Annotated in this window: 84 protein-coding genes, 2 tRNA genes and 5 pseudogenes; 45 read left to right on the top strand and 46 right to left on the bottom strand. The window is 59.1% G+C overall.

All coding sequences use genetic code 11. The annotated features are described in order from the left end of the window. Positions 1-53 precede the first annotated feature (53 nt). Positions 54-623 carry a HutD family protein gene (locus tag AD668_RS00835; RefSeq protein ID WP_053153240.1) on the bottom strand — a complete coding sequence of 190 codons (570 nt, stop codon included), beginning with the start codon at positions 621-623 and terminating at the stop codon, positions 54-56. Next, a complete protein-coding gene (gene hutC, locus AD668_RS00830; protein ID WP_162135916.1) occupies positions 620-1,330 on the bottom strand; it encodes a histidine utilization repressor in 711 nt (236 codons plus the stop codon). Before hutC ends, AD668_RS00835 begins: the two co-directional genes overlap by 4 nt. Positions 1,331-1,476: 146 nt before the next feature. Between hutC and AD668_RS00825 the strand changes: the two genes are divergently transcribed. Further along, complete coding sequence (locus tag AD668_RS00825) at positions 1,477-2,841, top strand: formimidoylglutamate deiminase (RefSeq protein WP_053153237.1); 1,365 nt, start codon at positions 1,477-1,479, stop codon at positions 2,839-2,841. A 114-nt stretch (positions 2,842-2,955) separates the two neighbouring features. Here AD668_RS00825 and AD668_RS00820 read toward each other — a convergent pair whose 3' ends face one another. Together AD668_RS00820 and AD668_RS00815 are read right to left on the bottom strand one after the other, a co-directional pair. Further along, positions 2,956-3,525 (bottom strand): lipocalin family protein, encoded by a 570-nt coding sequence (locus AD668_RS00820; RefSeq protein ID WP_053153234.1) that lies wholly within the window; start codon positions 3,523-3,525, stop codon positions 2,956-2,958. Positions 3,526-3,556: 31 nt separating this feature from the next. Then, a complete protein-coding gene (locus AD668_RS00815; RefSeq protein WP_053153231.1) occupies positions 3,557-3,811 on the bottom strand; it encodes an outer membrane protein assembly factor BamE in 255 nt (84 codons plus the stop codon). A 282-nt stretch (positions 3,812-4,093) separates the two neighbouring features. Here AD668_RS00815 and AD668_RS30225 point away from each other — a divergent pair. Continuing rightward, positions 4,094-5,128: pseudogene (locus AD668_RS30225) on the top strand (cache domain-containing protein); the annotation flags it as partial. 93 nt (positions 5,129-5,221) lie between these two features. After that, the gene (locus AD668_RS30220) at positions 5,222-5,986 is read left to right on the top strand and encodes a methyl-accepting chemotaxis protein (protein WP_371259744.1); all 765 of its coding nucleotides are present in this window, start codon (positions 5,222-5,224) and stop codon (positions 5,984-5,986) included. 117 nt (positions 5,987-6,103) lie between these two features. Here the strand turns inward: AD668_RS30220 and AD668_RS00805 are convergent, their stop codons facing one another. From AD668_RS00805 to AD668_RS00785, 5 genes are all read right to left on the bottom strand, one after another. Further along, complete coding sequence (locus AD668_RS00805; protein WP_053153224.1) at positions 6,104-6,706, bottom strand: DUF924 family protein; 603 nt, start codon at positions 6,704-6,706, stop codon at positions 6,104-6,106. Between the two features lie 3 nt (positions 6,707-6,709). Further along, positions 6,710-7,720: a class 1 fructose-bisphosphatase gene (locus tag AD668_RS00800; RefSeq protein WP_007975526.1), complete on the bottom strand. Its 1,011-nt coding sequence runs from the start codon at positions 7,718-7,720 to the stop codon at positions 6,710-6,712. Between the two features lie 270 nt (positions 7,721-7,990). After that, complete coding sequence (locus tag AD668_RS00795; RefSeq protein WP_053153220.1) at positions 7,991-9,364, bottom strand: DUF3999 domain-containing protein; 1,374 nt, start codon at positions 9,362-9,364, stop codon at positions 7,991-7,993. After that, the gene (locus AD668_RS00790) at positions 9,361-12,567 is read right to left on the bottom strand and encodes a DUF2339 domain-containing protein (RefSeq protein WP_053153217.1); all 3,207 of its coding nucleotides are present in this window, start codon (positions 12,565-12,567) and stop codon (positions 9,361-9,363) included. The genes AD668_RS00795 and AD668_RS00790 overlap by 4 nt, the downstream gene beginning before the upstream one ends. Positions 12,568-12,738: 171 nt before the next feature. Next, positions 12,739-15,189 carry a glycogen/starch/alpha-glucan phosphorylase gene (locus AD668_RS00785; protein WP_053153215.1) on the bottom strand — a complete coding sequence of 817 codons (2,451 nt, stop codon included), beginning with the start codon at positions 15,187-15,189 and terminating at the stop codon, positions 12,739-12,741. A gap of 255 nt (positions 15,190-15,444) precedes the next feature. Between AD668_RS00785 and AD668_RS00780 the strand changes: the two genes are divergently transcribed. Continuing rightward, positions 15,445-15,882 carry a YkgJ family cysteine cluster protein gene (locus AD668_RS00780; RefSeq protein WP_053153212.1) on the top strand — a complete coding sequence of 146 codons (438 nt, stop codon included), beginning with the start codon at positions 15,445-15,447 and terminating at the stop codon, positions 15,880-15,882. 127 nt (positions 15,883-16,009) lie between these two features. Here the strand turns inward: AD668_RS00780 and typA are convergent, their stop codons facing one another. Beyond that, entirely contained in the window at positions 16,010-17,830 is a 1,821-nt protein-coding gene (gene typA / locus AD668_RS00775; RefSeq protein WP_053153209.1) for a translational GTPase TypA, read from the bottom strand. Positions 17,831-17,969: 139 nt separating this feature from the next. Next, positions 17,970-19,424, bottom strand: a complete 1,455-nt coding sequence (gene thiI, locus AD668_RS00770; protein ID WP_053153206.1) for a tRNA uracil 4-sulfurtransferase ThiI — start codon at positions 19,422-19,424, stop codon at positions 17,970-17,972. A gap of 331 nt (positions 19,425-19,755) precedes the next feature. Between thiI and glnA the strand changes: the two genes are divergently transcribed. From glnA to ntrC, 5 genes are all read left to right on the top strand, one after another. Next, positions 19,756-21,162 carry a type I glutamate--ammonia ligase gene (glnA, locus tag AD668_RS00765; protein ID WP_053153203.1) on the top strand — a complete coding sequence of 469 codons (1,407 nt, stop codon included), beginning with the start codon at positions 19,756-19,758 and terminating at the stop codon, positions 21,160-21,162. Between the two features lie 178 nt (positions 21,163-21,340). Beyond that, positions 21,341-21,763, top strand: a complete 423-nt coding sequence (locus tag AD668_RS00760; protein ID WP_053153199.1) for a cupin domain-containing protein — start codon at positions 21,341-21,343, stop codon at positions 21,761-21,763. A gap of 25 nt (positions 21,764-21,788) precedes the next feature. Beyond that, positions 21,789-22,304, top strand: coding sequence for a DUF4124 domain-containing protein (locus AD668_RS00755; RefSeq protein ID WP_053153196.1), 516 nt, complete (start codon positions 21,789-21,791; stop codon positions 22,302-22,304). 316 nt (positions 22,305-22,620) lie between these two features. Beyond that, complete coding sequence (glnL, locus tag AD668_RS00750) at positions 22,621-23,706, top strand: nitrogen regulation protein NR(II) (protein WP_053153193.1); 1,086 nt, start codon at positions 22,621-22,623, stop codon at positions 23,704-23,706. Next, positions 23,703-25,139 carry a nitrogen regulation protein NR(I) gene (gene ntrC, locus AD668_RS00745; protein WP_053153190.1) on the top strand — a complete coding sequence of 479 codons (1,437 nt, stop codon included), beginning with the start codon at positions 23,703-23,705 and terminating at the stop codon, positions 25,137-25,139. Before glnL ends, ntrC begins: the two co-directional genes overlap by 4 nt. A gap of 520 nt (positions 25,140-25,659) precedes the next feature. Here ntrC and AD668_RS00740 read toward each other — a convergent pair. Next, positions 25,660-26,100 (bottom strand): hypothetical protein, encoded by a 441-nt coding sequence (locus AD668_RS00740; protein WP_053153187.1) that lies wholly within the window; start codon positions 26,098-26,100, stop codon positions 25,660-25,662. On the opposite strand from AD668_RS00740, the gene trmL reads away from it, so the two are divergent. Then, complete coding sequence (gene trmL, locus AD668_RS00735; RefSeq protein WP_053153184.1) at positions 26,099-26,554, top strand: tRNA (uridine(34)/cytosine(34)/5-carboxymethylaminomethyluridine(34)-2'-O)-methyltransferase TrmL; 456 nt, start codon at positions 26,099-26,101, stop codon at positions 26,552-26,554. The genes AD668_RS00740 and trmL overlap by 2 nt on opposite strands. Before the next feature lie 160 nt (positions 26,555-26,714). On the opposite strand, the gene secB is transcribed toward trmL, so the two are convergent. From secB to AD668_RS00720, 3 genes are read right to left on the bottom strand one after another with little or no spacing between them, the layout of a single operon-like run. Beyond that, entirely contained in the window at positions 26,715-27,200 is a 486-nt protein-coding gene (gene secB / locus AD668_RS00730; protein ID WP_053153181.1) for a protein-export chaperone SecB, read from the bottom strand. 42 nt (positions 27,201-27,242) lie between these two features. After that, positions 27,243-27,497, bottom strand: coding sequence for a glutaredoxin 3 (grxC, locus tag AD668_RS00725; RefSeq protein ID WP_053153180.1), 255 nt, complete (start codon positions 27,495-27,497; stop codon positions 27,243-27,245). A gap of 1 nt (position 27,498) precedes the next feature. Next, positions 27,499-27,912 (bottom strand): rhodanese-like domain-containing protein, encoded by a 414-nt coding sequence (locus tag AD668_RS00720; RefSeq protein WP_053153177.1) that lies wholly within the window; start codon positions 27,910-27,912, stop codon positions 27,499-27,501. Between the two features lie 153 nt (positions 27,913-28,065). On the opposite strand from AD668_RS00720, the gene gpmI reads away from it, so the two are divergent. The 4 genes from gpmI (at position 28,066) to AD668_RS00700 (ending at position 33,271) form a co-directional block, all read left to right on the top strand. Then, positions 28,066-29,595, top strand: coding sequence for a 2,3-bisphosphoglycerate-independent phosphoglycerate mutase (gene gpmI / locus AD668_RS00715; RefSeq protein ID WP_053153174.1), 1,530 nt, complete (start codon positions 28,066-28,068; stop codon positions 29,593-29,595). Between the two features lie 251 nt (positions 29,596-29,846). Beyond that, a complete protein-coding gene (locus AD668_RS00710) occupies positions 29,847-31,142 on the top strand; it encodes a murein hydrolase activator EnvC (protein ID WP_053153171.1) in 1,296 nt (431 codons plus the stop codon). Between the two features lie 31 nt (positions 31,143-31,173). Beyond that, on the top strand, positions 31,174-32,493 hold the full coding sequence (locus tag AD668_RS00705; RefSeq protein WP_053153168.1) for a S41 family peptidase: 1,320 nt from the start codon (positions 31,174-31,176) through the stop codon (positions 32,491-32,493). A gap of 1 nt (position 32,494) precedes the next feature. Then, positions 32,495-33,271 (top strand): divergent polysaccharide deacetylase family protein, encoded by a 777-nt coding sequence (locus tag AD668_RS00700; RefSeq protein ID WP_053153165.1) that lies wholly within the window; start codon positions 32,495-32,497, stop codon positions 33,269-33,271. Between the two features lie 79 nt (positions 33,272-33,350). Here AD668_RS00700 and AD668_RS00695 read toward each other — a convergent pair whose 3' ends face one another. The 7 genes from AD668_RS00695 to AD668_RS00665 form a co-directional block, all read right to left on the bottom strand. Then, entirely contained in the window at positions 33,351-34,106 is a 756-nt protein-coding gene (locus AD668_RS00695; RefSeq protein ID WP_053153162.1) for an ABC transporter substrate-binding protein, read from the bottom strand. Between the two features lie 78 nt (positions 34,107-34,184). Next, positions 34,185-34,955, bottom strand: a complete 771-nt coding sequence (gene hisF / locus AD668_RS00690) for an imidazole glycerol phosphate synthase subunit HisF (RefSeq protein WP_053153159.1) — start codon at positions 34,953-34,955, stop codon at positions 34,185-34,187. A gap of 9 nt (positions 34,956-34,964) precedes the next feature. Further along, positions 34,965-35,702 carry a 1-(5-phosphoribosyl)-5-[(5-phosphoribosylamino)methylideneamino]imidazole-4-carboxamide isomerase gene (gene hisA / locus AD668_RS00685; RefSeq protein ID WP_053153157.1) on the bottom strand — a complete coding sequence of 246 codons (738 nt, stop codon included), beginning with the start codon at positions 35,700-35,702 and terminating at the stop codon, positions 34,965-34,967. A gap of 42 nt (positions 35,703-35,744) precedes the next feature. Beyond that, positions 35,745-36,002 (bottom strand): DUF2164 domain-containing protein, encoded by a 258-nt coding sequence (locus AD668_RS00680; protein WP_053153155.1) that lies wholly within the window; start codon positions 36,000-36,002, stop codon positions 35,745-35,747. Continuing rightward, a complete protein-coding gene (gene hisH, locus AD668_RS00675; protein ID WP_053153152.1) occupies positions 36,003-36,641 on the bottom strand; it encodes an imidazole glycerol phosphate synthase subunit HisH in 639 nt (212 codons plus the stop codon). It abuts the gene before it with no gap. Next, positions 36,641-37,234 carry an imidazoleglycerol-phosphate dehydratase HisB gene (gene hisB, locus AD668_RS00670; protein WP_003218037.1) on the bottom strand — a complete coding sequence of 198 codons (594 nt, stop codon included), beginning with the start codon at positions 37,232-37,234 and terminating at the stop codon, positions 36,641-36,643. Before hisB ends, hisH begins: the two co-directional genes overlap by 1 nt. A gap of 220 nt (positions 37,235-37,454) precedes the next feature. After that, complete coding sequence (locus AD668_RS00665) at positions 37,455-39,119, bottom strand: OFA family MFS transporter (RefSeq protein ID WP_053153149.1); 1,665 nt, start codon at positions 39,117-39,119, stop codon at positions 37,455-37,457. Positions 39,120-39,442: 323 nt separating this feature from the next. Between AD668_RS00665 and AD668_RS00660 the strand changes: the two genes are divergently transcribed. The 5 genes from AD668_RS00660 to AD668_RS00640 all read left to right on the top strand — a co-directional run bounded on the left by AD668_RS00660 (position 39,443) and on the right by AD668_RS00640 (position 43,672). After that, entirely contained in the window at positions 39,443-39,847 is a 405-nt protein-coding gene (locus AD668_RS00660) for an acetyl-CoA sensor PanZ family protein (protein ID WP_053153147.1), read from the top strand. A gap of 78 nt (positions 39,848-39,925) precedes the next feature. Next, positions 39,926-42,160 carry an AsmA family protein gene (locus AD668_RS00655; protein WP_053153144.1) on the top strand — a complete coding sequence of 745 codons (2,235 nt, stop codon included), beginning with the start codon at positions 39,926-39,928 and terminating at the stop codon, positions 42,158-42,160. Beyond that, positions 42,157-43,224, top strand: a complete 1,068-nt coding sequence (gene mutY / locus AD668_RS00650) for an A/G-specific adenine glycosylase (RefSeq protein WP_053153141.1) — start codon at positions 42,157-42,159, stop codon at positions 43,222-43,224. Before AD668_RS00655 ends, mutY begins: the two co-directional genes overlap by 4 nt. Continuing rightward, on the top strand, positions 43,221-43,493 hold the full coding sequence (locus AD668_RS00645) for an oxidative damage protection protein (protein WP_053153138.1): 273 nt from the start codon (positions 43,221-43,223) through the stop codon (positions 43,491-43,493). Before mutY ends, AD668_RS00645 begins: the two co-directional genes overlap by 4 nt. A 103-nt stretch (positions 43,494-43,596) precedes the next feature. After that, a tRNA-Phe gene (locus AD668_RS00640) sits at positions 43,597-43,672 on the top strand. Positions 43,673-43,820: 148 nt separating this feature from the next. Here the strand turns inward: AD668_RS00640 and AD668_RS00635 are convergent. The 4 genes and pseudogenes from AD668_RS00635 to AD668_RS00620 all read right to left on the bottom strand — a co-directional run bounded on the left by AD668_RS00635 (position 43,821) and on the right by AD668_RS00620 (position 48,479). Next, positions 43,821-46,265, bottom strand: a complete 2,445-nt coding sequence (locus tag AD668_RS00635) for a TonB-dependent receptor (RefSeq protein ID WP_053153135.1) — start codon at positions 46,263-46,265, stop codon at positions 43,821-43,823. Between the two features lie 121 nt (positions 46,266-46,386). Then, positions 46,387-47,346 (bottom strand): FecR family protein, encoded by a 960-nt coding sequence (locus AD668_RS00630; RefSeq protein ID WP_053153132.1) that lies wholly within the window; start codon positions 47,344-47,346, stop codon positions 46,387-46,389. Further along, positions 47,347-47,848: pseudogene (locus AD668_RS00625) on the bottom strand (sigma-70 family RNA polymerase sigma factor); the annotation flags it as partial. Positions 47,849-48,029: 181 nt separating this feature from the next. Continuing rightward, entirely contained in the window at positions 48,030-48,479 is a 450-nt protein-coding gene (locus tag AD668_RS00620; RefSeq protein ID WP_053153127.1) for a hypothetical protein, read from the bottom strand. A gap of 331 nt (positions 48,480-48,810) precedes the next feature. Between AD668_RS00620 and AD668_RS00615 the strand changes: the two are divergent. The 4 genes and pseudogenes from AD668_RS00615 to AD668_RS00600 all read left to right on the top strand — a co-directional run. Continuing rightward, positions 48,811-49,626 (top strand): annotated as a pseudogene (locus AD668_RS00615) (YhcG family protein); the annotation flags it as partial. A 69-nt stretch (positions 49,627-49,695) separates the two neighbouring features. Then, a complete protein-coding gene (locus AD668_RS00610; RefSeq protein ID WP_053153124.1) occupies positions 49,696-50,670 on the top strand; it encodes an alpha/beta fold hydrolase in 975 nt (324 codons plus the stop codon). Positions 50,671-50,708: 38 nt separating this feature from the next. After that, positions 50,709-51,125 carry a hypothetical protein gene (locus AD668_RS00605; protein ID WP_053153121.1) on the top strand — a complete coding sequence of 139 codons (417 nt, stop codon included), beginning with the start codon at positions 50,709-50,711 and terminating at the stop codon, positions 51,123-51,125. 6 nt (positions 51,126-51,131) lie between these two features. Further along, complete coding sequence (locus tag AD668_RS00600; protein WP_053153118.1) at positions 51,132-51,584, top strand: hypothetical protein; 453 nt, start codon at positions 51,132-51,134, stop codon at positions 51,582-51,584. Between the two features lie 70 nt (positions 51,585-51,654). Here AD668_RS00600 and gabP read toward each other — a convergent pair whose 3' ends face one another. Both gabP and AD668_RS29360 read right to left on the bottom strand, forming a co-directional pair. Beyond that, positions 51,655-53,046 carry a GABA permease gene (gene gabP, locus AD668_RS00595; RefSeq protein ID WP_053153109.1) on the bottom strand — a complete coding sequence of 464 codons (1,392 nt, stop codon included), beginning with the start codon at positions 53,044-53,046 and terminating at the stop codon, positions 51,655-51,657. Positions 53,047-53,273: 227 nt separating this feature from the next. Further along, complete coding sequence (locus AD668_RS29360; RefSeq protein ID WP_156322293.1) at positions 53,274-53,504, bottom strand: hypothetical protein; 231 nt, start codon at positions 53,502-53,504, stop codon at positions 53,274-53,276. A 107-nt stretch (positions 53,505-53,611) separates the two neighbouring features. Between AD668_RS29360 and AD668_RS00590 the strand changes: the two genes are divergently transcribed. The 9 genes from AD668_RS00590 (at position 53,612) to AD668_RS00550 (ending at position 62,322) form a co-directional block, all read left to right on the top strand. Further along, on the top strand, positions 53,612-54,385 hold the full coding sequence (locus AD668_RS00590) for an ABC transporter ATP-binding protein (protein WP_007972784.1): 774 nt from the start codon (positions 53,612-53,614) through the stop codon (positions 54,383-54,385). Between the two features lie 13 nt (positions 54,386-54,398). After that, positions 54,399-55,148 carry an ABC transporter substrate-binding protein gene (locus AD668_RS00585; protein ID WP_053153106.1) on the top strand — a complete coding sequence of 250 codons (750 nt, stop codon included), beginning with the start codon at positions 54,399-54,401 and terminating at the stop codon, positions 55,146-55,148. 77 nt (positions 55,149-55,225) lie between these two features. After that, on the top strand, positions 55,226-55,921 hold the full coding sequence (locus AD668_RS00580; RefSeq protein ID WP_053153103.1) for an ABC transporter permease: 696 nt from the start codon (positions 55,226-55,228) through the stop codon (positions 55,919-55,921). Continuing rightward, positions 55,918-56,607, top strand: a complete 690-nt coding sequence (locus tag AD668_RS00575) for an ABC transporter permease (protein WP_053153100.1) — start codon at positions 55,918-55,920, stop codon at positions 56,605-56,607. Before AD668_RS00580 ends, AD668_RS00575 begins: the two co-directional genes overlap by 4 nt. Then, a complete protein-coding gene (locus tag AD668_RS00570; protein ID WP_053153098.1) occupies positions 56,588-57,817 on the top strand; it encodes a methyltransferase in 1,230 nt (409 codons plus the stop codon). The genes AD668_RS00575 and AD668_RS00570 overlap by 20 nt, the downstream gene beginning before the upstream one ends. 431 nt (positions 57,818-58,248) lie before the next feature. Further along, a tRNA-Thr gene (locus AD668_RS00565) sits at positions 58,249-58,324 on the top strand. A 707-nt stretch (positions 58,325-59,031) separates the two neighbouring features. After that, positions 59,032-59,904: a TauD/TfdA family dioxygenase gene (locus AD668_RS00560; RefSeq protein WP_218187245.1), complete on the top strand. Its 873-nt coding sequence runs from the start codon at positions 59,032-59,034 to the stop codon at positions 59,902-59,904. A 106-nt stretch (positions 59,905-60,010) separates the two neighbouring features. Then, positions 60,011-60,490, top strand: a complete 480-nt coding sequence (locus AD668_RS00555) for a 2,4'-dihydroxyacetophenone dioxygenase family protein (protein WP_053153094.1) — start codon at positions 60,011-60,013, stop codon at positions 60,488-60,490. Positions 60,491-60,672: 182 nt separating this feature from the next. Then, a complete protein-coding gene (locus AD668_RS00550) occupies positions 60,673-62,322 on the top strand; it encodes a 3-(methylthio)propionyl-CoA ligase (RefSeq protein ID WP_053153091.1) in 1,650 nt (549 codons plus the stop codon). 106 nt (positions 62,323-62,428) lie between these two features. On the opposite strand, the gene AD668_RS00545 is transcribed toward AD668_RS00550, so the two are convergent. Then, positions 62,429-63,502, bottom strand: coding sequence for an alpha/beta fold hydrolase (locus AD668_RS00545; protein ID WP_082344396.1), 1,074 nt, complete (start codon positions 63,500-63,502; stop codon positions 62,429-62,431). A gap of 360 nt (positions 63,503-63,862) precedes the next feature. Between AD668_RS00545 and AD668_RS00540 the strand changes: the two genes are divergently transcribed. Then, on the top strand, positions 63,863-64,906 hold the full coding sequence (locus AD668_RS00540) for an AraC family transcriptional regulator (RefSeq protein ID WP_053153088.1): 1,044 nt from the start codon (positions 63,863-63,865) through the stop codon (positions 64,904-64,906). 303 nt (positions 64,907-65,209) lie between these two features. On the opposite strand, the pseudogene AD668_RS28405 reads toward AD668_RS00540, so the two are convergent. The 3 genes and pseudogenes from AD668_RS28405 to AD668_RS00530 form a co-directional block, all read right to left on the bottom strand. Further along, positions 65,210-65,419, bottom strand: a pseudogene (locus AD668_RS28405) (putative sulfate exporter family transporter); the annotation flags it as partial. Positions 65,420-65,653: 234 nt separating this feature from the next. Continuing rightward, positions 65,654-65,751, bottom strand: a pseudogene (locus tag AD668_RS30215) (DsbA family oxidoreductase); the annotation flags it as partial. After that, positions 65,748-67,082: an MFS transporter gene (locus AD668_RS00530; RefSeq protein ID WP_053153084.1), complete on the bottom strand. Its 1,335-nt coding sequence runs from the start codon at positions 67,080-67,082 to the stop codon at positions 65,748-65,750. The pseudogene AD668_RS30215 and the gene AD668_RS00530, both read right to left, overlap by 4 nt. 255 nt (positions 67,083-67,337) lie before the next feature. Here AD668_RS00530 and AD668_RS00525 point away from each other — a divergent pair, with 255 nt between their 5' ends. Further along, complete coding sequence (locus AD668_RS00525; protein ID WP_053153082.1) at positions 67,338-68,369, top strand: AraC family transcriptional regulator; 1,032 nt, start codon at positions 67,338-67,340, stop codon at positions 68,367-68,369. A 713-nt stretch (positions 68,370-69,082) separates the two neighbouring features. Here the strand turns inward: AD668_RS00525 and AD668_RS00520 are convergent. From AD668_RS00520 to AD668_RS00495, 5 genes are all read right to left on the bottom strand, one after another. Further along, positions 69,083-69,793, bottom strand: coding sequence for an SDR family NAD(P)-dependent oxidoreductase (locus AD668_RS00520; RefSeq protein WP_053153079.1), 711 nt, complete (start codon positions 69,791-69,793; stop codon positions 69,083-69,085). A gap of 90 nt (positions 69,794-69,883) precedes the next feature. Continuing rightward, positions 69,884-70,105 (bottom strand): 4-oxalocrotonate tautomerase family protein, encoded by a 222-nt coding sequence (locus tag AD668_RS00515; RefSeq protein WP_053153078.1) that lies wholly within the window; start codon positions 70,103-70,105, stop codon positions 69,884-69,886. A 432-nt stretch (positions 70,106-70,537) separates the two neighbouring features. Continuing rightward, positions 70,538-71,760, bottom strand: a protein-coding gene (locus tag AD668_RS00510) for an IS3 family transposase (protein ID WP_172681774.1) whose coding sequence is annotated in 2 segments (ribosomal slippage) — positions 70,538-71,409 and positions 71,409-71,760 — 1,224 coding nt in all. Because the reading frame shifts where the segments join, the coding sequence is not laid out codon by codon here. 138 nt (positions 71,761-71,898) lie between these two features. Further along, entirely contained in the window at positions 71,899-72,252 is a 354-nt protein-coding gene (locus AD668_RS00500; RefSeq protein WP_053153065.1) for a DUF1493 family protein, read from the bottom strand. Positions 72,253-72,451: 199 nt separating this feature from the next. Beyond that, positions 72,452-72,742 (bottom strand): hypothetical protein, encoded by a 291-nt coding sequence (locus AD668_RS00495; protein ID WP_053153062.1) that lies wholly within the window; start codon positions 72,740-72,742, stop codon positions 72,452-72,454. A gap of 390 nt (positions 72,743-73,132) precedes the next feature. Here AD668_RS00495 and AD668_RS00490 point away from each other — a divergent pair, with 390 nt between their 5' ends. The 3 genes from AD668_RS00490 to AD668_RS00480 all read left to right on the top strand — a co-directional run bounded on the left by AD668_RS00490 (position 73,133) and on the right by AD668_RS00480 (position 76,990). Then, entirely contained in the window at positions 73,133-75,082 is a 1,950-nt protein-coding gene (locus AD668_RS00490) for an ATP-dependent DNA helicase RecQ (RefSeq protein ID WP_053153058.1), read from the top strand. Positions 75,083-75,172: 90 nt separating this feature from the next. Continuing rightward, entirely contained in the window at positions 75,173-76,399 is a 1,227-nt protein-coding gene (locus AD668_RS00485) for a 3-hydroxyacyl-CoA dehydrogenase (RefSeq protein ID WP_053153056.1), read from the top strand. 171 nt (positions 76,400-76,570) lie between these two features. Further along, a complete protein-coding gene (locus tag AD668_RS00480) occupies positions 76,571-76,990 on the top strand; it encodes a thioesterase family protein (protein WP_053153053.1) in 420 nt (139 codons plus the stop codon). 66 nt (positions 76,991-77,056) lie between these two features. On the opposite strand, the gene AD668_RS00475 is transcribed toward AD668_RS00480, so the two are convergent. The 4 genes from AD668_RS00475 to AD668_RS00455 all read right to left on the bottom strand — a co-directional run bounded on the left by AD668_RS00475 (position 77,057) and on the right by AD668_RS00455 (position 82,019). Then, positions 77,057-77,551 carry a glycine zipper domain-containing protein gene (locus tag AD668_RS00475; protein ID WP_053153051.1) on the bottom strand — a complete coding sequence of 165 codons (495 nt, stop codon included), beginning with the start codon at positions 77,549-77,551 and terminating at the stop codon, positions 77,057-77,059. A gap of 303 nt (positions 77,552-77,854) precedes the next feature. After that, positions 77,855-80,203: an FdhF/YdeP family oxidoreductase gene (locus AD668_RS00465; protein ID WP_053153046.1), complete on the bottom strand. Its 2,349-nt coding sequence runs from the start codon at positions 80,201-80,203 to the stop codon at positions 77,855-77,857. Continuing rightward, on the bottom strand, positions 80,200-81,039 hold the full coding sequence (fdhD, locus tag AD668_RS00460; RefSeq protein ID WP_053153043.1) for a formate dehydrogenase accessory sulfurtransferase FdhD: 840 nt from the start codon (positions 81,037-81,039) through the stop codon (positions 80,200-80,202). Before fdhD ends, AD668_RS00465 begins: the two co-directional genes overlap by 4 nt. Positions 81,040-81,131: 92 nt before the next feature. Continuing rightward, positions 81,132-82,019 (bottom strand): LysR family transcriptional regulator, encoded by an 888-nt coding sequence (locus tag AD668_RS00455; protein ID WP_053153040.1) that lies wholly within the window; start codon positions 82,017-82,019, stop codon positions 81,132-81,134. 138 nt (positions 82,020-82,157) lie between these two features. Here AD668_RS00455 and lysM point away from each other — a divergent pair, with 138 nt between their 5' ends. Beyond that, complete coding sequence (lysM, locus tag AD668_RS00450; RefSeq protein ID WP_053153038.1) at positions 82,158-82,607, top strand: peptidoglycan-binding protein LysM; 450 nt, start codon at positions 82,158-82,160, stop codon at positions 82,605-82,607. A 126-nt stretch (positions 82,608-82,733) separates the two neighbouring features. On the opposite strand, the gene yrfG is transcribed toward lysM, so the two are convergent. Further along, on the bottom strand, positions 82,734-83,396 hold the full coding sequence (gene yrfG, locus AD668_RS00445) for a GMP/IMP nucleotidase (protein ID WP_053153035.1): 663 nt from the start codon (positions 83,394-83,396) through the stop codon (positions 82,734-82,736). 88 nt (positions 83,397-83,484) lie between these two features. On the opposite strand from yrfG, the gene nudE reads away from it, so the two are divergent. Continuing rightward, positions 83,485-84,048, top strand: a complete 564-nt coding sequence (gene nudE / locus AD668_RS00440; RefSeq protein ID WP_053153032.1) for an ADP compounds hydrolase NudE — start codon at positions 83,485-83,487, stop codon at positions 84,046-84,048. Continuing rightward, entirely contained in the window at positions 84,048-84,875 is an 828-nt protein-coding gene (gene cysQ / locus AD668_RS00435) for a 3'(2'),5'-bisphosphate nucleotidase CysQ (RefSeq protein ID WP_053153030.1), read from the top strand. Before nudE ends, cysQ begins: the two co-directional genes overlap by 1 nt. Positions 84,876-84,942: 67 nt before the next feature. Here the strand turns inward: cysQ and AD668_RS00430 are convergent, their stop codons facing one another. Genes AD668_RS00430 through AD668_RS00420 form a run of 3 tightly spaced genes read right to left on the bottom strand, consistent with a single transcriptional unit; the run spans position 84,943 to position 88,638 of the window. Next, positions 84,943-85,398 (bottom strand): YiiD C-terminal domain-containing protein, encoded by a 456-nt coding sequence (locus tag AD668_RS00430; protein ID WP_053153028.1) that lies wholly within the window; start codon positions 85,396-85,398, stop codon positions 84,943-84,945. Between the two features lie 40 nt (positions 85,399-85,438). Next, positions 85,439-86,833 (bottom strand): sigma-54 dependent transcriptional regulator, encoded by a 1,395-nt coding sequence (locus AD668_RS00425; protein WP_053153025.1) that lies wholly within the window; start codon positions 86,831-86,833, stop codon positions 85,439-85,441. Then, entirely contained in the window at positions 86,830-88,638 is a 1,809-nt protein-coding gene (locus AD668_RS00420; protein WP_053153023.1) for an ATP-binding protein, read from the bottom strand. The genes AD668_RS00425 and AD668_RS00420 overlap by 4 nt, the downstream gene beginning before the upstream one ends. A 174-nt stretch (positions 88,639-88,812) precedes the next feature. Between AD668_RS00420 and AD668_RS00415 the strand changes: the two genes are divergently transcribed. The 3 genes from AD668_RS00415 to AD668_RS00405 all read left to right on the top strand — a co-directional run bounded on the left by AD668_RS00415 (position 88,813) and on the right by AD668_RS00405 (position 93,568). Beyond that, a complete protein-coding gene (locus AD668_RS00415; RefSeq protein WP_053153021.1) occupies positions 88,813-91,725 on the top strand; it encodes an aminotransferase in 2,913 nt (970 codons plus the stop codon). Between the two features lie 278 nt (positions 91,726-92,003). After that, a complete protein-coding gene (gene aguA / locus AD668_RS00410; RefSeq protein WP_053153016.1) occupies positions 92,004-93,110 on the top strand; it encodes an agmatine deiminase in 1,107 nt (368 codons plus the stop codon). A 245-nt stretch (positions 93,111-93,355) separates the two neighbouring features. After that, on the top strand, positions 93,356-93,568 hold the full coding sequence (locus AD668_RS00405; RefSeq protein WP_053153013.1) for a hypothetical protein: 213 nt from the start codon (positions 93,356-93,358) through the stop codon (positions 93,566-93,568). 177 nt (positions 93,569-93,745) lie between these two features. Here AD668_RS00405 and AD668_RS00400 read toward each other — a convergent pair whose 3' ends face one another. Further along, positions 93,746-95,839 (bottom strand): TonB-dependent siderophore receptor, encoded by a 2,094-nt coding sequence (locus AD668_RS00400; protein WP_053153243.1) that lies wholly within the window; start codon positions 95,837-95,839, stop codon positions 93,746-93,748. Positions 95,840-96,287: 448 nt separating this feature from the next. Here AD668_RS00400 and AD668_RS00395 point away from each other — a divergent pair, with 448 nt between their 5' ends. Continuing rightward, a complete protein-coding gene (locus tag AD668_RS00395; RefSeq protein WP_053153011.1) occupies positions 96,288-97,574 on the top strand; it encodes an OprD family porin in 1,287 nt (428 codons plus the stop codon). Positions 97,575-97,707: 133 nt separating this feature from the next. After that, positions 97,708-97,934: helix-turn-helix domain-containing protein (locus AD668_RS00390; protein ID WP_156322291.1), on the top strand; the 227-nt coding region annotated here is incomplete at its 3' end.

Genomic DNA, 97,934 nt, shown 5'->3' with positions numbered 1-97,934 from the left:
ATAGCGTCCTTAAGATCGCTATCGCCAGCAAGCCGGCTCCTACAGGGTGGGGTTCAGCGCTCTGTCAATTCGATCACGCAACAGGCGCCGCGAATGGAAACCTCGAGAAGACCTATGTTACCAACATGCTGAAGGCAATCATGGCGACCCAGTTGCGAAGCACTGTTACCGACTTTCACTTCCAGCGTTTCGCTGATGCTGAACACCAACACGGTGCCCGCCGAACTGAAGAACCGTTGCTCCCCACTCAACCACTGCAACCGCGCGGCATAACGCTGCGGTGCATAGATGAGGTTGAAATCGCGGATCGGACCGCCGAGCAATGTGCAGGAAACCTTGCTCTCGCCGCTGAACGCAAACGGGTCCAGCGGTAACAGTGACCGAGTGTCCTGGCCATCCACCGTCAGGCTCATGCCGTCACCCTGTAAAACCGTGATCACTCGCTCGTAACCGGCGAAGGTGGAAAACCCGCCCGACTCTCCGATGTCGGCAATCGAGAGGCGCCAGCCAAAGCCATCCAGGCCAGTACCAGCGTCACGGGCAATTTCCTCAGTGCTGCCGCCGCCGTTTTTCCACGGCATACGCGGGTAGTCTTTGGCGCGTAGAACCTTCAACTCATTCATTTGTGGAACCGACCTTCAAGACGATGACGGGAACCAGGGTGGATCAAGCGAGCGGCGGTCACCGGCTGACGACCGGACCAGGTGCGGCGACGAATCAGCAGGCACGGCTCGCCTTTTTCAATCTGCAGCAATTTGCATTCGGACGGCTCGGCCAGAATCGCCTCGACCACGTGCTCGCCCTCGGTCAGCGGCGCGACCTGGTTGAGGTAGGCGTAAGGCGTTTGCAGGGTGAAGTCCTGCTTGAGGTAGTCCGGCGCCACCAGCGCATTGACGAAACGGTCTTCGATTTGCACCGGGATGTCGTTTTCGAAATGCACGATCAGCGAATGGAACACCTTCTGGCCTTCGCGCATGTCCAGCGCCAAAGCGCGCTCGGAGCCGGCGGCCTCTTCTTCGAGGGTGATGACCTTGCACGTGTGGCGATGGCCACGGGAGGCGATTTCGTCGGCGATGTTGTGCACTTCGAACAGGGCGGACTGGCTTTTCGGCTCGGCGACGAACGTGCCGACACCTTGCATGCGCACCAACAGGCCGTCGGCGGTCATCTCGCGCAAGGCGCGGTTGATGGTCATGCGGCTGAAGCCCAACTGGCTGACCAGTTCGCTTTCCGACGGAACGCGATAGTGCGGCGGCCAGTTACCACTGTCGATTTGCTGGGTGATCATCTGTTTGACGCGGGCGTACAAGGGCGCCGGACTGTCGCCCATGTTCGCGGCCAACGGAGAGACTGGAGGCGGAGTCGGCACGGTTAATCCTTGGTCGTTTAGTGAATGTCGCTAGCTTGCCGGAGTTTACCGAGCAGGCAAACGTCTGTATATGTATATACAAATAACACACGATGGGGTGCTGAACCATGTCCGCCTTCTTTGCCGAACGCGCGCTGCTGCCTAGTGGATGGGCCAACAATGTACGTCTTGAGGTCAACGCCGACGGCGTATTGACCCATATTCAGGCCGATTCCAACGCAGATGGCGCCGAACGGCTGAGCGGTCCGCTGCTGCCGGGCATGCCGAACCTGCACTCCCACGCCTTCCAGCGGGCCATGGCAGGACTGGCGGAAGTGGCGGGCAACCCGAACGACAGCTTCTGGACCTGGCGCGATTTGATGTATCGCCTCGTCGGAAAAATCAGCCCGGAGCAACTCGGCGTCATCGCCCGTCAGCTGTACATCGAAATGCTCAAGGCCGGTTACACCTCGGTGGCGGAGTTTCATTACGTCCATCACGACCGCAACGGTCAGCCTTACGCCGATCCGGCTGAACTGGCGCTGCGTATCAGCCAGGCTGCCAGCGCTGCCGGGATCGGCTTGACCCTGCTGCCGGTGCTTTACAGCCATTCCGGTTTCGGTGGCCAGACGCCGAACGAGGGTCAGCGTCGCTTTATCAACAGCACCGAAAACTACCTCACGCTGCAATCACGCTTGCAACCGATGCTGGCGCAGCAACCCGCGCAGTCCCTGGGATTGTGTTTCCACTCATTGCGCGCAGTTACGCCGCAACAAATCAGCGAAGTGCTGGCGGCCAGCGACCAGCAATGCCCGGTGCACATCCATATCGCCGAGCAGCAGAAAGAAGTCGAAGACTGCCTGACCTGGAGTGGCCGACGTCCGTTGCAATGGCTTTACGAAAATGTCGACGTTGATCAGCGCTGGTGTCTGGTCCACGCGACCCATGCCAACCCGGAAGAAATCACGCTGATGGCCAAGAGTCGCGCCATCGCCGGCCTGTGCCTGACCACCGAGGCCAACCTCGGCGACGGGATTTTCCCGGCAGTGGATTTCCTCGCTCAGGGCGGACGCATGGGCATCGGTTCCGACAGTCATGTGTCGCTGAGTGTGGTGGAAGAATTGCGCTGGCTGGAATACGGCCAGCGTCTGCGCGATCAGCGACGCAACCGTTTGTATGGCGCGGATCAGCCGATGGTCGGGCGCACGTTGTTTGATGCGGCGCTGGACGGTGGTGCCCAGGCGCTGGGGCAACCGATTGGTGCGCTGGAAGTCGGCAAGCGCGCCGACTGGCTGGTGCTGGACGGCAACGATCCGTACCTGGCGACAGCCAATGGCGACGGGATTTTGAATCGCTGGCTGTTTGCCGGTGGGGATCGCCAAGTGCGCGATGTGTTGGTGAATGGGCAGTGGGTGGTGCGTGACGGTCGGCATGCGGACGAAGAAGAAAGCAACCGCGCCTTCACTCAGGTCCTGCGCGATCTCCTGGGCTGAAACAAATCCCTGTAGGAGCTGGCTTGCCAGCGAAGGCGATCTGTCAGGCAACACATCGGTTGCGGTCTGATGGCCTCTTCGCTGACAAGCCAGCTCCTACAGGGGTATGTGTGGTCAGTTCGACGTTTTCGCCATCTGCGTATCCGATGCTCGCCAGATCAGCCGCGTAGTGTCGTAACCCTGCTGACGCGCCTTGCTCAGCAGCTCTTCACGCACCACACCGTTTACGGTTGGTGTGCGTGACAACAGCCACAAGTATTTGCGGCTCGGATCACCAACGATGGCGGTCTTGTAGTCATCGCTGACGTACAACACCCAGTATTCGCCCTTTGCCGTGCCCGGAATCAACCGGGAAAACCAGGTATCGAACTCGACCCACAATTTGTCGGTCTTGCCCGGTACCTGCGGATAAGCCGTGCCCTTGACCTCCTCCCATTGCCACTGCGGCGTCAGGCAGCGATTCAACACCGCGACGTTACCGTCAGGCTTGAGCGTGTAATGGGCTTCGGATTGCGCGCAATCGCGCTGGAAATACATCGGCAACCGAGCCAATTCGTACCAGGTGCCCTGGTAACGCTTGAGGTTGACGCTGTTGACGGTTTTGGGCGCCAACGGATCGTGGCCAGACGTGGCGCAGCCGGCCAACACCAGGCCGGCAAAAAGGATGATCAACAACCGCTTCATTATTTTTCTCCCGTGGGCAACTCGCCCCGGTTTACTTCAGGCCTTGGCCGGAAAACATCAGCACTTTGTCACCGGCATACTGCACGCTGATAAAGCTGTTCTTGTCACCCCAGGTGCAACTGGACATGCCGAGCGCGCCGGAACAATCGGCGGGTTTGCCCAACAGGGTTTCGACCTCGGCCTTGGTCATTCCTGACGAGAGCTTCGAATAGTTTTCCTGATTGACCTTGCTGCACGCAGCCAACAATACGCAAAAGGAAAGCAGGGCGATGGAACGCAGCGACATGGTGTAACTCCGGGGTGTAGGGGAATGGCATGACTGCCAAGCTGAACCTTAGAAGAGAAAACCCCTGTCTGGTTCCCTGACGACAGGGCTATTTATTGACCCGCTCGTCTGCCACTCGGCGAAAAAACAGGCAACCTTTTTTGTCTATCCGGTTTTTCGTCGATTTTCATCAAATCCGCCTAATCTTTGGCGCCGCACAGTCGACATAGGTGCAACGCAAACGCCACGCACGTGACGTTTGCCTCTCCTTTGTTGACCAGCCCCTCTGCGGTAGCTCATCCAATGACCCGAAACATGAAATTCAGCCACAAGATCTTGCTGGCTGCCGCCCTCGTGGTGGCCGTCGCATTCGCTTGTTTCATCCTGTTCAACGACTATCGCCAGCGCCAGACCCTGCGCAGCAACACCGAAGCCTCGATGCAGGAGCTCGGCAGCCTGACCACCAGCAACATCCAGACCTGGCTGGAAAGCCGCATGCAGTTGCTGCAATCGATGGCGCAACAGGTCAGTGCCGACGGCAATGCGACCGCCAGCCTGAAGCGCATCATCGACCTGCCCGCCTACACCGGTAATTTCCAGCTGAGTTACTTCGGCGGTGCCGAGGGCGTGATGTTCTCCGTCCCGGCCGGTAACCGCGCAGCGGACTATGACCCACGCGCCCGTGGCTGGTACAAGGCAGCGGACAGCGCGCAACAGACTATCGTCACCGAACCGTACATCGCAGCCTCGTCCGGCAAACTGGTGATCACCGTGGCAACCCCGGTGCAGCGTCAAGGCCAGATGATTGGCGTGGCCGGGGCCGACATCGACCTGTCCAGCGTCAGCGCGATCATCAATTCGCTGAATTTTGGCGGTCACGGTCATGCCTTCATCGTCGGCGCCGACGGCAAAATCCTGATTCACCCGGACAACAAACTGGTACTCAAGAACCTGAGCGAGGCCTATCCCAACGGCGCGCCGAGAGTCAGCCCGGGCATGAAAGAAGTCGAGATCGACGGCAAGCGCCAGTTCATCTCGTTCACCCACGTCAACGGCGTACCGTCGGCAGACTGGTACGTGGCGCTGGTGCTAGACCAGGACACCGCGTTCGCAATGCTCAGCGAGTTTCGCACCTCGGCGATCATTGCCATGGTGATCGCGGTGGTGATCATCATCGCGTTGCTGGGCATGCTGATCAGCCTGTTGATGCAACCGCTGCTGACCATGGGTCGCGCCATGCATGACATTGCTGAAGGCGAAGGTGACTTGACCAAACGTTTGATCATCCACGGCCATGACGAATTCGGCGCGCTGGGGCTGTCGTTCAATCGTTTCGTCGAACGTATTCACACCTCGATCAGCGAAGTGTCCTCGGCCACCGGCCAGGTCAACGAAGTCGCTCTGCGTGTTGTAGCAGCGTCCAACTCGTCGATGTTCAACTCCGACCAGCAAGCCACGCGCACCAGCAGCGTGGCCGCGGCAATCAACCAGCTCGGTGCCGCCGCCCAGGAAATCGCACAGAACGCCGCCCTTGCCTCGCAACATTCGAGCGACGCCCGCGCTCTGGCTGAAGACGGTCAACAGGTTGTGGATAAAACCATCGCCGCCATGCAACAGCTCTCGGCGAAGATCAGCGATTCGTGCGGCAATATCGAGACGCTCAACAGCAACACGGTCAACATCGGGCAGATCCTGGAAGTGATTACCAGTATCTCCCAGCAGACCAACCTGCTGGCACTCAACGCCGCCATCGAAGCCGCACGAGCCGGTGAAGCAGGTCGCGGTTTCGCAGTGGTTGCCGATGAAGTGCGCAACCTCGCCCACCGCACCCAGGACTCGGCGCAGCAAGTGCAGACGATGATCGAAGAGTTGCAAGTCGGCGCCCGGGCAGCGGTGAGCATCATGACCGACAGCCAGCGCCAGAGCGAAAGCAGCGTCGGCATCGCCAACCAGGCGGGTGAGCGACTGGGGAGCGTGACCCAGCGCATCGGTGAAATCGACGGTATGAACCAATCGGTTGCGACCGCGACAGAAGAGCAAACGGCGGTGGTGGAGTCGATCAACGTCGACATCACCGAGATCAACACGCTGAACCAGGAAGGTGTGGAAAACCTGCAGTCGACCTTGCGTGCGTGTGCCGATCTTGAACGGCAGGCGGCGCGGTTGAAGCAGTTGGTGGGTAGTTTCAGGATCTGAGGCGCTCTCGCGGGCCTCATCGCTGGCAAGCCAGCTCCTACAGGGATCTTTGTCGTACTGGAGATCTACTGTAGGAGCTGGCTTGCCAGCGATGGCGGCATCAACAACAGCGAAAAATCAGAACCGAGAGCCCGGCTTCGACAGAAACACGAGTTCCTGTGCAGTACTCTCCCTTCCCAACACCGCATTGCGATGGGGAAACCGTCCGAACTGCGCAATGATTTTCTGGTGCTTCTCGGCGTAATCCAGGTAGTCGGCAAACAGCGCCCGATCACCGTCAGGCTGCTGCGCCACCAACTCGATGTAACGCCAGACGCCTTCGTTCTGCACCGCGAGGTTTTCGCTGTGCTCGAACACCAGATAGATAAACACCCGTTGAATCGGCCGCAACTGCCGATCGAAATCCGCCGCAATGCCTTGGACTACAAGAGTCTGTGCCTGGGGATCGCCGGAAAATGCTTTGGGCGTGTCGCGAAAGATCATTCGTGGGAGTTGATCGAGTAACAGCACCAGCGCCAGCCAACCTTCGGGACATTGCATCCACTCGGTCAATCCGCCGGCCAGTGCCTGCTCGACCTGGTCCCCGAAACGCGTGCGCGCTTCGAGGTCCTGGCTGTCGCGCTTGCCGAACCACAACTTGCCCTGCTGCGCCGCCACTTCACCCGGTGTTTCGAAGTTTCCGAACCACCAGTCAAGCAACGGCTGCCAGGGCGCGTTCATGGTTTATTCCTTGTGGTAAGCCGTGACGCGGGCAACTTCTTCTTTCGAACCGAGGAACACCGCTACACGCTGGTGCAGGCCTTCGGGCTGGATGTCGAGGATGCGCTGGTGACCGTCGGTGGATGCGCCGCCCGCTTGTTCCACCAGGAACGACATCGGGTTGGCTTCGTACATCAGGCGCAGTTTGCCCGGCTTGGACGGCTCGCGGCTGTCACGTGGGTACATGAACAGACCGCCACGGGTCAGGATGCGGTGCACGTCGGCAACCATCGCCGCGACCCAGCGCATGTTGTAGTTCTTTTTCAACGGGCCTTCATCGCCTGCCAGCAACTCGCTGACGTAGCGCTGTACCGGCGCTTCCCAGTGACGCTGGTTGGACGCGTTGATGGCAAATTCCTGGGTCGCTTCAGGAATGGTGATGTTTTCATGGGTCAGTACGAAGCTGCCCATTTCACGGTCCAGGGTGAAGCCTTTCACGCCGTCGCCCAAGGTCAGGATCAACATGGTCTGTGGACCGTAGATCGCGTAACCGGCGGCCACTTGCTGGGTGCCTGGCTGCAGGAAGGCCTTTTCATTCAAAGGCTCGTTCTGGCTCAGGTATTCGTTCGGGCAACGCAGTACCGAGAAGATCGTGCCGACCGGGGCGTTGATGTCGATGTTCGACGAACCGTCCAGTGGGTCGAATACCAGCAGGTAGGCGCCTTTCGGGTATTTGCCCGGGATCTGGTAGGCATTGTCCATTTCTTCGGACGCCATGCCGGCCAGGTGACCGCCCCATTCGTTGGCTTCGAGCAGGATCTCGTTGGAGATCACGTCGAGCTTCTTCTGCACTTCGCCCTGGACGTTTTCAGTGCCCATGCTGCCCAGAACGCCACCGAGGGCGCCTTTGGACACGGCGTGGTTGATCTCCTTGCAGGCACGCGCCACCACTTCGATCAGGAAGCGCAGATCGGCAGGAGTGTTGTTGCTACGGGTCTGCTCAATCAAATAGCGACTCAAGGTAACGCGGGACATGGAAGGCTCCGGTGGAATGGGGGGGCTAAAAACCCGCGCAGTTTAACGCGAGTCGGGGCGCATTTCCTCCTATCAGACGTGATCGGCCAAAGAGAGTTCATGCGCGGGGTTGAGCGTAGATGGAAATGGGCTGGATGTGAGCTTGCGAACAGAGGTCATTTCGGCATTTTTATTGACTGGACGACCGCTATCGCGAGCAGGCTCGCACAGGGGTACGCATTCCAACTGTAGGAGCGAGCCTGCTCGCGATTGGGTGCGCAGCACCCACCATCAGGATTTTTCTGATGGTCTGCGCAGCAGGCTGAACGCCATCGCCGCCAAAAACAACACACTGAGCAACAACACCGCCCACAAGCCGAACTTCTTCCAGTTGGTCTCGATCGGCGCAGACGCGGCGCTTGTAGACGGCTGCGTCACCACCGCCCCGACATCCACCCTGGCCCGGCCCAAAGTCGCGAGCTTCGCCGGACTGTAATCCGGGATCAGCGTCGACAGCGGCAAGTTCGCCGCCTTCGCCGTCGTATTGCCCACGGCCAGCGTGTAAGGCCCCGGCCCACGCGCCAGAAACACCAGTCGCGTAGCACGCACGGCAAACTTCAGCGCCGGCACCTGATCACCCAGGCCACCACCGCGTTCGTCCACGTTCAGTTTCAATTGCTGGACGATTTGCCCCGACAACTGCAGTTCGTTTTGCACTACGTCCTGACCATTCTGGGTCAGGCGATAGAGCAATCCGTTGCTCAACGACTGCCATGGCAGGCTGCTGTCGCGCCGCCCGGCCAGACTCACTGGCGCAAGGCTGTTGGGCTGGCTCAACTCGACCTGCACCCGCTCGACACTCAGCCCCATCGGCAACTGCCAGGTGTACTCACCTGTCTTCACGCTGCTGCCGGCCAATGCCTGGGACCAGACCAACGGCAGCGGCAGGTTTCGAGTACTGGCGCTCTGCAGTTGTGCCGAAGTCAGTGTCGGTGCCGAATGCGGCGTGATCCACAGCAACCGCAGGTAACGCGCCGACTGGCCCGGCAGGTTGACTTCATGCTGCTCGACCCGCTCGTCGGAAAAGGTCAGACGCGCCACCTGCCCTTCACCCCAGGACTGCCAATGCTGCAAATCATCGCTGGCTTCGACGGTGAAACGCTGGAAGCCGTCGCGCTCGCTGGTCCAGTCGAGAACCAGCTGCTGCAACGGCGCCTTGATAGCGGAAGCGTCGAGCAACCAGCCGCGCAACTCCTCCTCACCCGCCTCCAGCTGACTGGAGGGCTGCACCTGGACCAATGTGCCGTTGCTGCTCGATTGCACCCGCACGCTCGGCGCGGTTTCAGTGGCGTCCATGGAGTTGTACAACGGAAACCATTTCACCTCGGTCAAGGTGCGCGTTTCATTGCTCCGCGCCGACTCCCTGGCCAAGGCATAAGCCTGAACATCGCCCACGGCATTGAACACACGCACGTCGCTCAGGTCGGCCTGCCGTGCACTCAGTTGTACGTTCAGGGGCAGTTCAAGGCGATACCAAGGACCGTCGCCCGTCACCGACAAAGGCACTTGGGTGGTGAAGTCCGCCGGTTTTTCCTGGGCAACCGCCGACAACATCACACCCATGGCAACAACACCCAGCCAACCCAGGTTCAGCTTCTGCCTCAAGACGACACTCCTTCGCCATCCGTGACCGGTTTCTCGATATCCGGCACAGGTTCGGCACGCTTGGGCGGCAGCGGGGCGAAATAGCCCACCACCAGCAGCAACACGCCGACACCGATAAACGACACGATCCGCGCCAGCCCGCCGCGATTACTCAATTCGACAAAGAACAGCTTGGTCACGACCACGCCGATCAAGGCCGCGCCGATCAACCAGACTTCGCGGCGACGGCGCAAATGGCCGCCGATCATCAGGCTCAGGGCCATCAAGGTCCAGACGATGGACAGACCGGCTTGTACACGCATCGACGCCAACAACAGATCCAGCTCGAACGGCACCCCACTCCAATGGTGCGCCGTACGCATTACCAAAGCGGTAAAGAACACGAACAGCGAGGCGCCTACGGCCCCTTGAGTGGCGATGACGGCGTAATCCTCGCGAACCGCCAATTGTGTCATGGCGCTGCGGGACCAGACATAGATGCCAAACAACGCGAACAACAGGCCCAGCTCCAGCGGGTTGATCAATGGCAAGTAGGGCAGTGGGTCGGCGTTGCCGTCACTGGCGACATTCGCCAACCAGAACCAGCCGAGCATCATCAACGCCAGCGGTGCGGCGGCGTATATACGGTATTCACGCGGATACGCCGACACCGGCCAAGGCCAAGCGCGAGGTGCCGCCATCAGTACCAGATACAGACTTGGCAGAATTGCCCAACCCAACCAGCGCCAGGCGTTGTATTGCTCGGACAACACCAGCAAGCCGTAACGCAGCTCCAGAGCCAGTACACCCATCAAGAGCCAACAACCGAGCACATGGGCGACGCTCGCCACGCGTGCTGGCAGCATTGGCGCCAGGCGGTGCAGGGACATGAAATGCACGACGAACACGGCGGCCCAAGCCAGCCAGCCAAAGTTGGCCGCCGGGTGATAACGCGAGTGCCAGGCCGCGAGCAGTACCAGCGCCGCCGCGGGAATCAACACCGTGCCGAGTCCCCCCAGTGACGGCCATTTCAGACGCAGCGCCAATACTGTCCACAACGCCACACTCACGGCAGCGATGCCCAATAACAAAGTCGCCCACATCGGCAACGGCGCAAAATGCACCACTTCGATGATCCAGGCCAACGCCCACCAGCCTGCGCCCCACACCAACAGCGCCTGGGACAGGCGCAACAGGTTTAGCCCCTCCAACGCCGCGAGCGAATGACCAATCTGCAAACGCCAGGCTCCGGCCATCGCCGCCAGCCCCAGCACCAGTGGCGCCCAGAATCCAGCGTGAGCCAAGGGATTCAGCCCTTCACTGAACAGCGGCCGCGTCGCCAGGAAAAACGCGCCACCCAACAGCTGAACAGCGAGCGCGGTGAACACGAACGAGCGCGATGACAGGCGCAGGCCAACCAACAAGGTCAGCGCCCCGGACAGGGCCCAACTGATCACCGTGCCATGACTGAAGAAAAACAACGGCGCCAGCAAATAGAGAAACGCCAGCCCGAGGCACGCCAGGACTGGCAGGCCTTTCAGTTCCCAAGGCCTGATCTGTTCCGGCAGGGCCTTACGCAACTGGTAGAAGCTGAACAGCAACGCGACGCCCAGTAACAGCGCGCCTAGCGGAACGCCGCCGAGCAGGCTGCTCTCGCTGTCGTGCAGTTCGCTGAGAAACACCAGCGCCGAACCCAGTTGCAGGAGCAAGGCAAAGGCTCGGGCCACGGGCCTTTGCTGGCGCAGGCCGAGCCAGAAGATCCCCGCGCCCTCTACCGCCCACGCCGCTGTCGTCCAGCGTGCATCGAGCCCCAGCGGAATCGCCAGGCTGGCAAAGATCACGCCCAAGGCCAGGCAGGTTTCCCCCAGCAACAGCGTGCGCCCGGCCATCAGCCAACGGGCCAGCCCCATGTAAATCATGCCCAGCGCCAAGGCACTGAATGCCGCCGCGAACTCCAGATGCTGCACCAGTGCGAACTGCAAGCCGAAACCCACCAGCGGCGGACCGAACAGCAGCGTGCCGTCGACGTAGTTGCCCTTGCGCGCTGACCATTGCAGCAGCGACTGGCGACTGCCCTCTGCCGGTGCATCGCTCATTTCCAGCAGCCTGCGGCGGGCGAACAGCAGACCAATGGCCAGGTACATCAGGAAAAACAAAATCAGAAACGGCTCGGTGCTCCACAACTGCTCCGGCGAGTAAGTGCGCAGGCCCCAGGCGAAACCGATGCCGAAGGTGCCGCTGAACCCGATGGCATTCAACAGCCGCCAGGCCTTGAACCAGGCGATGGCGAAGATGCCTGCATTGAGCAGGGCAAAGTAGCTGAACAGCGCGACGTGGCTGCCGGCGCCAGTGGAGGCCAGGAGTGGTGCGGCGAAACCACCCAGTGCGGCAGCGGCGGCCAGCCCCAGGGAGTCCTGGGTAATGGCGAGAATCGCCGAACAGACCGTCACCGCCACCAGCAAGCCAAACCCCGCCGAGGGGTCGAGCAGTGGATGCAGACGCATCCCGGCAAACACCGTCAGGTACAGTACGGCGATCCCGGCGCCTTGCAGGATCAACGCATAACCGTTGTTGCGCGCTCGCAACCACCAACCCAACCCGAGCAACCCCAAGGCTGCCGCCGCAACGCCTGCGTACCGCAACTCAACCGGGACCACCACGCCTTCGGTCGCATAGCGCAGCAGAAAGGCCAGACCGAGGAACAGCAGCACCACGCCGACCCGCAACACGGTATTGCCGCCGAACAACCAGGCCCGGGCGCCGCTGATGGCTCGGTCGATGAAGTTCGGGCCGCGCGGGGGGACAGGTGGTTGTGTCTGACGGGCGAGCGTCTCGGCCTTCCAGGCATCGGCGGGCTGCGCACGATTGGTTTCGGTGGCCGCTGCGGCGATCGGCTCGAGTTCGGGTGGCAGCTCCCAGAGCAACTCCGTGGCTGCGGCAGATGCTTCATCGAGGATGGCTTCAGGTGAGACAAGGGGTTCGCGGATTTCCGGCACCTTGACGCCCGATGCTTCGAGCAGCGCCAGCCTTTGCTCGACCGCCTGCAGCGCTACCTGCGCCTGCTCCAGCAAACGTTGCTGCTCGACGGCCTGCGAGTCCATTCGAGCCATGCGCAGGGCCTGGCCGATACCCAATCCGAGTAACGCGCCCAACAGTGCATCGCTGAATGACTCGTCAAGTATCCAGCCGAGCACCAGCCCTGTCAGCATGAACATCCATTGCATGGTCGATATCCCTAAGCGCATTGGCCAATCCGGAAAGATTAGCTCAGCCGTATCCATAAAGATCGCAGCCTTCGGCAGCTCCTGCATAGTCGCGGTATGACGCGATCCTGTAGGAGCTGCCGAAGGCTGTGATCTTTTTCGGCGCGCCAGTATATCCGCCTGTCTGAAGACTTACTCCAGCGCCTTCCAGATTTCCGTGGCGTACTCGCGAATGGTCCGGTCCGATGAGAACCAGCCCATCCGCGATGTATTTAGCACCGCAGAGCGCCACCACTCCTTCGAATCGTGCCAATGAGCCTCGACGCGCATCTGGGCGTTCCAGTACGAGTCGAAATCGGCGCAGACCAGGAAGCGGTCGTGATCCACCAGCGAATCGATCAACCCGGTGTAACGGGACGGATCATCGGGTGAAAACACCCCACTGCGAATCGCTTGCAGTACATCGCCCAAACGGTGGGACGCGGCAATGTCCGACGCGGCGTTGAACTCATGGTTCTGCTTGCGCGCCTCCACCTGCTGCGCACTGAGGCCAAAGATGAACATGTGCTCGGCGCCGATGCGGTCGCACATTTCCACGTTGGCGCCGTCCAGGGTGCCGATGGTCAGCGCACCGTTGAGTCCGAATTTCATGTTACTGGTGCCTGAGGCTTCAAAGCCTGCGGTGGAAATCTGCTCGGACAAATCCGCCGCCGGGATGATGCTCTCCGCCAGACTGACGTTGTAGTTGGGCAGAAACACCACTTTGAGCAAGCCGCGAACCGTTGGGTCGTTATTGACCACCCGGGCGATGTCGTTGGTCAGTTTGATGATCAACTTGGCCTGGTGATAACTGGCTGCAGCCTTACCCGCAAAGATCTTCACCCGAGGCACCCAGTCGATTTCCGGCTCGGCACGGATCGCCTGGTACAAGGCCACGGTGTGCAACAGGTTGAGCAGCTGCCGCTTGTACTCGTGGATCCGCTTGACCTGCACGTCGAACATCGCCGCTGGATTGATCGCCACACCCAGCCGCTCATGGATCAGATACGCCAGGGCTTTCTTGCTATGCAGCCGTTGCTCGGCGAAGGCCTTGCGGAACGCGGATTTCTCGGCAAACGGTTCAAGGGCGAGCAAACGGTCTTCCGGGTTATCCAGTACTTCAGGCCCGAGGGCATCAACCAGCATCGACGTCAGTTCGGCGTTGGCCTGATACAGCCAGCGGCGGAAGGTGATGCCGTTGGTCTTGTTGTTGATCCGATCCGGATAGAGCTTGTGCAGTTCGGAGAACACCGTCTGGCGCATCAGTTGCGTGTGCAGCCCGGACACGCCGTTGATGCTGTGGGATCCGAGAAACGCCAGGTTGCCCATACGGACCCGGCGACCGTTGTCCTCCTCGATCAGCGATACCGCGCGCAACACGTCGAAGTCGTGGATGCCTTTGGCGCGCAGGGAGTCGATGTGCTGGGCGTTGATCAGGTAGATGATCTGCATGTGCCGCGGCAGCATGCGTTCCATCAGGCCGACCGGCCAGGTTTCCAGCGCTTCAGGCAGCAACGTGTGGTTGGTGTAGGACAGCGTATCGACAGTGACCTGCCACGCCGCGTCCCACGCGACGTCGTACACGTCGACCAGTTGCCGCATCAGTTCGGCCACGGCAATCGAGGGGTGTGTGTCGTTGAGCTGGATCGCCGCGTGGTCGCCCAGGGTCAGTACCGAGGTGTGCATGTTGCGATGACGGCGCAGCAGATCCTGCAAGGAGGCGGCGACAAAGAAGTATTCCTGACGCAGACGCAGTTCCTGACCGGCCTCGGTGCTGTCCGCCGGGTAGAGCACGCGGGAGATACTTTCGGCCCGGGCCACTTCGGCCACGGCGCCCAGGTGGTCGCCGGCGTTGAAGCGTTCCAGATGCAGATCTTCCATGGCCCGGGCGCGCCACAGCCGCAAGGTGTTGACGCTCGCCCCGCGCCAGCCCACCACCGGCGTGTCGTAAGCGATGGCTCGCACGGTCTCTGCCGGATGCCAGACTTGCCTGGACTTGCCGGCGTCGTCGGTCACGGTCTGCACACTGCCGCCGAAACCGATGGTGTAGACAACTTCCGGCCGCTCGAACTCCCACGGGTTGCCGAAATCCAGCCAGTGCTCGGTTTGTTCCTGCTGCCAGCCGTCGACGATGGCCTGACGGAACAAGCCGTGCTCGTAACGAATGCCGTAACCGTGACCAGCGATGCCGAGCGTCGACATGCTTTCCATGAAACACGCCGCCAATCGCCCGAGACCACCGTTGCCCAGGGCCGCGTCGGGTTCCAGCAAGCGGATGCGTTCAAGATCGACACCGAGCTCGGTCAGCGCCTCGCGGGCGACGTCAAGCAGGCCGAGGTTGCTCAAGCTGTCGTAGAGCAGCCGGCCGATGAGGAACTCAAGGGAGAGGTAATAAACGCGCTTCTGACCTTTGCGGTAGATCTGTCGCGTATGGTCCATCCAGTGCTCGACCATGTGATCACGTGCGGCAAGGGCAATGGCTTCGAACCAGTCATGGTCAAAGGCGTGATCCGGGTCTTTGCCCACCGCGTAGGTGAGTTTCGTCAAGACGGCGTCGCGGAATGCGGCCACCTCTGCTTCGCGAACAAGTGGTTCTTGAGTCATCGATAAGACCTCGAGCGAGCTTGGGTTGTCTGAGCCTAGACGGTCTGACAGGCGGTAGAGGCTCTGGTTCGGCAGTTTTTCGAGTGAGTGTGAGCCAGGTCGACATTAGGTTGTCGTGTGCCTGAATGAATGCAGGGGCCGTGCCGAATTTTGATCCTCTTGAACCGAGCGTGAAAAAAACTGGCGAAAGGTTGTTCAAAAATCCACCAGTCCCGGTATGATCGCGCGCCCTGATGCACACGCTGGTAACAACCGATGATGAAGCCCAACCTGATCGCCGCCGCGGAGATCGACCGACTCGATACCTGGGCCAAGTACTCTGCCCCGATGTGCGGCTCGTGCATGTCCAGCTGCTGCACCCTGCCGGTCGAGGTCAAGATCAAGGATCTGATCCGTATCGGCATCGTCGATGAATTCGAGCTGGGCGATCCGCCGAAGAACATCGCCAAGCGTCTGCAGAAGGAAGGCCTGGTCGAGCGCTTTAACCAGAAGTCGGGCATCTTCACCCTTCAGCGCATGAGCAACAACGATTGCTACTATCTGGATCGTAAGAGCCGTCTGTGCACTATTTATGAAAAGCGCCCGGATACTTGCCGCAATCACCCGAAAATCGGCCCGCGGCCGGGGTATTGCGCGTACAAGCCCAAGGAAGTGGAGCGCGAGCGCAATTCTCGGTCGATTGAGCGGTTCTGATCTGCCCTGAAAATTCTGGCAGCTGATCGGCCGCCATCGCTAGCACAAACACCGCACAAACCCCAGACAAACAAAAACGCCCCCGGCCTTTCGACCGGGGGCGTTTTCATTCAGCCGGAACTAAAACTCAGTTCTTGGCTTTCTTGGCAGCGCGGGTACGCTCGCTTTCGTCCAGGATCTTCTTGCGAAGACGGATGGACTTAGGCGTTACTTCGCACAGCTCGTCGTCCTGGATGAATTCCAGAGCCTGTTCCAGGGTGAAGCGAACAGGTGGAACCAGAGCGATGGTTTCGTCTTTACCCGAAGCACGCATGTTGTCGAGCTTCTTGCCCTTGGTAGGGTTAACGCCCAGGTCGTTGTCACGGCTGTTCAGACCAACGATCTGACCGTTGTAGATTTCCTGACCGTGTTCTACGAACAACTTGCCACGCGCCTGCAGGGTTTCCAGGGAGTAGGTCAGTGCCTTGCCGGTTTCAACCGAAACCAGAACGCCGTTCTGACGGCCGGACATGTCGCCGGACTTCATCACGTCGTAACGGTCGAAGATCGAAGTCAGGATGCCAGCACCGTTGGTCAGGGTCAGGAACTGGTTACGGAAACCGATCAGACCACGAGCAGGGATGTTGTATTCCAGACGAACACGGCCTTTGCCATCCGGCACCATGTTGGTCAGGTCGCCTTTACGCAGACCCATCTCTTCCATCACCTTGCCCTGGGATTCTTCCGGCAGGTCGATGGTGACGTTTTCGTACGGTTCGTGCTTCACGCCGTCAACCAGACGGATGATCACTTCCGGACGGCCTACAGCCATTTCGAAGCCTTCGCGACGCATGGTTTCGATCAGTACCGAGAGGTGCAGTTCGCCACGGCCGGAAACCTTGAACTTGTCAGCCGAGTCGCCTTCTTCAACGCGCAGAGCAACGTTGTACAGCAGCTCTTTGTCCAGACGTTCCTTGATGTTACGGGAAGTCACGAACTTGCCTTCTTTACCGCAGAATGGCGAGTCGTTTACCTGGAAGGTCATGGAAACGGTTGGCTCGTCGACGGTCAACGGCTTCATCGGTTCAACGGTGTCCGGGTGGCACAGGGTGTCGGAGATGAACAGCGAGTCCATACCGCTGATGCACACGATGTCGCCTGCAGCAGCTTCTTCAACGTCTACACGGTGCAGACCGTGGTGACCCATCAGCTTCAGGATACGACCGTTACGCTTCTTGCCGTCGGCGCCGATAGCGACAACCGGGGAGTTCGGCTTGACGCGACCACGAGCGATACGGCCAACACCGATAACACCCAGGAAGCTGTTGTAGTCCAGTGCGGAGATCTGCATCTGGAACGGACCATCACGGTCAACAGCCGGCGCCGGTACGTTGTCGACGATCGACTGGTACAGCGGGGTCATGTCTTCAGCCATTTCGTTGTGGTCCAGACCGGCAATACCGTTCAGGGCCGAGGCGTAGACGACTTTGAAGTCCAGCTGTTCTTCGGTGGCACCGAGGTTGTCGAACAGATCGAAGATCTGGTCCAGAACCCAGTCCGGACGCGCGCCTGGACGGTCAACCTTGTTGATGCACACGATCGGACGCAGGCCGGCTTCGAAAGCCTTCTTGGTCACGAAACGGGTTTGCGGCATAGGGCCGTCTTGAGCGTCAACCAGCAGCAGAACGGAGTCGACCATCGACATTACGCGTTCAACTTCGCCGCCGAAGTCGGCGTGGCCCGGGGTGTCCACGATGTTGATGTGGTAGCCGTTCCAGTTGATGGCGGTGTTTTTCGCCAGAATGGTAATACCGCGCTCTTTTTCCTGGTCGTTGGAGTCCATCACGCGCTCGTCGTTGAGCTCGTTGCGCTCCAGGGTGCCGGATTGACGCAAGAGTTTGTCTACCAGGGTGGTCTTACCATGGTCAACGTGAGCAATGATGGCGATGTTGCGTAGATTTTCGATCACTTGTGTATCTCGATCAGAGGATTCGGTGTGCTGACAAGTCTTGGCAGCGATTTACAGTAGAGTCAGGCCTTGCCGTTACAGCTTGACGGCAGAGTCGGGGGGCCGGTGACGCAGGCCACAGGCATACAGCCCCGGGCTCTTAGCTCGGTCGATAAACGCGCACATTGGCATGCCCCTCACTGAGCAAATGGTGGGCATGCAGGCGACTCATCACGCCTTTGTCGCAATAAAGCAGGTACTGGCGAGTAGGGTCCAGTTCCTTGAAACGAGCGTTCAGTGCATAAAACGGCATCGTTTGTACCTCGATGCCAGCCAGGTCCAGCGGGTCGTCTTCAGCGGCATCCGGGTGACGGATATCGATGACGATTTGACCGGCCAGCGCCTCGCTGACTTCTTCAATTTGCAGGTCCTGGCCCAATTCATCGATCACGCGATCGATCGGCACCAGTTTGGCGTTTTCGAGCGCACGCTCGAGCACCGCCATGTCGAACTCTTTCTCTTCATGCTCGACGCGATGGCGTTTGGCTGCGGTCTTCGGATTGACCGAGATGACGCCGCAGTATTCCGGCATGTGCCGGGCGAAATCGGCGGTGCCGATTTCGTTGGCCAGGTCGATGATGTCCTGCTTGTGGCTGGCGATCAGCGGGCGCAAGACCAGCTTCTCGGTCACGCAGTCGATCACGTTCAGGTTCGGCAACGTCTGGCTCGACACCTGGGAGATCGCCTCTCCAGTCACCAATGCCTCGATGTGCAGTCGATCGGCAATTTGGGAGGAAGCGCGCAACATCATACGCTTCAATACTACGCCCATATGACTGTTATCGACTTTGCCGAGAATTTCGCCCAGCACTTCCTCGAACGGCACACTGACAAATAGCACGCGTTGGGAGCTGCCGTACTTCTTCCAGATGAAATGCGCGACTTCCATCACGCCCAGTTCGTGGGCTCGTCCGCCCAGATTGAAGAAGCAGAAGTGCGCCATCAGGCCGCGGCGCATGATCTGGTAGGCCGCCACGGTGGAGTCGAAGCCACCGGACATCAGCACGAGCGTCTGCTCCAGTGCTCCCAGCGGATAACCGCCGATGCCGTTGTGCTGGCTGTGGATCACAAACAACCGTTGGTCGCGAACTTCGATCCGGACTTCGATTTCCGGCTTTTTCAGGTCAATTCCGGCGGCGCCGCACTGACGGCGCAACTGGCTGCCGACATACTTTTCGATATCGATGGAGCTGAATGGGTGCTTGCCGGCCCGTTTGCAACGCACCGAAAAGATCTTGCCGGTCAACGCATCACCGTAGTGCTGCTTGCACTTTTCGACGATGTCATCGAAATCGCCCAGCGGGTACTCATCAATTTGCAGGAAATGCGCGATGCCAGGCATACAGCTCAGGCGCTCGGTCATCTCCTTGAGGGCCTTGGGCTCGGCGACACGGGTTTCCAGCTCGAGGTTGTCCCACACGCCGTTCACCACCACGGCCGGGTCCAGATCGCGGAGCACGGCACGGATGTTTTTGGCCAATTGACGGATGAAACGCATCCGTACCGGGCGGCTCTTGATGGTGATCTCGGGGAAGACTTTTACGATTAATTTCATGGAAACAGCGCGCGCATGGCCTGCCGAAAAAGGGGGGCGCGGATTATAGCGGAAATTGCTCAAGGTTTAACCAGTTAATGTGCAGAAGGTTTATCGTGCACCAAAACAGGTCATTTTGTGATTTAAGCGCTACATTACAGGGCGGTATTTTCTGCTTTAACGCGTATAGAAGGCTTATAAGCGTGTTTTTGGGGCAAAAAACCCATGGTGGGGCACTGGCATGCAATTTGCTCCCTTGTGAGGCAGGTTGCCTTGGCAGAGTATTCGCGCCGGCATCACCCACATTCCAAGGGCTATCCATTACTAAGCCCGAAGCCACCCGGAGGACACTATGTCGAAGTCGGTTCAACTCATCAAAGATCATGACGTCAAATGGATTGATCTGCGCTTCACGGACACCAAAGGCACTCAGCACCACGTGACCATGCCGGCTCGCGACGCGCTGGATGACGACTTCTTCGAAGTCGGCAAAATGTTCGATGGTTCCTCCATCGCCGGCTGGAAAGGCATCGAAGCTTCCGACATGATCCTGCTGCCGGACGATTCCACTGCTGTTCTGGATCCGTTCACCGAAGAGCCGACCCTGATCCTGGTCTGCGACATCATCGAACCTTCGAGCATGCAAGGCTACGACCGCGACCCACGTGCGATCGCCAAGCGCGCCGAAGAGCACCTGAAAGCCACCGGTATCGGTGACACCGTGTTCGCCGGTCCAGAACCAGAATTCTTCATCTTTGACTCGGTGAAATTCAAGTCGGACATCTCCGGCTCGATGTTCAAAATCTACTCCGAGCAAGGTTCGTGGATGTCCGACCAGGACATCGAAGGTGGCAACAAAGGTCACCGCCCAGGCGTCAAAGGCGGCTACTTCCCGGTTCCACCGTTCGACCACGACCACGAAATCCGTACCTCCATGTGCAACGCACTGGAAGAAATGGGCCTGACCGTCGAAGTTCACCACCACGAAGTGGCAACTGCCGGTCAGAACGAAATCGGCGTCAAGTTCAACACCCTGGTGAAGAAAGCCGACGAAACTCAAACCCTGAAATACGTTGTACACAACGTAGCCGATGCCTACGGCCGCACCGCGACCTTCATGCCTAAGCCACTGTACGGCGACAACGGCTCGGGTATGCACGTGCACATGTCCATCTGGAAAGATGGCAAGAACACCTTCGCTGGCGAAGGCTATGCCGGCCTGTCCGACACCGCCCTGTACTTCATCGGCGGCATCATCAAGCACGGTAAGGCCTTGAACGGCTTCACCAACCCGGCGACCAACTCCTACAAGCGTCTGGTTCCAGGCTTCGAAGCTCCGGTAATGCTGGCCTACTCGGCTCGCAACCGTTCCGCTTCGATCCGTATTCCTTACGTGTCGAGCCCGAAAGCCCGCCGTATCGAAGCACGCTTCCCGGACCCGGCTGCCAACCCTTACCTGTGCTTCGCCGCACTGTTGATGGCTGGCCTGGACGGCATCCAGAACAAGATCCACCCAGGCGACGCAGCTGACAAAAACCTGTACGACCTGCCGCCTGAAGAGGCGAAAGAGATCCCACAAGTTTGCGGCAGCCTGAAAGAAGCCCTGGAAGAGCTGGACAAAGGTCGTGCGTTCCTGACCAAAGGCGGCGTGTTCTCCGACGATTTCATCGACACTTACATCGCTCTGAAAAGCGAAGAAGAAATCAAGGTACGTACCTTCGTACACCCACTGGAATACGAGCTGTACTACAGCTGCTGATCCGGTAGCGCTGCGGCACGCGGCGTGACAAAAAGAGGCCTCCTTCGGGAGGCCTTTTTTGTGGGCAACGTCTGACAAATTATTTCGCCATATCCTCCAGCAAACGCGGCGACGTCTGGCATCAAACACCTTGAATCACTCGTAGCCTGATCACTACCTGTATTCAAAGGATGGAATGATGAAAAACACCCTGTTCCGGTCACCGCTGATCGCACTGGCCGCCCTCTCTCTCCAGGGCTGCTCCGTACAATCTCCACCGTCCGCAATCGAAAAGGAAATTCTGCTGCAAAGCAGCAAATCCTGGGATGGCACACCTTACGCTCGTTATCCGCGTGCCGCGCCTGAGCTAACGCTGCTCAAGCTGAGGATACCGCCCAACACCCAGCTGCCCTGGCACACCCACCCCACTCCGAACGCCGGTTACATCCTCTCAGGTGAGCTGATCATCGAAGGCAGGGACAACGGCCAGACCCGGCGCATCAAACAAGGAGAAGCACTGGCCGAAATGGTCGATATCGCCCATCGCGGCGTCACCGGCGATGAACCGGTAGAACTTATTGTGTTCTATGCTGGGAGCGAGGGCATTCCATTGGCGGAGTAATCTTGCTTCGCACAGGGAGTCCGAAATGCGGCCACTTTTATTACTTCTGTTGCTGTCCCTCGCTTATCCCGTGATGGCGCAAATCTTCAAATACACCGATGCCGCCGGCAACACGGCCTACAGCAATCAACCGCCCAATGGCGTTGACGCCCAGACGGTTGATTTGCCCCCCGTCAACAGCATCCAGCGCCAACTACCCAGCGATACTGAACAGCCAGCGGCAGGCACCCGCTCCAGGCCGACCCACAACGACTACAACGTCCTGGAGCTTAGCGGGCTGCCAACCGCCGGAGTCGTGCGCGCCAACAACGGTACTTTCACGGTCGATGTGCTGATTGAACCGCGATTGCAAGGCACGCATTTATTACGCCTGTTGCTCGATGGCCAACCTTATGGCCAGCCGAGCAACGTACCGAGCCTGCAACTGATAAACATTGATCGCGGTGAACACGGTCTGGCGGTGCAAGTGATCGACGGCGAAAGAGTTGTACAGCAGAGCCCTACCGCAACCTTCACTGTTCAAAGAGCACACAAACGCTGAGGGCTATGGCTAACCGCTTGTCTGCCACCGCGCTAAGCATCCATAGCCTTGAGCGACGACAGAATCGGTCTTGAGACTCCAATAACACCGCGCAGCTTTAAGCACTATATTGGTGCAATCGATCACACTACTGCACAACTCCAACCCATTTTGGTTCGAAAGTACCCGCCAAAGCTGGCAGAACGCCACGCAATCGAGCGTCAAACGCCTGTATCAGGCCTTTAGCGCTTCTTTTCGGAGCCTTGGTTTGGTTTTTGCATTTTGTCTGCATCAGCGCTTTATTCATGCGCGCGCCCTGCTCCAAAAGAGGTCCTGAATGACCATCAGCGACGCACTGCATCGTCTGTTACTCGACAATTTGACGACCGCAACCATTCTGCTCGACGCGCAACTGCGCCTTGAGTACATGAACCCGGCAGCGGAAATGTTACTGGCCATCAGCGGTCAGCGCAGTCATGGGCAGTTCATCAGCGAGCTGTTTACCGAATCCACCGAGGCGCTCAATTCATTGCGTCAGGCGGTTGAACAGGCCCACCCGTTCACCAAGCGTGAAGCCATGCTCACCGCCCTCACCGGTCAGACCCTGACCGTCGATTACGCGGTTACGCCAATCCTGAGCAATGGCGACACCCTGCTGCTGCTTGAAGTCCATCCGCGGGACCGCTTGCTGCGTATCACCAAGGAAGAAGCGCAGCTGTCGAAGCAGGAAACCAGCAAGATGCTGGTGCGCGGCCTCGCCCACGAAATCAAGAATCCGCTGGGCGGAATTCGCGGAGCAGCGCAATTGCTGGCCCGAGAGCTACCGGAAGAAAGTCTGAAGGATTACACCAACGTCATCATTGAAGAAGCAGACCGCCTGCGTAACCTGGTCGACCGCATGCTCGGCTCCAACAAATTGCCGTCATTGGCGATGTGCAACATTCACGAAGTGCTGGAGCGCGTTTGTCATCTGGTCGAGGCCGAAAGCCAGGGTTGCATCACTTTGGTGCGTGACTACGACCCGAGCATTCCCGACGTCTTGATCGACCGCGAACAAATGATCCAGGCCGTGCTGAACATCGTGCGCAACGCGATGCAGGCCATCAGCAGTCAGAACGAGCTGCGCCTTGGCCGCATCAGTCTGCGCACCCGCGCCATGCGCCAGTTCACGATCGGCCATGTGCGCCATCGCCTGGTGACCAAGATCGAGATCATCGACAACGGTCCGGGCATTCCTGCTGAACTGCAGGAAACCATTTTCTTCCCCATGGTCAGCGGACGCCCGGACGGTACCGGACTCGGCCTGGCCATCACCCAGAACATCATCAGTCAGCACCAGGGCCTGATCGAATGTGACAGCCACCCGGGCCACACCACCTTCTCGATCTTTCTGCCACTGGAACAAGGAGCCACATCGACATGAGCCGTAGTGAAACCGTGTGGATCGTCGATGACGACCGTTCTATCCGTTGGGTCCTGGAAAAAGCCTTGCAACAGGAAGGCATGACCACGCAAAGCTTCGACAGTGCCGATGGCGTGATGAGCCGCCTGGCGCGCCAGCAGCCGGATGTGATCATCTCCGACATCCGCATGCCCGGCGCCAGCGGCCTGGACCTTCTGGCGCGGATTCGCGAATCGCACCCACGGCTGCCGGTGATCATCATGACGGCACACTCGGATCTGGACAGCGCCGTAGCGTCCTACCAGGGCGGCGCATTCGAGTACCTGCCCAAGCCGTTCGATGTCGACGAAGCGGTTTCCCTGGTCAAGCGCGCCAACCAGCACGCCCAGGAACAACAAGGCCTGGAAGTCGCCCCGATCCTGACCCGTACCCCGGAAATCATCGGCGAAGCGCCGGCGATGCAGGAAGTGTTTCGCGCCATTGGGCGCCTGAGCCATTCCAACATCACCGTGCTGATCAACGGTGAATCGGGTACCGGTAAAGAACTGGTAGCCCATGCCCTTCATCGTCACAGCCCTCGCGCCGCGTCGCCATTCATTGCGCTGAACATGGCGGCGATCCCGAAAGACCTGATGGAGTCCGAGCTGTTCGGCCACGAGAAAGGCGCATTCACCGGCGCGGCCAACCTGCGTCGCGGGCGTTTCGAGCAAGCCGATGGCGGCACACTGTTCCTCGATGAAATCGGCGATATGCCGGCCGATACCCAGACCCGCTTGCTGCGGGTATTGGCCGATGGCGAGTTCTACCGCGTCGGCGGTCATGTGCCAGTAAAGGTCGATGTGCGAATCATCGCCGCGACCCACCAGAATCTGGAAACGCTGGTGCACGCCGGGAAATTCCGTGAAGACTTGTTCCACCGCCTCAACGTAATTCGCATCCACATCCCGCGCCTGTCGGATCGTCGCGAAGACATTCCGACCCTGGCCAAACACTTCCTCAGCCGTGCCGCCCAGGAACTGGCCGTCGAGCCGAAGCTGCTGAAAAGCGAAACCGAGGAATACCTGAAGAACCTGCCTTGGCCGGGCAACGTGCGGCAACTGGAAAACACCTGTCGCTGGATCACGGTGATGGCTTCGGGTCGCGAAGTGCACATCGGCGACCTGCCGCCTGAACTGCTGAGCCTGCCGCAGGACTCGGCGCCCGTGACCAACTGGGAACAGGCACTGCGTCAGTGGGCCGATCAGGCGCTGTCTCGCGGTCAGTCGAGCTTGCTGGACAGTGCCGTGCCGGCTTTCGAGCGGATCATGATCGAGACTGCGCTCAAACACACCGCCGGTCGCCGTCGCGATGCCGCCGTCTTGCTGGGTTGGGGGCGCAACACCCTGACGCGCAAGATCAAGGAATTGGGGATGAAGGTGGATGGCGGGGATGAAGATGAGGGGGATGAGGGCTAGGTCGTCTTCAGAAATTAGCCATTAGCGAAAAGATCGCAGCCTTCGGCAGCGCCTACAGGCCTGCGCAAGACCCTGTAGGAGCTGCCGAAGGCTGCGATCTTTTTTGTTTGTGCACCGCCGCAATGCACCGTGAACCGCAATCGCGCACAAAAACAGCTTCGAAACCCAACCTGCTTTCGCAATCGAACCCCTTCCGAAAAAACACGAAAGCCCCGAATTCAGGGGCTTTCAGCGTTTCAAAAACGGTTTCTGGTTTCACTTTGTGAAAACTGGCACGCCGCCTGCAATAGTCCATTCAGTGATTCAGTTCACTACCCGGTTTCGGGGACCTTGGTACAGGCAGGCCGGGGATTCCCCTCTTTACACGGGCTCATACCGCACTTGCGACGAGCCCAAACAGTTTTGGGGCTCCTGATACAGGCAGGTCAGGGGTTCCTTCTTTACACCAGGCTCACCCCGCATTCGCGACGAGCCGCACGTTTTGGGGACCTTGGTACAGGCAGGCCGGGGATTCCCTCTTTTATTGCTCTCGGAGATGGATCTCCAGCCGCCAGCGGTCATCGACCTCACTACCAGCCCACTCGCCTTGCAGGGGTCGGGCCGCAACCAGTGTCAGCAACACCCCCTCATCACTTAAACGAACCCGCCAGTTCACGTCCTTGTCGCCCAGCTTGAGCTGGCCTTTGTGCGTCTTGCCTTGGGCGCCGAACAACAGCGCCACACTGCCATCGACGATCTCGCCGTGGGTCTTGGGTTCATTGTTGAACCACACCACCAGACCGTCGCTCGTCACTTCAATTTGCTGCAGTTCGCTGGGGTCTGGCGTGGTCAGGCGGCCAATCATCAGCCCCACCATCACACCGACAATCGCCAGTGATGCCATCACCCGCAGGAATAGTTTCGAACGCAAGTCGGCTTGCGGCGTAGAATGCCGCTCATCTTTACCTTCGGAGCCGTGCATGTTTCACGTCATCCTTTTCCAACCAGAAATTCCGCCGAATACCGGCAACGTTATCAGGCTGTGCGCCAACAGTGGCTGCCACCTGCATTTGATCGAACCGCTAGGCTTCGAGATGGACGACAAGCGTCTGCGCCGGGCCGGCCTCGATTACCACGAGTATGCCACCCTGCAACGCCACGCAGATCTCGCCAGCTGCCTGGAAAGCCTCGGTCATCCTCGGTTGTTCGCCTTCACCACCAAGGGCTCGCGACCGTTCCACGACGCCAGCTTCGCCCCGGGCGATGCGTTTATCTTTGGCCCGGAAAGCCGTGGTTTGCCGCCTGAAGTGCTCGACGCATTGCCCGCCGAGCAACGCTTGCGTTTGCCGATGCGTGAAGGCTGTCGCAGCCTGAACCTGTCCAACACCGTGGCCGTCGCCGTGTACGAAGCCTGGCGTCAGAACGGCTTCAACTAACACCACCCACCCTGTAGGAGCTGCCGAAGGCTGCGATCTTTTGATGTTGGTTTTCAAGATCAAAAGATCGCAGCCTTCGGCAGCTCCTACACGAAGTTTTCGTTTCCCCCATGAAAAAAGCGCCTTCAGAGGCGCTTTTTTCATGGAGCAAACGAAGCTTTTACTGCACGGTTGGCGTCTCGCCGGCTGCCTGCATGCGTTGCAGCTCTTGCGCGTACAGAGCGTCGAAGTTCACCGGCGCCAGCATCAATGCCGGGAACGAACCGCGGATCACCAGGCTGTCCAGGGTTTCGCGAGCGTACGGGAACAGGATGTTCGGGCAGAACGCGCCCAGGGTGTGGCTCATCGAAGCGTCGTCCAGATTCTTGATCAGGAAGATACCGGCCTGTTGCACTTCAGCAATGAATGCCACTTCGTCACCGTTTTTCACGGTAACCGACAGGGTCAGCACGACTTCGTGGAAGTCACCTTCCAGCGCCTTTTGACGGGTATTCAGATCCAGACCGACGCTCGGCTCCCACTGCTGGCGGAAGATCGCCGGGCTTTTCGGCGCTTCGAAGGACAAGTCACGTACGTAGATGCGCTGCAAGGAGAATTGCGGTGCGGTTTCTTCTTCGCTAGCTGCAGTGTTCTGTTGGTCAGTCATCTCAGATCCTTTGTGATCTAGGGCTTTTATAGGGTATGGAATTCAGGCCTTGAGCAGCGCGTCGAGCTTGCCGGCGCGCTCCAGGGCGAACAAATCATCGCAACCACCGACGTGGGTGCTGCCGATCCAGATCTGCGGCACGGACGTGCGTCCGGCTTTCTGAGCCATGGCGGCGCGCACCTGCGGCTTGCCATCGACCTTGATCTCTTCGAAGGCCACGCCTTTGTTCTCGAGCAGGTACTTGGCTCGCGAACAGTAAGGGCAGTAATCGCTGGAGTAGACGACGACGTTGTTCATCTCACTTCACCAGCGGCAGATTATCGGCTTTCCAGCTGGAGATACCACCGGACAGCTTGGCGGCCGTGAAGCCGGATTTCATCAGTTCGCGGGCGTGAGTGCCAGCAGTCTGGCCCATGGCGTCGACCAGAATGATGGTCTTGGCCTTGTGTTTTTCCAGTTCACCGACGCGAGCGGTCAGTTTGTCCTGAGGAATGTTCAGCGCGCCGACAATGTGACCGGCGGCGAAATCCTTGGTCGGACGAATGTCGATCACCACGCCTGCGTCCTTGTTGACCAGCCCGGTCAGTTCGCCGGTGCTCAGGCTACGGCCGCCGCCCTGCATTTGATAGGCAATGAGCAACGCCAGCAGTACGACGAAGATACCGACGAGAATGTAGTGGTTAGTGGCAAATTCAATCAGGTGAGCAACCATCGAAGGAGGTTCCAGGGCGTTAAAATGTCGGCCAGTATACACAGCCACTATGGTGGGCCAAACCCCGTCCGGCGGTGACGTGGCCGGAACTTCGCATTAAACTGCGACTCCCTTTTTTCATTACCCCTTTTACCTCAGCCACGAGTGGATTCCATGACTACCACGCCTAAACCTTTGGTCCTGATGATTCTCGACGGCTTCGGTCACAGTGATAACCCCGAATCCAACGCTATCTTTGCTGCGAAGAAGCCTGTGCTGGATCGCCTGTGGGCCACCGTGCCAAACGGCCTGATCTCGGGCAGCGGCATGGACGTCGGTCTGCCGGATGGCCAGATGGGCAACTCCGAAGTCGGCCACATGAACCTCGGCGCTGGCCGCGTGGTGTATCAGGACTTCACACGCGTGACCAAATCGATCCGCGACGGCGAATTCTTCGAGAACCCGACCATCTGCGCCGCGGTGGACAAGGCTGTCGCTGCCGGTAAAGCCGTGCACTTCATGGGCCTGCTGTCCGATGGCGGCGTGCACAGCCACCAGGACCACCTGGTTGCCATGGCCGAACTGGCCTACAAGCGCGGCGCCGAAAAGATCTATCTGCACGCCTTTCTCGACGGCCGCGACACCCCGCCGAAAAGCGCACAATCGTCCATCGAGTTGCTCGACGCCACGTTCCAGGCGCTCGGCAAAGGGCGGATCGCCAGCATCATCGGCCGCTACTACGCCATGGACCGCGACAACCGCTGGGACCGCGTGTCCCAGGCCTATAACCTGATCGTTGACGGCCACGGCGAGTTCAACGCCGCCACCGCCCAGGAAGGCTTGCAAGCGGCTTACGCGCGTGGCGAGAGTGACGAATTCGTCAAAGCCACTTCCATCGGCGAGCCGGTGAAAGTCGAAGACGGCGATGCCGTGGTGTTCATGAATTTCCGCGCTGACCGCGCCCGCGAGCTGACCCGCGTGTTCGTCGAAGACGATTTCAGCGACTTCGAACGTGCGCGCCAGCCAAAGCTGTCCGGCTACGTCATGCTGACCCAGTACGCCGCCAGCATCCCTGCGCCGTCGGCCTTCGCTGCCGGCAGCCTGGAAAACGTGCTGGGCGATTACCTGGCGAAAAACGGCAAGACCCAACTGCGCATCGCCGAAACCGAAAAATATGCCCACGTGACCTTCTTCTTCTCCGGCGGTCGCGAAGAACCGTTCCCCGGCGAAGAACGCATCCTGATCCCGTCGCCGAAAGTCGCCACCTACGACTTGCAGCCGGAAATGAGCGCACCGGAGGTCACCGACCGCATCGTCGATGCCATCGAAAACCAGCGATACGACGTGATCGTGGTCAACTACGCCAACGGTGACATGGTTGGCCACAGCGGTGTGTTCGACGCCGCCGTCAAAGCCGTTGAATGCCTGGACCAGTGCGTTGGACGCATCGTCGAAGCACTGGAAAAAGTCGGCGGCGAAGCGCTGATCACGGCTGACCACGGCAACGTCGAGCAAATGTCCGATGAAACCACCGGCCAGGCGCACACTGCGCACACCACTGAGCCGGTGCCTTTCATCTATGTCGGCAAACGCGACCTGAAAGTCCGTGAAGGCGGTGTGTTGGCGGACGTGGCGCCGACCATGCTGAAGCTGCTGGGTCTGGAGCAGCCGAAGGAAATGACCGGGACTTCGATTCTGGTGTAACGGGGATATCCCAACCGCCATTAAATCCTGTAGGAGCTGGCTTGCCAGCGATAGCAATCTGGCACCAACGGTATGTTGAATGTGCCGACGCAATCGCTGGCAAGCCAGCTCCCACAGTGGTTTGTGGTGTTTTCGAAATGAAATTCAACCTGACGTTGGGGCCAGTTATCACACAGTCAGAAATGGGCATTTTTTTTGCCGCCCATGGCGGGCATACTAGGCCGTCCCTTTCCCTGGTGCCGCCCGCCCCTATGCTTCGCGTCCTGATTGCCCTCGCCCTGACCTGCCTGCTCCAACCGGCTTTCGCTGACGAGCGTGCGGACACCCAACAACAGTTGGACGCCACGCGTCAGGACATCGCCGAGCTGAAAAAACTGCTGGGCAAGATCCAGGAAGAAAAAGCCGGCGTGCAAAAAGAGCTCAAGGGCACTGAAACCGAGATGGGCAAGCTCGAAAAGCAGGTCGAAACCCTGCAAAAAGAGCTGAAGAAAAGCGAATCCGAGTTGCAGCGACTCGATGCCGAGAAAAAAAAACTCCAGAGCGCGCGCACTGAACAACAACACCTGATCGCCATTCAGGCCCGTGCGGCCTACCAGAACGGTCGCCAGGAGTACCTGAAGCTGCTGCTCAACCAGCAGAATCCGGAAAAATTCGCCCGCACCCTCACCTATTACGATTACCTGAGCCAAGCCCGCCTGGAGCAGTTGAAGAACTTCAACGAAACCCTGCGCCAGCTGGCCAATGTCGAAAAAGACATCGCCTTGCAGCAAGCGCAACTGCTGGTGCAGAAAAGCAGTCTCGACACCCAGCGCGACGAACTCGACAAAGTCCGCCAGGAGCGCCAGCGAGTGCTGGCCAAGCTCAATGATGATGTGAAGGCTCGCGACCAGAAGCTGGCAGCCCGCGAGCAGGATCAGGCAGACCTGTCTAAAGTCCTTAAAACCATCGAAGAAACCCTGGCTCGCCAGGCTCGTGAGGCAGAAGAAGCGCGGCAAAAAGCGCTGATTGCCCAGCAGGAAGCCGAAAAAAAGCGTTTACGTGAGGCCCAGGCGCAGGCAGATGCCAGCGATGACGCCCCACGCAAACCGGCCAGATCGTCACCCGGAGCGCTGGTTTCCAGTTCCGGCGAAACCTTTGGTGGCCCTTTTGCGTCAACCCGCGGCAAACTTCCATGGCCTGTCGATGGTCGACTGTTGGCACGTTTTGGTGAAAGCCGTGGCGACGATACCCGGACCAAGTGGGACGGCGTGATGATCAGTGCGTCTGCCGGCAGTACCGTGCATGCGGTGCATGGCGGTCGCGTAGTGTTTGCCGACTGGCTGCGAGGTGCCGGGTTGCTGGTGATCCTCGACCACGGCAACGGTTTTTTGAGTCTGTATGGTCACAACCAGACGCTGCTCAAGTCTGCGGGTGATGTGGTTAAAGCCGGTGAGTCCATCTCCACTGTCGGTAACAGTGGCGGACAGGACACCCCAGCGCTGTATTTTGCGATTCGCCAGCAGGGTCACCCGAGTGATCCGGCACAATGGTGCCGCGCGCAAGGATAAGCGCGCCATCTAATTCAGGAGTTCGTTCGACATGCTGCATCTGTCCCGCCTTACCTCGCTGGCCCTGACGATCGCCCTGGTGATCGGCGCGCCTTTGGCGTTTGCCGCTCAACCAGCCCCGGCGGTCGCGCCTGCGGGCACTGCTGCGACCACCAAGGCGCCCTTGCCATTGGATGAGTTGCGCACGTTTGCCGAGGTGATGGACCGGATCAAGGCCGCGTATGTCGAGCCAGTGGATGACAAGACCCTCCTGGAAAACGCCATCAAGGGCATGCTCAGCAACCTCGACCCGCACTCCGCTTACCTTGGCCCGGAAGATTTCGCCGAGCTGCAGGAAAGCACCAGCGGCGAGTTCGGCGGGCTGGGTATCGAAGTCGGCGCTGAAGATGGCTTCATCAAAGTCGTATCGCCAATCGATGACACCCCGGCTTCCAAGGCAGGCATTCAGGCCGGCGACTTCATCGTCAAGATCAACGGCCAGCCAACCCGGGGCCAGAGCATGACCGAGGCCGTGGACAAGATGCGCGGCAAGATCGGCGAAAAAATCACGCTGACCCTTGTACGCGATGGTGGCACGCCGTTCGACGTCACGCTGGCCCGCGCCGTCATTCAAGTGAAAAGCGTGAAGAGCCAGTTGCTGGAATCCGGTTACGGCTACATCCGCATCACCCAGTTCCAGGTCAAGACCGGCGAAGAGGTTTCCAAGGCCCTCGCCAAGTTACGCAAAGACAATGGCAAGAAGCTCAAAGGCATCATCCTCGACCTGCGCAACAACCCTGGCGGTGTGCTGCAAGCAGCGGTGGAAGTGGTCGACCACTTCATCACCAAGGGCCTGATCGTCTATACCAAGGGCCGCATCGCCAACTCGGAACTGCGCTTCTCCGCAACGGGTAAAGATGAAAGCGAAGCCGTGCCGATGGTCGTGCTGATCAACGGCGGCAGTGCCTCGGCATCGGAAATCGTCGCCGGTGCGCTGCAGGACCAGAAACGCGCCGTCGTCATGGGCACCACCAGCTTCGGCAAAGGCTCGGTACAAACCGTGCTGCCGTTGAACAACGACCGCGCACTGAAGATCACCACGGCGTTGTACTACACGCCGAATGGCCGCTCGATCCAGGCTCAAGGCATCGTGCCGGACATCGAAGTGCGCAAGGCCAAGATCACCAGCGAGCAGGACAACGATTACTTCAAGGAAGCTGACTTGCAGGGCCACCTGGGCAACGGCAACGGCGGCGCCGACAAACCGACCGGTTCCGGCGGCAAGGCCAAGCCGATGCCACAGGACGACGATTACCAATTGGCCCAGGCCCTGAGCCTGCTCAAAGGGCTGAGCATCACGTCCGGCCGCTGAGATGTTTCTGCGGTTACTGATCGGTCTGATGTGTTTCCTGGCGGGTAGTGCATTTGCACAGCCCGCGAATCAAACGCCTCATAAGGCCTACCTGAGCCTGATCATCGACGACCTGGGGCAGAACCTGCCCCGGGATCGCCGCGTGCTGGCCCTGCCCGGCCCGGTGACCACGGCGATCATGCCCGACACACCCCACGCCACCGAATTCGCCCGCGAGGCCCATCGCGCCGGCAAGATCGTGATCCTGCACATGCCGATGGACCCGGCCACCGGGCCGTTCGCCTGGCACCCTGACTTGCCCATCGACGAACTGGAAACACGCCTGAACGCCGCACTCAAAATGGTCCCGTACACCAGCGGCATCAACAACCACATGGGCAGCCGCATGACCGCTCAGCGACCGGCCATGGCCTGGCTGATGGCGGACTTGCAGCGCCGCCACAAGTTCTTCGTCGATAGCCGCACCAGCGCGCAAACCGTCGCGGCAGCCGAAGCGCAGAAGATCGGGTTGGCGAGCGTTTCGCGAGATGTCTTTCTGGATGATGAGGCAACGGAAGCGGCGATCTTCACACAACTTCAGACGGCAATCAGTCTTGCGCGCAAGCAAGGCTCAGCGGTGATGATCGGGCATCCGTATCCGCAGACGCTGGCAGTGCTGGAGCGGGAACTGCCCAAACTCAAGGCTCAGGGAATCGAGTGGATTGATATCAGGCAAATGATCAGTGTGCGCGGCAATCGGGCAACGGCGGCGCATGGTAAGGATGGGGTTTATCGCTGAAAGATCGCAGCCTTCGGCATCTCCTACGGGAAATTGCCCAACGCAGGAGCTGCCGATGGCTGCGATCTTTTAACAGGCGCTAAAGATACTTCGCCATGATCTCGTCCACCACGCCATCCTTGCGCAACTGATCCAGCGCGGCCTGCAGCCTGGCGACTGTTTCGTCTGACACGTCCTTGTTCAACGCCAGATAGAGTTCGGCGCTGTTGAAGCGCAGCACCGTCTTGAGCCCGCTCACGCCTTCCTGACGTGCCAGATAGCGTCCAGCCGGATCGCCAGTGGCCCACAGATCGATCTGGCCGCTGACCAGCTTCTTCGCGTTGTCCTGATCGCGCAAAACCACCACAGGGTTCAAACCTTGCTTGGCCAACGTCATGGCAATGGCGTCGCCCTTGTACGCGCCGATCTTGTACTTGCGCGCATCATCCAGGGTTTCGAGGGTGATTTTGCTGTCCGCCTTGGCCAGCATGATCCAGTCATCCGGACCGATCGGCCCGACCCACTTGAAGAGCCTCTCGCGATCGGGCAATCGCGCCATCACGAACGCACCATATCCGGGGTTTTCCAGGGCGAGTTTGTAGACACGCTCCCAAGGGAAACGCAGCGTCAGGCTGTAGGTAATGTCGGCGCGCTTGAACATCTCGCGGACGATGTCCACGGCGATGCCATTGATATTTTCGTCCTGAGCGAAGTTCTTGCCGTTCTTCGCCATGTTGTACGGAGGGAAATTTTCCGTGAGCAACACCAGGTCGCTATCGGGGCTGTCTTTGGCATTTGCCCCGTTGATCAACAACAGGCCAGCGCTGGCGAGAACGAGTAGAAAGCGTTTAAGCATGTCTGGCTACCGAAATCCTTGGCGTACTCAAGAGTGCCTTGAGCCCGCCATGATGTCCACTGGCCTGCATCGGTTTGTTTAACGCATCACAATTGCGCGATGAGCCATGTAGGCCTTGGCTTCCTGCACGGTGTATTCGCCGAAGTGGAAAATACTCGCCGCCAGTACCGCGCTCGCGTGACCTTCGAGAATGCCGTCCGCCAGATGCTGCAGGTTGCCGACGCCGCCGGAAGCAATCACCGGAATACCCAGCGCATCGCTGATGGCACGGGTAACGCCCAGGTCAAAGCCGTTCTTCATGCCGTCCTGATCCATGCTGGTCAGCAGGATTTCACCGGCACCCAGGCCTTCCATCTTCTTCGCCCATTCGACAGCGTCCAAGCCGGTTGGCTTGCGACCACCGTGGGTGAAAATTTCCCAGCGCGGGGTTTCGCCCGGTCCGGAAACCTTCTTCGCGTCGATGGCAACGACGATGCACTGCGAGCCGAAATGCTGAGCGGCTTCGCCGACAAACTCCGGATTGAACACCGCCGCGGTATTGATCGACACCTTGTCCGCACCGGCATTGAGCAGGTTGCGGATGTCTTGCACGGTGCGAACGCCACCGCCCACAGTCAGCGGGATGAACACCTGGCTGGCCATGCGTTCAACGGTGTGCAACGTGGTGTCGCGGCCGTCGACGCTGGCAGTGATGTCGAGAAAGGTAATTTCGTCGGCACCCTGCTCGTCGTAACGACGGGCGATTTCCACCGGGTCACCGGCGTCGCGGATGTTTTCGAATTTCACACCCTTGACCACCCGGCCGTTGTCCACGTCCAGGCAAGGGATGATGCGTTTGGCCAGCGCCATGGTCAGTCCTCAGCCTTTGTACGAATCGCAGAAAGCTTGCGCTTCAGCGACGTCGAGGGTGCCTTCGTAGATCGCACGGCCGGTGATCGCGCCGATGATGCCCGGCGCCTTGGCGTCGAGCAGCGACTTGATGTCACCGAGGTTATGGATACCGCCGGACGCGATCACCGGGATCTTCGTGGCTGCCGCCAGCGCGGCGGTGAACGGTACGTTGCAGCCCTGCATCATGCCGTCTTTGGCGATGTCGGTGTAAACGATCGAAGACACGCCGTCAGCTTCAAACTGCCTGGCCAGATCGATCACCTGAACGGTGCTGATTTCAGCCCAGCCGTCAGTGGCCACGAAACCGTCCTTGGCATCCAGACCCACAATGATTTTGCCCGGGAAAGCGCGGCAGGCTTCGGCGACGAAAGCCGGGTCTTTCACGGCTTTGGTGCCGATGATCACGTAGCTCACGCCCGCTTTCACGTAGTGTTCGATGGTTTCCAGGGAGCGGATACCGCCACCGATCTGGATCGGCAGGTTCGGGTAACGCTTGGCGATGGCGGTGACCACTTCGCCGTTGACCGGCTGACCTTCGAAGGCGCCGTTCAAGTCGACCAGATGCAGACGGCGGCAACCGCCCTCCACCCACTTGGCAGCCATGCTCACCGGGTCATCGGAGAACACTGTGGAATCTTCCATGCGGCCCTGGCGCAGACGAACACAGGCACCGTCTTTAAGATCGATAGCGGGAATAATCAGCATCTGGCAAACCTTCAAAATTGAATGTTCAGCTTGGCTCGGAAATCAGTTTTTCTCGAGCGCCCACAGGTCGCTTTCGATGCTTTCGAACCTCTCTTTGAGGTGCGTCTGCACATCGAAAATCGCCCTGTTGTAATAGTGCGGAGCAATTTCGCGGGTAAACAGCTCAAGAATCTCGGCCGCCTCGAATGTACCCAGGTCGAGTTCGAAGCGGTCTTCCATGAAACGCTTGATCTTGTGATTGGCCTCGCTCTCCTGCTCGGGAGTGAGGGTCAGAATCGGCGGCTTTTTCTTGACGGCCATTTACCAGCGACCGTCCCACGCAGCGAAGTTCTGCAGCAACTGCAAGCCATGGGTATGGCTTTTCTCCGGGTGGAACTGCACGGCGAAACGCGAGCCTTCGGCCAGCGCCGCGGCGAAATCGACACCGTAGTGACCGCCACCGACCACTTGGCGCGCATTGGCGGCAGCGATGTAGTAGCTGTGCACGAAGTAGAAACGCGCCATGTCCGGAATGTCGTGCCACAGCGGGTGACTGACCTTCTGCTTCACCTGGTTCCAGCCCATGTGCGGCACTTTCAGGTGTTCGCCGTCTTCATGCAGGTCCTTGCCGAAGAACTTCACCTGGCCCGGGAACAGACCGATGCAGTCGACGCCGTCGTTCTCTTCGCTGGTGTCGAGCAAGGCTTGCATGCCCACGCAGATGCCGAGAAACGGACGATCCTGGCTGACTTCACGCACCAGCGAATCAAAACCGAGGCGACGGATCTCCGCCATGCAATCGCGAATCGCACCAACGCCTGGGAAAACCACCCGGTCGGCTTCGCGAATCACGTTGGCATCGCTGGTGATCAGCACCTTGCCGGCACCCACGTGCTCGAGGGCCTTGGCCACCGAGTGCAGGTTGCCCATGCCGTAATCGATAACCGCGACTGTCTGCATTACAGAACGCCCTTGGTCGAAGGCATTTGCCCGGCCATGCGGTCATCGAGCTCAACGGCCATGCGCAGGGCGCGGCCGAAAGCCTTGAACACGGTTTCGATCTGGTGGTGGGTGTTGGTGCCACGCAGGTTGTCGATGTGCAGGCTGACCAGCGCATGGTTGACGAAGCCCTGGAAGAACTCCTGGAACAGGTCAACGTCGAAGCCGCCAACGGTGGCGCGGGTATACGGCACGTGCATCTGCAGGCCTGGACGGCCGGAGAAGTCGATCACCACACGCGACAGCGCTTCATCGAGCGGCACGTAGGCGTGGCCGTAGCGACGGATGCCTTTCTTGTCGCCGATGGCTTTGGCAAACGCCTGGCCGAGGGTGATACCGACGTCTTCCACGGTGTGGTGATCATCGATATGCAGGTCGCCCTTGCTGACAATATCCAGGTCGATCAACCCGTGACGGGCGATCTGGTCCAGCATGTGCTCAAGAAAAGGAACACCGATATCGAATCGGGCCTTTCCGGTGCCATCGAGGTTGATCGAGGCTTTGATCTGGGTTTCCAGAGTGTCGCGCTCGACAGACGCCTTACGTTCGGCCATCACCAGCTCCGCAAAATCATTGGGCGAAAAAGGCAGCCATTATAGGCGTGCGGGCGCGAAACAGAAACATTGGAGGTGATATGGCTGACGGAGTGAACTCATCAACCCTGGAGCTATACCTGTCATGACATGTAGGAGCTGGCTTGCCAGCGATGGCGGTGTGCCTGACACACCGCGTCGCATTGATCGCCAGCAAGCCGGCTCCTACAGAAGTTTGGCGTTAGTGGAACAGCACCGCCGTCTTCTGCAGGGTCACCCAAACACCCCACGCCAACGGAAGACCCACCACCAGCCACGCGGCAATCGCCAATGGCTTGGTACCCGGCGCCGCTTTCCACTCCAGCGAAGTGCTGCTATCAGCGCCTTTGTCGTGGCCCAGCGCCTGCTCGGCGGCCAGTTCAGCATCGGTCATGAAGTACTTGTCCGCCACCGGACGCACCAGCAGGTTGCACAGGAAACCCAGCACCAGCAGGCCGGCGAGGATATACAGCGTGATGTCGTACGCTGCCGCGCGCTCGACGCCGATGCTCAACTGATATTCACGCAGGTAGTTCACCAGCACCGGTCCCAGTACGCCGGCAGCCGCCCATGCCGTCAGCAGACGACCGTGGATCGCGCCAACCATTTGCGTACCGAACAGGTCGGCCAGATACGCTGGAACCGTCGCGAAACCACCGCCATACATCGACAAAATTATGCAGAACGCCGTCACGAACAGCGCCACGCTGCCCAGGTGACCGAGGTTTGGAATCAGTCCATACAGCGCAAAGCCCAGGGCAAAGAACACGAAGTAGGTGTTTTTACGACCCAGGTAATCCGAGAACGAAGCCCAGAAGAAGCGTCCGCCGATGTTGAACAGGCTGAGCAAACCGGTGAAACCGGCAGCAATGGCAGCGATGGAAGCCAGTTGCGAAGCATCGAGCTGACCGAACGCCAGGTCATTGCCCAGCAACTTGCCACCGAACACTTCCTGCAACAGCGGCGACGCCATGCCCAGGATGCCGATACCGGCCGAAACGTTCAGGCACAGCACCAGCCAGACCAGACGGAATTGCGGGGTTTTCCACGCTACATTCACGTGTACATGGCGGTGGGTGATCATCGCATTCGAGGCTTTTTTCGCCGGGGCCGTCCAGCCTTCAGGCTTCCAGCCGGTGGGCGGAACGCGGTAGGACAACGCGCCACCGATCATGAACACGAAGTAAATCGCGGCCATTACCAGGAAGCTCTGCCACACACCGACGCTGGTTGGCGAAGCAAAATGCCCCATCAGCGCTGCGGCCAACGGCGCACCCACCATCGCGCCACCACCGAAGCCCATGATCGCCATGCCGGTCGCCATGCCCCGCTTGTCCGGGAACCACTTGATCAAAGTCGACACCGGCGAGATGTAACCCAGACCCAGGCCGATACCGCCAATGACCCCGGAGCCAATCCACATCAACCAGATCTGATGGGTATAAACCCCCAGTGCCGAAATCAGCAGGCCACCACACCAGCACAGGGCCGATACAACGCCAGCCTTGCGTGGCCCGGCATGTTCCAGCCAGCCGCCCCAGATCGCGGCCGAGCAGCCGAGGAAGATGAAAAACAGGGTGTAGATCCAGCCAAGCATCGAGATCGGCCAGTCGCACTGGGACGAAAAGACTTGTGCGATAAAGCTCATGTCCGGCGCGCAGGCGACCGGAGCGGTGACGCCCAGCGCTTTGGACAGCGGCAGCCAGAACACCGAAAATCCGTAGGCCATGCCGATGCAAAGGTGAATGGCCAGCGCGGCCGGTGGCACCAGCCAACGGTTGAAGCCGGGCTTGGCGATAATGCGCTCCTTGGACAGGAACGCAGGCTGGTCGGCATTCAAGCCGTCCGCCGTGATGCTCGAAGTCATTGTGAATCCCCCAATTATTAGTATGGTTCGCCAGCCACTGCTCACCCCGGGCCTTTATGCACGCGGGCATGACCGTTTTTTGAGTGAACACCTTGTCGCGCGACAACAGGTCGCAGAAAGACGGACGAACGGGCGAAGGTTACCATTTGCAGCTGACAGAAAAATCAAACTGACATCACGACAAGTACGTCGACTGATCTCATCATTATGTGAACGCCTCCCCTGTAGGAGCTGCCGAAGGCTGCGATCTTTTGATCATTAAAGATCGCAGCCTTCGGCAGCTCCTACAGAAAATGGCACCCTCTAACTGCACAGGATTCCCCATGCCGATCATTGTTGAGCCGCTAAACCAGGCCACTAACCAGGACCAGCAGGATCTGCAGAAAATTTACCGCGACGCTCCCGAATGGCTGTTCGCCCCGTTTTCCGGGGATGCGCAACTGATCGAAGACTGTTTGCGAGACGGCTCGCTGATCGCTGGTCGCTTCAATGATCGTCTGCTCGGCGCGGCACGCTTGCAGCGGCACCAAGACGTTTGGTACTTGTCCCAAATATGCGTACGAAAAATTACCCGTCGCCGTGGGGTCGCTGAACGGCTAGTGACTGAAGCCCGAAAAATGGCCGAGCAATCGGGCGCGACACTCAGTCTGTTGGCACCTGCCGGGCATCTGGAGGCTCAGGCGCTGGCGGCCAAACTGAAATTACCCCTGCACGAATCGACCCTGTGATCGCTGACCGGTCGTCCATTCCAGGGCGCTATACTCCTCGGCTAAATTTCGAAATCGACTAATTACAAGGACTCGCCCATGAAAGCGTTCGGCAAAATCCTGGGTCTGGTACTTCTCGGGCTGTTGCTGATCATTGTGGCACTGGGCTTTGCCCTGACCCACCTCTTCGATCCCAACGACTACAAAGACGAGATTCGCCAGATTGCCCGCGACAAGGCCCACATCGAGCTGACGCTCAATGGCGATATCGGCTGGAGCCTGTTCCCGTGGCTGGGCCTGGAATTGCACGACGCCAGTGTCGCGACCCTGATCAAACCGGCCGAGCCCTTCGCCGACCTGCAAATGCTCGGCCTGTCGGTGCGCGTATTGCCGCTGCTGCGCCGTGAAGTGCAGATGAGCGACGTGCGCGTCGAAGGCCTGAACCTGCGCCTGAATCGCGACAAGGATGGCCACGGCAATTGGGAAGACGTTGGCAAGAAGCCCGTCCCGGCCACTGCCGATTCTTCCACCGCGCCTGCGGCGAACCCCGGTGAGCCGGCCCCGGAAACGACCGCGCAAGCAGAAAAAACAGCGCAACCGATGCGCCTGGATATCGACAGCCTCACCGTCAACAACGCCCGCGTCGAGTACAACGACGAAAAAACCGGCAAGCAGTTCAGCGCCGAAAGCATCCAGCTGAGCACCGGCGCAGTACACGATTCCACCAACATCCCGGTCAAACTCACCGCATTCCTGGGCACCAATCAACCGGTTCTGCGGGTGCGTACGGAACTGAATGGCGAGCTGCGTTTCGAGCGCGCCTTGCAGCGCTACAAATTCGAAGACATGAAACTGTCCGGCGAAGTCGCTGGCGACCCCTTGCAAGGCAAGACCTTGACCTTCGCTGCCCAGGGCCAACTGTTGCTGGACAGGGCGGCCAATGTCGCCGAGTGGACCGGTATCAAAATCTCCGCGAACCAGCTGCGGGCACTGGGCGAACTGAAGGTCAACGACCTCGACAAGACTCCGCAGGTCAACGGCGGCATTTCGATCGCCCAGTTTGACCTGGCAAAATTCGTCGACAGCATCGGCCAGAAACTCCCGGCCATGGCCGAAGGCAGTCTGACCAAGGTCGAGCTGGCCAGTCGGCTGACGGGCACGCCGACCAGCGTGGCATTCGACAACATCAACCTGAAACTCGACGACAGCACCTTCAGCGGTCGCATCGCCGTCGAAGATTTCGCCAAGCAATCGCTGCGCGCAACCCTCAAGGCAGACACCTTCAACGTCGACCGCTACCTGCCGCCCAAATCTGCGGAGGCCAACAGCGCCAAGCAAGTGCGCCAAGCCGAAGTGGCAAGTACCGAAGCCGATGCCATGGCGGGCGCCGGCAGCACCCCGCTGCCGCCATCGCCGACCAAAGAGGCCTGGAGCAACGAACGCCTTTTGCCGGTGGAGCGCCTGAGCAAACTCGATGTGGACGCCGACCTGAGCTTCGGCCTGTTGACCCTGGACAACCTGCCGATTCAAAACGCTGCGCTCAAGGCTACCGGCCAGGGCGGCTTGCTGACCCTGGTGAACCTGAGCGGCAACCTGTACGAAGGCAACTTCAACGCCGCCGGCACCCTCGACCTGCGCCAACAGGTACCGGCGCTGAACCTGCTGACGAAGATCAGCCGCGTCCCGGCAGAGAAGATCCTCGAGAGCCAGGGCAAGAATCCGCCGGTCAAAGGCCTGGTCACGCTCAACAGCAACCTGACCGGCAACGGCAACAGCCAGAAAGCGCTGATCGAAACCCTCAATGGCACCACCAGTTTCGTCATCAACAACGGCGTGCTGCTCAATGCCAACCTCGAGCAACAGCTGTGCAAAGGCATCGCCACGCTCAACCGCAAAACCCTCAGCGGCGAACCACGGGGCAAGGACACGCCCTTCCAGGAGCTCAAAGGCAACCTGACGTTCCGTAACGGCGTGGCCAGCAACCCGGACCTGAAAGTGCGTATTCCGGGCATGACCGTCAACGGCAACGGCGACGTCGATCTGCGAGTCCTGGGTATGGATTACCGCGTCGGCATCGTCGTCGAAGGCGACAAGAGCGACATGCCAGACCCGGCCTGCCAGGTCGGCGAGAAGTTTGTCGGCATCGAATGGCCCCTGCGTTGCCGTGGCCCGCTGGAACTGGGGGCCAAAGCCTGCCGACTGGACAACGAACGCATGGGACAGGTCGCCGCCAAGCTGGCGGGAGAGCGGATCAGCGACAAAATCGATGAGAAGCTGGGCGACAAGGTCAGTCCGGAACTCAAAGACGCACTCAAGGGGCTGTTCAAGCGATGAGAGCCGAGCAGTTTTCAACGGCGGTACTCGACTGGTTCGACCGCCACGGCCGACACGATTTGCCTTGGCAGCAGGACATCAACCCATACCGGGTATGGGTCTCGGAAATCATGCTGCAGCAGACCCAGGTCAGCACTGTGCTGAATTACTTCGACCGCTTCATGGCCTCGTTGCCGACGGTCGAAGCCCTGGCCGCCGCCCCGGAAGACGAAGTACTGCACCTGTGGACGGGCCTGGGTTACTACACCCGTGCACGCAATCTGCAGAAGACCGCGAAGATCGTCGTCGAGCAGTACAGCGGTGAATTTCCCCGAGACGTGGAAAAGCTCACTGATTTGCCGGGCATTGGCCTGTCCACCGCCGGCGCTATCGCCAGCATCAGCATGGGCCTGCGCGCGCCGATCCTCGACGGCAACGTCAAACGCGTGCTGGCGCGCTTTACCGCGCAAGAGGGCTACCCTGGGGAGCCGAAGGTCGCCAAACAGCTCTGGGCCAACGCTGAGCGCTTTACGCCGCATGATCGGGTCAACGCCTACACCCAGGCGATGATGGATCTCGGCGCCACGCTCTGCACCCGCAGCAAGCCGAGCTGCCTGCTCTGTCCGCTGGAGAAAGGCTGTGAAGCGCACATGCTCGGCCTGGAAACCCGCTACCCGATCCCCAAGCCGCGCAAGGCCATCCCACAGAAGCGCACGTTGATGCCGATGCTCGCCAACGGTGACGGCGCGATCCTGCTTTACCGCCGCCCGTCCACGGGCCTGTGGGGCGGCCTCTGGAGCTTGCCGGAACTCGACGACCTCGACGACCTGCAACATCTGGCGTCGCAGCACTCGCTGGAACTGGGCACACAACAAGCACTGCCAAGCCTGGTGCACACCTTCAGCCATTTTCAGTTATCCATCGAACCCTGGCTGGTTCAGGTCCAGGAGTCCGGCCATCACGTGGCCGAGGCCGACTGGCTCTGGTATAACCTCGCCACCCCGCCGCGCCTGGGCCTTGCCGCCCCGGTCAAAACCTTGCTCGAACGCGCGGCCGCCGTATTGAACGCAGGAGAGTCGTCATGACCCGCACCATCATGTGCCGCAAGTACAAAGAAGAATTACCCGCCCTGGAGCGCCCTCCATTTCCGGGCGCCAAGGGCCAGGACATTTTTGACCACGTCTCGGCCAAGGCCTGGGCCGACTGGCAAAAACACCAGACGCTGCTGATCAACGAAAAACGCCTGAACATGATGAACGCCGAAGATCGCAAATATCTTCAGGGCGAGATGGACAAGTACTTCTCCGGCGAGGATTACGCCAAGGCCGAAGGCTACGTGCCGCCGTCGGAATAACCCCGCAAAATCGGGGGTCGGAACGTAAGCGACGGTAATAATTAAATTTTTTTTGAAAACTTGCTTGACGACCCCCTGAAAAACCAGTTTAATGCGCCCCGTTGCCCAGATAGCTCAGTCGGTAGAGCAGGGGATTGAAAATCCCCGTGTCGGCGGTTCGATTCCGTCTCTGGGCACCAAATACCGAAAACCCTGAATCGCAAGATTCAGGGTTTTTTTATGCCTGCGGTTTGATGTCCACCGAAATCGGCCATCACCACAGGCCACAAAAAACCCGCGGCCTCTGAACAGGCATCGCGGGTTTTGTCGTTTCAGAGGTTGAGACTTTCAGTACGCCATCGACCAACCCAACGTGTATGTCCGCCCACGCCCCTGATAGTCATACAGGTATGCCGGTCCATACGTCGGCGCGTAGAACAGCGTCGCCCGCTGCCCCCACACCGTGCTGTATTCCTTGTCCAGCAGGTTCTGGATGCCGGCACTGAAAGTACCGAACCCGGTGTCGCGGCTGCCCAGCAGGTCGAACGTGGTGTAGCCGCTGATCTTGTGGTCGGCGTCGTCTTCCAGGGTGAATGCATGGTTGCCCTGCAGGCGGACGCTGGTGCGGTCGCCTTTCCAGCCAACGAAGGCCGTGGACTTCGATAGCGACGCGTAGCGCGCATCGCGCTTGATCCAGTCACCGTCGGTGCCCTCCTCTTCCGAGCGCACCAGGTGCAAGGTGCTGCCGGCTTCCCAACCGCTGAGGAAATGCCGGGTCAGCGCGCCTTCAAAGCCATAGTCGCGACTCTTCTGGTCGATCACATCGATGGTCAGGGTGGCGCTGTCAGTGGTGATGACTTTGTCGGACCAGATGTAATACAGCGCCGCCTGGGCGTCCCAGTCGCTGTCAGAGTAGCGCCAGCCGGTTTCCACCTGACGACTCTTGATCCCCGCCAAAGGGTTGTCTGCGACGCTCAGGCCCGGCTTGCCGTAAAACTTGGCAGGGTCTGGCAGATCAAAACCCTCGCCGTAGTTGATCCACAGTTGATGCCCGTTCTTGAAGTCGTAGATGGTGCCCAGGTTGTATAGGCTGACCGAGTAATCGTTGCTGCCGCCCTCGACCCCTTTGAATTTGCCGACATCGACGTCCATCTGCTGACGCCTCGCGCCACCGGAAACGGTCAGGTTGTCGGTGGCGTACCAGTCTAGCTGGGCATATCCGGACAGGCCGTCGACGCGATAGCCGGGATAGCGCGGCGCCTTGCTGGCGGTATCCAGGTCCAGTCCGCCACTTTCCGAGGAGAGACGCTGGTCGAAGGTGCTCTGTTGAGCATTGAAGCGCTCGCGATCGAGGTCTACACCGTAGGTGAACTTGAAGGCCTGCCACTCCTTGGCGAACAGCGCCTTGAAGCTGCTGACTTCAAAGTTCTGTTGCGAGGCAGCAAAGTACACCCCTTGGGAGCCGACGGGTCTGCCGGTGTTGTAGTAAGGAAACGGGTAGAAATTGTCATCCTCCTTGCGATAAGACGCCTGGAGGTAGAAGTCCTGCCCCAACACATCGCTGTGGTGGTAGTTGGCGTTGAGCAGCACGCGCTTGGTCCGCGGGTCGAGATCGGTCGAGTAACCGTCGCGTAGTTCGGCGTCTTCCAGGTTCGACGGCTTCTGGTAGTTCAGGTTGGGAAAATAAATGCCGGTGTCGCCGTTGTTGCCGGAGTCGTAGTACTGCGCCAACAGGTCCAGGCTTTGTTCGTCATTGAATTGCAGGGCCAGGCTGCCCATCACGTCGATGGTGCGGTTGTATTGCAGGTCGGTCTGGGTGTTGTCGATGAAGATCTGGTCGCCGGCACCGTCGTAGAACGCCTGGTTCTGCTCACCCGAGATACCAAGCCGACCGCTGATGCGCTCGTTGCCGCCACTGACCGATTGTGCGATACGCGTCGCCAGGTCATCGCTGTTGTTGAAACCGCTGCTGGCGCCGAGCTGCGTTTCAAACTGTGCAGGCCCCGGCGCCCCCTTTTTGGTGACGATGTTGATGATCCCGCCCGTCGCGCCGCCGCCGTAGATGGCGCTGGCCCCGGACAACACTTCGACCCGTTCGACGTTGAACGGCGAGATGCTGTCGAACTGGCGCGACAAGCCGCGGGAGCTGTTCTGGCTGACGCCGTCGATCATCACCAGCACGTTGCGTCCGCGCATGTTCTGGCCGTAATTGGTACGCCCTTCCGGTGCGAGGTCGAGGCCCGGCACCAGTTTGCCGATCGCCTCCTTGAGGCTGACGCCGGTTTGCAACTGCTCGCGCAACCGGGTTTGGTCGACCACCCAGACCGTGCCGGGGATTTCACTGATGGACGTGCTGGTACGCGATGCGACGCTGACTTCGATCGGCTTGAGGGTCATGGTCGTCGGCGCCTCCGCACGCCGCAGGATGACCGTACGCGCGTCACTGAACGCCCAACTCATGCCACTGCCCGCCAGCAGCGTCTGCAAGGCCTCAGCGACGGTATGCTGGCCACTCAGTGCGTCGGCCTGCAAGCCCTCGACATCGGCGGTGGTGTAAAGCAGCCGCAGGCCCGCCTGGTCGGCGAAAGCGGTCAGCGATTGATCCAGCGACTGGGTCGGTAGCGACAACGACACTCGACGCTCCTGAGCCTCGACCGCTTGCGCCGTGCTTAACGTCTGCGCCAGCACCAGTGCCGGGCCGAGCAAACACGTCATGATGGCCTGGGCCAACAGCGTCTGACGCACGATGTGTTTGCCGTGGTTGCTACGCGCCTGTGCCGACTGCTTGAACATACCTTTCACGTCTACCTTCCCGCCCCGATGAATACGTCAATGAGAATGATTTTCTTCTCAGTCTCACTACGACGATTCGCCAGGGAGGAACTTGCAGTCGGTTGGTGAAAATATTTTCAGGTCAGTGCAAAACCGCCAGCCACGGCAAGTAAGTGACCTTCAGTGGGTAGCGCTGCTCAAGCGTTCGCAGCGAGCCCTGGGGGTCGTTGAGCTCAAATACGCCGCTGACCGGCAGCGCTGCCAATTCGCGGTCGGAGATCACAATCTTCCCGTGCTGATAACGCTCCAGCTCACCCATCACCTCAGCCAGCGGACGGCCGTTGAAGATCAGCTTGCCGCGCTGCCAGGCCGTCAAACTTGCCGCATCGACCTTCTGCTGGGCCAGCAACGGTTGCCCCGATTGATAGGCCAGACGCTGATCAGCCTGCACCACCACCGGTTGATGGGAACCCTTGAGCTGCACCTGACCGGCGCTGACGACCAGTGTCAGCGCATCGCCGTCTCGACGAACGCTGAACACAGCGTTGCCAGCCTGCATTTGCTCGTCACCGCTGCGCACCACAAACGGCCGCGCATCGGTAGCCGGCTCGAACAACGCCTCACCCGCGCGCAGGATGACCGTGCGCTCATCGGCGGAAAATACCACCGACACCGCGCTGGCACTGTTGAGGATGATCTTGCTGCCATCGGCCAGCGTCACGATCTGCTGCTGGCCGACGCTGGTGTGATAATCGGAGTTGAGCATCGGCCATTGCTGCCATCCCGCCAAACCAGCGACCGCGAGCACCACTGACGCCGCCAGGGCGGGCCACCAGGTCTTGAGGCGGCGGCCAGCAGGCGGCGCTGCCTTGAACTGTTTGGCCGTCGGCGTATGCCCGAGCATCGCCCACAGCGCTTGAGCCTCATCGGCCACCACCTGGTGCTCGGCGCTCAAGGATCGCCAATGCTGGTAAGCACGCTGATCGTCAGCGGTAGCCTTCCCCGAATTGAGCAGCACCACCCAATCGAGTGCGGTGTCTTCAAGGCTTTGCGAAGGTTCGGTCATGGCGGCATCGTGGCTGGAAAGGGAAGGATTACGCATGGTTGTTTTTCAACCAGTCGCGGCAATGACGCAGGGCCTGGCCGATGTATTTTGCCACCATGCTTTCGGAGACGCCCAGTTCGATGGCGATCTGCGCCTGGGTCAAGCCTTCCAGGCGATTGAGCAACAAGGCCTGGCGCGCGTTCGGCGACAGTTGCTGCAAGGCATCGTCGAGAATCCCCAAGCGCTCCTTGGCCAGGAACACCGCTTCTGGCGGCGGTGCCGGATCGACCGCCTCGACATACTCCTGACTGTCCGCAACATTGCCGCTCAAGCGTTGTTCCCGACGCAACGTATCGATCGCCAGATTCCCCGCCACGCGGAAGATGAAGCTGCGATCATTGAGCACCGCCACCGACTCATCGACATTCAACAACTTCAGATAAGTTTCCTGCGCAACATCGGCCGCACGCTGACGGTCACTCATGCGCCGGGTGAGGAAGCTGAGCAAATCGTCGTAATGTTCCTGGAAACTCAGCAGCAGGCTGGGCGTTGGCGGCATCGAGGGACAAATCCGGGGGTGAATTGAGCGAGACGATGGAATCTGTTCGCAGGCGTTAATGAGAAACAGTATCTTTCATTGGCCTGGGAACTTTCAACGCCACGATCTGTAGGACACAAACGAAAAACCCTGAATCGCAAGATCCAGGGCTGATTTTCGCTCCATGGTTTAGAGCCTCTGGTCAACTTGCATCATTCCAGTGGAAAACCAGATTGCGAGGCGCACCGCTGCCGACATCGGCAGTGTCTTGCCGTGACTGCCCGTTGCGCGTGGCAATGACGATGTACTTGCCGGCAGGCAATTGCACATAAACCAGCGGACCGGCTTCATTGAGCGTCAGCACAGTTTCCCCGGGCTTTTTCTGGATAACGACATTTACGTCTGGCGTGTATTCATCTCCCGTACCGACAGAGAACGTCATGTGCAGGTTATAACCCGTCGTCTGCTGGATGGCCTTTGCTTCATCCTCGCCGATCCCTCCGGAAAGGTAGGTGATGCCGTTTTGTTCCTGCCGCTGAACCTGCACGCCTGAGCTATCGATAGGCTCAAGGCTCGCGGCGGGCGATAGGGCAGGAAGCAGCAAAATGCTGACGGCGGCGAGGGACAACATGAATGAATGGGTGGTTTTCATGATGGCGACTCCCGGGTTCTGTTGAACCCAATCGTTACCTACTTTGGATTTCCTCCCGGCGGGAGGGGTTTTAGATTCATTTGGCCTTTGGGTGAGTACGAAACGTACTACGTCATTTGTCCCTTAAACTCTTCCGCCATCAGATACGTCCTGCCAGCGCAGTCCGTATTTCGTGCCTGTTTCGCAGTAATGCCCGGCATCTTCCCGTGGCATTCACTTGTCATTCTCTTGCGCCTGTTCAACCTGCTGCGGAAGACCTGATGACGGACCTCGCACCCAATGACACTCAAGACCCAAAACTTGCATCGCTGCCAGGTAACCTGGGGGAATTGAGGGCTTTGACGAGACAAACCTGCGAAAAATGCGCCAGTTTTATCAAGTGTTTCCAATTCGCGACGCACTGCGTCTCGAATTGAGCTGGACTCACTACCGTCGCCTGCTTCGAGTCGACAACGACAGCGCTCGTCTCTGGTACATGAACGAATCCGCCAGCCAAAACTGGTCAAGCCGTGCCCTGGAACGCCAGATCAATACGCTGTACTACGAGCGCCTCCTGGCCAGTCGAGATCGCGGCGCGCTCAAACAGGAAGCGGCCACCAACATCCAGCAAATAAAGGCCAGTCCTCGAGATTTCGTTCGGAACCCCGTGATACTGGAGTTTCTTGGTTTGCCTAACGCAGGCAACCTTCAGGAAAGCGAAATCGAACAAGCGCTGATCGAACAACTGCAAGGCTTCTTGCTGGAGCTGGGAAAAGGCTTCGCATTTATTGCCCGTCAGCAACGCATCAGTACCGACAGCAAAGACTTCTACATTGATCTGGTGTTCTACAACTACCTGCTCAAGTGCTTCATCATCTTCGATATCAAGCGCGGCGAACTGATCCATCAGGATGTGGGGCAGATGGACATGTACGTGCGCATGTATGACGACCTCAAGCGCGGCGAGGAAGACGGGCCCACCGTCGGCATCATCCTCTGTGCGCAAAACGATGAATCCGTGGTGCGCTACTCAGTGCTTGAAGGCAACGAGCAGCTGTTCGCCAGTAAATACAAGCTTGTCCTGCCGAGTGAGGAGGAACTGCGCAATGGGCTGGATCGGGAGCGAGCGGCACTTGAAGAGCGATTGACTCATCGACAACTGCGTTGAGGCGAATGGATTGTCCATCAACGGCATCAAGACTATCGTTGGCAACTTACCCGCAAAGGTCTGAAGCCGATGAGTTTGCAGGAAACGCCGCCACTGGCCCCCACCCACATCGAGTTGACGCTACCGATTCCCGAACCCGGCAAGTCGTTCAAGGAAGCGGCACCGGATGGCTTCATCCTTGGTGGCTTCACCTGGCGCCACACCGCTCAAGACATTGCCCGCCCGGTCGTGATCATCAACGCCGCCACCTCAGTCCGTTGCCGCCATTACTCGCGCTTCGCCGACTACCTGTTCGCCAACGGTTTCGACGTCATCACCTATGACTACCGCGGTATCGGCGAATCGCGTGCGGGATCTCTAAAAGGGCTTGAGGCTTCATGGAGCGATTGGGGAGCGCTGGACTTCGAGGCGATGCTCAAGCGCGCACAGCGGGAGTTTGCGGGGCAGCCTGTGGATGTCGTCGGTCACAGCTTTGGCGGCTGTGCGGCGGGCCTGGGAGCATCCGGGCATCTGATCCGTCGCCTGGTGACCGTCGGCGCGCAATTCGCCTACTGGCGCGACTACGCGCCCGCCCATCGTTGGCGGATGTTCGGCAAATGGCATGTGCTGATGCCGCTGGTGACAAGGGTTTGCGGCTACTTCCCCGGCAAGCGTCTCGGCTGGCTGGAAGACACACCGGCTGGTGTCGTTCGAGACTGGAGTACGCCGACCGATCGATACGAGAAGCGCCCCAGCGGCCGCGTGCTCCACGCAACCGTCGGTCGCCTGCCCTTCGCTGCCGTGACCGCGCAAATCCTCGCCATCAGCATCAGCGACGATCCCTACGGCACGATTCCGGCCATCGAACGCTTGCTGAGCTACTTCACCGGCAGCTCAAACACCCACTTGCGCATCGCTCCTGAAGACATCGGCGAACAAGAAGTCGGACATTTCGCCTTTTTTCGCAGCGCATACCAAGCCACACTATGGCCCATTGCACTGTCCTGGCTGCAAAACGGCGAACTGGCCCCCGACACACCCGGGCGGACAGTACCGCGCAGCTGAGCCACCTGCCCTTTTTCACGAATTACGGAACGACGCCCATGGCCTCCGCCAGCAAACAGCAAAAACGCGCCTCACGCGCCAAGGCCAAGGCCAAGCAGAACCGCACCCAGCGGGCCGCTGCGCCGGTCGAACTGGACCCGAACGACGACCGCATCGATTTCGAATCGGTGGACCTGACCGAGCTGTTCAAGAAAATGATCGACGCCGAAAAGACCAGCCAGCAAGCCCTGTGCACGGCCTTCCTCGAAGACCCGTTGCTGGAACTGGTGTACGAACAGGAAGGCGAAGAAGGCGCGATGGACTTCATCCTTGCCGCACTGATCGAGTATCGCCAATGGTCCACCGAAACCGACGAGGCCGGCGCCCTGGCGTGGATCGAATCACCGGCCTTCCAGGCCGACTACGTGGCGGCGTCCGACGCCATTGCCGCGCAAACCCAACAGAAACCGAACTGAGTTCCCATGGCCTCCCTGAACAAGCAACAGAAACGCGCCAAGCGCGCAAAAGCCAAAGCCAAGCAGATCAACATCCACGGCAGAAAACCTGTCGAGCTGGACGATGACCTTGGCCACCTTGCCGAGCCGATCCCGGAATACACCTTGGCAATGTTCAGCAAAATGCACGACGCCGAAGCCGTCAGCCGCAGCGAAATGCTCTCGGTGTTGCTGACAAATCTCGCCTTTATCATCATCGACCATCCAGAACTGCTGGACATGGAAAACGCCGACGACGAAGGCATGGCCGCCACCCACCTGGCCGCCGACATGCTGATCGACTACCGCATGTGGGCCGATGGCATGGATCGCGAGAGCGCCCAGGCATGGCTGAGTGAGCCGCAGTTCATCGCCGATTTCAGCGCTGCACTGGATGTCTACCGCGAGTCGCTGGAAGCGCCGCAAGAAAAAGCCGAGTAAAGGTCACGCCCCAAACAAAAACGGCCGCTCGTCATCACTGACAGCGGCCGTTTTCATTACGCGGTGCGAATCAGTTCAGCACGACCGCGCCACGTTTCTCCAGTTTGCGACGGCGTGATACCAGCAAGCCGGCAGCGACAACCATCAGGCTCAGCAGACCGGTCGCGAGGATTTCCACACGGTGGGCATCCTGGAACAACATGATGGTCAGGGCCGCAACGATGAATACGATCACCGCGTAGGTCAGCCCCGGGAACAACCACATGCTGAAGACGATTTTCTCACCGCGAGCCATACGCTGCTTGCGCATACGCAGCTGCGAGATCGCAATCACCAGGTACACCAGCAGCGCAATGGCGCCAGAACTGGCCAGCAGGAATTCGAACACTGCCGCCGGGGCCACGTAGTTGGCGAAGGTCGCCAGGAACGCTGCGCCAGTGGACATCATCACCGCCCAGTAAGGCGTGCCGCTTTTGTTGGTGCGCGTGGACACCGCCGGCGCATCGCCACGCTTGCCCAGGGAAAACAGCATGCGCGACGAGGTGTAGAGCGCCGAGTTCAAGCAGCTGGTCACAGCAACCAGTACCACAATGTCGACGATCATCTTGGCGTTTGGAATGCCCATGCGGTCAAGCACAGTCTGGTAGGAGCCGACGCTGGCCAGAATCGGGTCGTTCCATGGCACCAGAGCCACAACGATGAAGATCGATACGAGGTAGAACAAGCCGATCCGCCAGATCACCGAATTGGTGGCCTTGGAGATTTGCTTGCCCGGATCTTTCGATTCCGCGGCCGCGATGGTCACGATCTCGGTGCCCATGAAGGAGAACATGGTGGTCAGGATCGCGCCCAACACTGCGCCCATGCCGTTTGGCAGGAAGCCTTGGGTGTCAAACAGGTGCGAAACACCGCTGACCTGACTGTTCGGCATGAAGCCGAAGATCGCCATGATGCCCAGAACAATGAAACCGATGATGGCCAACACTTTGATCAAGGCGAACCAGAACTCAAACTCACCGTAGTTCTTCACACTGAAAAGGTTGGTCACCGTCAGCAGCATCGTGATGACCAGGGCGAAGGCCCAGATGTCTACACCCGGGAACCAGGCATGCAGGATGGTCGCAGCGGCGTTGGCTTCCAGCGGGATCACCAGAACCCAGAACCACCAGTACAACCAGCCGATGGTGAAACCGGCCCAGTGACCGATCGAGCGGTCGGCGTAAGTCGAAAACGAACCAGTGTCCGGCGAGGCAACGGCCATTTCGCCGAGCATGCGCATCACCAATACCACCAACATACCGGCGGCGGCGTACGCCAACAGAACAGCCGGACCGGCAGCAGCGATGGCGTGACCCGAGCCGACGAACAGGCCGGCGCCGATAACGCCGGCAATCGACAGCATGGTCACGTGGCGCGGTTTGAGCCCCTGTTCGAGGCCATTAGAGCTTTGGGTACTGCTCATTAAAACTACCTTTGTAAGGAGAAGCGAATGCATGCATCCCGTTTAGTGATCCTTCTCGTAAAAAGAAACCAACGGGGCGTTCCGGATTCTGCACGCAATAATTGCGCCAAAATATTTCAAATCCTTCTAACCCGGCGATTACAACCAGACCGGACAGTCATCGCAAGCCATTGAATTTAATGGCACTTCGCCAGAACGTTACTCTGCGACTCACTTTGTGTGGTGAATCAGCGCACCGGAAACACACCTGAAAATGGCTTCGCGCACATTAAAAGTGCACAAGCGGTGCATTTGGCCGGATAGCGCTTCCAACACCCTGTCAAAGCTGGCAACATCGCGCCTTTTTTTGCGGCAGCCACCGCGCTTTTTATCGACAGACAAGGTTCAAACGGCTGTTCGGTTGTTAATGGGGCGACAGTCTGCTGCGCCGATGCGACAACCTGCCACACACCAGCCATTTACCGTCCTTAGTGCTGTTGGCTGCCATTGAAACGCTATGCTAGGTTGGCCGCCTCGCCAGGAAGGCCGCCAAACAGCAGGAGCGCAACATATATGAGGAACGCACATGGCTGAGGCCACGCCCGCGCTTGAAATCCGCAACTTGCACAAACGCTACGGTTCGCTGGAGGTGCTCAAAGGCATCTCGCTGACCGCCCGCGACGGCGACGTGATCTCGATCCTGGGTTCTTCCGGTTCCGGCAAGTCCACGTTCCTGCGTTGCATCAACCTGCTGGAAAACCCGCATCAGGGCCAGATCCTGGTGGCCGGCGAAGAACTCAAGCTCAAAGCCGCGAAAAACGGCGAACTGGTTGCCGCTGACGGCAAGCAGATCAATCGCCTGCGCAGCGAAATCGGTTTTGTGTTTCAAAACTTTAACCTGTGGCCGCACATGAGCGTGCTCGACAACATCATCGAGGCGCCGCGCCGCGTGCTTGGCCAGAGCAAGGCCGAAGCCATCGAAGTCGCCGAAGCCCTGCTGGCCAAGGTCGGCATCGCCGACAAGCGCCACGCCTACCCGGCGCAATTGTCCGGTGGCCAGCAGCAACGCGCGGCCATCGCCCGCACGCTGGCCATGCAGCCCAAGGTCATCCTGTTCGACGAGCCCACCTCCGCGCTTGACCCGGAAATGGTCCAGGAAGTACTTAATGTCATCCGCGCACTGGCCGAGGAAGGCCGCACCATGTTGCTCGTGACCCACGAAATGGGCTTCGCCCGTCAGGTCTCCAGCGAAGTGGTGTTCCTTCACCAAGGCCTGGTAGAAGAGCAAGGATCGCCACAGCAGGTGTTTGAAAACCCGCTTTCGGCGCGCTGCAAACAATTCATGTCCAGCAACCGCTAACGGAGCTACCCGCATGCAGAACTACAAAAAGGTCTTCCTGGCTGCCGCCGTCACCCTGGCCTTCAGCGCCGGGGCCATGGCTGAAACGCTGAAGATGGGCATCGAAGCGGCCTACCCGCCGTTCAACAACAAGGATGCCAGCGGCAACGTCGTCGGCTTCGACAAGGAAATCGGCGACGCCCTGTGCGCCAAGATGAAAGTCGAGTGCACCGTGGTCACCTCCGACTGGGATGGCATCATCCCGGCCCTGAACGCCAAGAAGTTCGACTTCCTGATCTCCTCGATGTCGATCACCGACGAGCGCAAGCAAGCGGTGGACTTCACCGACCCGTACTACTCCAACAAGCTGCAATTCATCGCGCCGAAAAACGTCGACTTCAAAACCGATAAAGCAGCGCTCAAAGGCAAGATCATCGGTGCCCAGCGCGCGACCCTGGCCGGTACCTTCCTTGAAGACACCTATGGTAACGACATCACCATCAAGCTGTACGACACCCAGGAAAACGCCTACCTCGACCTGACTTCCGGTCGTCTGGACGGCATCCTGGCTGACAAGTACGTCAACTACGAGTGGCTGAAAAGCGACGCCGGCCGTTCCTACGAATTCAAGGGCGATCCCGTGGAAGAAAGCGACAAGATCGGTATTGCTGTACGTAAAGGCGACCCGATCCGCGCCAAACTCAACGATGCGCTGAAAGAAATCGTCGCTGACGGCACCTACAAGAAGATCAACGACAAGTACTTCCCGTTCAGCATCTATTGATCCTGACTGCCTGATCGGCGCCGTCCTTTGACGGCGCCGGTTCTCGGCATCGCCCGCCGCGATTTGAAAAGAAATCCATGATTATCGACCTCTACGGATTCGGCCCGGCGCTCGCCGCTGGCGCGCTGATGACTGTGAAACTGGCACTCTCGGCCCTGTGCCTGGGGCTGGTGCTCGGTCTGCTCGGCGCCTTGGCCAAGACTTCCCCGTACAAGCCGCTGCAATGGCTTGGCGGTACTTATTCGACCCTGGTGCGCGGCATCCCGGAATTGCTCTGGGTGCTGTTGATCTACTTCGGCACGGTCAACCTGATGCGTGCCCTGGGCGAGTTCTTCGGCAACCCCGACCTGGAACTCAATGCCTTCGCCGCCGGTGTGATTGCACTGGGCCTGTGCTTCGGCGCCTACGCCACGGAAGTGTTTCGCGGTGCGATCCTCGCCATTCCCAAAGGCCATCGTGAAGCCGGCGTAGCCCTGGGCCTGTCGAAATTTCGCATCTTCACCAAACTGATCATGCCGCAGATGTGGCGCATCGCCCTGCCCGGCCTGGGCAACCTGTTCATGATCCTGATGAAAGACACCGCACTGGTATCGGTGATCGGCCTGGAAGAAATCATGCGTCACGCACAAATCGGCGTGACCGTCTCCAAACAACCGTTCACCTTCTATATGGTGGCCGCGTTCATGTACCTGGGCCTGACGGTTCTCGCCATGACCGGCATGCACTTCCTGGAAAAACGTGCCGCTCGCGGCTTCGCGAGGAGCACCCAATGAACTGGGAAGTCATCATCAAGTGGCTGCCGAAGCTGGCCCAGGGCGCAACCCTGACCCTGGAGCTGGTGGCCATCGCCGTGATCGCCGGTTTGCTGCTGGCGATTCCACTGGGCATCGCCCGCTCGTCGCGTCTGTGGTGGGTGCGGGCATTTCCCTACGGCTACATCTTCTTTTTCCGTGGCACGCCGTTGCTGGTTCAGCTGTTCCTGGTCTACTACGGCCTGGCGCAGTTCGATGCGGTCCGTAACAGCTCGATGTGGCCGTACCTGCGTGATCCGTTCTGGTGCGCCACGGCGACCATGACGTTGCACACTGCGGCCTATATCGCCGAGATCCTGCGCGGCGCCATTCAGGCGATTCCACCGGGCGAGATCGAAGCAGCCCGAGCATTGGGTATGTCCAAACCCAAGGCGCTGTTCTACATCATCCTGCCACGCGCCGCGCGCATCGGCCTGCCGGCCTACAGCAACGAAGTGATCCTGATGCTCAAGGCCAGCGCCCTGGCCAGTACCGTGACGTTGCTGGAGCTGACCGGCATGGCTCGCACCATCATTGCCCGGACCTACCTGCCGGTGGAGATCTTCTTCGCCGCGGGCATGTTCTACCTGGTGATGGCTTATGTGCTGGTACGCGGCTTCAAGTTGCTGGAGCGCTGGTTGCGCGTCGATGCCTGCCAGGGGCGTTGATTCCCGCGTGTTGACGGGCGAGCACCTACTCGCCCGTTTCACCGCGCTGGATGCTTTTCTCACCGAGCATCAAGCGCTGTGGAAGCCACGACCGTTCACATATCTGAACCTTCCCTGGGAAGCCTCCTACCCGGAATTGGCCGCTTGGCTTCGCGGTCGTTCGCTGGACGAAGCGGAAAGCGCCCACAACCATCCAGACCTTCTGAACGCACCAGAACCTTTCGCTTCGCTGGCAGCGATGTCCGTTGCGTTGAGCGCTGTGGATAAATTGCCTGCCCATACGCTTGAAGCCGCAGGCCATCGATTGAACGTCGACGTACCGGGGCGTAAATGGCAGCAGATCGAGGCGTTTGCCAGTCGGTTGCAGTTTTCGAATACGCCCAGGCATTGGCTGGATTGGTGCTCAGGCAAAGGGTATCTGGGCCGACGCCTGCTGCAACCGGGCCAACAACTGACGTGCCTGGAATACGACCCGGCACTGGTCGCCAGCGGTCAGGCGCTGAGTCAACGCCATCACCTGCATGCGTTGCACGTCGAGCAAGATGTACTCGCCACCGACGCGGCTTCGCTTTTACAGGCCGAACACACGCCCGTCGCCCTGCACGCCTGCGGTGACTTGCACGTGCGCCTGATCCAGCTCGCCAGCGCCGCAGGCTGCAAACAACTCGCCATCGCCCCGTGCTGCTACAACCGGACCACCCTGCCGGAATATTCACCGGTTTCTCTTATCGCCCAAGGCTCCCACCTCCAGCTGTCGCTTGATGATCTGGCGTTGCCAATGAGTGAAACGGTCACCGCCGGTGCCCGAGTCAGACGTCAGCGCGACACCTCAATGGCCCGACGCCTGGGCTTCGACCTGCTACAACGGCGAATGCGCGGTATTGACGAGTACCTGCCAACCCCCTCCCTGCCGACAGCCTGGCTGGAAAAACCCCTCTCCGAGTACTGCCATCATCTGGCCGCACTCAAAGAGTTATCCACAATTGGTCCGCAGGATTGGACAGCGCTCGAAGCGGCAGGCTGGCAACGACTGGCGCAAGTGCGCAACCTCGAGTTGCTGCGCGGACTTTTCCGACGTCCGCTGGAGCTTTGGCTCGTCCTCGACCGGGCACTTTTCCTTGAAGAGAAGGGATACACCGTTCGCCTCGGCACCTTCTGCGAAACCCCGCTCACGCCGCGTAATTTCCTGCTTTTGGCTGAGCGCGCTTAACTGCACGGAGCCTGTGGATAACTCTGTTGATTAAATTATCGTGGATCCAATAATCAAGCGTGTTTCAAGAGTGAAACGAACCTGTTCAATATTCGTACACCTGCATAAAAAATCGAAAAAACAGGCATTTGCGGACCAATGAGAACAACTCCACAAATTTTCGAATCGGGCAGCGAAACATCACCTTTCATTGTGCATAAGCATTCAATGAAAAGGACATAAACGCCGAAATCTGGACATTTACGGCAGAGAATCCATCCGTGGATGTTGAGTGAATTTTCAACAAAAGTGTCCCGTTGCAAAAGACTCCGTCACGTCGCACGACCACCACAACGCACGACTGAAAAACCTCACCAAAGCTCCACGTAAAAATAGTCAGAATTCAGGGGTTTACATAACCTTCCCAATCGCTATAATCGTCGCCCAGACACGCCGGTATAGCTCAGATGGTAGAGCAACTGACTTGTAATCAGTAGGTCCCGGGTTCGATTCCTGGTGCCGGCACCATATACAGAAAGGCCCGCAGCGATGCGGGCCTTTTTTGTTTCTTCCTCGGGCTAGCACCGGGCTAGCATCAAATAAAAACACCCCATCTTTTTACCACTCAATCCACTGTCTCGGTGACTGAGCTAGCACGGGCAATTGCGTCTTTTTTTTGTCGGAACAGTGGCTCGACGGGCTTGAACGTTCACACCTTGAATCGCCCCGGATTCTCCAGACACCTTGCAAGCTCATTGCGTAATGCTTTTCAAACTCTACCGGCGACAGCTGATTGTTGAAACCATGCTTTAAGGCAAAGAGGTGTCTACGAAACCCGGGGCGATTCAGCCATCTTGCGTGGATTTTCAACGCCATCGATGCTCCTCACGATATGCACTCCTCCGCCCATCTCTAGAAATTCTGTCCCAGCAGGCAAAACTACGCCGGAGCGTGGACATTAATCAGCTGAGTCCGTGGCCCCGACGCGCCGTCCCAATATGCTAAAAAACTGTCCCGCCGCGCCCATAGTCTCGTGCCCGAGATCTCTACTATAGGACCAGTACCTCTGCCATCAGTAGGGGCCTGCTACCTATACCGGATGCACATCTTGCGCATCGCCGTACAAGCACGGATTGGAGACAACAATGACAAAAATCGCCGACATCCAAAACAGCCCTTCACCAGCATCACCCTCCGCACCGGCCCTTATCCGGTCGTCGGTGCGACAGCATTCGATCAAGGTAGAGCTTTGCACACCCGCCATCGGCGCAGAGCTCAGCAACGTCAACCTTGTCGACGCTGCCCAGGACCCCGAACTGATCGCGGAAATCAGGGCCCTGTGGCTCAAGCACAAAGTGTTGTTCTTTCGCGACCAGAACATCACTCCAATGGAGCAACAGCACTTCGCCGCACAATTCAGCGAACTGGAAGCCCATCCCCTGGCGCCGAGCCATCCGGAGGCGGACAAGCTGCTGATGCTGTACCGCAATCTCGATCCGAGCAAACCCAAGAGCTATGTGGAAAAGGCTAGTCGCGAAAACCTCTGGCATGCCGATGTCACCTACAAGCAGGCGCCGCCCCGCGGCGCGGTATTGCGCTGCGAACTGGGTCCGGAGACCGGCGGCGATACGCTGTTTTCCAACATGGTGATGGCCTACGAAAAGCTGCCCGAAAGCATCAAGCAACGAATCGATGGCTTGTATGCCAAGCACGGTGCCGAGCAGACCTTTGGCGCCCAGTTGCCACGCGAAGAGCGTCACGCGATGGCTCTGAAGACCCCCGGCGCCGAGCATCCGGTAGTGCTTGTGCATCCCGAGACAGGCGAGAAGGTGCTGTTCGTCAATTCCGCATTCACCACCCATTTCTCGAACTTCTTCAACTTCGAGGACATCCGCTACGGCCAGGACTTTATGCCCCAGGCTCATCACCTGATGAATTACCTGATCTCCCAGGCCGCCATCCCGGAATACCAGGTTCGCCTGAAGTGGCGCACCAACACCGTTGCCATGTGGGACAACCTGCAAGTCCAGCACTACGCCGTGGCTGACTACGGCAACGCGCCACGGAAGATGCTGCGCGCAACTCTTGCGGGAACCCCGCTGACCTGACCCTGACTGCCACACAGACAGCCCGGGCACCCGACCATCCGTGATGGTCGGACGATCCCGGCCGCCGAAAAATTCCCGATCAAAACAACAATCAACGGAGATACCTATGCTCTACGAACACGTCGACACCGCAGTCATCGATGGCGAATCCCTGCCCTGGATTCCGTTTACCCCTTATGCCGATAACGTCCTGCTCAAGTACTTCAAGCTCGACCCGATCCGTGGCGAATGGATCGTCATGATGAAGGCGCCGCTGGACATGCAACTGCCCAAGCACCACCACACCGGCACGGTCATGGTCTACACGATCGAAGGTCAGTGGAAATACAAGGAGCATGACTGGATCGCCGGCCCCGGCAGCATCGTCTATGAGACGGCCGCGTCGACTCACACACCTGAAGTCGTCAGCACGGGAAGCGCGGACGGGTATTCGCTCATGCTGGTTCAAGTGACGGGCGATCTCGCGTTCCTGGACGGCAACGACAACATCGTCGCGCTGGAAAACTGGAAGACCGGGTTGCAACGCTATCTAGCTTATTGCGAGCAGCATAACATCGCGCCGAAAGACCTGACGGCATTCAACTGACCCGGATTTCACGGGAAAAACCGGCGCCTCTGGTTCAAGGGGCGACCGGGCCAGTTACCGGTTAGCAATCATTCAGGGGAGGGAAACAGGCTGTGTCGGGTCGCGGTCTTGACGCGAAATCTGACCCGGGCCTGGCCGCCTGCTCGCTCCCCCGATCACAGACAAGCGAACGGAGCGATGCCATGAAAGGCCTGATGATGCAAAAGCAGCTTTTGATTTCCTCACTCATTGAACATGCCGACCGCCATCACGGTGATACGCAGATCGTATCCCGTCGCGTGGAGGGCGATATCCATCGCTACACCTTCCGTGACTGCCACCATCGCGCGCGCCAGTTGGCCAGCGCACTCACCCGCCTGGGCGTCAAGCCTTCCGAGCGGATCGGCACACTGGCATGGAATGGCTATCGACACCTGGAGTTGTACTACGGCGTTGCCGGCATGGGTGCCATTGTGCATACCATCAACCCTCGCCTGCATGAAGACCAGGTCGCCTACATCGCCAATCACGCCGAAGACCAGTACATCTTCTTCGACTTGACCTTCTTGCCACTGATCAAGGCCATCGCCGGGCGCTGCAATGGGGTCAAGGCGTTCATCGCCATGACTGATCAGGCGCACATGCCCGAGGATGCCGGCATCGACAACTTGCTTTGCTATGAAGACCTCCTTCAACAGGGATCCCCTGACTACGCCTGGCCGGTTTTGGACGAGGATGCCGCCAGTACGCTCTGCTACACCTCCGGCACCACGGGCAACCCTAAAGGGGTTTTGTACAGTCATCGCTCGTCGGTGCTGCACACCTATGCCGCCGCGCTCCCTGACGCCCTGAATTGTTCGGCACACGACGTGATCCTGCCCGTTGTGCCGATGTTCCATATCAACGCCTGGGGACTTCCCTACATCGCGTGCATGGTCGGGGCAAAACTTGTATTTCCCGGACCGGCCCTGGATGGAGCATCGCTGTTCGAACTGCTCGAAGCCGAGCAGGTGACACTGTCCGCGGGTGTCCCTACCGTGTGGCAAGGCCTGCTTGGTCATCTGGAAAAAACCGGGCGGCAATTCTCCAGCATGAAACGCAGCATCATCGGTGGCGCGACCTGCCCCCCGTCCATGCTGCACACCTTTCAGCAAACCTACGGCGTAGCGGTATTGCACGTCTGGGGGATGACGGAGCTTAGCCCTATTGGAACCGTCGGCGCCCTGAAGGCCAGGCACCTCGAAATGTCTCCGGCAGAGCGTTATGCCGTGCAATCCAAGCAAGGCCGGGCGGTGTTTGGCGTCGACATGAAGATCGTTGACGCGGACGGCCTGGAGCTGCCTTGGGACGGCGCGACCTCGGGTGACCTGATGGTGCGTGGCCCCTGGGTGGTACGCGACTATTTCAGAAATGAAAGCGACTGTTCGCCGCTGCTCGAACACGCCGGCCAGACCTGGTTCCCCACCGGCGATGTGGCGACCATCGATGGTGATGGCTTCATGCAGATCACCGATCGCAGCAAGGACGTGATCAAGTCGGGTGGGGAGTGGATCGGCTCGATCGATCTGGAGAATATTGCCCTGAGCCATCCCTCAGTCGCCCAGGCGGCCTGCATCGCCGCGAAACACGCGAAGTGGGATGAACGGCCCTTGCTGATCATCGTCAGGAAAGCGCAGGCAGCCCTGACCCGGGAAGATCTGCTGGCCTTTTATGACGGCAAGATTGCCAAGTGGTGGGCGCCGGATGATGTGGTCTTCGTCGACGCGATTCCACTGGGGGCTACGGGCAAGGTGTTGAAGAACCGCCTGCGCGAGCAGTTCGGCGATCATCTGCTGGTCAAGGCTGCCACCTGAGTAACAAGGAATAAATCCAGCCCTGTTCATGTGCAAAGGCAGGGCGGACGTTACGGCAGATACCGGTAGCGTTCGCCCTGCCTTTGCATTACCGCTATCAAGGGGTTTAGCCAGCCGGTGGCTTAGAGGCCGGGTCGCCGGACATCAACTGCTCGAGAAACTCCAGCAGTAATTCGTTGACCTGAGCCGGGCTTTCCTCGGCGGCGCTATGGCCTACACCGGGTAGCAGCACCTTTTTGCGCAGAGCGGGTAGGTAGGCGTCCATCTGGTCGTAGAGGCTGCGGATCTCCACCGGCTCCAGGGAAGGGTCGGCAGCACCACCGATGAACAGGCTTGGCTGGCTGACCTTCGCGCCGTCGAGAAACGCGGTAATTTCCCAGTTGCGGTCGCGACAGCGATAGTAGTTCAGGGCACCGGTAAACCCCGTGCGCGTGTATTCGGCGACGTAGTAGTCGAGCGACCGCGGGCTCAGCCAGCACGGGAACGCTCCCTTCGGCTCGGTAAAGGCGTTGAGAATCGGCTCACCGGCCTCGACAAACAGACGCCAGCGTTTGGCTCCCACGGCGCTGCCGGAGATCGAGTAGAAGACGCTGCTCAAGGTCTTGCGCGGATCAGCGGCCAGCTCGCGATCCGGCTTGGTGAGCTGCTGGAAATACAGGTGGTGGTAGACCCGGCCTTTCGCCATGGCCTGCAAGCCCACGGTTGGCTTGACCTTGCCCCGCGGTGGTACCGGGGTATTGAGCATCACCAGGCCACTGAACAGATCCGGGCGCAACATGGCGGCCGCCTGGGCCACCCAGGCGCCCAGGTCGTGGCCGATGATCACCGCAGAGGTTTCGCCCAGGGCCGCCATCAAACCCACCATGTCGCCGACGGACTGGCTCATGTCATAGGCTTCGATGGCATCGGGGCGGTCCGATTGCCCGAACCCGCGTTGATCGGGCACCACAACCCGATAGCCAGCCTCGGCCAATGCCACGATCTGGCGCCGCCACATGTACCAGAGGTAGGGGAAGCCGTGCAGCAGGATGACAAGCGGGCCATGGCCCTCGTCGATGTAGTGCATGCGGATGCCGTTGACGTCGGCAAAGCAGTGGTTGAATGCATCAGGATCGTCGGCATCCACCTGCTCCATTGCAGCGAGCGGCTGACCGATACACATTGAAGTTCGCGTATCCATTATCTACCTCCATCTTATTAGTTGTGGGCTTGAAGGTAGCTCTGAGAGGGCGCCCTGCACTGAGCTTAGCAGGACACAATATTGTGAAATTGGGCCAGAACGAAAGACTATAGAGCTGCTTCTGCCGCCGCCATTCTTGGCTCGCCAGTAGTGTCCCAATATGCAAAGAAATTATCCCGCCATGCCCATAACGCCGCGCTCGTGTTCTCTACAATGGGACCGCACTTCCTGCTCTGCAATACGCCAGACCAAGGTTGAAGATCGCTAGCGCCATCAGTAATTCCACAAGCGCCGTCTTCCCGCGCAATACACCTTCGATGAAAAAAGAAACGCCGCCATCGGCCGAGGGAGATCGTATACATGCCCAAGCTTGTTCGCGCTGCCGTCTTGACCAAATACCTGGAAGTTACCCAAGACCTGGGATTCAACCCGCGTAACGTGCTGGCAGTTGCCGGCCTGAACAAGGCTCAGCTGCAAGCCCCTGAATACCGCATTCCCATCGATGCCGCCGTACGTCTGCTGGAAGATTCGGCCGCCGCCAGCGATTGCCAGACCTTCGGCCTGCGCATGGCCGAGTCACGCCAGCTTTCGGACCTCGGTGTAGTCAGCCTGCTGCTCAGCCAACAGCGCACCCTGCGCGACGCCTTGCAGGTGATGGCGCGCTACCGTCATCTGATGAACGATTCCCTGGGAGTCTTCGTTGAAGAGGCCGGCAGGATGGTGATCATTCGTGCAGTGATGGTCACCGAGACACTGCTGCCCAATCGCCAAGCCACGGAGCTGGTCATTGGCGTGCTGTTCCGCTTGTGCTCGACACTGCTCGGCTCGAAGTGGCGCCCCTACAGCGTCAACTTCATGCACCAGCCGCCAGACAGCCTGCACGTGCATCAGCGCCTTTTCGGCTGCAATCTGGAATTCGGCAGCGAGTTCAACGGCATCGTTTGCTCCGAAGCCAGTCTCGATATGTTCAATCCCAATGCCGACCCGTCCATGGCCCGTTATGCCCAAGACTACGTCGATTCGTTGCAGGGCGATGAAAGCACCTCAATGCTGTTCGAGGTGCGCAAGGCCATTTACCTGTTGTTGCCCATGGGGCGCGCCACCCTGGAGCAGATCGCCCTGTCACAGGGCATGAACGTGCGCACCTTTCAACGCCGTCTGCAGGACGACGGCTGTGCGTTCAACGACCTGATCAATGACGTGCGCCGCGACCTGGCGCTGCGTTATCTGGAGAACCCGAACAACTCGATGAGCCGCATCGCCGACATGTTCGGCTTCTCCATGGCCAGCTCCTTTACCCGCTGGTTCATCAACCAGTTCGGCATGCCTCCGGCGGCGTGGCGCAGCGCGCAGAAACAGTCCGGTCTCTGCGCAGAGAGTGCCGCAGCCCCTAAATCCTTCTGAGTACAAGGCAAAAAAGGGGTTTCGCGCAATTGCGGGAAACTCAGAAACAACAGCGCCGATTTGACTGATGATGTTCGTGCGAGCAAACACAACTGACAAATCGGCGCTCTAGTGCGTGATATGAGTATTGCGAATTCTTTTTCAAGTAGATCAAGCGCGTCTTTCCCGACCTTCGTGATAAAAAAATGGCGACTGCTGGTACAGTCGCCGCGAAAAACCGATGTTTGTGGCACCGGTGGTGAGCTTCACCGTAACGAGGAGCCAGCCCAGAGAGCCCTGCCATAAACCTGGTGAAGCCTGTTTTCAGAGGCCCCAGTGCAGCAACAGCAGTACCAGCACGACCAGAAACACCGTCTCTCCCACCATCAGCAGGATCGGCTTGATGCCAACCGCTGCGAGCTCTTTGAGCCGGGTCTTCATGCCCAGGGCACTGATGGAAATCACCAGGCACCAGCGCGACAGTTCGTTGACCGATCCCTGCACCACCGGAGCGATCCAGCCGGTGCTGTTGATGATCTCGACCGGGTGGTTATTGACTTTGAGTTGGGTGGAAATGAACAGATAGCCGCTCTTTGTATGTCCCCCCGGTCGGCGGGCTTTTGTCAGCAGGTGCAGGAATGAGCCGGGCATGCCAGTTACCGCTCGCGATCACTTTCGCGCAGTGCTTCGCTCATGGAAGCCAGCAGCGCATAGGGGGGTCGTGAACCCACCACCGTCCTCTGCCGGCCGAACTGCACACTCGGCACGTCGAATCTGTACCTGCGAGTATTCCAGTTGGCGCTCGCCGATCAGGTACCAGGGCAAAAGAAATCGAAAAACACATCAATACGTAAACGACGACTCACAACCTCACCTCTAACCCGGCTTCACTGACAGGGTCAGGCACGCTCTGGCCCTGAAGCCGGGCGATATCTCTGTGGTAATGACACTTGGCATAAAAGAACACCACCGCCGCCGCGAGGCTGACCAGCGGCACCAGTTGAAACGCGGCATGCAAACCGATGAGGTCGGACACCCGACCGGTGATGAACGGCCCCGGTGCCAACCCCAGCAGGTTGTTGGCCAGGGTCAGCGTGGCGAAGGCCGTGCCGTGCACCGAGTAATGGGTCAGGTTGGCAACCATCGCCCCGGCAGGACCGGTGGTACCCGTGGCAATCAACATGCCCAGGCAGATAAGCAACAGCTGCAATGGCCCCGCCTGCAACGCAAAAGCGGCCGACAACAACAGGCAGCTGCCCAGGCAAAAGCCGATGGCCAGACTGACCTTGCGCTCCGGTGAGTGGCGACACAGGCGATCGCTGAGCATGCCGCACAGAATCATCCCCACACCGCTGCACAACACGATGAGCGCCGCCATGCCGCCGGCCTTGTCTGTGGGCATGTCGTAGTAGCGGTTGAGGTAGCTGGGAATCCACACCATCACCGTACCGCCGACGAATAGCTGCAAACCGCTACCCACGTACGTGGCGATCACCGAATGGCTGGACCACAAAGTGCGCAGCGGACGCTTGACCGCGGCAGCCGTCTTGTTCGCAATCTGCGCGGCACGTTGGGGCGCAATGCGTGCTTCCTTGACGATCAACGGATAGAGCACCGCCAGCACCAGGCCAAACAGAGCCATGCCGGCGAACGACCAGCGCCAGCCCAGCTTGGCCGCGATAGCACCGCCCAACGCCATGCCCAGCACAGCGCCAAACAAACCACCGGCCATGAAAGCACTGGCCAAGGTGGCGCGCATATGTTTGGGGAACACCGAGATCACCACGGCGATGCCGACGCTGCCATAAGCCGCCTCACCGACACCAACCATAAAGCGCGCGATGAACATCTGCTGGTAGTCCTGCGCCACCGCGCAGCCCAGGGTCGCCAGGCTCCAGAGCAGCGCCATCAACGCCAGGCTCTTGACCCGGCCGAAGCGGTCGGCCATCAACGACAGAGGGAACGTCAGCAGGCCAACCATCAGGGCAACGACGCCGCTGAGCAGACCGAGCTGGCCGTCGCTCAACGCCCACTCGCTCTTGAGCAGCGGGAACACCGCGTTGAGCACTTGGCGTGACATGTAATCGGAAATCAACAGGCCGAACGTCAGCGCGAAGACAATCCAGGCATATTTCCGCGCAACGCCGACTCCACCGTAGTCGTCATCGTCGGCCGCGTCGATTGGGTGAAAGGCCATACAGCCTCCTCAATGTGGTTGTTTTATTATTGTTATCGAGCGTGTAGCCGCTACGGCTTACGAAAGAGACTTCAATGCCCACACGCGTGAGCATCCCCATGACCAAGGGCCGTGCTGTTGAACCGCAGTAGGTTCTAGCGCGTATCCATTACCTTCCGCTCTCTATTTTCGGAAGCCTGAAGGTAGCTCTGACAGGGCATCCTGCACTAAGCTTCGCAGGACTCAATCTTGCGAAATTGGGACACGAGGGAAATCATGTATACCCTGACGCGGAGTGCCAGCCTTACCAACTATGAACAGGTTTCCCGTTCAGAGGGGCTCGATCCTTTTCGTATGCTGCGGATGGCCAAGCTGCCGGCCAGTGCCCTCGACGATCCGAGTATCATGATCAGTAGCGATTCGGTCGGGTGGCTGCTGGAGGAGTCAGCCCGATTGTCCGGTCAGGAAGCCTTCGGTCTGCTGCTCGCCGAAAAGAGACACCTTTCCAACTTTGGCATGCTGGCGCTGCTTATCCGCGAAGAGCCAACACTGCGCGCCGCCTTGCAGTCTTGCTTTCGCTATACGCGTCTGCATAACGCCGGTGTGCAATTGTGGCTTGAGGACGTGGGCGATCTGACCCTGCTGCATGTGGGGGTGAACATGCAGGGCCATCATGGCGTCTGGCGCCAAGCGATAGAACAAGCAACCGGAATTATCCTGCGCACGTTGTGCATTCTGAGCGGCTATACCTTCCGACCGGTAAGGGTCAGTTTTACTCACGCCCCCCCCTCCAGCCTAGAAGTACACCACCGTGTGTTGGGAACCGCGATCGAGTTCTCTCAGGAGTTCAACGCCATCGTTTGCCGCGGGGTCGATTTAAATATGGCCATACCTGAGGCGGACCCCGCGCTGCATCGCGAAGTGAAGCGATCGCTGGACATGCAGTTGGCTAACCTGCGCGACGAGCCGACGCAGCGGGTGCGTCAGATCGTCAAGATGCTGCTGCCAAGCGGACTGTGTTCTGTCGATGCGGTTTCCCAACATCTTGGCATGCATCGACGCACCCTTAACCGCCACCTGGCAACTGAAGGTGAGAGTGTCACAACGATCATCAACGCTGTACGGGCTGAACTCGCCGAAGAGTATTTGGCCAACAGCAGACGCCGATTTTACGAGGTGGCCGAACTGCTTGGCTTTTCCACGGCCGGTGATTTTTCACGCTGGTTCCGCAGCCAGTTTGGCAAGACACCTTCGAATTGGGTTGCTTCCTATCGAGAGAGCAAGGCGCTCCCGAGCCCCGCAGCCTGAAAAAATAGAAGGAGAGATTCAAGGGCGACTGACAAGCCTGTTGGCCGACCAACCTGGCTGAAACTGTCATTTCTTCGACGCGGCCATTATCGGCGACAAGTCCTGCATAAGTGAAACGCCCCAGAACCCAGAGACGCTTCTGAGCATCTCCTTTAGGTCGGCAGTTGCCGTTCATGATGACCAAATATGTTAGGTGTCGCCACAGCGCATAGTTAGGACTTCAATCCCGTATCCAGTCTTTAGAGACGAAAAGAGCGACTATCTGCCCTACGCATGCAGAAAGCCAGCAGTAAGGTGAGCAGTCATGCAGTGCACTATCAGCGAGATCGTCCGCCGCGCTGGCATATCGAAGGCAGCGATCATTAAGGCGCGCAATGAGAGACGCCTTCCCGAGTCACTGTTCACCATGAACGAGCTCGGTATCACCTGTGCCGCGGTTGCTGATTTGGCGGAGCGGGTACTACGGCGAACCATTGGTTAGAGGATCAGTAGCACGATGGCGTATGCCTAGATGCTGCTGACCATACGTCACCTCGACGTACTTTCTTTTTTAGGGGTACGCGAAGGGGTATGTCGTTGCTTTCAACTTGGTACTTACCAGTGTTTATGCGGCCTGAAGGAACATGTTCGACTCCTGGTGCCGCACCATACAAAACAAAGCCCCTGCAGAAACGCCGGGGCTTTGTTGTTTCTATCGTTCGGAAAACCTTCTTTTAGTGCCCCGCGCTCTGCCCCCCATCGACATGCAGAATCTCGCCAGTGACAAACCTGGCGCCATCCAGATACACCACCGCCTGCGCAATATCGTCGACTTCGCCCATGCGCCCCATCGGGTGCAAATTACCCAATGCTTCATGCGTCTCTTCACCGTGCATCGGGGTCTTGATGATGCCTGGGGAAACCGCGTTCACCCGAATCCCGCGCTTGGCATATTCGATGGCCAGGGATCGGGTCGCCGCGTTCAAGCCACCCTTGGTCAATGATGCCAACACCGACGGCACTCCATCGATGGCGTGATCGACCAGACTGGTGGTGATGTTGACGATATGGCCGCTGCCCTGCTTTTCCATCTCGGCGATGGCGAGTTGAGTGATGTAGAAGAAGCCGTTGAGGTTCACCGACAGCACGTTGGCGTAGTCTTGCGCCGTGTACTCGGTAAACGGTTTGGCAATGAAAATTCCGGCGTTGTTGACCAGGGTATCAATGCGACCGAAACGGGAAATCGCTTCACGGATGACGCGCTGGGCGGTGGCCGGCTCGCCGATGTCCCCGGCCACGGTGAGAATGTCGGGATCGCTGGAGGGTTTGATGGAGCGTGAAGTGGCGACGATGCGGTAACCCAACTCACGGAATGCTTTGACCATACCGTCGCCTAAACCCTGGGATGCGCCGGTGATGACGATGACTTTTTTCGAAAAGCTCACGATGAATACCTCAGACGATAATTGTGATTAAAACGTGACGCATCAGGCTTCGGCCGGAGGCTCGCCCTGTACTTCAACTTCTGCTCGACGTCATGACTTCTCACCGGCCTCAGCCAACTGTTTTCGATAACGGGTAGTGGTCATCCCGGCGTAACCCCAGTTATCGGTGTCGACTTCCTCGATGACGATGTGGGTCAACTCAGGGCGTTTGTTGAGCACGCGTTCCAGGGTTTCAGTGATTTCGGCAATCACCTGAGCCTTCTGCTCAGGGGTAACGCCATCGCGGGTAATGCGTACGCTTACGAAAGGCATGAGGGCAACTCCAGTGACCTTCCCGTCAGGATGATAGGGAGGCGTTGGAGCTGAATGTATGAGGTAGGCTGGAGTGGATAAAGGTGGGAACGGGAACTTCATTCATTACGTGGCGTAATGAATGAAGAAGAAAGCAACAAGAGCCTCCATCGAGTGACCTGCCGACTTTCTCAATAGCGGCGATGTGTTGAAAAGGGAATTGCCGTCTTAGCTAAATAGCTTGAAGGTCACGTGTCTTGGGCATGCTGGAACAGCAAATCCGTGTGTAGACATGAGACGTTAACGTGTCGCAATTTTTCATTTTTTGCCACACGTCTTCCGAACATGTCGCCGCGGACGACACGTTCGAAAGACGTGTTACCAAAATCGGGTTTCGGCGACATAAGCAAATCAACTGTCTAGTCCTGAAATAGGTTTACACCTGTTTCAGTCTCAAAACGCCCGATGCACCGCATCGGGCGTTTTGTATTTCAAGGCCAGATGTGGCCGCTCCGCGTTGTAGATCAGCACCGATTCATCAACCATTCTCACCGCGTCGGCCAGGTTCTTGGGGCGATGCAGCAAAAACTCCGTCTTCAAAATCCCGTTTATTCGCTCCGCCATCGCGTTCTGATAGCAGTCATAGCCATCGGTCATCGAACAAATGACCCCGTGCTTGGTGTGAAAACGCTGATAAAGGTCGGAGCAATACTGCGCCCCACGGTCTGAGTGATGAACCAGCGGCTGCTTGGTTTTCCTTCCTCCTACAGCCTTCTTCAGCGCTTTGAGCACCGACTCTGTATGCAAGCTCTCATGCACATGATGTCCCACTATTTTGCGCGAGTAGGCGTCGGTGATCAGGCTCAGATAAGCAACGCTCTCCTGGGTAGGCAGATAGGTTATATCCGCAACCCAAACTTGCTCAGGAGCACAGGCAATGATTTGCTGCGGGCCTGCCTTGAGTAGGTTTGGATGGCGGCGAAATCGATGATGGCTGTGGGTGGTCTTGTGGTATGCCCGCTTGCGAGGGACCAATTCTCGCGCTTCTCGCAGGATGCTGAACAGGCGATCGCGCCCCACCCGCAGACTCGTTTCTGCTTCGGCATGCAGCATATAATGCAGCTTGCGTGTTCCCAGCCTTGGCTGGCGCCGCCGCTTTTCCAAGACGAAATCCACGACCTTTTGATCGTCGCCAGCCTTCGCATCAAACGCTCGGTTGCGCTTGTAATAAGCCTGACGTGAAATGCCCATGAACAGGCAAGCCCTGCTGATACTCAGGTCTTTGACTTGCCCTTGCGCGAGGACTTGCCGGGTCGCTTTTTTACGATGGATACACCGTAGTCGTTCTTCAAGACGTTTACGACAGCCTCGAAAAACTGAGCCTTTTGATTGCTCAGTTCAAGCTGTTCTTCAAGCTCTTTGATCCGCTGCTCGGGTGACAGCGGTACCGTGGACTCGGCCATGGAACTCTTCCTCAGCACTCGAATAGACGCGCCTTGGCTCCAATCCTGCCGACCATGCTTGCGTAACCACACCAACACCGTTGACCGACCCTGGATGCCATAGCGCCGTTGAGCCTCTTTATAACTCAACTCGCCCTTTTCGACCTGATCGACCACCGACAATTTAAAAGCCAGCGTGTAATCGCGCTGACTGCGCCTTTTCCCCGAATCCATTGCTCCCTCCTGAAAATAGGTCAGAAGGTGTAAACCTTATTCAGGACGGGACAGAGCTAACGAAAAAGCCGCCCCTCGGGGCGGCTTTTTTGTGCGCAAAATTCAGTTTTCGCGGGCAAGTGTGACTGCATCGCAGTGTTACAGGCCTGCCAGCACATCCGTTTCCCAGCATTGGGCCTTGATGGCCTGGTAGAGCATGCCGAGGGTCAATGGCACCTTCTCACCGCGCCCCTTGGCTTGACGCTTTAGATTCACGTCAAAGCCCTCAGGCTGGAAATAGCGATAACTGTCGAAATCCACGAAGTCGATGGCGAAGTGGTCCTCCAGGGTTTCGATCAAATGTTGTGCATCGGCGCCGTTGCAACCGAGGTCAAAGTTGATTGAGGTGCTGAGGCTGATGGCTTTGCGTTCGGGGAAGCCGAGTTCTTCGTGCAGTAGCTGGATGAGCTGATGGAGAGCGGGGTCGTCAGGGAGATTGGGGTCGAGGTTCATGCGGGATGTCCTGTGGGCTTGGGCGGATTTTATTGGTCGTCGCACTAGAGGGGAAGGAGCGGAACCGGCGTTCATCCCGCGAAACTTCGTTCATATGTTTTTCCAGTTGAGCATGCGTTGCTGATTGGCTTATCCACAGTGCACCGCGTTTCTTCTTCGCGATCAGGCTCGCTCCTACAAGGAGGGGGATGGTGTTTCTTCAGACGGTGAGTTTTGGCAGGCGTTGCCGGGCGATGTCGAGCAGGTCGTTGCCGTCCTGGGTCAGCAGGTAGAGCGCGCTGACGATCTTGGGGATGTCGCTGGCGTCGGCCTGTTTGAAGCACAGACAGTAAAGCGTTTCGAGCAGATCGCTGGCGGCGCGGATGCGTTGGCGGGCAGCGTCGAGGATCTCGTAGGGATCGGCCTCGGTGTCGATGACCAGCACCGGGGTTTCGCTGTAGCGGGATTTGAGTGGTCGGAATCGATCAGTCAGTGGATCGGGGTTGTTCATCGAGGTGGGTCCTGTGCGTAATCGGCAAGTGTGCCCGGCAGGCCGAGACACTGTTTCAGCCGCGCCGGAAACTATAGGAGGGCGTGGTGTTGAGGGACAAGACGGCGGAGATCGACAGGCTTTGTAGGGGGTTTATCGGGTTTTGAGGAAAGAGACTACGGGGTGGTTGAAGGTGCCTAAGACGTTGTAGGCAATTTCGGGTGTTGTGTTGACTGTGCTGGTCCCATCGCTAGCCTGCTAGCGATAGCTATCTGACGGTCACTACATCCCTCAAGTCTTCCAAGCCATCCGCTGTATCATCGCGTATCGTTTTGCCCCCGACCTTTTCTCGACTCGCTGCGATCGCCGGCTAGGCTTTGCTCATCGCAGCGGTCAACGGAGTGACAGCTTATGCACAACACCCTGGAACAGGTTTTCGGTTATCCACAGTTTCGGCCTGGGCAGGAGGCTGCGGTCAGCGCGGTACTGGCGGGGCGCTCGGCGGCGGCTATTTTTCCCACCGGTTCCGGCAAGTCCCTTTGCTATCAATTATCGGCCGTGCTGCTGCCGCACCTGACGCTGGTGGTTTCGCCGTTGCTGGCATTGATGCAGGATCAGTTGGCGTTCCTGCAACGCCACGGCATCGCCGCGGGCAGCATCGATTCGGCCCAGAGTCGCGATGATGCAATCGATGTGATGGCCCGCGCCAAGTCCGGTGAATTGAAGATTCTGATGATCTCGGTCGAGCGTCTGAAGAACGAGCGTTTCCGAAATTTTTTGCAGCAGGTGCCGATCTCGCTGCTGGTGGTGGACGAGGCGCATTGCATCTCGGAATGGGGCCACAACTTTCGCCCGGACTACCTCAAGCTTCCTGACTATCAACGGCAGTTCAACATTGCGCAGGTGCTGCTGTTGACGGCCACGGCGACGCCCAAAGTGATTGCAGACATGCAGTCGAAATTCGCCATCGCCGCCGCCGATGTAGTGACCACGGGTTTCTATCGCCCCAACCTGAATCTACTGGTGGAGCCCGTGCGTGGTCAGGACAAGCGTCGGCGTCTCGTCGAGTGGATGGGTGAGCGCCACGGCCAACCCAGTATCGTCTACGTCACCCTGCAGAAAACCGCCGAGCACATTGCCGAACACCTGAACCGTAATGGCATTGAAGCGCAGGCTTATCACGCCGGTTTACCTCACGATCAGCGCGACGTTATCCAGAAACGCTTCATGGGCGGGCAGTCCAATTGCATCGTCGCCACCATTGCATTCGGCATGGGCATCGACAAAAGCGATATCCGCAATGTGGTGCATTTCGACCTGCCCAAATCCATCGAAAACTACAGCCAGGAAATCGGCCGTGCGGGGCGTGATGGCCAGCCGTCCGAGTGCCTGGTACTGGCCAACCGCGACAGCCTCAACGTGCTGGAAAACTTTGTCTACGGCGATACGCCTGAGCTGGATGGCATCCGTCATGTGCTCGACGAATTGCAAGCCTGCGCTCCGGAAGGGCAATGGGAGTTTTTGCTGGGGCCGCTGGCGGACCAGAGCAACATCCGTCAGCTCCCGCTCAAGACCTTGCTGGTTCAACTGGAGCTGCGGGGAATCATCGCCCCGCGCTACGCCTACTATGCCGAATACCGATTCAAGTACTTGCTGGAGCCCGATGCCTTGCTGGCGCGTTTTGAGGGTGAGCGCAGGGATTTCGTCGCAGCCATTATCCAGACCTCCAGCCGTGCCCGAACCTGGGCCACGGTGAATTTCGATGCCCTGTACGAGCAGCATCAAGCCGAGCGCAATCGAGTGGTCAAGGCGCTGGATTATTTTCAGGAGAAGGGTTGGGTCGAGCTGGAAAGCAAGCAGATGACGGAGGTCTACAGCCTGCTGCAAAGCAATTTCGACAGCGCCGCGTTGAGCGAAGAGCTGCACGCTTACTTCAGACGACACGAACACACCGAGATCGCACGGATTCACGCGATGCTGGATCTGTTCGCTACCGAGCGCTGCCTGGGTTATCGCCTGGCTGAATACTTCGGTGACGAAAATGCACCGCAGCAATGCGGGCATTGTTCGGTGTGTCACGGGCAAGTGGCGCGGTTACCGGCACCACCGGCGTTGCCGGCGCTTGTGGATAAAAACTTCGAGGCGCTGTGTGGCAATTTTATCCACAGGCACGAGCAGCATACGGGCAGCGCGCCCTCGGCTGAGCGCACGACGCGATTCTTGTGCGGGATCAGCGTGCCGTTGTTCACCAAGCTCAAGGCGCGGGCGATTCCGGGGTTTGCGGCGTTGGAGGATTATCCGTATGCCGAGGTGCGGGCGTGGGCCGAGCGGCATCTGCAGGAGGCCACATCCATCCGCTGAATGTTGCTCATCACAGGAATAAATTTCAAAAAAACGTTGTGGCTGACTATGGTGGGGGCTGTCTTTGGATCGCCAACAAGAGAACACAATATGAGCCAGACTCCGACGAATATTCAGCGCGCAGCCGTGATTGGCGCGGGCACCATGGGCCGAGGCATTGTCATGTGCCTGGCCAATGCCGGGGTGGCGGTGCAGTGGGTTGATAACAATCCGCAGATGCTGGAGCAGGCGTTGGTTACCGTGGCAGACACCTACGCCCACAGTGTGCGGCAGGAGCGTATCGATCAGGCTGAAGCAGACGCTCGTATCGCCAGGGTCAGTGCTGCGCCGGATTACGCGGCCATTCGCGATGTCGACCTGGTCATCGAGGCGGTGTACGAAAACCTTGAACTCAAGCAACAAATCTTCCGCGAACTGGATGGCCTGCTCAAGTCCGAAGCGATTCTGGCCAGCAACACCTCGGCGCTGGACATCGATGCCATTGCGGCGGTGACTCGCCGGCCGCAGCAAGTCCTGGGTCTGCACTTCTTCAGCCCGGCACACATCATGAAACTGCTGGAAATCGTCCGTGGCGCCCAGACTGCACCGGCGGTCATCGACGCTGCGTTGGCACTGGGCAAACGCATGGGCAAGGTCAGTGTGGTGTCGGGCAACTGCGACGGTTTCATCGGCAACCGCATGCTCAATACCTATGTGCTGGAAGCGCGCAAAATGCTGCTGGAGGGGGCTTATCCTTACCAGGTCGATGCGGCGCTGCAGGGTTTCGGTTTCGCCATGGGCCCGTTCCGTATGTTCGACGTGGTCGGTGTTGATCTGCAATGGCGCGCCCGACAGCTGTCCGGTATCGGTCAGGATGCGCCTGAGGTTCAGGTGGATAACCGGCTGTGTGAGTTGGAGCGTTTTGGCCAGAAGAGCGGCAACGGCTATTACCACTATGAGCCGGGCAGTCGTCAGGCTGAACATGATCCTCTGGTCGACGCGTTGGTGCTGGAAGTCAGCGAGGGGCTGGGGTTCCAGCGTCGCGAGATCAGCCAGGAAGAGATTCTGGAGCGCTGCTTGCTGGCACTGGTCAACGAAGGGGCGAAGATCCTTCAGGAAGGCATCGCGCAGTCGTCTCACGACATCGACCTGGTTTACCTCAACGGATACGGTTTCCCGGCAGACAAGGGCGGGCCGATGGCCTGGGCGGATCAGCAAGGGTTGGCGGATATTCATCAACGCTTGCTGGCGCTGGAGACTCGCCAGGGCGATCACTGGAATCCGGCGCGGTTGATTGGAGAGTTGGCGGCGCAGGGTAAGGGGTTTGCTGACAAGTGATTGATGTGGCGCCCGTGCGGGCGTCTTCGCCGGCAGGCTGGCTCCCACGGTTGATCCAGGTTGCCCGCAGAATTTGTGTATGACCAGGATTCAATGTGCGAGCTTGCTCGCGATGAGTTCAAATCGGTTTTTCGACTTAGACTGGCTATCCAATTCCAGGAATCAACGCTGATGCCACAACGCACCGACTACCCGCACTTTCAGCCCATCACCACGCGCTGGCATGACAACGACGCCTATGGCCACGTCAACAATGTCACCTACTACGGCTTCTTCGACACAGCGGTGAACACCTACCTGATCGAGGTCGGTGGCCTGGATATCCACGATGGCGAGGTGGTGGGGTTCGTAGTGAGTTCGGCCTGCGATTACTTTTCTTCCATCGCATTCCCGGATCGGATCGAGATCGGTTTGCGGGTCGCGAAATTGGGTAACAGTTCGGTGCAGTATGAGCTGGCGGTGTTCAAGCAAGGGGCAGACGAGGCCTGCGCGGCAGGGCGCTTCGTACATGTGTTTGTCGACCGGGCATCGAATCAGCCTGTGACGATTCCGATCGGGTTGCGCAGTGCGCTGGAGCGGTTGGTGGTTTAAACACCGAAAAAAAATCGCAGCCCTTGGGCTGCGATTTTTTCACCTGTCAGCGAAACCCTTCGGGTCTCAGCGACGATGGCGGTAGTACTTGTGATGCTTGCGATGGCCGTAGGCATGGCCGCGACCCGGGTGACCATCACGGTAGTAGCGACGATCATCATGGCCGCGATGGGAATGACGATCATCATCGTCGTCGTCATCGCTCTTGTTGCCCATGTAGTTACCCAGCGCGCCACCGGCGCCACCGCCTGCTGCGGAGCCGATCAGGCTGCCAGTGGTGCCGCCCACGCTGCGGCCGACCACGTTGCCGCCTGCTGCGCCCAACGCACCACCAATGGCGGCTTCGCCACGGCTGCGTTTGTCTGCGCCGACTGCGCTACCACCCGCACCGCCCAAGGCCGCGCCGATAGTGGAACCGGTATTACCGCCGATGGATTGACCGACGACCGAGCCCAGAACCCCGCCCAATGCGCCGCCCACACCTGCTTCGGTGGTGCCGCCAGCAGAGGCAATGCCACTGACCAAGCCAAGGGACAACAAGAGAATCGAGGAGAACTTCATGGAGGAACCTCAAGGGGATGACGGCGCGATCCTGAGGCTCTGGAATGGGTGTGACAATCGAAATCCGACGAATAACACGACTTGTATACAATTGTGCAAGTTACTGTTTTTTGGGCGGAACTTAACGATTTTTCGTCGGTCTTTTACTTATTCGCAAAGGCCGTTTTCATTGAAAACGGCCTTTTTTGTGGGCGTAAGGAATGCTGTTGAGTGGGTCATTGAAGTCAAATGATCGCAGCCTGCGGCAGCTCCTACAAAGATCGGTGCAGGAGCTGCCGCAGGCTGCGATCTTTTGATATTGCATCAAGCAGACCTGGCCATGATCAACCCGGTCTCGCTCGCTGCTTCCAAACGGATCGCCACAAACTTCGACGTCGGCGTATGGCTGCCATCCCCGGTGCTCTCCAGCGGCACCAGTGGATTCACTTCCGGATAGTACGCCGCCGCTTGCCCGGCCGGGATGTCGAACGCCAGCAGTGTGAAGCCTTTCACCCGACGCTCCTCGCCATCATCCCAGATCGACACAATGTCGGCCTTTTGACCTGGCTTGAAGCCCAGGCGAATGATGTCGGCTTCGTTGACGAACAGCACGTCACGCTGACCCTTTACGCCGCGATAACGATCGTTGAGGCCATAGATCGTGGTGTTGTACTGATCGTGGGAGCGCATCGATTGCATGATCAGGTCCGGCAACACACCGGTGGCGCGGGTGCGTTCGTGGACCAGATCCCGGGGCAGGACGTTTGGCTTGAAATTGGCCCGCCCCGATGCGGTATTCCACTTGCGTTCACCGGCACTGTTACCGAGGTAAAAACCGCCCGGGTTCTTGATCTTCTCATTGAAGTCATTGAAGTTGGGAAGGGTGTCGGCGATCAGGTCGCGGATGCGGCGGTAGTCGGCCACCAGCCAGTTCCAGTCCACCGGGTGGCTACCCAGCGTCGCAGCGGCGATGCCGGCCAGGATTGCCGGTTCCGAGCGCATCTGATTCGACAGCGGCTGCAACTGGCCGTTAGAGGCGTGGACCATGCTGAACGAATCCTCAACGGTCACCGCTTGCGGGCCTCCAGTCTGGATGTCGATATCAGTGCGGCCCAGGCACGGAAGGATCAGCGCATCCTTGCCATGGGTCAAATGGCTGCGGTTGAGCTTGGTGCTGATCTGCACGGTCAGGTCGCAGTTCTGCAGGGCTCGGAAGGTACGCCGGCTATCCGGTGTGGCCTGGGCGAAGTTGCCGCCCAGGGCAATGAACACTTTCGCCCGACCTTCGGCCATGGCGTGGATCGCCTCAACCACGTTGTGACCGTTATCGCGCGGCACTTTGAACTGGAAGCGTCGTTCCAGTGCATCGAGAAACGCGACCGGCGGACGCTCATTGATGCCCATGGTCCGGTCACCCTGCACGTTGCTGTGGCCTCGCACCGGACACAGGCCGGCACCCGGTCGTCCGATGTTGCCGCGCAGCATCATCAGATTGGCGATTTCCTGGATGGTCGCCACCGAGTGACGATGCTGGGTGATGCCCATGGCCCAGCACATGATGACGTTCTTGCCCTTGGCATACATCCGCGCCGCCTGCTCGATTTCCTCGAGGGTCAGGCCGGACTGCTCGATGATCTGGTCCCACGGGGTATCGTCGATGGTCGCCAGATAGTCCAGCACGTTAACGCTGTGTTCATTGAGAAAGTCGTGATCGAACACTGCCGGGGCGCCAGTCCTTTGCGCGTCGCGCTCCCACAGTAGAAGGAATTTTGCCATGCCGCGCATGATCGCCATGTCGCCACCGAGCGCCGGGCGGAAGAACGCGGTGTTGGTCGGTTTGTCGCCGTTGGTGAGCATTTCGATCGGGTGCTGCGGATGCTGGAAACGCTCAAGTCCACGCTCCTTGAGCGGGTTGATGCACACCACTTGAGCACCGCGCTTGACTGCTTCACGCAGCGGTTCGAGCATTCGCGGGTGGTTGGTGCCGGGGTTCTGGCCCCAGACGAAAATCGCATCGGCGTGTTCGAAGTCGTCGAAGGTCACGGTGCCTTTGCCGACGCCAACGCTCTGCGCCAACGCCACGCCACTGGCCTCATGACACATGTTCGAGCAGTCAGGGAAGTTGTTGGTGCCGTAGGCGCGCACGAACAGCTGGTACAAAAAAGCCGCTTCGTTGCTGGCGCGGCCCGAGGTATAGAACTCGGCCTGATTCGGGCTCGACAAACCCTTCAGATGCTTGGCAATCAGGGCGAACGCATCGTCCCAACTGATCGGCTTATAGCGGTCGGTTTCTGCGTCGTAGCGCATCGGCTCGGTCAGGCGACCTTGATATTCGAGCCAGTAGTCGCTCTGCTCCAGCAACGAGGTGACGCTGTGCTTAGCGAAGAACTTGCCATCGACACGGCGTTTGGTCGCTTCCCAGTTCACCGCTTTGGCGCCGTTCTCGCAGAACATCACCATGCCCTTTTCCGGCGAATCGCCCCAGGCGCAACCTGGGCAGTCGAAGCCACCGTTCTGGTTGGTCTTGAGCATAATGCGCAGATTTTTCAGCGCGTTGTCGCTGGTCAACCAGGCCTGGGCCACGCTGATCAGTGCGCCCCAACCCCCGGCTGGACCTCTGTAGGGCTTGTAACGAGGGACGGGTTTCTGGTCGGCTTGACGGTGTTGACTCACGCTTGGTTCTCCATCGCAGGGCTGTAGACCCGCGGCGCATTCTTTTGCGGCAGGTGGACGAGATTGAGGTTGTGGCGCCGAGCCCATTGCACGGCAAGGCCAGTGGGTGCCGACAGGCTGACCAGGGTCTGGATGCCGGCGCGCAGGACCTTCTGGATCAGTTCGAGACTGCAACGGCTGGTGACGATCGCCAGTCCACCAGCGGTCGGGATTTTTTGCCTGATCAGACCGCCGATCAATTTGTCGAGGGCGTTGTGTCGACCGATGTCTTCACGGCCCAGCAGCAATTCACCCTGATCATTCATGAACACCGCCGCATGCACGGCACCGCAATGCTGGCCCAACGGCTGGAACGCACCAATGCGCTGGCGCAGGCCGTCGAGCCATTCGGCGGGTGGCAGCGGCGCACCGGGCAAAACTTTCAGATCCGGCAATGCCTGCTCGACCGCCTCCACGCCGCACAACCCGCAACCGCTGGTGCCGGCCAGTTGCCGACGCTGTTGCTTGAGGTTCCAGAAGGCACGATTGGCAATGGTCACTTGCGCGTACTGCGCCGACCCCGAGCCGCTCAGTTGCAGGTCATAAATGTCTGTGGCGTGCTCGATGATGCCGCTGCCCAGGCTGAAGCCGACGATGAAGTCTTCCAGGTCTGTGGGTGTCACCAGCATGACTGCCTGGCTGATGCCGTTATAGGCAATTGCCAGCGCCACTTCCTCTGCCAGCGCGGTGCTGGCCGATTCCGAGTATTCAAGATCGCTGTAACTGTAGGTCTGGCTTGCGGCGGGCGCGGGCGTTTCGAGGTCAGGCGCCGCGCAGGCAGGGCGCTTGGTATTCATGGCATCACCGACGGGTTGATCAGCTTTAAGACTAGGCGTGACAACATGTCGCGTCTAATCGCTATTACTGATCCGCCGATAGATGCGCTCGATCAAGAGCCTGTCAGCGATTGCTGATAGATCGCAAAACAGGCTTCCGCCAGTGCCGAGCGTGGCGCACTGCGACGCATGATCAGTCCGAGTCGGCCGAGAGTCTGGGCGTTTTCGATCGGTTGCAATCGCAGATGTTCGGTCAGACCCTCAAGGCCGCCCTCCAGCGGCATCACGGCGCAACACAGGCCGCCGTGCACAGCTTGTAACAGTTGATGCACGGCATCGGTCTGCAGCAAGGGCTGTGGGCTGAGTCCGCGGCTATGGAAGTTGTGATCAATGGACTGACGAAAGTGCATGCCACTGGTGAGCATGCCCAGCGGTAACTCGATCAACGATTCCCAACTCAGCGGTGCGGGGCCAAAGGTGAAGAAACGCTGGTCGTACAGCAGCCCCATGCGGGTTTCGCTGAAGGACAGTGAGTCGAAATGTTCGGCGTTCAGGCGTTCCAGGTAAGACACACCCAGGTCCAGACGATTGTTCGCCAATTGTTCGAGGATCTGCTCGGAACTCAGTGCGGACAGTTCGAAGCGCAGGTTCGGGTGCTCGGCGTGCAAGCGTTGCAACAGCGGCAGCGGGTCGAAGCTCGACAACGGCACCACGCCCAGTCGCAAGGTGCCAACCAGATTGCCGCGACAGGCCGCCGCCTCGGCGTACAAGCCGTCATAGGCTGCCAGTACCGTGCGAGCCCAAGCCAGCACCCGCTCGCCCGGTGCGGTGAATCCTTCGAAGCGTTGACCGCGGTTGACCAGCGACAGATCGAGTTCTTCTTCCAGGCTGCGCAAGCGCATGGACAGCGTCGGCTGGGTAATGTGGCAACGCGCGGCGGCCTGGCCGAAATGGCGGGTTTCGTCGAGCGCGATGAGGAATTTCAGCTGTTTGATGTCCATCTTCGCTCCAGGGCGCTGGGAAGGCGCGAATTCTATCGCCTGGCGGGAAGCGGCGTCATTGGTCGGGTTGAATTCGCAAGGGATAACCGTGGTCTAGTCTTTTGCGTCTGGACAACTTAATCCCATGGAGAGCAAACAATGAGCCTATTCAGTTTTCTAAAAGAAGCCGGTGAAAAGATTCTCGATGCGCTGACCCCGGATAAAGCCGAAGCCAATAGCGAGGCGTTGACCAAGCATGTACAGAGTGCCTTGACCGGTATCGACACCTCCAAGGTTCAGGTGAAGGTCGAGGGCGACAAAGTCATTGCCACAGGCGAAGCGGCAACGCAGGAAGAGAAGGAAAAAATCCTCCTGGCCCTGGGCAACGTAGCCGGTGTCAGTGGTGTCGACGATCAGATCACCGTTACGGGCCCGGTGGTCGTGGCCGCGAAGTTTGTGGTGGTCGAGAAGGGCGATACCCTCAGCGCGATTTCCCTGCGCGTGTATGGCAATGCGAACCTGTACAACAAGATCTTTGAAGCCAACAAGCCGATGCTCAAGGATGTGAACAAGATCTATCCGGGGCAGTCGTTGCGAATTCCCGAATAAAGTTTAAAACCACGTGATGGCCTTCGCGGGCAAGCCACGCTCCTGCAGGTTACGAGTCGTTCACGAAGTTGCGAACAACGCTCATCCTGTGGGAGCGTGGCTTGCCCGCGATGCAGTCAACTCGATCTACAGCCCTGCAATCAAATCCCGATAATCCTCAACCGCCGCAAACTCGGCGGTATCCTTCGGCCCCTTACGGCTATCCGGCTCACGCACAGCCAGCAAATGCACCACACCAAAATCCCGCGCACTGCGCAGAATAGGCAAGGTGTCATCGATAAACAGGCTGCGTGCCGGGTCGAAATCGATGTCGGCTTGCAAGGCATCCCAAAACTGCGGGTTTTCCTTGGGGAAACCGTAATCATGGGAACTGATCAGGCGTTCGAAGTACGGCGCCAGCTCGACCCTTTCCAGCTTCAACGACAACGAATCACGGTGGGCGTTGGTAATCAGCACCACACGCTTGCCGGCTTGTTTGATCGCTGCCAGAAAAGTGTCCGCATCCGGGCGCAGGGCGATCAGATGGGCGGTTTCCTGTTTCAGTTCGCGCACCGGCAGTTTCAGCTCGGCGCTCCAGAAGTCCAGGCAGTACCACTGCAACTGGCCGGCATTGCGTTCGAACAGCGGCTGCAATTCCAGCTCGGCCATGGCTCGGCTGACGCCGTGCAATTGGGCGTAGCGCTGGGGCAGGTGTTCCAGCCAGAAATGGTTGTCGAAGTGCAGGTCCAGCAAGGTGCCGTCCATGTCCAGCAGAACGGTGTCGATGTCGGACCAGGGTAGTGAAGGCATGGCAACGTCTCGGGCGATAGAAAGATTTCTGGCGTAAACAATCGGGAAAGCCGCGTTATAGTAGCGCGTTCACGCCAAGGAGCTTTGCATGCGCCAGAAACCCACCATACTCGCCCGCGAAATTGTCGCCACCAGTCGATTGTTCTGTGTGGAAGAGCTGAAGCTGCGCTTTTCCAACGGCGTGGAACGCACGTATGAGCGATTGGTCGGCAAGGGCGCCGGGTACGGCGCAGTCATGATCGTGGCGATGCTGGACGCCGAGCATGCGGTATTGGTCGAGGAATATTGCGGCGGCACGGATGAATATGAAATGTCGTTGCCCAAGGGCTTGATCGAGCCGGGCGAAGACGTATTGGCGGCGGCTGAGCGTGAGCTCAAGGAAGAGGCAGGCTTTGGCGCGCGGCAACTTGAACATTTGACCGAGTTGTCACTGTCCCCCGGGTACATGAGCCAAAAAATTCAAGTGGTATTGGCAACCGACCTCTACGAAGAGCGCCTGGAGGGTGATGAGCCCGAGCCAATGGGCGTGAGCAAGGTCAACCTGCGCGAGTTGTCGGCGCTGGCGCAGAATCCACAATTTACTGAAGGCCGCGCCTTGGCGGCCCTGTACCTGGCCCGTGATCTGTTGACTCAGCGCGGAGCATTTCTGTGATGGATTTCCCTCATCCATTGATGGCGCCGGTGATCGAACTGGCCTTGCAGGCAGGCGATGCGATCCTGCCGTTCTGGCGCACAGACACAGCTGTCACCGCCAAGTCGGATGATTCTCCGGTCACGGCTGCGGATCTGGCGGCGCATCATCTGATTCTGGCGGGTCTGACCGCCCTTGACCCGAATATCCCGGTGTTGTCCGAAGAGGACGCCAACATTCCCCAAAGCGTTCGCTCCGGATGGCAGCGCTGGTGGCTGGTGGATCCGCTGGATGGCACCAAGGAGTTCATCAGCGGCAGCGAAGAGTTCACCGTCAACATTGCCCTGATTGAAAACGGTCGCGTGGTCTTTGGTGTGGTATCGATGCCGACCAACGGTCGATTTTATGTCGGCGGCGCTGGGCTCGGTGCCTGGCGTGGCGACAAGGGTGGCACGCCAGTGGCGATTCAGGTGCGTGATGTTTTAGCGCCTGGTGAAGCGTTCACTGTGGTGGCCAGCCGTCGACATTCCAGCCCGGAGCAGGAGCGTTTGCTGGCCGGGTTGAGCGCCAGCCTTGGCGAATTGCAATTGGCGAATATCGGCAGCTCGCTGAAATTCTGCCTGTTGGCCGAAGGCGCGGCGGATTGCTATCCACGCCTGGCACCGACTTCGCAGTGGGATACCGCTGCCGCACAAGGTGTGCTGGAAGGCGCGGGCGGGGAAGTGCTGGATCTGAGCGGCAAGCCGTTTTGCTATCCGGCGCGGGAGTCGCTATTGAATGAATTCTTCCTGGCCCTGCCGGCGAAGGCGGCCTGGCGGGAGCAGTTGCTGGCGCTCGCGATCCTGTAGGAGCTGGCTTGCCGGCGAAGCGGTGTGTCATTCGCCAGCAAGCCGGCTCCTACAGAGGTAGTGGCGCTTAACGGTGCAACACGTACTGCCCGACAAACCTCACCGCCACCTCATCACTGCCCTCATTCACCACCCGTGTATTGAGCGTCAACCGCGCCCGGCCATATCGCTGGAACGTGGTCAAAAACTTTTTCCAGATCACCGGATCCGGGGCCTCGCAAATGGCGTTGGCATCGCCCGTCACCGGTAGCGGATAGCTGATCTGACCTTCCTGAATCACGATGTGCCCGTCGGTGATACCTTCTTCTTTCAGACGCAGGTGCAACCAGCCCCAGCCGGCCAGTACCGCGCCGCAATACAGACTGCCGCCGAACATGGTGCTCTTGTGATTGACGTTGGCTTCCAGTGGCAAGTGCAGGCGCAATTGCTGTGCATGCCAGTCGAGCACCGTAAGTCCCATGTCCCGGGTGAGGGGAATATCGTGGTGAAGGACCGATTCCAGTTGACGAATGTCGCGGCTCATTCGGGGACCTTTTGTTTGAAGTGGATGGCTGGACGCAAACTCAATCGAGATCGTCAGGTTGGGGGCTTGCGCCACTGTCGGCGAAACTCAGCCCGTGCTTGCGCAGTTTGTCGTGCAAGGTCTTGCGTGGAATACCGAGGGCTTCGGCGACGCTGCGTACCGAGCTGTGCGAGCGCGCCAGTTCAGCGGCAATCAGGGTTTTTTCAAAGTTTTCCACCTGCTCACTCAATCCGCCGCTGACGACTTCTGCCGTCGTGCCGTTGCCGGTTTGCGCTTCATTGTTGTCCAGCGCCAGTTCCAGTCCCAAGGCAAAGCGTTCGGCGGCGTTTTGCAGTTCGCGAACATTGCCGGGCCAGGTGTGTCGCAGCAGCAAGGCGCGCTGACCCGGTTGCAGTTCGTGTGGCGGCAAGCCGTGGCGGGCGCTGGCCTCATCGGCAAAATGCTGGAACATCACCAATGCATCTTCCCCACGCTCACGCAGCGGTGGAATACGCAACGGTGCCACGTTCAGGCGGTAATACAAGTCGGCACGAAAGCGACCCTGGTCGGCAGCCTGGCGCAGGTCTTCCTTGGTGGCGGCGATGATGCGGATGTCGAGCGGGATCAGCTGATTGCCGCCCAGTCGCTCGACCACGCGTTCTTGCAGCAAACGCAGCAATTTCACCTGCACATCCAGGCTCATGCTTTCGATTTCGTCGAGAAACAGCGTGCCGCCGTTGGCGAATTCGAACTTGCCGATACGGCGCTTTTGCGCGCCGGTGAAAGCGCCCGGTTCATGGCCGAACAGCTCGCTTTCGACCACTGACTCGGCCAGCGCTCCGGCGTTGATCGCCACGAAGGGGCCATTGCGTCGGTTCGACAGATCGTGCAACGCTCGGGCGACGACTTCTTTTCCGGCCCCTGTTTCGCCGAGAATCAGGACATCTGCTCTGGTCGCCGCCAACGCGCCGATCTGCTCGCGCAGGCGCAACATTGAGGTCGATTGTCCGACCAGGCGCGTGCTCAGCTCATTTCGGTCGCTCAGTGCCAAGCGCAGGCTCCGGTTATCCAGCACCAGACGGCGCAGGGCCAGGGCGCGGCGCACGCTGTCGAGCAGGGCGTCGCTGGCGAAGGGTTTTTCCAGAAAGTCATAGGCCCCGGCACGCATGGCCTGCACCGCCAGCGGCACGTCGCCGTGACCGGTGATCAGCAATACCGGCAGTTCTGGGTCCTGGGCATGAAGTTCGCTCAGCAGTTCGAGACCGTCCATGCCGGGCATGCGGATGTCGCTGACCACTACACCCGGCCAATCGCGTTCGATTTGCCCGGCCAGGCCCTTGGCTTCGGCCAGCGGCAGAATTTTCAAACCGGCCAGATCGAGTGTCTGGCTCAACGCTTGGCGCAGGTGGGGATCGTCGTCGATCAACACGACCTGGAAGCGATTGTCGATGGTCATGCACTTCGGTCCTCGGAAGGTTGCAGGCTCACACCCGGTGCGCCTGCGCGTAGCTTCAGGGTAATCAGTGCGCCGCCTTCCTTGTGGTTGGCGAATGACAGTTCACCGCCGAAGGCGCGCATTAGCGTCTCGCAAATCGCCAGACCCAATCCAAGCCCCTGGGTGCGGGTCTTGGTGGTGTAGAAGGGTTCGCTGGCGCGGCCAAGGGCTTCCATGCAAAAGCCGGGGCCGTTGTCGCGAATGTACAGGTTGACGCCATCGGCTGTGGATTGGGCACTCAACCAGAGTTTGCGTGGCGGGCCTTTTTCGGTCAGGGCATCCAGAGCGTTGGCCAGCAGGTTGCCCAGGACCTGACGCAGGCGGGTTTCCCCGGCCTCGACCCATAAGGTGGCGGCGGGTAAATCGCGGATCAATTCAACGTCCATGCTGCGTCGACGCTTGGCCAGCAAGGCCAGTGCATCATCCAGCGCCGGTTGCAGGGCGACGCTTTCAGGGGCGTGACGATCGCGCCGGGCGAAGGCACGTAAATGGGCAATGATCGAGGCCATTCGGCCGGTCAATTCGCTGATCAGCTTGAGGTTGCCGCGAGCGTCATCGGTGCGCTGATGGTCGAGCAGCACTTCGGCGTTTTCTGCGTAACTGCGGATGGCGGCCAGTGGCTGATTGAGTTCGTGACTGATGCTCGCCGACATCGTTCCCAGCGCCGACAGCTTGCCGGCTTGCACCAGATCATCCTGGGCGCGCACCAATTCCTGCTGGGCCTGTTCGCGCTCCAGCACTTCCTGTTTCAGGCGCCGGTTGAGGCCTTCCAGATCACTCGTGCGCTCGGCGACCCGGCCTTCCAGTTCGCGACGGGCCTTGGCTTCGAAGGCAATGCGTTCGAGGTAATGGCGACGACGCTGCATCATCAGGCCGAGTAGCAGCATGACCACCAGCAGTGCAGCACCGCCGACAGCCACCACGGTGCGTACCGGCCGATCGATCAGGGTGCGCGGGGCAAGGATGCTGACGTTCCAGCCGGTTTCGGCAATGGGTTGGCTCTGAGTCAGCCAAGCGTTGGGATTGAGTTTCAATGGCTGTGGATCGCGGGTCGGATAAGGCTGGATCGCGGTGATGGCGGTGCTTTCTGCTTCGTTCAACGGGCGCGTGGAGCGGAATCGCCACTCCGGTCGCGACGTCAGAATGACCACACCGTTATGGTCTGTCAGCAGCAATTGCTCAGGGGTTTTACCCCACAGGCTCTCGGTGTGGTCAAGATCAACCTTGACCACCAGCACACCGACGATTTTCTCGCCGTCGCGCACGCCCGCCGCGAAGAAATAACCGCGCTTGGCGGAGGTGGTGCCCAAGCCGAAAAACCGCCCGAGCCGCCCGGCCATGGCTTCGCTGAAATAGGGCCGAAAGGAAAAATTGCGCCCGACGAAGCTGTCGTGTTTGTCCCAATTGGAAGCGGCCAGGGTTTTGCCGGTGGCGTCCATCAGGTACATGACTTCGGCACCGGTCTGGGCGCTGATGTTCTTCAACAGGCGGTTGGCGTTGCCTTGGGTGACGCCATCGTCCGGTGCACCGAGCACGGCGCGCAGGGCCGGCAGGTCGCCGAGAATCTGCGGCAATACTTCATAGCGATGCAGAGTGCCCAGCAGGTTGGCGACGTAGAGGTCGAGGGTCTGACGGTTCTGACTGGCCAATTCGCTGCGGTAGTAGCGCTCCGCCAGATGCTGCAACGGCCAGAGCAGCGGTGCCAGGCACAGTGCCAGCAGGGCCAGGCTGCGCCAACGAGGTCTGGGGGGAAGGGTCGGAGTCATGAGCATCGAGCGCCTGTGGGTACAGGCGCATTATGCCTAGGCTTGCGGTCACCGTCTGCGCAAGAAAAAGGCACTTTCGCGCCCTCGCAAACGCTCAGACCCGACCGTGGGGGGTTGCGTATCGCCCTGAGCAGTGGCGATATAAGCGCCTAATAAAATTTCAGGGGTCGTTGTATGCCGCTCGCCACGTTGATTCATCGCGCCAGTTTGCCCAGCCCGCAAGTAACTGCGGAACAGGCGCTTGAGCTGCTGGAGGAACATTACGGGTTTAGCGCAAAGTTGCAGGCTCTGGGTAGCCAGCAGGACCTGAACTTCCGCGTTGACAGCGACCGGGGGCGTTTCGTCCTGAAAATTTGCCGTGGCGACTATTCGGTACTGGAGCTTCAAGCCCAGCATGCCGGGCTCAGGCACCTGGGAGCGCATCCCGATGTGCATGTACCGGGCGTGATCGCGGCAAAAAATGGCGCAGACCTGCTTTCCCTGGAAGTTGGCGGCCAGGCAGTCCATGTGCGCTTGCTGGAGTACATCGAAGGGCAGCCTCTGACGAGCCTCAAGCGTTTCAACCCTGCCGTGGTGGCGGGTTACGGTCGCCTTTGTGGCGAAATGGACCTGGCGCTGGCGGACTTCGATCACCCAGGCCTGGTGCGAACGCTGCAGTGGGATGCTCGTCATGCTCATGCCTTGATCGCGCATCTGCTGCCTGTCATCACGGATGAAACCCAGCGTCGGCTGATTGTCGAGGCCTCCGAACAAGCGGAGCGTCATTTGCAGCCACTGGAGGACAAGCTGCCGGTGCAAGCCATCCACATGGACATCACCGATGACAACGTGGTGTGGCAGCGTGATGCGCAGCGCCACTGGCAATTGCAAGGCGTGATCGACTTTGGCGATCTGGTGCGCACTTGGCGGATCACCGATTTGTCGGTGACCTGTGCCGCCCTGCTGCACCACGGTGAAGGCGATCCTTTCTGCATTTTGCCGGCGATCCAGGCCTATCACGCAATCAACCCGCTTCAACACGAAGAGCTGCTGGCGCTCTGGCCGCTGATCGTTGCGCGCGCGGCGGTGCTGGTGCTCAGTGGTGAGCAGCAAGTCAGCATCGATCCGGGCAACACCTATAGTCGCGACAATCTGATCCACGAGTGGGAAATTTTCCGCGTGGCTACGTCGGTTCCGCTGGCGTTGATGGAAGCGGCAATCCTCTCGGCGGTTGGTCATACACTGCCAGCCATCGGCGGCGAAAATTTCGCGCCGCTGTTGCCGAGCCTGGTGGGGCGTGCGTTTGCCTTGATCGACCTGGGCGTATTGAGCCCGCATTTCGAGGCCGGCAACTGGGAGCAGCAAGGCATCGATCAGCGTTTGCTGGATGAAGCGCTTGCCGCTCATGGTCTGGCGGCCAGTCGCTATGGACAGTACCGCTTGTCCCGCACCCAAGCGGACAGCGCCACAGAGCCAGATACCTTCCCGTTGCACGTCGAATTACGCGTCCCCCATGGCACAGTGGTCGAGTCGCCGTTTGCTGGCGTGGTGCATCAACCCTCGGCCGGCGTGCTGCAACTGGATGGCCCGCAACTGAGCGTGCGGTTGTGGGGCGTCACGCCTTCGCTGCACAGCGGCGCAGCCCTGGTCAAAGGCCAGGTGCTGGGATCGGTCAGCGGACCGTTGATTGTGCAGTTGTGCCGAGGCTCGTCGATCACTGCGCCGCTGTTCTGTACGCCATCGCGCGCGGCTGCCTGGCAGGCCTTGTGCCCGTCACCGGCTACGCTGCTGGGGCTGGCGTGTGATGCCGAAGCAGAACTCGACGCACAGACTTTGCTGGCGCGGCGTGATGCCAGCTTCGCCCGCACGCAAAAACATTACTACGTCGACCCGCCGCGCATCGAGCGCGGCTGGCGCAACCATTTGATCGACATGCAGGGCCGCTCCTACCTCGACATGCTCAACAACGTTGCTGTGTTGGGTCATGGCCATCCGCGCATGGCGGCGGTCGCCAGCCGTCAGTGGTCGCTGCTCAACACCAACTCGCGCTTCAACTACGCAGCGGTTGCCGAGTTCTCCGAGCGTTTGCTGAAACTGTCACCGGACGGCATGGATCGAGTGTTCCTGGTCAACAGCGGCAGCGAGGCAAACGATCTGGCGATTCGTCTGGCGTGGGCCTACAGCGGTGGCCGCGACATGATCAGCGTGCTGGAGGCCTATCACGGCTGGACGGTGGGTGCGGACGCGGTGTCGACCTCGATTGCCGACAACCCCAAGGCCTTGAGCAGCCGACCGGACTGGGTGCATCCAGTGATCGCACCAAACACCTATCGCGGCGAGTTCCGCGGTCCGGACAGTGCACCTGACTACGTACGCAGCGTCGAACACAACCTGACGAAAATCGCGGAGCAGAAACGCCAACTGGCCGGCTTCATCTGCGAGCCGGTGTATGGCAACGCTGGCGGTATTTCGCTGCCATCGGGCTATCTGAAACAGGTTTATGCAATGGTGCGCGCGCAAGGTGGCGTGTGCATCGCCGACGAAGTCCAGGTCGGTTACGGGCGCATGGGCCATTTCTTCTGGGGCTTCGAAGAGCAGGGCGTGGTGCCGGACATCATCACCATGGCCAAGGGCATGGGCAATGGTCAACCGTTGGGTGCGGTGATCACCCGCCGGGAAATCGCCGAAGCATTGGAGGCCGAAGGTTATTTCTTCTCGTCCGCAGGGGGCAGTCCGGTCAGTTGCCAGATCGGCATGGCGGTGCTGGATGTGATGGAAGAGGAAAAGCTTTGGGAGAACGCGCAAATTGTCGGCGGGCATTTCAAGCAGCGTCTTGAAGCGCTGATCGATATTCATCCGTTGGTTGGTGCGGTGCACGGGTCCGGTTTTTATCTGGGTGTGGAGTTGATCCGCAACCGCGAAACCCTGGAGCCGGCCACTCAAGAAACCACGGCGCTGTGTGATCGTCTGCGTGAGCTCGGGATTTTCATGCAGCCGACGGGTGATTTCCTGAACGTGTTGAAGATCAAACCGCCGATGGTCACCTCACGCCAGAGCGTGGATTTCTTTGTGGACATGCTGTCGAAGGTGCTTGAAGAGGGGTTGTAAACACCCCTCTCTGTAGGAGCGAGCTTGCTCGCGATGGCGGTTTTTCAGTCGACAAATCTGTGACTGACATGGCCTCATCGCGAGCAAGCTCGCTCCTACAGGGATGGGGGGTGTTAATCCGATTGTTATCGGCTTTAAATGCATGCCATGAGCTAATTCTGATAGGTAACGCTTTAAAAGCCGATATTTATCGGATATAAAGTCGCCACAGTCCACGGCGTGCCCCAATGCGCTTCCATTTTTTGTCAGGTATCAATGTCACTCTGGAGTCCTGAGCCATGACCACTTTGAACAGCTCCCCTCGCGCCGACGGCTTCTACATGCCCGCCGAGTGGGCACCGCAAACCCAGGCCTGGATGATTTGGCCAGAGCGGCCGGACAACTGGCGCCTGGGCGGCAAGCCGGCGCAAGCCGCCCACGCGGCAGTGGCCAAGGCCATCGCCCGTTTCGAGCCTGTGACTGTCGCGGTTTCCGCCGGCCAGTACGAAAACGCTCGTGCACGTCTCGACGTACCGAATATCCGCGTGGTGGAAATGTCCAGTGACGACGCCTGGGTCCGCGACTCCGGCCCGACCTTCGTTATCAATAACAGTGGCGAAGTCCGTGGTGTGAACTGGGATTTCAACGCGTGGGGTGGTTTCGACGGCGGTCTGTATTCACCGTGGAACCGGGACTCGCAGGTCGGCGGCAAAATTCTTGAAATCGAGCGCAGCCAGCGCTATCGCACCGAAGGCTTTGTACTCGAAGGCGGCTCGATTCACGTCGATGGCGAAGGCACGCTGATCACCACCGAAGAATGCCTGCTCAACCGCAATCGCAATCCACACATGAGCCGCGCAGAAATCGAAGCGGTACTCAGCGCAAATCTGGCTGTGGATAAAATCATCTGGTTGCCGGACGGTTTGTTCAACGATGAAACCGACGGCCATGTGGATAACTTCTGCTGCTACGTGCGTCCGGGTGAAGTGTTGCTGGCCTGGACTGACGACCCCCAGGATCCGAACTATCCACGCTGCCAGGCTGCAATGAAAGTGCTGCAAAGCAGCACGGACGCTAAAGGTCGCCCATTCACCGTGCACAAAATGCCGATTCCGGGGCCGCTGTTCGCGACCGAAGAAGAGTGTGCCGGGGTGGATCCGGTCGACGGCACTCAGGAACGCAATCCTACTGTTCGTCTGGCGGGTTCCTACGTGAACTTCCTGATCGTCAACGGCGGCATCATCGCCCCGAGTTTTGATGACCCTCAGGACGGTCCGGCGAAAGAGATTTTGCAGAATCTGTTCCCGCAACACGAAGTGGTGATGGTGCCGGGTCGTGAACTGTTACTGGGTGGCGGCAACATTCACTGCCTTACCCAGCAGCAACCGGCTCCGCACATGGAGTGAGTGAGGCCGTAACAGCCTGAGTTGATTACCTTATTGCTCAAGCTGGCCTTTCGCCTTGTTCCGTTGCCCAGAACCCGCAGCCCCCATGGACTGCGGGTTTTTTTGTATCCGCTTGTCCACAACTCAGAAACTTTGGCACAGCTCTTGTATCTGTACGGTTGCAACTTGGGGAGGGGGAGAACTTCGATGTTCTGTCATAAACCTTGGATAAGTTAGCCGCTCACAAATCGGGAGAGAGCGCTGAAATGAACGCCGAAGTAAATGCAATGAGCGACAAGTCGTTGCATCCCCTGGTGATAAACAGCGAATCGCTCCAGGTTCTGGCGCACTGGTTAAAGTCCAATGGAACGCGTTCGATCAGTGAAACTGATCCGCGCCGGACAATGATCGAGCGCTACCCCGCAGATTTTTTCAGCGAGGCGGAACTGGATGCGTTGTGGGATGTGATGGAAGGATAAGAAGCACAACAACGGATTGAAAAAACAAAAAGCGCTGCCTCGGATGGCAGCGCTTTTTTTTCTTGAATAGTCCCGTAGGAGCTGGCTTGCCAGCGAAGGCGTCGTGTCAAACGACTTCTACGTTATTGACCCACCGCTTTCGCTGGCAAGCCAGCTCCTACAGGTTTTGTGTTGTGGTCAGAAGCTGTAGGTGCCCGTCACCACCAGGCTACGCGGTGCCCCCGGCTGGATCTGAAATGCACTGGTCGCCGACGAGTAGTACGTTTTGTCGCTGATGTTGTTCAGCGCCGCGCGCAAATCCCAATCTTTCTCACGGAAACCGGCCAAGGCATCCCAACGACCGTAACCCGGCAGCACGGTGGTGTTGAGGTTGTCGGCATAGCGATCGCCGACCAGCGTCAAACCGGTTTCGGCGTACCAACCCATTTCCGGTTTCCAGGTCAGGAACAGGCTGCCGTTGTGCTTGGCCACATTGTTGATGCGCTTGCCTTCCAGGCCGTTGTTATCTTCCTCGATGGTTGCGTCCTGGATACCCACACCGCCGCGCACGTACCAGTTGCCGCTAATCTTGCCAGCGGCGGTCAGCTCGATCCCGCGGGAGCGTTGCAGGCCGGAGAGCAGGGTAATGGTTGGATTGTTCGGGTCGCTGGTGCGGCGGTTGTAGAGCTCCAGTTCGTAGATCGCCAGTGTCGTGCTCAAGCGATCATCGAGCCAGTCACTCTTCACGCCGATTTCTTTCTGCTTGGTCAGCTCGGGGCTCAGGTCATTGGCATTGCCGGCGGCGCCTGGGGTGATGCCGATCAAGCCACCGCCAACCGGTGAGAACGTCTTGGACCAGGAAGCGTAAAAGGAATGATTCGGTAACGGCGTCCAGACCAGTCCTACACGTGGGCTGGTGCTGTGGCTGTCGCGGTCTTCGGATATGTCGCGCAGCTTGTTGGTCGACTCAATATCGAAGGTGTCGTAGCGCAGGCCGGCGAGCAATTGCCATTGATCGCTCAGGTGCAACTGATCCTGCACGTAAACGGCGCGGCTTTCGACTTCAGTGTGGGAGTTGCTCGACACCTGCATGCGCCCGGTATGACGCAAGTCGCGATTGGGGTTGTAAAGATCCAGCGGCGGCACCGGTGAACTCCCCGGGCCTGTGGTGGCAGCGGTGTACAAAAGCGGATCGCGGCGTTGGCTGCCGATTTCGATGCCGGTGAGCAGGCGATGTTCCAGGCCAAAGGTATCGAAACCACCCTCCAGTTCAACGTTGTTGTAGACGTTGCGGGTGGACAAGTCCTGCTGCCAGTGCTGGCGCGTGACCTGGTGGGTGGCCGGAATGTAGCCGGTCAGATAGGTGTTGTCGAAATCGCTATTGAGCTTGAATACACCCAGGGTCTGGCGCAGCTGCCAGTTATCGTTCAACTCATAGGTGAGTTTTGAGCGTAGGGATTGTGCCTTGTCATCGATGAAATCGTGCTCGCCGCCGTAGGTCGTATCGCGTCCTACGTCTGCCGGGCGACCGTTTACACCGGGGATCCCACGGTCCGGCGTTCGGTTGTAGCGGCTGTATTCGTACTGCACCAGCCAGTTGAGGTCGGGTGTCAGCTGCCAGCTCATCGATGGTGCGAACAACTGGCGATTGCCACTCACGCCATCGCGGAAGCTGTTTTCGTCCATGTTGCCCATGTTCAGGCGCAGGCTGATGTTCTCGGATGGATCGGTACTCAGGTCGGCGTACAGGCTGCGCAGATCTTCGCTGCCGCCCTGGGCTTCGATCGTCGAGCGGCGACCGAACTCCGGCAACTTGCTGACCCGGTTGACGATGCCACCCTGGCTGCCACGACCATACAACACAGCAGCGGGGCCTTTTAGAACATCGATGCGTTCAATGTTGTGCAAGTCGCGCACGTATTGGCTGTCGTCGCGGATGCCATCGAGATAGAAGTCGTTGCTGGCATCGAAGCCGCGGATGCGCAAGCTGTCGAAGCGCGTGTCGGCGCCGCTGCTGACGTTAGGGATGCCACTGAGTGCCGTGCCCAGATCGTTGGTGCCGTAGTCCGAGACGTTCGAGGTTTTGATCGAATCGATGGCTTGAGGCACATAGCGCACCGGCGTATTGGTGCGGGTCGCCGTACTGGTTTGGGTGACGCGCGGATCGTCCGCTTCCGCTTCGGCGCTGATCGAGGTAGCAGGCAAGGTGGTCGTTGTTGCGTAGGAAAAACCGGCAGACAGGAAGGCAGAAAGCCCAAGGGTCATGGGCGTAAGACGAAAGGGGGCAGGCATTGCGAAGTGCATCCGAGAAGGTTGGAAATTCAAGGGTGCGAATGGTAATGCTTGTTATTTGCTTCCGTTAATTGTTCTTGAAGGTTCGAGAGATTGATTGTTGCAAAGTATGTCGTGATTGATACGTTCGGGTATTGAGTCACCTGACCGAGAGGAAAACTCGTGCCTTTCGTTCTACGTCAATTGAATATTCCTGCCGCCTAACTGTCTTTCCTGGACGTTTTTTGCCTGTTTATCGACGATTCCTGAAATTGACACATAGTCAGAGGGGCGGCTACGATCCCGCCCAACGCCTGTGGCCGACCGCCACGATTCAAAACAATAAAAAGGCCCGCCGCGAGAAATCGTGGGCGGGCCTTTTTGTTTTCGTCACGAAAAAAGAGCGCGATAGCGCCGTTTCCGTCGTTCGACACAGCGCGTTTCAACCGCAAACAAGGAAAAGAACACCATGTTGAACAAGCGAATCAGCCTGATCGCTCTGGGGATTTTGAGTGCAACACCGGCCATGGCTAACGACCAGGTCGAGTCCAAGGGTTTCGTTGAAGACAGCAGCCTCAAAGTGCTGCTGCGCAATGCCTACATGAATCGTGACTACAAAGACGGCAATCCGGATAAGTCCGAGTGGGGCCAGGCGGCCATCGGCACCTTCTCTTCCGGCTTCACCCAAGGCACCGTCGGTGTCGGTGTGGATGCTTTTGGATTGTATGCATTGAACCTGGAGCGCAGCGAAGATCGTAGCGGCGCCCAAGGCATCGATTTTTTCAAAAAGGGCGCCAGCGGAGAACCGGCCGATGACCTGTCCAAGGGTGGCGCAGCGGTCAAATTCCGCCTGTCCAGCACCACCCTGACCTACGGCGACCAAATGCCGGCATTGCCGGTGTTGAATTACGACAACTCGCGCCTGCTGCCGGAAAGCTACACCGGCACCCTGATCACCTCCAGGGAGATCAAAGGCCTTGAGCTGAACGCCGGTCGCTTCACTGCCCAATCGCGCAAAAGCGCTGAAGGCCGTGACAGCGGTGGGTTGAAGTCGATCAACGTCTTGGGCGGCAGCTATCAGTTCACTGAGCAATTCAAAGGCGCGCTGTACGCTTCCGACGTCGAAGACGTGCTGAAGAAGCAATACATCAACGCCAACTACGTGATCCCGGTCGACAAGGATCAGTCCTTGAACCTGGACTTCAACGGCTACCGCACCAAGCTGGAAGACTCCTACGTTCGCGACAACGGCATTACCGGCGACGACAACAAGATCTGGAGCCTGGCCGCCACCTTCGTTACCGGCGCGCACTCCTTCACCCTCGCGCACCAGCGCAGCACGGGCGACAGCAACCTGGGCTACGCCTACGGTGGCTACCAGAAAGACCAGGGACGCATCGGCGACGGTGGCAACACCATTTACCTGGCCAACTCCTACTGGTCCGACTTCAACGCCGAAGACGAACGCAGCTGGCAGCTGGGCTACGGCCTCGACTTCACCACCTTCGGTGTCCCTGGCCTGAGCTACAACTTCGCCTACGTGCGTGGTGACAACATCACCACTTCCACCAGCGAAGGCGGCACCGAGCGCGAGATCTTCAACCAGATCAAGTACGTCGTGCAAAGCGGTCCGGCCAAAGACCTCAGCGTGAAACTGCGCAGCTCGGTTCTGCGCGTGTCGCAGAAGTCGAGCGAGTACAACGTGAGTGGCAATGAAGTGCGTGTGTTTGTGGATTACCCGATCAACATTTTCTGATGATCCCGTTCGGTATCCCGGCCTGATAAAGGGCTGAGAAAGAAGAAGCCCCGACTGGTTCGGGGCTTTTTTGTGCTGTTTGTCCCGTCCTGAATAAGGTTTACACCTTCTGACCTATTTTCAGGAGGGAGCAATGGATTCGGGGAAAAGGCGCAGTCAGCGCGATTACACGCTGGCTTTTAAATTGTCGGTGGTCGATCAGGTCGAAAAGGGCGAGTTGAGTTATAAAGAGGCTCAACGGCGCTATGGCATCCAGGGTCGGTCAACGGTGTTGGTGTGGTTACGCAAGCATGGTCGGCAGGATTGGAGCCAAGGCGCGTCTATTCGAGTGCTGAGGAAGAGTTCCATGGCCGAGTCCAC

Source organism: Pseudomonas sp. P1.8 (assembly GCF_001269805.1).
Lineage (GTDB): Bacteria > Pseudomonadota > Gammaproteobacteria > Pseudomonadales > Pseudomonadaceae > Aquipseudomonas.
The sequence above is the reverse complement of the archived record's forward strand: the minus strand, read 5'-3'. Positions and strand labels throughout refer to the sequence as shown.

Excerpts from the sequence above, each read along its gene's own strand:
- hutC (WP_162135916.1), bottom strand. The coding sequence starts at position 1,330 with ATGGGCGACAGTCCGGCGCCCTTGTACGCCCGCGTCAAACAGATGATC.
- AD668_RS00550 (WP_053153091.1), top strand. The coding sequence starts at position 60,673 with ATGAAAGGCCTGATGATGCAAAAGCAGCTTTTGATTTCCTCACTCATT.
- glnL (WP_053153193.1), top strand. The coding sequence starts at position 22,621 with ATGACCATCAGCGACGCACTGCATCGTCTGTTACTCGACAATTTGACG.
- AD668_RS00515 (WP_053153078.1), bottom strand. The coding sequence starts at position 70,105 with ATGCCTTTCGTAAGCGTACGCATTACCCGCGATGGCGTTACCCCTGAG.
- AD668_RS00660 (WP_053153147.1), top strand. The coding sequence starts at position 39,443 with ATGCCGATCATTGTTGAGCCGCTAAACCAGGCCACTAACCAGGACCAG.
- AD668_RS00635 (WP_053153135.1), bottom strand. The coding sequence starts at position 46,265 with ATGTTCAAGCAGTCGGCACAGGCGCGTAGCAACCACGGCAAACACATC.
- hisH (WP_053153152.1), bottom strand. The coding sequence starts at position 36,641 with ATGCAGACAGTCGCGGTTATCGATTACGGCATGGGCAACCTGCACTCG.
- AD668_RS00590 (WP_007972784.1), top strand. The coding sequence starts at position 53,612 with ATGGCTGAGGCCACGCCCGCGCTTGAAATCCGCAACTTGCACAAACGC.
- hisB (WP_003218037.1), bottom strand. The coding sequence starts at position 37,234 with ATGGCCGAACGTAAGGCGTCTGTCGAGCGCGACACTCTGGAAACCCAG.
- grxC (WP_053153180.1), bottom strand. The coding sequence starts at position 27,497 with ATGAACAACGTCGTCGTCTACTCCAGCGATTACTGCCCTTACTGTTCG.
- AD668_RS00710 (WP_053153171.1), top strand. The coding sequence starts at position 29,847 with ATGCTTCGCGTCCTGATTGCCCTCGCCCTGACCTGCCTGCTCCAACCG.
- AD668_RS00820 (WP_053153234.1), bottom strand. The coding sequence starts at position 3,525 with ATGAAGCGGTTGTTGATCATCCTTTTTGCCGGCCTGGTGTTGGCCGGC.
- AD668_RS00645 (WP_053153138.1), top strand. The coding sequence starts at position 43,221 with ATGACCCGCACCATCATGTGCCGCAAGTACAAAGAAGAATTACCCGCC.
- AD668_RS00490 (WP_053153058.1), top strand. The coding sequence starts at position 73,133 with ATGCACAACACCCTGGAACAGGTTTTCGGTTATCCACAGTTTCGGCCT.
- AD668_RS00485 (WP_053153056.1), top strand. The coding sequence starts at position 75,173 with ATGAGCCAGACTCCGACGAATATTCAGCGCGCAGCCGTGATTGGCGCG.
- AD668_RS00420 (WP_053153023.1), bottom strand. The coding sequence starts at position 88,638 with ATGACTCCGACCCTTCCCCCCAGACCTCGTTGGCGCAGCCTGGCCCTG.
- AD668_RS00630 (WP_053153132.1), bottom strand. The coding sequence starts at position 47,346 with ATGCGTAATCCTTCCCTTTCCAGCCACGATGCCGCCATGACCGAACCT.
- AD668_RS00695 (WP_053153162.1), bottom strand. The coding sequence starts at position 34,106 with ATGCTTAAACGCTTTCTACTCGTTCTCGCCAGCGCTGGCCTGTTGTTG.
- AD668_RS00480 (WP_053153053.1), top strand. The coding sequence starts at position 76,571 with ATGCCACAACGCACCGACTACCCGCACTTTCAGCCCATCACCACGCGC.
- secB (WP_053153181.1), bottom strand. The coding sequence starts at position 27,200 with ATGACTGACCAACAGAACACTGCAGCTAGCGAAGAAGAAACCGCACCG.
- AD668_RS00825 (WP_053153237.1), top strand. The coding sequence starts at position 1,477 with ATGTCCGCCTTCTTTGCCGAACGCGCGCTGCTGCCTAGTGGATGGGCC.
- AD668_RS00580 (WP_053153103.1), top strand. The coding sequence starts at position 55,226 with ATGATTATCGACCTCTACGGATTCGGCCCGGCGCTCGCCGCTGGCGCG.
- AD668_RS00700 (WP_053153165.1), top strand. The coding sequence starts at position 32,495 with ATGTTTCTGCGGTTACTGATCGGTCTGATGTGTTTCCTGGCGGGTAGT.
- AD668_RS00720 (WP_053153177.1), bottom strand. The coding sequence starts at position 27,912 with ATGGTTGCTCACCTGATTGAATTTGCCACTAACCACTACATTCTCGTC.
- AD668_RS00605 (WP_053153121.1), top strand. The coding sequence starts at position 50,709 with ATGGCCTCCGCCAGCAAACAGCAAAAACGCGCCTCACGCGCCAAGGCC.
- ntrC (WP_053153190.1), top strand. The coding sequence starts at position 23,703 with ATGAGCCGTAGTGAAACCGTGTGGATCGTCGATGACGACCGTTCTATC.
- AD668_RS00400 (WP_053153243.1), bottom strand. The coding sequence starts at position 95,839 with ATGCCTGCCCCCTTTCGTCTTACGCCCATGACCCTTGGGCTTTCTGCC.
- AD668_RS00475 (WP_053153051.1), bottom strand. The coding sequence starts at position 77,551 with ATGAAGTTCTCCTCGATTCTCTTGTTGTCCCTTGGCTTGGTCAGTGGC.
- AD668_RS00405 (WP_053153013.1), top strand. The coding sequence starts at position 93,356 with ATGAACGCCGAAGTAAATGCAATGAGCGACAAGTCGTTGCATCCCCTG.
- AD668_RS00620 (WP_053153127.1), bottom strand. The coding sequence starts at position 48,479 with ATGAAAACCACCCATTCATTCATGTTGTCCCTCGCCGCCGTCAGCATT.
- AD668_RS00540 (WP_053153088.1), top strand. The coding sequence starts at position 63,863 with ATGCCCAAGCTTGTTCGCGCTGCCGTCTTGACCAAATACCTGGAAGTT.
- AD668_RS00555 (WP_053153094.1), top strand. The coding sequence starts at position 60,011 with ATGCTCTACGAACACGTCGACACCGCAGTCATCGATGGCGAATCCCTG.
- AD668_RS00530 (WP_053153084.1), bottom strand. The coding sequence starts at position 67,082 with ATGGCCTTTCACCCAATCGACGCGGCCGACGATGACGACTACGGTGGA.
- AD668_RS00425 (WP_053153025.1), bottom strand. The coding sequence starts at position 86,833 with ATGACCATCGACAATCGCTTCCAGGTCGTGTTGATCGACGACGATCCC.
- lysM (WP_053153038.1), top strand. The coding sequence starts at position 82,158 with ATGAGCCTATTCAGTTTTCTAAAAGAAGCCGGTGAAAAGATTCTCGAT.
- thiI (WP_053153206.1), bottom strand. The coding sequence starts at position 19,424 with ATGAAATTAATCGTAAAAGTCTTCCCCGAGATCACCATCAAGAGCCGC.
- AD668_RS00575 (WP_053153100.1), top strand. The coding sequence starts at position 55,918 with ATGAACTGGGAAGTCATCATCAAGTGGCTGCCGAAGCTGGCCCAGGGC.
- AD668_RS29360 (WP_156322293.1), bottom strand. The coding sequence starts at position 53,504 with ATGGCTGGTGTGTGGCAGGTTGTCGCATCGGCGCAGCAGACTGTCGCC.
- AD668_RS00680 (WP_053153155.1), bottom strand. The coding sequence starts at position 36,002 with ATGGCCGTCAAGAAAAAGCCGCCGATTCTGACCCTCACTCCCGAGCAG.
- trmL (WP_053153184.1), top strand. The coding sequence starts at position 26,099 with ATGTTTCACGTCATCCTTTTCCAACCAGAAATTCCGCCGAATACCGGC.
- AD668_RS00395 (WP_053153011.1), top strand. The coding sequence starts at position 96,288 with ATGTTGAACAAGCGAATCAGCCTGATCGCTCTGGGGATTTTGAGTGCA.
- AD668_RS00760 (WP_053153199.1), top strand. The coding sequence starts at position 21,341 with ATGAAAAACACCCTGTTCCGGTCACCGCTGATCGCACTGGCCGCCCTC.
- AD668_RS00790 (WP_053153217.1), bottom strand. The coding sequence starts at position 12,567 with ATGCAATGGATGTTCATGCTGACAGGGCTGGTGCTCGGCTGGATACTT.
- aguA (WP_053153016.1), top strand. The coding sequence starts at position 92,004 with ATGACCACTTTGAACAGCTCCCCTCGCGCCGACGGCTTCTACATGCCC.
- AD668_RS00665 (WP_053153149.1), bottom strand. The coding sequence starts at position 39,119 with ATGACTTCGAGCATCACGGCGGACGGCTTGAATGCCGACCAGCCTGCG.
- AD668_RS00805 (WP_053153224.1), bottom strand. The coding sequence starts at position 6,706 with ATGAACGCGCCCTGGCAGCCGTTGCTTGACTGGTGGTTCGGAAACTTC.
- AD668_RS00600 (WP_053153118.1), top strand. The coding sequence starts at position 51,132 with ATGGCCTCCCTGAACAAGCAACAGAAACGCGCCAAGCGCGCAAAAGCC.
- nudE (WP_053153032.1), top strand. The coding sequence starts at position 83,485 with ATGCGCCAGAAACCCACCATACTCGCCCGCGAAATTGTCGCCACCAGT.
- cysQ (WP_053153030.1), top strand. The coding sequence starts at position 84,048 with ATGGATTTCCCTCATCCATTGATGGCGCCGGTGATCGAACTGGCCTTG.
- AD668_RS00835 (WP_053153240.1), bottom strand. The coding sequence starts at position 623 with ATGAATGAGTTGAAGGTTCTACGCGCCAAAGACTACCCGCGTATGCCG.
- yrfG (WP_053153035.1), bottom strand. The coding sequence starts at position 83,396 with ATGCCTTCACTACCCTGGTCCGACATCGACACCGTTCTGCTGGACATG.
- AD668_RS00415 (WP_053153021.1), top strand. The coding sequence starts at position 88,813 with ATGCCGCTCGCCACGTTGATTCATCGCGCCAGTTTGCCCAGCCCGCAA.
- AD668_RS00755 (WP_053153196.1), top strand. The coding sequence starts at position 21,789 with ATGCGGCCACTTTTATTACTTCTGTTGCTGTCCCTCGCTTATCCCGTG.
- hisA (WP_053153157.1), bottom strand. The coding sequence starts at position 35,702 with ATGCTGATTATTCCCGCTATCGATCTTAAAGACGGTGCCTGTGTTCGT.
- mutY (WP_053153141.1), top strand. The coding sequence starts at position 42,157 with ATGAGAGCCGAGCAGTTTTCAACGGCGGTACTCGACTGGTTCGACCGC.
- fdhD (WP_053153043.1), bottom strand. The coding sequence starts at position 81,039 with ATGAATACCAAGCGCCCTGCCTGCGCGGCGCCTGACCTCGAAACGCCC.
- AD668_RS00740 (WP_053153187.1), bottom strand. The coding sequence starts at position 26,100 with ATGCACGGCTCCGAAGGTAAAGATGAGCGGCATTCTACGCCGCAAGCC.
- hisF (WP_053153159.1), bottom strand. The coding sequence starts at position 34,955 with ATGGCGCTGGCCAAACGCATCATCCCTTGCCTGGACGTGGACAACGGC.
- AD668_RS00455 (WP_053153040.1), bottom strand. The coding sequence starts at position 82,019 with ATGGACATCAAACAGCTGAAATTCCTCATCGCGCTCGACGAAACCCGC.
- AD668_RS00500 (WP_053153065.1), bottom strand. The coding sequence starts at position 72,252 with ATGAACCTCGACCCCAATCTCCCTGACGACCCCGCTCTCCATCAGCTC.
- AD668_RS00585 (WP_053153106.1), top strand. The coding sequence starts at position 54,399 with ATGCAGAACTACAAAAAGGTCTTCCTGGCTGCCGCCGTCACCCTGGCC.
- AD668_RS00800 (WP_007975526.1), bottom strand. The coding sequence starts at position 7,720 with ATGTCCCGCGTTACCTTGAGTCGCTATTTGATTGAGCAGACCCGTAGC.
- AD668_RS30220 (WP_371259744.1), top strand. The coding sequence starts at position 5,222 with ATGTTCAACTCCGACCAGCAAGCCACGCGCACCAGCAGCGTGGCCGCG.
- gabP (WP_053153109.1), bottom strand. The coding sequence starts at position 53,046 with ATGAGCAGTACCCAAAGCTCTAATGGCCTCGAACAGGGGCTCAAACCG.
- AD668_RS00815 (WP_053153231.1), bottom strand. The coding sequence starts at position 3,811 with ATGTCGCTGCGTTCCATCGCCCTGCTTTCCTTTTGCGTATTGTTGGCT.
- AD668_RS00525 (WP_053153082.1), top strand. The coding sequence starts at position 67,338 with ATGTATACCCTGACGCGGAGTGCCAGCCTTACCAACTATGAACAGGTT.
- AD668_RS00655 (WP_053153144.1), top strand. The coding sequence starts at position 39,926 with ATGAAAGCGTTCGGCAAAATCCTGGGTCTGGTACTTCTCGGGCTGTTG.
- AD668_RS00780 (WP_053153212.1), top strand. The coding sequence starts at position 15,445 with ATGATGAAGCCCAACCTGATCGCCGCCGCGGAGATCGACCGACTCGAT.
- AD668_RS00785 (WP_053153215.1), bottom strand. The coding sequence starts at position 15,189 with ATGACTCAAGAACCACTTGTTCGCGAAGCAGAGGTGGCCGCATTCCGC.
- AD668_RS00610 (WP_053153124.1), top strand. The coding sequence starts at position 49,696 with ATGAGTTTGCAGGAAACGCCGCCACTGGCCCCCACCCACATCGAGTTG.
- AD668_RS00495 (WP_053153062.1), bottom strand. The coding sequence starts at position 72,742 with ATGAACAACCCCGATCCACTGACTGATCGATTCCGACCACTCAAATCC.
- glnA (WP_053153203.1), top strand. The coding sequence starts at position 19,756 with ATGTCGAAGTCGGTTCAACTCATCAAAGATCATGACGTCAAATGGATT.
- AD668_RS00705 (WP_053153168.1), top strand. The coding sequence starts at position 31,174 with ATGCTGCATCTGTCCCGCCTTACCTCGCTGGCCCTGACGATCGCCCTG.
- gpmI (WP_053153174.1), top strand. The coding sequence starts at position 28,066 with ATGACTACCACGCCTAAACCTTTGGTCCTGATGATTCTCGACGGCTTC.
- AD668_RS00570 (WP_053153098.1), top strand. The coding sequence starts at position 56,588 with ATGCCTGCCAGGGGCGTTGATTCCCGCGTGTTGACGGGCGAGCACCTA.
- AD668_RS00430 (WP_053153028.1), bottom strand. The coding sequence starts at position 85,398 with ATGAGCCGCGACATTCGTCAACTGGAATCGGTCCTTCACCACGATATT.
- AD668_RS00545 (WP_082344396.1), bottom strand. The coding sequence starts at position 63,502 with ATGGATACGCGAACTTCAATGTGTATCGGTCAGCCGCTCGCTGCAATG.